The organism is Serratia sp. J2 (assembly GCF_046269175.1).
GTDB lineage: Bacteria > Pseudomonadota > Gammaproteobacteria > Enterobacterales > Enterobacteriaceae > Chania > Chania fonticola_C.
Genome location: NZ_JBKABN010000003.1, coordinates 1 through 115,343, shown reverse-complemented (window position 1 = coordinate 115,343; position 115,343 = coordinate 1). Strand labels below are relative to the sequence as shown.

At 51.4% G+C, this 115,343-nt stretch carries 105 protein-coding genes and 1 pseudogene (1 of these 106 running past the window's edge); 56 read left to right on the top strand and 50 right to left on the bottom strand.

The genetic code is table 11. The features are described 5' to 3' along the window. Together ACKWMY_RS04120 and ACKWMY_RS04115 are read right to left on the bottom strand one after the other, a co-directional pair. On the bottom strand, positions 1-1,044 hold the start of the coding sequence (locus tag ACKWMY_RS04120; protein WP_199063006.1) for an MdtB/MuxB family multidrug efflux RND transporter permease subunit. It extends 2,076 nt beyond the left edge of the window; only the first 1,044 of its 3,120 coding nucleotides appear in the window; it begins with the start codon at positions 1,042-1,044; the stop codon falls past the left edge of the window. After that, on the bottom strand, positions 1,044-2,306 hold the full coding sequence (locus tag ACKWMY_RS04115; RefSeq protein WP_409485937.1) for an MdtA/MuxA family multidrug efflux RND transporter periplasmic adaptor subunit: 1,263 nt from the start codon (positions 2,304-2,306) through the stop codon (positions 1,044-1,046). Before ACKWMY_RS04115 ends, ACKWMY_RS04120 begins: the two co-directional genes overlap by 1 nt. A gap of 272 nt (positions 2,307-2,578) precedes the next feature. Here ACKWMY_RS04115 and ACKWMY_RS04110 point away from each other — a divergent pair, with 272 nt between their 5' ends. Beyond that, positions 2,579-3,532: an aldo/keto reductase gene (locus ACKWMY_RS04110; protein WP_074029405.1), complete on the top strand. Its 954-nt coding sequence runs from the start codon at positions 2,579-2,581 to the stop codon at positions 3,530-3,532. A 42-nt stretch (positions 3,533-3,574) separates the two neighbouring features. Here the strand turns inward: ACKWMY_RS04110 and ACKWMY_RS04105 are convergent, their stop codons facing one another. Both ACKWMY_RS04105 and yegD read right to left on the bottom strand, forming a co-directional pair. Further along, entirely contained in the window at positions 3,575-4,120 is a 546-nt protein-coding gene (locus tag ACKWMY_RS04105; RefSeq protein WP_029710745.1) for a GNAT family N-acetyltransferase, read from the bottom strand. Between the two features lie 40 nt (positions 4,121-4,160). Next, positions 4,161-5,513 (bottom strand): molecular chaperone, encoded by a 1,353-nt coding sequence (gene yegD / locus ACKWMY_RS04100; protein WP_409485936.1) that lies wholly within the window; start codon positions 5,511-5,513, stop codon positions 4,161-4,163. Positions 5,514-5,698: 185 nt separating this feature from the next. Between yegD and alkA the strand changes: the two genes are divergently transcribed. Beyond that, positions 5,699-7,207, top strand: coding sequence for a DNA-3-methyladenine glycosylase 2 (gene alkA, locus ACKWMY_RS04095; RefSeq protein ID WP_211134940.1), 1,509 nt, complete (start codon positions 5,699-5,701; stop codon positions 7,205-7,207). Here the strand turns inward: alkA and ACKWMY_RS04090 are convergent. From ACKWMY_RS04090 to ACKWMY_RS04080, 3 genes are all read right to left on the bottom strand, one after another. Further along, positions 7,175-10,516, bottom strand: a complete 3,342-nt coding sequence (locus tag ACKWMY_RS04090) for a diguanylate cyclase (protein WP_409485935.1) — start codon at positions 10,514-10,516, stop codon at positions 7,175-7,177. The two genes, alkA and ACKWMY_RS04090, sit on opposite strands and share 33 nt — an antisense overlap. Positions 10,517-10,684: 168 nt before the next feature. Continuing rightward, the gene (gene mgtE, locus ACKWMY_RS04085; protein ID WP_024527046.1) at positions 10,685-12,118 is read right to left on the bottom strand and encodes a magnesium transporter; all 1,434 of its coding nucleotides are present in this window, start codon (positions 12,116-12,118) and stop codon (positions 10,685-10,687) included. 165 nt (positions 12,119-12,283) lie between these two features. After that, on the bottom strand, positions 12,284-12,451 hold the full coding sequence (locus ACKWMY_RS04080; protein WP_065686557.1) for a YfgG family protein: 168 nt from the start codon (positions 12,449-12,451) through the stop codon (positions 12,284-12,286). Positions 12,452-12,971: 520 nt separating this feature from the next. Here ACKWMY_RS04080 and ACKWMY_RS04075 point away from each other — a divergent pair. After that, a complete protein-coding gene (locus ACKWMY_RS04075) occupies positions 12,972-15,215 on the top strand; it encodes an EAL domain-containing protein (protein WP_024527047.1) in 2,244 nt (747 codons plus the stop codon). Between the two features lie 237 nt (positions 15,216-15,452). Here ACKWMY_RS04075 and ppx read toward each other — a convergent pair whose 3' ends face one another. Together ppx and ppk1 are read right to left on the bottom strand one after the other, a co-directional pair. Next, on the bottom strand, positions 15,453-17,012 hold the full coding sequence (gene ppx / locus ACKWMY_RS04070) for an exopolyphosphatase (RefSeq protein WP_024527048.1): 1,560 nt from the start codon (positions 17,010-17,012) through the stop codon (positions 15,453-15,455). Between the two features lie 10 nt (positions 17,013-17,022). Further along, positions 17,023-19,086, bottom strand: coding sequence for a polyphosphate kinase 1 (gene ppk1, locus ACKWMY_RS04065; RefSeq protein ID WP_024486375.1), 2,064 nt, complete (start codon positions 19,084-19,086; stop codon positions 17,023-17,025). 255 nt (positions 19,087-19,341) lie between these two features. Here ppk1 and ACKWMY_RS04060 point away from each other — a divergent pair, with 255 nt between their 5' ends. Genes ACKWMY_RS04060 through pstB form a run of 3 tightly spaced genes read left to right on the top strand, consistent with a single transcriptional unit; the run spans position 19,342 to position 23,991 of the window. Further along, entirely contained in the window at positions 19,342-21,501 is a 2,160-nt protein-coding gene (locus ACKWMY_RS04060) for an ABC transporter permease subunit (protein ID WP_409485934.1), read from the top strand. Further along, positions 21,498-23,150: a phosphate ABC transporter permease PstA gene (pstA, locus tag ACKWMY_RS04055; protein WP_409485933.1), complete on the top strand. Its 1,653-nt coding sequence runs from the start codon at positions 21,498-21,500 to the stop codon at positions 23,148-23,150. The genes ACKWMY_RS04060 and pstA overlap by 4 nt, the downstream gene beginning before the upstream one ends. Positions 23,151-23,178: 28 nt before the next feature. Continuing rightward, positions 23,179-23,991 carry a phosphate ABC transporter ATP-binding protein PstB gene (gene pstB / locus ACKWMY_RS04050; protein WP_074031434.1) on the top strand — a complete coding sequence of 271 codons (813 nt, stop codon included), beginning with the start codon at positions 23,179-23,181 and terminating at the stop codon, positions 23,989-23,991. 12 nt (positions 23,992-24,003) lie between these two features. Here pstB and ACKWMY_RS04045 read toward each other — a convergent pair whose 3' ends face one another. Beyond that, positions 24,004-24,744: a polymer-forming cytoskeletal protein gene (locus ACKWMY_RS04045; protein ID WP_235163238.1), complete on the bottom strand. Its 741-nt coding sequence runs from the start codon at positions 24,742-24,744 to the stop codon at positions 24,004-24,006. A gap of 309 nt (positions 24,745-25,053) precedes the next feature. On the opposite strand from ACKWMY_RS04045, the gene ACKWMY_RS04040 reads away from it, so the two are divergent. Continuing rightward, positions 25,054-25,560 (top strand): DUF1993 family protein, encoded by a 507-nt coding sequence (locus tag ACKWMY_RS04040; protein ID WP_024527053.1) that lies wholly within the window; start codon positions 25,054-25,056, stop codon positions 25,558-25,560. Positions 25,561-25,602: 42 nt separating this feature from the next. Here ACKWMY_RS04040 and speG read toward each other — a convergent pair whose 3' ends face one another. The 3 genes from speG to purM all read right to left on the bottom strand — a co-directional run bounded on the left by speG (position 25,603) and on the right by purM (position 27,948). Beyond that, entirely contained in the window at positions 25,603-26,160 is a 558-nt protein-coding gene (gene speG, locus ACKWMY_RS04035; protein WP_024527054.1) for a spermidine N1-acetyltransferase, read from the bottom strand. A 112-nt stretch (positions 26,161-26,272) separates the two neighbouring features. Beyond that, a complete protein-coding gene (gene purN / locus ACKWMY_RS04030) occupies positions 26,273-26,911 on the bottom strand; it encodes a phosphoribosylglycinamide formyltransferase (protein WP_261160575.1) in 639 nt (212 codons plus the stop codon). Continuing rightward, the gene (gene purM, locus ACKWMY_RS04025) at positions 26,911-27,948 is read right to left on the bottom strand and encodes a phosphoribosylformylglycinamidine cyclo-ligase (protein ID WP_199063012.1); all 1,038 of its coding nucleotides are present in this window, start codon (positions 27,946-27,948) and stop codon (positions 26,911-26,913) included. Before purM ends, purN begins: the two co-directional genes overlap by 1 nt. A gap of 255 nt (positions 27,949-28,203) precedes the next feature. Here purM and upp point away from each other — a divergent pair, with 255 nt between their 5' ends. Together upp and uraA are read left to right on the top strand one after the other, a co-directional pair. Further along, positions 28,204-28,830 carry a uracil phosphoribosyltransferase gene (gene upp, locus ACKWMY_RS04020; RefSeq protein WP_024484908.1) on the top strand — a complete coding sequence of 209 codons (627 nt, stop codon included), beginning with the start codon at positions 28,204-28,206 and terminating at the stop codon, positions 28,828-28,830. A 120-nt stretch (positions 28,831-28,950) separates the two neighbouring features. Next, entirely contained in the window at positions 28,951-30,240 is a 1,290-nt protein-coding gene (uraA, locus tag ACKWMY_RS04015) for a uracil permease (RefSeq protein ID WP_021178765.1), read from the top strand. A 200-nt stretch (positions 30,241-30,440) separates the two neighbouring features. Here the strand turns inward: uraA and ACKWMY_RS04010 are convergent, their stop codons facing one another. From ACKWMY_RS04010 to ACKWMY_RS03965, 10 genes are all read right to left on the bottom strand, one after another. Then, positions 30,441-30,941, bottom strand: a complete 501-nt coding sequence (locus tag ACKWMY_RS04010) for a hypothetical protein (protein WP_409485932.1) — start codon at positions 30,939-30,941, stop codon at positions 30,441-30,443. Further along, entirely contained in the window at positions 30,931-31,725 is a 795-nt protein-coding gene (locus tag ACKWMY_RS04005) for a transcriptional regulator (protein ID WP_409485931.1), read from the bottom strand. The genes ACKWMY_RS04010 and ACKWMY_RS04005 overlap by 11 nt, the downstream gene beginning before the upstream one ends. 204 nt (positions 31,726-31,929) lie before the next feature. After that, entirely contained in the window at positions 31,930-32,685 is a 756-nt protein-coding gene (locus tag ACKWMY_RS04000) for a transcriptional regulator (RefSeq protein WP_409485930.1), read from the bottom strand. Between the two features lie 222 nt (positions 32,686-32,907). After that, positions 32,908-34,059, bottom strand: a complete 1,152-nt coding sequence (locus tag ACKWMY_RS03995; protein ID WP_308872200.1) for a fimbrial protein — start codon at positions 34,057-34,059, stop codon at positions 32,908-32,910. A gap of 2 nt (positions 34,060-34,061) precedes the next feature. Further along, the gene (locus ACKWMY_RS03990) at positions 34,062-36,620 is read right to left on the bottom strand and encodes a fimbria/pilus outer membrane usher protein (RefSeq protein WP_409485929.1); all 2,559 of its coding nucleotides are present in this window, start codon (positions 36,618-36,620) and stop codon (positions 34,062-34,064) included. Between the two features lie 47 nt (positions 36,621-36,667). Beyond that, positions 36,668-37,396: a molecular chaperone gene (locus ACKWMY_RS03985; protein ID WP_308872204.1), complete on the bottom strand. Its 729-nt coding sequence runs from the start codon at positions 37,394-37,396 to the stop codon at positions 36,668-36,670. A 58-nt stretch (positions 37,397-37,454) separates the two neighbouring features. Beyond that, entirely contained in the window at positions 37,455-38,015 is a 561-nt protein-coding gene (locus ACKWMY_RS03980; RefSeq protein WP_308872206.1) for a fimbrial protein, read from the bottom strand. A gap of 212 nt (positions 38,016-38,227) precedes the next feature. Then, entirely contained in the window at positions 38,228-38,794 is a 567-nt protein-coding gene (locus ACKWMY_RS03975) for a helix-turn-helix transcriptional regulator (RefSeq protein ID WP_409485928.1), read from the bottom strand. Positions 38,795-38,924: 130 nt separating this feature from the next. Next, complete coding sequence (locus ACKWMY_RS03970; protein ID WP_211134967.1) at positions 38,925-39,305, bottom strand: winged helix-turn-helix domain-containing protein; 381 nt, start codon at positions 39,303-39,305, stop codon at positions 38,925-38,927. 822 nt (positions 39,306-40,127) lie between these two features. Further along, positions 40,128-40,625 carry an E3 ubiquitin--protein ligase gene (locus tag ACKWMY_RS03965; protein WP_409485927.1) on the bottom strand — a complete coding sequence of 166 codons (498 nt, stop codon included), beginning with the start codon at positions 40,623-40,625 and terminating at the stop codon, positions 40,128-40,130. 172 nt (positions 40,626-40,797) lie between these two features. On the opposite strand from ACKWMY_RS03965, the gene hda reads away from it, so the two are divergent. Continuing rightward, a complete protein-coding gene (gene hda, locus ACKWMY_RS03960) occupies positions 40,798-41,499 on the top strand; it encodes a DnaA inactivator Hda (protein ID WP_024484905.1) in 702 nt (233 codons plus the stop codon). A gap of 36 nt (positions 41,500-41,535) precedes the next feature. Here the strand turns inward: hda and ACKWMY_RS03955 are convergent, their stop codons facing one another. Further along, positions 41,536-42,216, bottom strand: a complete 681-nt coding sequence (locus ACKWMY_RS03955; RefSeq protein ID WP_024527060.1) for a GntR family transcriptional regulator — start codon at positions 42,214-42,216, stop codon at positions 41,536-41,538. A gap of 125 nt (positions 42,217-42,341) precedes the next feature. Here ACKWMY_RS03955 and ACKWMY_RS03950 point away from each other — a divergent pair, with 125 nt between their 5' ends. From ACKWMY_RS03950 to ACKWMY_RS03935, 4 genes are read left to right on the top strand one after another with little or no spacing between them, the layout of a single operon-like run. Beyond that, the gene (locus ACKWMY_RS03950) at positions 42,342-43,058 is read left to right on the top strand and encodes a DUF2848 domain-containing protein (protein WP_211134969.1); all 717 of its coding nucleotides are present in this window, start codon (positions 42,342-42,344) and stop codon (positions 43,056-43,058) included. Then, a complete protein-coding gene (locus ACKWMY_RS03945) occupies positions 43,058-44,407 on the top strand; it encodes an amidase (RefSeq protein WP_409485926.1) in 1,350 nt (449 codons plus the stop codon). The genes ACKWMY_RS03950 and ACKWMY_RS03945 overlap by 1 nt, the downstream gene beginning before the upstream one ends. A 51-nt stretch (positions 44,408-44,458) precedes the next feature. Continuing rightward, complete coding sequence (locus tag ACKWMY_RS03940) at positions 44,459-45,112, top strand: DUF4286 family protein (RefSeq protein WP_024527063.1); 654 nt, start codon at positions 44,459-44,461, stop codon at positions 45,110-45,112. Further along, on the top strand, positions 45,109-46,434 hold the full coding sequence (locus ACKWMY_RS03935; RefSeq protein ID WP_074031441.1) for an MFS transporter: 1,326 nt from the start codon (positions 45,109-45,111) through the stop codon (positions 46,432-46,434). Before ACKWMY_RS03940 ends, ACKWMY_RS03935 begins: the two co-directional genes overlap by 4 nt. A gap of 44 nt (positions 46,435-46,478) precedes the next feature. On the opposite strand, the gene arsC is transcribed toward ACKWMY_RS03935, so the two are convergent. Both arsC and ACKWMY_RS03925 read right to left on the bottom strand, forming a co-directional pair. Further along, positions 46,479-46,832: an arsenate reductase (glutaredoxin) gene (gene arsC / locus ACKWMY_RS03930; protein ID WP_199063356.1), complete on the bottom strand. Its 354-nt coding sequence runs from the start codon at positions 46,830-46,832 to the stop codon at positions 46,479-46,481. 21 nt (positions 46,833-46,853) lie between these two features. Further along, positions 46,854-48,323 carry a M48 family metallopeptidase gene (locus ACKWMY_RS03925; protein ID WP_261160573.1) on the bottom strand — a complete coding sequence of 490 codons (1,470 nt, stop codon included), beginning with the start codon at positions 48,321-48,323 and terminating at the stop codon, positions 46,854-46,856. 304 nt (positions 48,324-48,627) lie between these two features. Here ACKWMY_RS03925 and ACKWMY_RS03920 point away from each other — a divergent pair, with 304 nt between their 5' ends. After that, positions 48,628-49,704 (top strand): AI-2E family transporter, encoded by a 1,077-nt coding sequence (locus ACKWMY_RS03920; RefSeq protein ID WP_024527067.1) that lies wholly within the window; start codon positions 48,628-48,630, stop codon positions 49,702-49,704. A 42-nt stretch (positions 49,705-49,746) separates the two neighbouring features. Here the strand turns inward: ACKWMY_RS03920 and bcp are convergent, their stop codons facing one another. Continuing rightward, on the bottom strand, positions 49,747-50,211 hold the full coding sequence (gene bcp / locus ACKWMY_RS03915) for a thioredoxin-dependent thiol peroxidase (RefSeq protein WP_021178751.1): 465 nt from the start codon (positions 50,209-50,211) through the stop codon (positions 49,747-49,749). A 2-nt stretch (positions 50,212-50,213) separates the two neighbouring features. After that, positions 50,214-50,819, bottom strand: a complete 606-nt coding sequence (locus ACKWMY_RS03910) for a glycine cleavage system transcriptional repressor (protein WP_071784392.1) — start codon at positions 50,817-50,819, stop codon at positions 50,214-50,216. A 108-nt stretch (positions 50,820-50,927) separates the two neighbouring features. Between ACKWMY_RS03910 and dapA the strand changes: the two genes are divergently transcribed. The 6 genes and pseudogenes from dapA to ypfH all read left to right on the top strand — a co-directional run bounded on the left by dapA (position 50,928) and on the right by ypfH (position 57,687). Next, the gene (gene dapA, locus ACKWMY_RS03905) at positions 50,928-51,809 is read left to right on the top strand and encodes a 4-hydroxy-tetrahydrodipicolinate synthase (protein ID WP_021807111.1); all 882 of its coding nucleotides are present in this window, start codon (positions 50,928-50,930) and stop codon (positions 51,807-51,809) included. Positions 51,810-51,825: 16 nt separating this feature from the next. Beyond that, a complete protein-coding gene (bamC, locus tag ACKWMY_RS03900) occupies positions 51,826-52,878 on the top strand; it encodes an outer membrane protein assembly factor BamC (protein ID WP_074031444.1) in 1,053 nt (350 codons plus the stop codon). Between the two features lie 166 nt (positions 52,879-53,044). Continuing rightward, complete coding sequence (gene purC / locus ACKWMY_RS03895; RefSeq protein ID WP_021178747.1) at positions 53,045-53,758, top strand: phosphoribosylaminoimidazolesuccinocarboxamide synthase; 714 nt, start codon at positions 53,045-53,047, stop codon at positions 53,756-53,758. A 198-nt stretch (positions 53,759-53,956) separates the two neighbouring features. Continuing rightward, positions 53,957-54,823: pseudogene (locus tag ACKWMY_RS03890) on the top strand (neutral zinc metallopeptidase). Between the two features lie 56 nt (positions 54,824-54,879). Further along, a complete protein-coding gene (locus ACKWMY_RS03885; RefSeq protein WP_409485925.1) occupies positions 54,880-56,889 on the top strand; it encodes a tRNA(Met) cytidine acetyltransferase TmcA in 2,010 nt (669 codons plus the stop codon). Positions 56,890-56,997: 108 nt separating this feature from the next. Further along, positions 56,998-57,687: an esterase gene (gene ypfH / locus ACKWMY_RS03880; protein ID WP_409485924.1), complete on the top strand. Its 690-nt coding sequence runs from the start codon at positions 56,998-57,000 to the stop codon at positions 57,685-57,687. 28 nt (positions 57,688-57,715) lie between these two features. Here the strand turns inward: ypfH and ACKWMY_RS03875 are convergent, their stop codons facing one another. The 4 genes from ACKWMY_RS03875 to ACKWMY_RS03860 are packed head-to-tail and all read right to left on the bottom strand — an operon-like array spanning position 57,716 to position 60,085. Then, positions 57,716-57,901 (bottom strand): YpfN family protein, encoded by a 186-nt coding sequence (locus ACKWMY_RS03875; protein WP_021178743.1) that lies wholly within the window; start codon positions 57,899-57,901, stop codon positions 57,716-57,718. 2 nt (positions 57,902-57,903) lie between these two features. After that, the gene (locus ACKWMY_RS03870; protein WP_211134988.1) at positions 57,904-58,578 is read right to left on the bottom strand and encodes a M15 family metallopeptidase; all 675 of its coding nucleotides are present in this window, start codon (positions 58,576-58,578) and stop codon (positions 57,904-57,906) included. Next, positions 58,575-59,702, bottom strand: a complete 1,128-nt coding sequence (dapE, locus tag ACKWMY_RS03865; protein WP_409485923.1) for a succinyl-diaminopimelate desuccinylase — start codon at positions 59,700-59,702, stop codon at positions 58,575-58,577. The genes ACKWMY_RS03870 and dapE overlap by 4 nt, the downstream gene beginning before the upstream one ends. Then, positions 59,699-60,085 (bottom strand): ArsC family reductase, encoded by a 387-nt coding sequence (locus ACKWMY_RS03860; protein ID WP_409485922.1) that lies wholly within the window; start codon positions 60,083-60,085, stop codon positions 59,699-59,701. Before ACKWMY_RS03860 ends, dapE begins: the two co-directional genes overlap by 4 nt. On the opposite strand from ACKWMY_RS03860, the gene ACKWMY_RS03855 reads away from it, so the two are divergent. Both ACKWMY_RS03855 and ACKWMY_RS03850 read left to right on the top strand, forming a co-directional pair. Further along, positions 60,084-61,820 carry a recombinase family protein gene (locus ACKWMY_RS03855; protein WP_409485921.1) on the top strand — a complete coding sequence of 579 codons (1,737 nt, stop codon included), beginning with the start codon at positions 60,084-60,086 and terminating at the stop codon, positions 61,818-61,820. The genes ACKWMY_RS03860 and ACKWMY_RS03855 overlap by 2 nt on opposite strands. 122 nt (positions 61,821-61,942) lie before the next feature. Next, the gene (locus tag ACKWMY_RS03850; RefSeq protein WP_409485920.1) at positions 61,943-63,382 is read left to right on the top strand and encodes a type III restriction endonuclease subunit R; all 1,440 of its coding nucleotides are present in this window, start codon (positions 61,943-61,945) and stop codon (positions 63,380-63,382) included. A gap of 584 nt (positions 63,383-63,966) precedes the next feature. Here the strand turns inward: ACKWMY_RS03850 and ACKWMY_RS03845 are convergent. Then, on the bottom strand, positions 63,967-64,581 hold the full coding sequence (locus ACKWMY_RS03845; protein ID WP_409485919.1) for an XRE family transcriptional regulator: 615 nt from the start codon (positions 64,579-64,581) through the stop codon (positions 63,967-63,969). A 102-nt stretch (positions 64,582-64,683) separates the two neighbouring features. On the opposite strand from ACKWMY_RS03845, the gene ACKWMY_RS03840 reads away from it, so the two are divergent. The 3 genes from ACKWMY_RS03840 to ACKWMY_RS03830 all read left to right on the top strand — a co-directional run bounded on the left by ACKWMY_RS03840 (position 64,684) and on the right by ACKWMY_RS03830 (position 66,245). Next, on the top strand, positions 64,684-64,932 hold the full coding sequence (locus tag ACKWMY_RS03840) for a transcriptional regulator (RefSeq protein WP_074423403.1): 249 nt from the start codon (positions 64,684-64,686) through the stop codon (positions 64,930-64,932). Positions 64,933-65,174: 242 nt separating this feature from the next. After that, positions 65,175-65,870 carry a hypothetical protein gene (locus ACKWMY_RS03835; protein WP_409485918.1) on the top strand — a complete coding sequence of 232 codons (696 nt, stop codon included), beginning with the start codon at positions 65,175-65,177 and terminating at the stop codon, positions 65,868-65,870. A gap of 18 nt (positions 65,871-65,888) precedes the next feature. Continuing rightward, complete coding sequence (locus ACKWMY_RS03830) at positions 65,889-66,245, top strand: hypothetical protein (RefSeq protein ID WP_409485917.1); 357 nt, start codon at positions 65,889-65,891, stop codon at positions 66,243-66,245. Positions 66,246-66,286: 41 nt separating this feature from the next. On the opposite strand, the gene ACKWMY_RS03825 is transcribed toward ACKWMY_RS03830, so the two are convergent. From ACKWMY_RS03825 to ACKWMY_RS03815, 3 genes are all read right to left on the bottom strand, one after another. Further along, positions 66,287-67,093 (bottom strand): chaperonin, encoded by an 807-nt coding sequence (locus ACKWMY_RS03825; protein ID WP_409485916.1) that lies wholly within the window; start codon positions 67,091-67,093, stop codon positions 66,287-66,289. Positions 67,094-67,469: 376 nt separating this feature from the next. After that, complete coding sequence (locus tag ACKWMY_RS03820) at positions 67,470-68,366, bottom strand: hypothetical protein (RefSeq protein WP_409485915.1); 897 nt, start codon at positions 68,364-68,366, stop codon at positions 67,470-67,472. Then, entirely contained in the window at positions 68,363-69,661 is a 1,299-nt protein-coding gene (locus tag ACKWMY_RS03815) for an AAA family ATPase (protein WP_409485914.1), read from the bottom strand. The genes ACKWMY_RS03820 and ACKWMY_RS03815 overlap by 4 nt, the downstream gene beginning before the upstream one ends. 308 nt (positions 69,662-69,969) lie before the next feature. On the opposite strand from ACKWMY_RS03815, the gene ACKWMY_RS03810 reads away from it, so the two are divergent. From ACKWMY_RS03810 to ACKWMY_RS03800, 3 genes are all read left to right on the top strand, one after another. Further along, a complete protein-coding gene (locus ACKWMY_RS03810) occupies positions 69,970-70,536 on the top strand; it encodes a recombinase family protein (protein ID WP_409485999.1) in 567 nt (188 codons plus the stop codon). A gap of 711 nt (positions 70,537-71,247) precedes the next feature. Further along, positions 71,248-71,727 carry an Hcp family type VI secretion system effector gene (locus ACKWMY_RS03805; RefSeq protein ID WP_409485913.1) on the top strand — a complete coding sequence of 160 codons (480 nt, stop codon included), beginning with the start codon at positions 71,248-71,250 and terminating at the stop codon, positions 71,725-71,727. Then, positions 71,727-72,068, top strand: coding sequence for a hypothetical protein (locus tag ACKWMY_RS03800; protein WP_409485912.1), 342 nt, complete (start codon positions 71,727-71,729; stop codon positions 72,066-72,068). The genes ACKWMY_RS03805 and ACKWMY_RS03800 overlap by 1 nt, the downstream gene beginning before the upstream one ends. A 45-nt stretch (positions 72,069-72,113) precedes the next feature. Here ACKWMY_RS03800 and ACKWMY_RS03795 read toward each other — a convergent pair whose 3' ends face one another. Continuing rightward, positions 72,114-72,929 (bottom strand): DUF4225 domain-containing protein, encoded by an 816-nt coding sequence (locus tag ACKWMY_RS03795; RefSeq protein ID WP_260524056.1) that lies wholly within the window; start codon positions 72,927-72,929, stop codon positions 72,114-72,116. A gap of 707 nt (positions 72,930-73,636) precedes the next feature. On the opposite strand from ACKWMY_RS03795, the gene ACKWMY_RS03790 reads away from it, so the two are divergent. Together ACKWMY_RS03790 and ACKWMY_RS03785 are read left to right on the top strand one after the other, a co-directional pair. Continuing rightward, a complete protein-coding gene (locus tag ACKWMY_RS03790) occupies positions 73,637-74,116 on the top strand; it encodes an Hcp family type VI secretion system effector (protein WP_308872236.1) in 480 nt (159 codons plus the stop codon). Beyond that, positions 74,116-74,442, top strand: coding sequence for a hypothetical protein (locus ACKWMY_RS03785; RefSeq protein WP_409485911.1), 327 nt, complete (start codon positions 74,116-74,118; stop codon positions 74,440-74,442). Before ACKWMY_RS03790 ends, ACKWMY_RS03785 begins: the two co-directional genes overlap by 1 nt. Positions 74,443-74,446: 4 nt before the next feature. Here ACKWMY_RS03785 and ACKWMY_RS03780 read toward each other — a convergent pair whose 3' ends face one another. Both ACKWMY_RS03780 and ACKWMY_RS03775 read right to left on the bottom strand, forming a co-directional pair. After that, positions 74,447-75,139 (bottom strand): DUF4225 domain-containing protein, encoded by a 693-nt coding sequence (locus ACKWMY_RS03780; RefSeq protein ID WP_409485910.1) that lies wholly within the window; start codon positions 75,137-75,139, stop codon positions 74,447-74,449. Beyond that, a complete protein-coding gene (locus tag ACKWMY_RS03775; RefSeq protein WP_409485909.1) occupies positions 75,105-75,257 on the bottom strand; it encodes a hypothetical protein in 153 nt (50 codons plus the stop codon). Before ACKWMY_RS03775 ends, ACKWMY_RS03780 begins: the two co-directional genes overlap by 35 nt. A gap of 691 nt (positions 75,258-75,948) precedes the next feature. Here ACKWMY_RS03775 and ACKWMY_RS03770 point away from each other — a divergent pair. Next, complete coding sequence (locus tag ACKWMY_RS03770) at positions 75,949-76,362, top strand: hypothetical protein (protein ID WP_409485908.1); 414 nt, start codon at positions 75,949-75,951, stop codon at positions 76,360-76,362. Between the two features lie 108 nt (positions 76,363-76,470). On the opposite strand, the gene ACKWMY_RS03765 is transcribed toward ACKWMY_RS03770, so the two are convergent. The 3 genes from ACKWMY_RS03765 to ACKWMY_RS03755 all read right to left on the bottom strand — a co-directional run bounded on the left by ACKWMY_RS03765 (position 76,471) and on the right by ACKWMY_RS03755 (position 77,834). Then, on the bottom strand, positions 76,471-76,701 hold the full coding sequence (locus ACKWMY_RS03765) for a hypothetical protein (protein WP_409485907.1): 231 nt from the start codon (positions 76,699-76,701) through the stop codon (positions 76,471-76,473). A gap of 211 nt (positions 76,702-76,912) precedes the next feature. Next, entirely contained in the window at positions 76,913-77,344 is a 432-nt protein-coding gene (locus tag ACKWMY_RS03760; RefSeq protein ID WP_309047396.1) for a GNAT family N-acetyltransferase, read from the bottom strand. Positions 77,345-77,354: 10 nt separating this feature from the next. Beyond that, entirely contained in the window at positions 77,355-77,834 is a 480-nt protein-coding gene (locus ACKWMY_RS03755; protein ID WP_409485906.1) for a tetratricopeptide repeat protein, read from the bottom strand. Between the two features lie 221 nt (positions 77,835-78,055). On the opposite strand from ACKWMY_RS03755, the gene ACKWMY_RS03750 reads away from it, so the two are divergent. Both ACKWMY_RS03750 and ACKWMY_RS03745 read left to right on the top strand, forming a co-directional pair. Next, a complete protein-coding gene (locus tag ACKWMY_RS03750; protein ID WP_211135556.1) occupies positions 78,056-79,321 on the top strand; it encodes an MASE1 domain-containing protein in 1,266 nt (421 codons plus the stop codon). A gap of 38 nt (positions 79,322-79,359) precedes the next feature. After that, positions 79,360-80,679 (top strand): HdeD family acid-resistance protein, encoded by a 1,320-nt coding sequence (locus ACKWMY_RS03745; protein ID WP_074031452.1) that lies wholly within the window; start codon positions 79,360-79,362, stop codon positions 80,677-80,679. Between the two features lie 111 nt (positions 80,680-80,790). Here the strand turns inward: ACKWMY_RS03745 and ACKWMY_RS03740 are convergent, their stop codons facing one another. After that, entirely contained in the window at positions 80,791-81,003 is a 213-nt protein-coding gene (locus tag ACKWMY_RS03740) for a hypothetical protein (protein ID WP_409485905.1), read from the bottom strand. Positions 81,004-81,371: 368 nt separating this feature from the next. Between ACKWMY_RS03740 and ypfM the strand changes: the two genes are divergently transcribed. Further along, on the top strand, positions 81,372-81,431 hold the full coding sequence (gene ypfM / locus ACKWMY_RS03735) for a protein YpfM (protein ID WP_138106377.1): 60 nt from the start codon (positions 81,372-81,374) through the stop codon (positions 81,429-81,431). A 129-nt stretch (positions 81,432-81,560) separates the two neighbouring features. Here ypfM and acrD read toward each other — a convergent pair whose 3' ends face one another. After that, positions 81,561-84,686 carry a multidrug efflux RND transporter permease AcrD gene (acrD, locus tag ACKWMY_RS03730; RefSeq protein ID WP_024527081.1) on the bottom strand — a complete coding sequence of 1,042 codons (3,126 nt, stop codon included), beginning with the start codon at positions 84,684-84,686 and terminating at the stop codon, positions 81,561-81,563. Between the two features lie 286 nt (positions 84,687-84,972). Here acrD and ACKWMY_RS03725 point away from each other — a divergent pair, with 286 nt between their 5' ends. Next, the gene (locus ACKWMY_RS03725; protein ID WP_024484514.1) at positions 84,973-85,251 is read left to right on the top strand and encodes a helix-turn-helix domain-containing protein; all 279 of its coding nucleotides are present in this window, start codon (positions 84,973-84,975) and stop codon (positions 85,249-85,251) included. 26 nt (positions 85,252-85,277) lie between these two features. On the opposite strand, the gene narP is transcribed toward ACKWMY_RS03725, so the two are convergent. Both narP and narQ read right to left on the bottom strand, forming a co-directional pair. Beyond that, on the bottom strand, positions 85,278-85,910 hold the full coding sequence (gene narP, locus ACKWMY_RS03720) for a nitrate/nitrite response regulator protein NarP (RefSeq protein ID WP_024484513.1): 633 nt from the start codon (positions 85,908-85,910) through the stop codon (positions 85,278-85,280). Positions 85,911-86,035: 125 nt separating this feature from the next. Beyond that, on the bottom strand, positions 86,036-87,718 hold the full coding sequence (gene narQ / locus ACKWMY_RS03715) for a nitrate/nitrite two-component system sensor histidine kinase NarQ (protein ID WP_074031455.1): 1,683 nt from the start codon (positions 87,716-87,718) through the stop codon (positions 86,036-86,038). 362 nt (positions 87,719-88,080) lie between these two features. On the opposite strand from narQ, the gene napF reads away from it, so the two are divergent. The 9 genes from napF (at position 88,081) to nudK (ending at position 95,626) form a co-directional block, all read left to right on the top strand. Then, positions 88,081-88,578, top strand: a complete 498-nt coding sequence (gene napF / locus ACKWMY_RS03710) for a ferredoxin-type protein NapF (RefSeq protein WP_071784390.1) — start codon at positions 88,081-88,083, stop codon at positions 88,576-88,578. Then, on the top strand, positions 88,565-88,831 hold the full coding sequence (napD, locus tag ACKWMY_RS03705) for a chaperone NapD (protein WP_024527083.1): 267 nt from the start codon (positions 88,565-88,567) through the stop codon (positions 88,829-88,831). Before napF ends, napD begins: the two co-directional genes overlap by 14 nt. Continuing rightward, a complete protein-coding gene (napA, locus tag ACKWMY_RS03700) occupies positions 88,828-91,314 on the top strand; it encodes a nitrate reductase catalytic subunit NapA (RefSeq protein ID WP_024527084.1) in 2,487 nt (828 codons plus the stop codon). Before napD ends, napA begins: the two co-directional genes overlap by 4 nt. Positions 91,315-91,324: 10 nt before the next feature. After that, on the top strand, positions 91,325-92,077 hold the full coding sequence (gene napG / locus ACKWMY_RS03695) for a ferredoxin-type protein NapG (RefSeq protein ID WP_024527085.1): 753 nt from the start codon (positions 91,325-91,327) through the stop codon (positions 92,075-92,077). Continuing rightward, positions 92,077-92,985: a quinol dehydrogenase ferredoxin subunit NapH gene (gene napH / locus ACKWMY_RS03690; RefSeq protein WP_308872274.1), complete on the top strand. Its 909-nt coding sequence runs from the start codon at positions 92,077-92,079 to the stop codon at positions 92,983-92,985. Before napG ends, napH begins: the two co-directional genes overlap by 1 nt. Then, positions 92,982-93,431: a nitrate reductase cytochrome c-type subunit gene (gene napB, locus ACKWMY_RS03685; protein ID WP_024527087.1), complete on the top strand. Its 450-nt coding sequence runs from the start codon at positions 92,982-92,984 to the stop codon at positions 93,429-93,431. Before napH ends, napB begins: the two co-directional genes overlap by 4 nt. A gap of 11 nt (positions 93,432-93,442) precedes the next feature. Continuing rightward, the gene (gene napC, locus ACKWMY_RS03680; RefSeq protein WP_024527088.1) at positions 93,443-94,060 is read left to right on the top strand and encodes a cytochrome c-type protein NapC; all 618 of its coding nucleotides are present in this window, start codon (positions 93,443-93,445) and stop codon (positions 94,058-94,060) included. Positions 94,061-94,295: 235 nt separating this feature from the next. Continuing rightward, positions 94,296-94,793, top strand: a complete 498-nt coding sequence (locus ACKWMY_RS03675; protein WP_024527089.1) for a hypothetical protein — start codon at positions 94,296-94,298, stop codon at positions 94,791-94,793. 257 nt (positions 94,794-95,050) lie between these two features. After that, positions 95,051-95,626, top strand: a complete 576-nt coding sequence (nudK, locus tag ACKWMY_RS03670) for a GDP-mannose pyrophosphatase NudK (protein WP_024527090.1) — start codon at positions 95,051-95,053, stop codon at positions 95,624-95,626. Between the two features lie 210 nt (positions 95,627-95,836). Here nudK and tal read toward each other — a convergent pair whose 3' ends face one another. Both tal and rpiB read right to left on the bottom strand, forming a co-directional pair. Continuing rightward, complete coding sequence (tal, locus tag ACKWMY_RS03665) at positions 95,837-96,787, bottom strand: transaldolase (RefSeq protein WP_024484505.1); 951 nt, start codon at positions 96,785-96,787, stop codon at positions 95,837-95,839. Positions 96,788-96,975: 188 nt separating this feature from the next. Next, the gene (gene rpiB, locus ACKWMY_RS03660) at positions 96,976-97,434 is read right to left on the bottom strand and encodes a ribose 5-phosphate isomerase B (protein WP_024527091.1); all 459 of its coding nucleotides are present in this window, start codon (positions 97,432-97,434) and stop codon (positions 96,976-96,978) included. Positions 97,435-97,754: 320 nt separating this feature from the next. Here rpiB and ACKWMY_RS03655 point away from each other — a divergent pair, with 320 nt between their 5' ends. From ACKWMY_RS03655 to maeB, 7 genes are all read left to right on the top strand, one after another. Further along, positions 97,755-98,867, top strand: a complete 1,113-nt coding sequence (locus ACKWMY_RS03655; protein ID WP_065686511.1) for an MDR/zinc-dependent alcohol dehydrogenase-like family protein — start codon at positions 97,755-97,757, stop codon at positions 98,865-98,867. A gap of 66 nt (positions 98,868-98,933) precedes the next feature. After that, positions 98,934-100,193 carry an MFS transporter gene (locus ACKWMY_RS03650; protein ID WP_024527093.1) on the top strand — a complete coding sequence of 420 codons (1,260 nt, stop codon included), beginning with the start codon at positions 98,934-98,936 and terminating at the stop codon, positions 100,191-100,193. Positions 100,194-100,216: 23 nt separating this feature from the next. Then, entirely contained in the window at positions 100,217-100,975 is a 759-nt protein-coding gene (locus tag ACKWMY_RS03645) for an SDR family oxidoreductase (protein WP_029710753.1), read from the top strand. Positions 100,976-101,004: 29 nt separating this feature from the next. Further along, the gene (locus tag ACKWMY_RS03640) at positions 101,005-102,006 is read left to right on the top strand and encodes a dihydroxyacetone kinase subunit DhaK (protein WP_074031483.1); all 1,002 of its coding nucleotides are present in this window, start codon (positions 101,005-101,007) and stop codon (positions 102,004-102,006) included. 3 nt (positions 102,007-102,009) lie between these two features. Beyond that, a complete protein-coding gene (dhaL, locus tag ACKWMY_RS03635; RefSeq protein WP_074031461.1) occupies positions 102,010-102,666 on the top strand; it encodes a dihydroxyacetone kinase subunit DhaL in 657 nt (218 codons plus the stop codon). A 99-nt stretch (positions 102,667-102,765) separates the two neighbouring features. Continuing rightward, positions 102,766-103,728, top strand: a complete 963-nt coding sequence (locus ACKWMY_RS03630; protein WP_024527097.1) for a sugar-binding transcriptional regulator — start codon at positions 102,766-102,768, stop codon at positions 103,726-103,728. Between the two features lie 331 nt (positions 103,729-104,059). Beyond that, positions 104,060-106,339, top strand: a complete 2,280-nt coding sequence (gene maeB / locus ACKWMY_RS03625) for an NADP-dependent oxaloacetate-decarboxylating malate dehydrogenase (RefSeq protein ID WP_024527098.1) — start codon at positions 104,060-104,062, stop codon at positions 106,337-106,339. Between the two features lie 45 nt (positions 106,340-106,384). Here the strand turns inward: maeB and mmuM are convergent, their stop codons facing one another. Both mmuM and mmuP read right to left on the bottom strand, forming a co-directional pair. Next, positions 106,385-107,323 carry a homocysteine S-methyltransferase gene (mmuM, locus tag ACKWMY_RS03620; RefSeq protein ID WP_409485904.1) on the bottom strand — a complete coding sequence of 313 codons (939 nt, stop codon included), beginning with the start codon at positions 107,321-107,323 and terminating at the stop codon, positions 106,385-106,387. Continuing rightward, positions 107,313-108,722, bottom strand: coding sequence for an S-methylmethionine permease (mmuP, locus tag ACKWMY_RS03615; RefSeq protein ID WP_024527100.1), 1,410 nt, complete (start codon positions 108,720-108,722; stop codon positions 107,313-107,315). Before mmuP ends, mmuM begins: the two co-directional genes overlap by 11 nt. A 183-nt stretch (positions 108,723-108,905) precedes the next feature. On the opposite strand from mmuP, the gene ACKWMY_RS03610 reads away from it, so the two are divergent. The 4 genes from ACKWMY_RS03610 to ACKWMY_RS03595 all read left to right on the top strand — a co-directional run bounded on the left by ACKWMY_RS03610 (position 108,906) and on the right by ACKWMY_RS03595 (position 115,243). Then, positions 108,906-109,745, top strand: a complete 840-nt coding sequence (locus ACKWMY_RS03610; protein ID WP_024527101.1) for a ChaN family lipoprotein — start codon at positions 108,906-108,908, stop codon at positions 109,743-109,745. 102 nt (positions 109,746-109,847) lie between these two features. Next, positions 109,848-110,648 (top strand): TonB family protein, encoded by an 801-nt coding sequence (locus tag ACKWMY_RS03605; protein ID WP_024527102.1) that lies wholly within the window; start codon positions 109,848-109,850, stop codon positions 110,646-110,648. 152 nt (positions 110,649-110,800) lie between these two features. After that, the gene (locus tag ACKWMY_RS03600; RefSeq protein ID WP_409485903.1) at positions 110,801-112,873 is read left to right on the top strand and encodes a S9 family peptidase; all 2,073 of its coding nucleotides are present in this window, start codon (positions 110,801-110,803) and stop codon (positions 112,871-112,873) included. 129 nt (positions 112,874-113,002) lie between these two features. Then, the gene (locus tag ACKWMY_RS03595) at positions 113,003-115,243 is read left to right on the top strand and encodes a TonB-dependent receptor domain-containing protein (RefSeq protein ID WP_409485902.1); all 2,241 of its coding nucleotides are present in this window, start codon (positions 113,003-113,005) and stop codon (positions 115,241-115,243) included. The last annotated feature ends 100 nt before the right edge of the window (positions 115,244-115,343 follow it).

Below are 115,343 nucleotides of genomic sequence, written 5' to 3'. Positions count from 1 at the left end.
CAGCAGTTCAAACTGTACGTCGCTGACCGAGGCCCGGATGGTGGTGGTGCGGTCGGTCAGCACCTTCACATCTACCGACTTTGGCAGGCTCTTGATCAGCTCTGGCAGCATCTCGCGAATACTGTCGGCGGTGGTGATGACGTTGGCACCCGGCTGGCGCTGAATATTCAGCACGATGGCCTGCTCTTTATTGGCCCATGCCGCCAGGCGGTTGTTCTCCGCACCTTGCTCAATGGTGGCGATATCTTGCAGGCGGATGGCTGCGCCGTTCTGATAGGCGATAATCAGCTGACGGTAATCCTCAGCGGTTTTCATCTGATCGTTGGCAGAGAGCGTAACCGAACGCGTCGGGCCGTCCAGACTACCTTTGGCCGAATTGACGTTGGCGTTACTGATGGCGGTGCGAATGGTTTCGCTATCCAGCCCATAGGCGGCCACCGCCGTGGCATTGAGCTTCACCCGTACGGCCGGACGCTGGCCGCCGGAAATGGTGACCAGACCGACCCCGCTGACCTGCGAAATCTTTTGTGCCACCCGGGTTTCCACCATGTCTTCTACCTGGGTCATCGGCAGGGCGGTTGAGGTGACGGCCAGCGTCAGGATCGGTGGATCGGCCGGGTTAACCTTGCTGTAAATCGGCGGGTAGGGCAGATCGTTGGGCAGCAGGTTGGTGGCGGCATTGATAGCCGCCTGCACTTCCTGCTCGGCAACGTCCAGCGGCAGTTCAAGCTGGAATTGCAGCGTGATCACCGAGGCTCCACCGGAACTCTGCGAGGCCATCTGCTTAAGGCCGGACATCTGGCCGAACTGTCGCTCCAACGGCGCGGTGATTGCCGAAGTAACCACATCCGGGCTGGCGCCAGGGTAGAGCGTGACGATCTGGATGGTTGGATAATCCACTTCCGGCAGGGCAGAAACTGGCAGTGAACGATAGCCAATGATCCCGGCCAGCATGATAGCCAGCATAAACAGCGTGGTGGCTACCGGGCGAAGAATAAACAGGCGGGAAGGCCCACCGCCGCTATGGGGGGACATCGACTGCATCAGGAATTCCCCTGAGGTTTAGCGCGGCGTTTCGGTTGTTCCGCATTCGGGGTGGCCGCCGCTTTATGAGGTGCCACCACTTCAACCTGCATGCCTTCGGTCAGGCGGTCGATCCCGTCAGTGACGACGCGGTCGCCCGCATTGACACCGGCGCTAATCACTACCTGCTGGCTATCCTGAATACCGGCGGTAACCCGATGTTTGCTGACCTTGTTGTCTGCGCTCAGCAGCCAGACGAAGTTGCCTTCGTTGCCCATTTGCAGCGCGGCGGTAGGGATCACCACCGCATTTTGCAGGGTGGCAACCTTCAGCCGGGCGTTAACGAACTGATTCGGGAACAGCGCGTCGTCCTGATTGTCGAAGCGAGCCTTCAGTTTGATGGTGCCCGTCGCGGTATCGATCTGGTTATCCAGGCTCAATAACTCACCGGTGGTTAACAACTGCTGATTGGTACGATCCCAGGCTTGGACGCTTACCGGGCCAGCTTTCTGCGCTTTGACCAGATCGGCGATATTGCTCTCCGGCAGGGTGAAGACCACATCGATAGGGTGCGTTTGGGTGATCACCACGATGCCGGTGGTGCTGCCGCTGGCGATGTAGTTGCCTACATCAACCAATTTCAGACCCACGCGGCCATCAATCGGCGCGGTGATCTTACTGTAGGTTATTTGCAGTTTGGCACTGTCCACTGCCCCTTGATCGGCTTTGATGGCCCCTTCGGTCTGGCGAACCAACGACTCCTGGGTATCCAGCTCTTGGCGTGATACCAGGTTGGTTTTCGCCAACTGTTGGTAACGGGCGAGGTCACGTTTGGCATTGGCCAAGGTCGCCTGATCTTTGGCTAATTGCCCCAGAGCCTGAGTTAATTGCACTTCGTAAGGGCGCGGGTCGATCTCAACCAGCAGGTCTCCTGCCTTGACCTGTTGGCCTTCGGTAAAGTGGATTGCCATTAATTGACCATCGACGCGGCTGGTGACGGTCACGGTGTTGGCCGCGGTGGCGGTGCCTAATCCCGAGAGGAAACGCGGCACGCTCTGCACTGTGGCGGTGGCAGCCTGTACTGGAGACATCGGTGCTCCTCGTCTACCACCGGCTCTGCCTGCGGCTCCAGCTGGGCCTGCACCTGCCTGCTGCGCACCCGGCGCTGCATCGGTAGCCTGTGGCGCGCTAAAGTGACGCCAGATCAGAATGGCGGCAAGCACCACGATAACTATGGCTAGCAGGCGCAGGAGCAGTGAGCGGCGTTTGGGTTTTGTATTCATGGCGTTGGGCATTCTCTCCAGAGACAGTCATGCGGGCAATCAGTTGCCAAAAGTGATACTCCTTACAGGATACTAGTTTAGCGAGCCGTCACGGTGTAAAAATGAAGGAAATATGGAGGAAACGTCAGGTTTATCGGCGGAGAATGTATATTTAACCGAAACAACGCTTAGCTAGACATTTTCTGACATATAACCGATTCGTTTTAGCGTTCCAGCCGCTTTCGCGCTAATAATTGAGAGCGAATTTTTTCTTTTCCCTCAGGAGCGACATCATGAGCAAGCAACCGTTGGGCCGTTCAGGTATTCAGGTTCCGCAACTGACCTTTGGTGGCAACGTCTTTGGCTGGACGGTAGACGAGGCCACGTCTTTCAGTCTGCTGGATGCGCTGGTAGCCAATCAGCTGAATTTTATCGATACCGCCGACGTCTATTCGAGCTGGGCACCAGGCAATAAAGGCGGTGAATCGGAAACGGTGATCGGTAACTGGCTGAAGAAAAGCGGCAAGCGTGACCAGGTGATCATCGCTACCAAGGTGGGAAAACCGATGGGTGAGGGCAAACAAGGCTTGTCGCCACGCTATATTCGTCAGGCCGTAGAGGATTCATTGCGCCGCCTGCAAACCGATTATATCGATCTTTATCAGTCTCATGATGACGACCAGGACACTCCGCTGGCGGAAACCCTGGCGGCGTTCGATGAACTGATCAAGGCCGGGAAGGTGCGAGCCATTGGCGCTTCCAACTATCAGGCAGACCGGCTGGTGGAAGCGCTGAAAGTCAGCGAGCAAAACGGACTGGCGCGCTATGAAACCCTGCAACCGGAATACAATCTGTATGCCCGTGAAGGCTATGAGCAGGCGCTGGAAGCTGTGGCGCAGCAACAGGGGTTGGGGGTGATCAACTTCTTCTCACTGGCCAGTGGTTTCCTCACCGGCAAATATCGTAGCGCCCAGGATGTGGGTAAGAGCCAGCGTGGAGACACCATTGTGTCGCGTTATCTGAATCCGCGCGGTTTCCGCATTTTGGCGGCCCTCGATCTGCTGGCAGAGAAGCACCAGACCACGCCCGCACAGATCTCGTTGGCCTGGTTGATTGCTCGCCCAAGCATCACCGCGCCAATCGTTAGCGCCACCTCGTTAACCCAGTTGGATGAGTTGGTGAGTGCCACACAGTTGCAATTGGCTGCCGAGGATATCAAGGCGTTGGATGAGGCAAGTGCCTGGTAAGACACCTGACATCAAATATTATTCAATGAGTTATCATCACCATCACGTGTTTGGCGACAGCTTACGATACAACACATGCTGGCGTAACGGATGGCCCAGAGGTAAACGGGGATGCTCGAAGGTTTCACCGCTGAAGGTCATCCCGATGCGCTCCATCACTCGGCGGGAAGGGAGATTAATTACAGCGGTAAAGGACACGACTTCTGACAGCTGCAGCCTATTGAAAGCGATATCCAGCGCGCAATGAGCCGCTTCGCTGGCATAGCCTTGGCCCCAATGCTCCTTCGCCAACCGCCAGCCAATTTCCACGCAGGGCGAGCAGGGCAAATCGTCGCCAGGAATGGCTAGCCCCACAAAGCCGATAAAGGCGGCTTGATGCTTCACCTCGACGGCCCACAGCCCCCAGCCGTGCTGTTGTATAAATTGGCGGATGCGATTGGCCTGAGCGTCGCTTTCAGCGTGGCTTAGCGTTGCCGGGAAGTACTTCATCACCTCAGGGTCGCTATTGAGCGCGGCAAAGGCGGGCAGATCGCTATCTTGCCAACCGCGTAGCAGCAATCTGGGTGTTTCACCTGCGATGATAGCCATAATGCTCCATTGTCAGGGGCGTTAGCCGCCCCTACGTTAATCAACGAAACAGCGTCTGCGCCCAGCGTGCCAACCCGGCGGTGACCGAGCCAAAATCGTTGCCACCGACGATCGGGATCCCCGGCAACTGCTGTTGCAGAGCGGTTCGCAGCAGCGGTGAGCGTGCGCTACCACCGGTCAGGTAAATGACCTGCGGCTTGCTTTGGCTGGTGGCCAAGGCGGCGCTAACCTGTTCCTGGATACGCAGCAGAGGTTGGGCAATGGCATCGGCCAACTGCTCCTGGCTGATCATCTCTGCCAGCTCCGGCTGCACAAAATCCAGTTGGGCGCTGATGCTTGCCTGACCAGATAGCGCGATTTTACTCTCTTCCGCTGCACGTACCAGCCGATAGCTCAGGCGCTGCTGATGTACTTTCAACAGACGTTTCACCTTCTCGGGTTCGGCAGCTTCACGGATCAGATCGCGCAGCATACGGCCATTGGCCGTGCTGTAGAAATCGATTTGGGCCGGGACATCGTTGGTCGCTACCGCGTTCCAGTAAGGCAATGCAGGCATGGCGATGCCCTTCTCCGTTTCACCGCCCATACCAAACAGCGGCATCAACTGTTTGAACGCCAGCATGATATCCAGATCGTTACCGCCCACGCGGCAACCGCTGTGCCCCAACAGGCTCTGCTGGCGATCGGCACGATCGCGCCATTGTGGCCCCATCAGCAGCACCGAGCAGTCGGTGGTTCCGCCGCCGATATCGACCACCAGCACGGTTTTCTCTTCGCTTAGCGTCGCTTCAAAGTCTAGCCCGGCTGCAACCGGTTCGAACTGAAACTCGATCTCTTTGAAACCGGCCCGTTGTGCGGCGCGATGCAAAATCCCCTGCGCCTGCTGGTTAGCCTCTTCACCGCCGGTGCCCTGGAAGTTAATCGGGCGGCCAATGACGGCCTGATCGATGCCGGTTTGTAACACGTCTTCCGCCTGGCGCTTGATGTGGAACATCATGGCGCACACCAGATCTTCAAATAGCGCAATCTGCTGTGGCTTAAGGCCGTTAGCCCCGAGGAAGGATTTCGGTGAGCGGACAAAATACACTTCTTCCGGATCTTCGATGTAATGAGCCAGCGCCTGTAGGCCGAACAGCACGCTGTCGCCGTTGACCGGGATATCTTCCTCGCGGTTGAAGGTAATGGCGCGGCGCAGCAACTGCTGGTTTTCCTCACTGCCGGTTGGCACCTGCCAGTGGCGATGCAGGCACTCACTCACCGCCTCACGCGTCGGTGCGCACAGCATCGAAGGGAGATACGGTTCGTTGTTTTCCAACGTCAGTAGTTCAGGACCCTGGTCGCGCATAACGGCGACAGAACAGTTGGCAGTGCCATAATCGAAGCCAATAAACATTTTTCGTTCCCCATGCCGATGAAGGGGGGCGACTTTACCCGAGACTGGTCTGCCGAGCAACGAGTGGGCGGCTAACTGGCGAAAAATTTAGCGGCAATCGCGGCGGCATGGTTAACTTGATGGCAGCGATATCAAACAGGTTAATGTCCGATTCCCGCACGTCAGCCACAGGTCCGAACGCCATAATGAACAAAAAACTGACTCCGAGCGATGCCATGAAGAATCAACAACAGGCGCTGTATAGCGCGCTGAGTGCGCGTGACCGTAAGTTTGACGGACGATTTTTTGTCGGTGTCTCCTCCACCGGTATCTATTGCAGGCCGGTATGTAGCGCCCGCACGCCAAAAATCGAAAATTGTACGTTTTACCCTAGCGCTGCCGCCGCTGAACTGGCCGGTTTTCGCCCCTGCCTGAAATGCCGCCCTGAATTGGCTCCAGGGCTGGCGCTGATCGATCTGGGCAATCGCTATGCTCAGGTTGCGGTTCAACTGATCGAGCAGGGCTATCTTTCAGAGCACAGCTGTGAACAACTGGCTACCCGCCTGGGGATTTCCGATCGCCATCTGCGGCGCATTTTTGCCGAGCAGTTCGGCGCTTCCCCCATTGATTACGCCCAGTCGCACCGTCTGTTGCAGGCCAAACGGCTGCTGGCGGATACCGATTTGCCCCTGAGCGAGGTGGCGTTTGCCGCAGGGTTTGGCAGCCTGCGGCGTTTCAATGAGCTGTTTAAAGCCCGTTATCGCCTGATCCCTTCGGTATTGCGTAGCACTGCTGGCCGAAGTGAGCGTGCCGCCTCCAGCGGGCTGGTGTTTCATCTGGGGTATCGACCACCTTACGATTGGCCGCGTATGCTGGGGTTCTTACAGGCGCGTGCAGTAAGCGGCGTGGAAAGCGTTGTCGGGCAACAATACTGCCGTTCGATCGCGGTGGATCAGGGGGGCGTCGAATATTGCGGTTGGGTGAGCGTCCAGCCAGAAGAGGCGCGCAACCGGGTGCGGGTGGAAATTGCCCCATCGCTCAGCCGAGTGACGACCGAAGTCCTGCGGCGTATTCGCCAACTGTTCGATCTGGATGCCGCGCCGGACCGTATTTGCGAGGCGTTAGGCGCGTTAGCGGCGGATGCGCCCGGTTTACGTTTGCCAGGCTGCGTCAGCAGCTTTGAGCAGGCTACGCGTGCGGTGTTGGGGCAGTTGGTCAGCGTCAAGATGGCGGCTACCTTTGCCGGACGGATGGCCGAACGCTGGGGAACGGTGCTGGAGCAACCGTATGGCGATATCACTCATATTTTTCCGCAGGCGGCGCGGATTGCCCAGCTGCAACCGGAAGATCTGCGCCCATTGGGCGTACAACTGAAGCGTGCGGCGGCGCTGATTGAAATTGCGCGCAGGGTGACAGAAGGGCGTTTGCAACTGGATAACGTGCTGGATATCGACCAGGGTATCAAAGAGTTAACCGCACTGCCGGGGATAGGCAGTTGGACTGCCAGCTATATTGCTATGCGGGCCTGGTCATGGCCGGACGTTTTTCTGGCGGGAGACTATCTGATCAAACAGCGTTTCCCCGGCATGACGCCACGCCAGATTGAGCACTATGCTGAACGCTGGCGACCTTGGCGTTCTTACGCCACCTTGCATCTGTGGCATAACGATCGTTGGGCACCTTCAGTGAATACCGAAGTAGCCGCCGCTGAGTAAATCGCTCAGCGGTAGTTCCAGTGCAACGGTGTCACCGTCTACCAGATCGACCCCGATGGCAGTCAGCGCACTTAGCGTAACTTGCTGATGTGCGGGGCCGGCCAGAGTTTGGGTATTAATACGATGCGCGGCACCATGGATCATCGAAACCATCAGCTCATCCATTTGGTTGCAGTGGACGTCGGTGATAAAACGCTCGTCGATGCGGATGTAATCGATAGTCTGGCCGTTTAACTGATCGAAGGCGTTCAGGTTGCGGCCAAAACCATTGACGATCAGCTTGCAGCCCATCTGCTGCAAACGGCGGATAAAGGCACCGCCATCCTCTGGGTGATCGAGCACAATGGTCTCATCCACCATCAGATACAGTGCGCTGGCCGGCAGCACGGAAGCTGCCAGTAACTCCAGCAAATAATGTTGAAAATCAAGATCCAGCACGCTGTCTGTGGCCAATGGCAGCGCAATGGCCAGCCCCTTGCGGCGCAGAGCCTCGGCGTGTCTTTCCAGTACCTGGCTTACCATCCAGCGATCGACATCCGGCAGCATGCCGTAGAGCTGGGCGGCGGCAAGGAAGGACCCTGAGGCCAGCAGGCGATCGTCGGGTGGGTTAACGTGCAGCTTTAACTGATAGAAACAGACCGCCTGCGGCGTTTTAGGCGGTGAGGCAGCCCTGACGTGTAACAGCAATTGCTGATCATCGATAATATTCAGCACTTCCTGGCGCGTTAGCAGCTCATGCTGGCGCTCCATCTGTTGTTTTTGCCGGGCTTCATAAATATAAACCTGACCGCGGCCATGGTGCTTGGCGGTATAACAGGCGATATCGGCCTGTGCCAATAGCTCGCTGCTCTTGCCGCTGGTGGCCCCGATTTGGGTAATACCAGCGCTGGCGCCGACATGATAAACCTTGCCTGCCCAGCAGAATGAATGTTCGCCGACCTGCTCGATCATCTGCTGCATCAGCAGCTTGGCCTGCTCCAACGAACAGTCGAACAGGATCAGGCCAAATTCGTCGCCACCGAGCCGCGCCAGGCAGTCGCTGTTACGCAGTTGGCGTTGCATCAGTTGGCCAATCTCCCTGAGCAAGGCATCGCCTGCCGCGTGTCCGGCGCTATCGTTAACCGCCTTGAACCTGTCGAGATCGAGGAATACCAGCGAGTGCTGTTGCTGGTGTTCGGCCGCGCTGGCAATGGCACCCTTCAGCCTCTTTTCGAAGCTGGTGCGGTTTTTCAGGTTGGTCAGCGCATCGTGTGAGGCGTTATAGCTGAGCTTTTTCATCAGTTCCCGCGAGGCGCTGACGTCCTGCAACACCATCACTGCCCCCATCACCTCGCCCTCGATGGTTTTTAGCGGCGACACCGATTCCTGTACGTCGAAGCGGCGTCCGTCACGGCTATGCAGTACCAGAGCGTATTCTGCTGGCAGGGGGGGCCCCTCATGCAGACAGTTTTGCACCGGATTTTCTATCTCTGGGCCATCCTGGCCGTTGGTCATCCGCACTACGCCGTTGATCGGCATACCGAGCGCCATCTCCAGCGGCCATCCGCACATTTGTTCAGCTACCGGGTTCATAAAGGTGATACGCATGTCGCGGTCGGTGGAAATCACCCCTTCGCCAATGGCGTCGAGCGTAATGTGCAAACGTTCCTTCTCTTCGTGCAGCGCTTCGGTCAGCGATTTGATTTCCGTCATGTCGATATGGGTACCGATCATCCGCTTTGGCTCGCCGTGTTCATCGAAAATGGTATTACCCTGGGCGCGAATATGACGAATTCCCCCCAGGCGGGTCTTGATGCGGAACTCCATCACAAACGGCTGGTGGCGGTCTGTGAGTGTTGCCATTTGCCGCTCAATGCGTTCACGATCCTCCTCCAGCATCAAAGAACTCCACAGTGCCAAGGTGGGGTTTTGATCCGGCGTCAGTTCGTACAGCTCGAACATTCGTTTGTCCCAGGTGAGTTTATCTCCGGGCAACATCCATTCCCACACGCCGATCCCGCCGGCCTGATTGGCTAGCGTTATGCGTTCCATCAGGCTGCGGTTCTCCGCTTCGGTACGTTTTAGTTCGTTGATATCTTCTACTTGGGAAATAAAGTACAGCGGTTGGCCCTGCGGATCGCGCACCAAGGATACCGCCAGCAGTGTCCAGACGCTCTCTCCGTCGCTGCGGATATAGCGTTTTTCCATGGTGTAGCTGCTGATGTGGCCATCAAGCAGGTCTTGTAACTGTGTCAGATCGGCATTTAAATCATCGGGATGGGTAATTTCTTGAAACGTCAGGCGGCGCAGGGTTTCTGGGGGATAGCGCAGCAGTTTGCACAGCGCCTGATTGACCTGTAACCATTTCCCTTCAGGTGACACCAGCGCCATGCCGATAGCCGAATACTCCAACGCATTACGGAAACGCGCTTCGCTTTCCACGATATGCTCTTTTTCTACCCGGAAGGCATGCATCACCATCGCCATGGCATGGGCCGGGATCAGGATCAACATCAGCGGCAGGTAGATTGTCACATCGCTTAAAAACGCTCCCCTATCCTGATAATGCAACAGCCCTAGCGAGATCATCACCGTAATCATCAGGGTCGTGGTAAAACAGATGATAAAGGCTTCGAGCCGCGGTAGGCTGATCGCTGCCCACAGCAACGGCAGGATGATAAAGGTAAATGGGAAGGGGAGGTTGAGCAGCGCCAGATAGCTGAAGACCAGTGTCCCCAGCGATACCAGCAGCAGTTCAAACAGGTTTAGCGTTCTTAACATTGAGCGGCGATAAACCAGCCCGATCGGCGCCAGAGCCAGTACGCCAATCGCTTCGGAAATAAACCAGGTGCTGAAGGGCTGCCAAAAGGTTTCCCCCGGTTCTGGCGCTACTGTGGCCGCCAGTAGTGCGCTGAACATAGGCATGAAGATCACGGCGCAGAAAACAAATTTCAACCAGCTTGCCAAGTCGTTTAACGGATCGTTCGGCTGCAGTATTCGCCGTAATAGCAGGGTACAGACGGTGGCTTCCAGCAGGTTGATCAGTGTGAGCTTGACCGGGAACCAACTGAGGCCGAACAGCACGAAACTGGCAATACACATGCCGATCCCGCTGAAGATCAAGTGCAACGGCCAATTGCGTGGTGGTTGGTGGAACATCAGCATAATAACGGCGGCAGTCGGGAACCACAGCGGGGTAAAGTGGCTGGATTCTGCTGACAGCGTCAGGCACAGGTAGGCCAGCAGAAACACAATCAGTGCGCTCAGCAACGAGTGGGTGAACAAGGCACCTTTAGCCTTGAGTGGGTGCTGCGCTGCGCTGAGATCCATCGGTAACCTTCACTTGTGCAATCGACCAGGAAAACCTGCCGCCATTTTACTCACCAGAGGGGGGTCCGCGGGCGAGTAATACCTATCCAAGTATATACTTGTCTTGTTACAAGCCACAGTGTTACGCACAACTTGGCTCCGTTTCAGTCTGACCATCGGTGACACCGGCTAAAGCAGGAACACGGTCGCCAACCCCAGAAAGATAAAGAAGCCGCCGGTATCGGTCAGGGCGGTGATCAGTACGCTGGAGCCCACGGCAGGATCGCGGCCCAGTTTGAGCATGGTCATCGGTATGATCACCCCCATCAGCGCGGCGACCAGCAGGTTGAGCATCATGGCCAGCGTCATCACGCCTCCCATTGCCAAATCGCCATACAGCAGATAGGTGACCAGCCCCATGATGCCGCCCCAGACGATCCCGTTGATGATGGCTACGCCCAGTTCTCTGAACAACAGGCGCGAAATATTGCCCTCTTCGATCTGATGCAGCGCCAGCGCGCGCACGATCATGGTAATGGTCTGGTTGCCGGTATTACCGCCGATACCGGCGACGATGGGCATCAAGGCGGCCAGCGCTACCAATTGTGAAATGGTGTGTTCAAACAGGCCAATAACTCTGGAGGCGATAAAGGCGGTACAGAGGTTGATTGCCAGCCAGGCCCAACGGGTTTTCACCGCCTTGCTGACCGGGGCAAACACGTCTTCTTCCGGGCTTAACCCCCCCATACGACGCAGAGTGGTGTCGCTTTCTTCGTTAACCACGTCAACGATTTCTTCGATGGTTAACCGCCCCATCAGTTTGCCTTTGGCATCGATCACCGGGGCGCTGATCAGGTCATAACGTTCGAACGCGCTGGCCGCAGCTTCGGCTTTGTCTTCCGGCTGGAAGGTGGTGGGATCGCTGTCCATCACCTTAAACACCGGGGTTTGCGGATCGTTAAGCAGGATCGCGGTCAGCGGTAGTTCACCTAACAGGGTATTTTTGCGATCGGTGACGAACAGTTTATCGGTAGCGTCCGGAATGGTTTTGCGTTGACGCAGGAAGCGGTGTACGGCCCCCAAAGAGACATCAGGGCGTACCGAGACCAGCTCGAAATCCATCATCCAGCCGACGGTATCCTTGCCGTAATGCACCATCTCGCGCACCTGCTCACGCTGCTCTGGCTCCAGTGAGGTCAGCAGGCGGCCCATCAGGTTACGCGGCAGATATTGCGCCAGATAGGCCTGTTCATCGACATCCAGGGTTTTGATCGCCTTGAGCAGGTCTTTATCGCTCATCTCTTCGATCAGGCTATCCCAGACGGGTTCAGCAACTTCTACCAGGGTTTGGCCGCGCTTGGTGTTATCCACCAGCCGCCACAGCGCCAGGCGTTCATCTTGTGGCAACGCTTCTAGCAGGTCCGCAAGGTCAGCGGCGTGCATATCTTGCAGCAAGTGGGTGATTTCGGCGGTATGATTAAGCAGTTCGCCTTCGCTGAGTTGTTTTTCATCCCCTGAGCGACCAAGAATGCCGTCAATCAAAGGGGCATTATTTAACAGTAGGCTTAGAATGCGCTGACGATACTCAGCGACTTTTTTGACGTTATGTGTTGCGGCGGACATGGAATTCCTTAACGCTGACTTGGCACACCGGGTTCCTTTTAGACTATCTTTAAAAGATAGAGCATAGCGGCAGTTGGCGTGATTTTTATCAATCTGATGGCGCAGGGTCAGCAGCTTTAGCGTGCCAGTGACTCAGGGTGATGGTCGCTTGGTAGGGCAAGATAATCACCGATTATCCACGCGGGCTTCCTGGGTCTGCGGTTCAGGCAGCGATCTTTTTTCCTGATGATGGGGAATAGCGGCAATGGCGGCATACAGCAGGCGACCGACTAGAATGATGAAACTGATCAGCAGCACGACTTTGGTCATACGCCCGGTTGTGGTCTTTCTCATGGTTCATTGAGCCCGTCGGTTTTTCCCATTGGCATTGTTCAAGCACCGTTTGGGGCTGCCGCTGGTAAATGATGGTGGCGATTACTGTTTTTTGGCCTGCCATGGCTAACATTGATCTAAATTGTAAATGGAATTCTAGGCTCTGATGACAAAAGATGTCCATTTATTTCCGTGCGTTTGACTGAGCAATTTAGTTGTGGTTTATGTCCACCGCTTTTTAAGCGGTCACTCTAAATGCATAGGATATAGATTTTGTCTGATTTTTTGTTGTGTATTAATAGGTTATTATCAGCCTATGAAGTGGCGTATGGATTTTTCTTAGCCTTTTCTCTATTAATTGATCGTGGTCAAATCTTAAGCTATCGCAGAGAATAGAATTCACAGCCATTCTTGATGCTGGAAGTGCATGTCTCAGCTTGCTCCCCGAATGGTTCTGTGGTGGGATCGGATCCTGCCTTTTCTGCGATTTAAAACGCTTAAGCGACGAAGTGAATCACGCCTTAGCGGATACAGTGTCTTGATGGGTATTTTAAAGTTCTGGAATAATTTACGTGACCGTTGGTGGGGGCAGCCTATAGTGCTGAGCCTGCTGCTGGTGCCGCTTGCAGGCTGGCTATCGCCACGCCTGATGCTGCCTGATGGCAAAGTGTATCTGGTTTATCTACCGCTGGTGGTCTGCTTTTCTTTGCTGATGGTTTATGACTGGCGTGCCATGCCAGGCATCGCTTTGGCGATCCTCATCCGTTACTCCAACCGTTCCGGCAGCGAAGTCGACGTGATCATGACGTTGCTGTATGTGGGATGTCTGAGCATTTGCTGGTGGGGCTATCGCTGCCAGTCGCAGCGCCGCTGGTGTGTGGGGCTCACCGAGCTGAAGCTGGGTAAATACCGGCTGATCTGGCTGGTGCTGATGCCGCCAGTGCTGTTTATATTTGGTTTACAGCTGGTTATCGGCCTCGATTTTTTGCCGGACGAACTCGGCATGCTTTCCGGTAACGGTAATCATTTACACGCACTGATCAATTTTCAGGCGATCCTGATTGGCTGCCTGTCTTCCATGCAGTTGTTCTATTTCGCCTTACGGATCATTAAGAATCCCAAATTTGCCCGCGTACTGTTGGGAAGGATCCGCCGTGAGATGGCGCCGTCGGTCAAAAAGAGTGAGCTGCAACTGTGGTTGGTGGTGCTGATTGCCTTGGTGGTGGTACTTGCCTACCACACGGCAGATACCAACGCGATGCAGGTGCCCGACTACAGCCTGACGCTGTTATTGCCGGTGATGCTGTATAGCGCCATGCGCTTTGGTTATCTGTTCAACTGTATTATCTGGGCGGCGACTCTGCTGGTGCTGTTCTTTAACTATCCGGGCTATGTGCAGTGGGATAGCCTGCTGCATAACCTGACCATGATCTCGTCAATGATGCTGGCGTTCACCCTCAGTATTTTGCTGACTTCTGCGGTGCACACTCGCCAGCGAATGGATCATGCCAAGGCGCAAAACGCCTCTCTGAAAGATCCCGTTATCGGCCTGCCCAACCTGCGCGCATTGAAGCGCGATCTGGCCAAGGTGCCGCGCTCTACGCTGTGCTTCCTGCGGATTTCCGAGTTGGATTTGCTCAGCCGGAACTATGGTATGCAGTTGCGCATCCGCTTCAAACAGAAATTGGCGGGCAGCCTGCGCACGGTGCTCGAGGAAGGGGAAGACGTCTATCACCTGCCGGGGTACGATCTGGTGCTGCGGCTCAACGGTTCTGACGGTGAGGCACGGGTGGCCAAAATCCAGAGTACGCTGGAGAAGTTTCGTCTGGTGTGGAACGGTCTGCCAATCCATCCACCGCTGGGAATGAGCTACTGTGGAGTCTATTCGGAAGTGGAACATCTGCATCTGTTACTGGGGGAATTGAGCTCGTTGGCGGAAATGTCGCTGACCAGTGGTCGGCCTGAAAACGTGCAGAACGGTCATCATGTGGTGCAGGATGAAATCAAGCGCAAAGTCGCTTTGTTACACTGGGTGCAACGTTCGCTAGATAACGACGGTTTCATGCTGATGGCTCAACCGATTGTCGGGATTCGCGGCGATTCTTACCATGAGATCCTGCTGCGTATGCTGGATGATGAAGGTAACGTCATTCCTCCCAACGAATTTCTACCGGTGGTGCATGAATTTGGTTTGGCTTACCAGTTGGATATGTGGGTACTGCGCCAAACCCTGCAGTTTATGGCGCTCCATCGCGAAGGTATGCCTAGCGCGCGCTTTGCGGTGAATTTGTCACCGTCCTCGCTATGTCGCCCAAGCCTGTGCCAAGACGTGCGCGATGCCCTGCGGCAATACCAGATTGAGCCTTATCAACTGGTGCTGGAGGTGACAGAGTCTCATCTGGTGCAGGATGTGAAATATGCCAAGAACTCGCTGAAAGAGCTGCGTCAGTTAGGTTGCCGCATTGCCCTGGATGATTTTGGCACCGGCTATGCCACCTACGATCGACTGAAAGAGCTGCATGTCGATATCTTGAAGATCGATGGCAGTTTTGTGCAGGACATGCTGACCAGCAAGGTGGATTACCAGATCATTTCGTCAATCTGTAAAGTGGCGCTGATGAGAAGGTTGTCGATTGTGGCAGAATATGTCGAGTCGGCCGAGCAGCGCGATGCGCTTAAAAGCTTGGGTGTGGATTATATGCAGGGCTACTTTATCGGTAAACCTCAGTTGTTGGCGTCTCTAGTGCCGATGGAACCACAGTCGGAAGACGAAGAGTCTGACTGAGAGTATGCCCCTCACCCTAACCCTCTCCCACAGGGAGAGGGGACCGATCGAGTACGCTGATTTTTCTGCGCCATACTCCATCCGCGTTCTTCTTACTCCGCACATACCGGAGCAGCATAGGCTAACCAAGCACTCCGGTCAGCTCCCTCTCCCCGTGGGAGAGGGTTGGGGTGAGGGGCACAAACGGCTGGATATTCCATTAAGATCTCAATCAAAACGTACTGAATACGGTGTGGGTTACGCCGCAGGTTTTGCGTCTGCGTCCTGCTCGCCTTCTTCTTCTATCACCAGTTTCCAGCCAACCACGTCATTCCAGTATTCCTGCTCACGCTCGAAATCGAGCTGTACCAGGTTGTTCTGCGTCAGATAGCCCACTGGGAAGCGTAGCGTCCAGTGATTATCATCGGTTGTCAGGCGTAGAGTTTCCGGCGTGGTAGTGGCCTGACGCTGATTGTTAAGCAGGGTACTCAGGCGTAACAGCTGGATCAGCGGCAGATAATATTTCTTCTTGAACAGGTTCAAGCGGGGTAACTCTTCGAGCTTGATCGCTTTACGCTGGAAGCGCACCAGCGCCGACAGCAGCAACTGCTGTTCCTGGTTGAAGCCCGGCAGGTTGGTATTTTGCAGAATATAGGCGGAGTGGCGGTGCATACCGCTATGGTTGATGCTCAGCCCCACCTCATGCAGCATGGCGGCCCATTTCAACAGCGCCTCCAACTGTGGCTGCACCAGTTTGGTATTTTGCGCCATCCACTGAGCGTACAACAGCTCGGTGGTATCGAGCACGCGCTTGGCCTGCTCGCGGTCAATATTATAGTGATCGGCCAGGCTTTTGGCCGTGCGGCTGCGAATATCCTGGTGGCGGAAGCGGCCTTCCATTTCATACAGCACACCTTCGCGCAGGGCTCCGTCTGACAGGCGCAGATCGCGGATTGCCAGCGCATCAAACACCCCACACAGGATCGCCAGCCCCGGCACAAATACCGATTGACGATCTTCCGACAGGCCCGGCAGGCTCAGGGCGCTGAAGTTTTTAAACTGCAACACCTGCTCAACCAGCAACTCCAGCCGTTCAAGGGTAATCAAACCGTCTTTTTCACCCATGGCCACCAAAACTTCGTGAGCGGCCTTGATGGTGCCAGATGCCCCCAAGGCATATTGCCAACCCTGAATGCGGTATTGCCAGGCCAGGGTTTCCAATTTTTGTGCGGCGGCCAGGCGTGCCCGCTTAAAGTTGGTTTTGCTGATCTCCCCATCTGGGAAGAACAGGTGGGCAAAGCTCACGCAACCCATGCGACGGCTCTCTGCCAGCAGAGGCTCAAAATCCTCCCCGATCACCAGTTCGGTAGAACCACCACCGATGTCGATCACCAGCTTGCGGCCTTTTTCCGGCTGAGTATGTTCGACACCCATAAAAATCAGGCGGGCCTCTTCCTGCCCGGCGATGATTTCGATTGGATAAGGGATCACTTTTTCCGCCCGCTTGAGGAACACCTCGGCATTCACCGCCTGACGCAGGGTGTGTGTACCTACGATCGTGACGTTATCCGCCGGGAACCCCTGTAATCGCTCGGCAAACAGCGCCAGGCAGGCCAAGCCGCGCTCCATGGCTTCTTCACTGAGCACGTTTTCGCTGTCCAATCCATCGGCAAGGTGTACCCGCTGTTTTAAACGGCCTAACACCTGTAAGGCGCCGTTAACGACGCGGGCGATCACCATATGGAAACTGTTCGAGCCAAGATCGATGGCAGCGATTTCCTGTGGCTTATTATTGGTTGCAGTGCTTTTTAGCGGCATAGTTGCTGGCCTAGTTGTCCGGTTGTTCCAGAGCTTTTAAATACTCATAAATGGCCACCTGTGCACGGACCTTACGGCGATTGCCACGCGGTACATACTGGTTGCTCAGTTCTTTATCGATATAGCGTGCCTTGACCGTATCGCTGAACAGCAGCTCCAGAATGTCCAGAACGCGCTGCTTGAGCGCCGGATCCAGCAGCGATACTGCCACTTCGATACGGTAATCTATGTTACGGGTCATCCAGTCGGCGGAAGAGAGGTAAACCCGTTTGTCACCTTTGTTTTCGAAAACGTATACCCGATCGTGTTCCAGAAAACGGTCGACGATGCTGATAACCTGAATATTGTCACTAATGCCCGGCAGGTTGGGGATCAGCGAACACATGCCACGTACCAACAGACGGATTTTCACGCCGGCAGCGGCAGCGGTATATAACCGATCTACCAGCCCTTTATCCACCAGATTATTTATTTTCAACATAATAGCGGCGTTTTCACCGGCTAATGCGTTGGCAATTTCACGATCGATCAGATCGTACAGCATGCGGCGGGAGTTCTGCGGCGACACCATCAGGTTGTCGAAGGAGACCGGCCGGTACGGATTTTCAATAAAATTGAATACCCGGCGTACTTCGTTAGTGATGCGCGAATCGGCGGTCAGCAGCGAGTAGTCGGTGTAGATACGGGCGGTTTTTTCGTTAAAGTTGCCGGTACCAATATGAGCATAGCGCACAATATCGTCGCCTTCACGGCGCGAAATCAGGAATAGTTTGGCGTGAATTTTCAGCCCCGGTGCGGAGAAGATCACGTGCACCCCGGCCTCGGTCAAGCGTTTGGCCCAGTGGATGTTGGCCTCTTCGTCGAAGCGTGCCTGTAGCTCCACCACCACGGTCACTTTCTTGCCGTTATGCGCCGCATGGATCATCGATTCGATAATGCGCGAGTCTTTGGCTACCCGATAGATATTGATTTTTATCGCCAGCACGCTGGGATCGAACGACGCCTGACGCAACAGCTCCAGCACGTGTTCAAAGGTGTGGTACGGGTAATACAGCAGCACGTCTTTTTCGCGGATGGCATCGAAGCCGTTGCGGAATTTATCGAACCAGATATGCCGCAGGCGCGGTAACGGGCGATTGACCAGATTGGCCTTGCCGACGTTCGGGAAGCTGATGAAGTCTTTAAAATTGTGGTAACGGCCACCGGCAATCACCGAGTCGTAATTGGATATCCCCAGCTTGTTGCGTAGCAGCTCCACCATCTCGTTGGGCATATCGCGCTGATACACAAAGCGTACCGGCTCGGCGGTCAGGCGCTGTTTCAGGCTCGACGACATCAGTTCCAACAGGCTGGATTCCATTTCGGTCACCAGATCGTATTCTGCATCGCGCGTCATTTTCATCGAATAGGCGTTGAGCGCGTCATAGTCGAAGAAGCCCTTGAAGATGTCGTCCAGGCAATAGCGCAGGATGTTATCCAACAGGATCATTGGCTTGCGTCGGCGGGGGGCTTCCGGCGGCAGATTGACGAAACGGGGCACTTTATCGGAAGGAATTTCCAGTAACGCATAATCGATGCGCGTACCGCGAATGATCTCCACCGCCAGATAGGTGTAATCGTCCTTCAGGAACTGCACCAGATTGGTGTCGTGATTGATCAGGATCGGCGTGATGTGCTGGCGCAAATGATGCTTGAAGTATTGCCGCAGCCAGATTTGCTGGTTCTCCGACACCTGGCGCTCGTTGATCAGGAAGATCTGGTTGCGCGCCATCTCCAGCAGCAGATCGTTGTACAGGCCGTCGAACTCCTGATCGGTCTTCAGCACCTTGGCCTGAATTTTTTTCAGCAAATGACGTGAAGCGCCACCTGAACCCTGTTCTTCGCTAATCAAGATGCGCCGTTTCAGATCGGCAAAGCGGACTTTGTAGAATTCATCCAGGTTATTGGAGTAAATGCCCAGAAATCGCATGCGCTCAATCAAGGGATTGCTCTTATCTGCGGCTTCCTGCAACACGCGTTCATTAAAGGATAACCAGCTTAATTCTTTGTCGATGTAGAGCTTTTCCTGACCCATTGCTACTCCAGTTCAATTTTAGAAAAGGATCGGACTTATCGCCGAATACCGCTCTAGTGTCCTTCTTCATTATTGCGAGAGATTGACAACAATGTCCAACATATCTGCGGAGTTATCCCGCCGCATTGCCCGCCACAAATTGTTATTCCTCCATCGTGGTACCCGGCAACTTTGTCATGCAAACGTCACAAAACTGACATAAGATGCCCGGTTATCTTTGGGTGCAAGCCCGACAACGGAACCGACGACAGGCAAATGGCACAGACAACGCTTAACCAACATCCCCGGGATCGCCTGCGTGCGCACGTTGATCGTGGCGTACAAGGGGCCGTGACCGTCAGCGGGCTGCTGGTATTGATGACGCTGATGCTGATCTTTGTCTATCTCTTGCTTTCGGTTTTACCGCTGTTCAAACCGGCCTCGCTAGGCACTTCGCGCGTATTGCCAATGAGCTACAGCTCCCCGGCGCTGGCCATTGGGATGGACGTACAGCAGCGTATTGGTTATCGCATCGATCGCCAGGGGGAAGGGCATTTTTATCCGTTGCAGGCACCGAGCAATAACCCTGCACAGCAAACGCTATTGAGCCAGCCTACATTATTGGCTCAGGCGGTTGGAGAGCGTGACCTGTTTGCCCTGGCTCGCGGGGATGGCCGATTGGTGGTTGCCCAAGCAGATTTTGCACCGGCGGGCGGTGGTGAACCCCAGTGGCGTTTCCCGCTGGGGCAGGAGCCCTTGGCGTTTGATCCCCATGGGCATGCACTGACATTGCTAAGCCTGGCACAAGTCCGCCGGGGCAACTTCCTGCTGGCGGCGGTAACAGACGACAACCGGTTGCTGTTTGGGCGTTTCAGCCCGACGCTTCAGGGCCACCCCACGGAAATCCCTTTGGCCGCCGCACCACAACAACTGTTGCTAACGCCGGATGGCCGCCAGCTTTATCTGTTAACCGGTAACCAACTGGCCCGCTATCAGATTGAAGGGGCACAGCCGCAGCTGCGAGAGACGCGAACCTTGGGTGAACATCCTCCCTATCGCCTGACGGCGTTGCCAGGGGGGAGCGCATTATTGATCCAGGCTGGCGACGGTAGTCTGCGTGAATGGTTTGACGTGGAGAAAAACCAGCGCTACCAGTTAGCACCGATACAGCAATTTGCCCATCAGACTACCACGCAGGAGTTGTTGGTCGCCGAGCCGTATCGGCGGGTATTCGCCACCTTGCAGCCGCAGGGCGAGTTCGCCTTGTTTTCCAGTATCCAGTCCAAGCCGTTGCTCAAGGACAAGCTCCCCGCCAACGTACAACAGATGGCGTTTGCCCCGCGTGGCGACGGTCTATTGCTGGAAACGGCCCAGGGTTGGCAGCATTATGCCGTGGATAATCTCTATCCAGACGTCACCTGGCGTTCACTGTGGCAGCGGCTGTGGTATGAGAACTACCCAGAGCCGGCCTATGTATGGCAATCCACCTCGGGGGAAGATAGCTACCAGGCTAAATTCAGCCTGATGCCGGTGATCTTTGGCACCTTCAAGGCGGCGGCGTACTCCATGTTATTCGCCATCCCGCTGGCGTTGGCCGGGGCAATTTATACCGCCTGCTTTATGTCGGCAGGGTTAAGGCGGGTCGTCAAACCGGCGGTCGAGGTGATGGGCGCGTTGCCAACGGTGGTGATTGGGCTGGTGGCCGGTATCTGGCTGGCACCGATGATCGAGCGTTATCTGCTGGCCGTGTTGGCCTTGCCGTTCTTGTTGGCAGGGGTCGTGCTGTTATGCAGTTGGCTGGTTAACCGATTTACGACGCGGCCTTGGTCACCGGGTTGGGATTTACTGTTGCTGTTACCGGTGGTGGTGCTAACGGTTTGGCTGGCGCTTGCTGTAGGACCTTGGCTGGAGCTTAAGCTGTTTGGTGAACCGCTGCATTTCTGGTTGGGTGAGGACTTCGATCAGCGCAATACGTTGGTGGTGGGCGTGGCGATGGGCTTCGCACTGGTGCCGATTATCTTTTCGCTGGCAGAGGATGCGTTGTTCAGCGTGCCAGCCTCGCTTAGCCGGGGTTCATTGGCCCTGGGGGCTACCCAGTGGCAAACCGTATTGCGCGTGGTGTTGCCTTCCGCCAGCGCCGGTATTTTCTCTGCGCTAATGATCGGTTTTGGCCGCGCGGTGGGGGAAACCATGATCGTGCTGATGGCCACCGGCAACACGCCGCTGATCGACGGCAGCCTGTTCCAGGGCTTACGGGCGATGGCGGCCAATATCGCTATCGAAATGCCAGAGGCCGTCACGGGCAGCAGCCATTATCGGGTCCTGTTCCTGACCGCGCTGGTGCTGTTCATCTTTACCTTTGTGTTTAACACGCTGGCGGAGGCGGTACGTTTACGCTTGCGTAAGCGCTATACGCTGAACCAGGAGACACCATGAGAAGCTGGGTGAAAAGCGGCTCCCCGTGGATTTGGCTGACGGCGGCATCGGTGGCCATCAGCCTGCTGGCGCTGATCGGCATTTTACTGCTGCTGGCCGGGCAGGGGACGCGTTATTTCTGGCCCAGCCCAGTCTATCAGTTCGAGCTGAATCAGACGGCCGCAGGCCCGGTAACGGTCGTGGGTGAGCTGTATCAACGGCAGACAATCTCGCGCCAGCAATTGCAAGACGCCGGTGTTGCATTGCCACCAGGAGAAGCACAAAGCTTTATCCGTTACTTGATCAAAGTGGGGAACCGGGAAAACGAAGGGCAGGATTTTCGTACTTTGCTGGCCAGTGACGTCAGTAAAATGACCACCCCACGCGACTTATTGGTGTTGGAGCGCAACAGTCACGGCACCGCTTACGGCTACCTGGCCGGTTTACTGGAAGATGGCCAACCGTTAACCGGCAGCGATCTGAGCCAGGCGTTGCAACAGCGCTTGCCGCAGATTGCGGCGCTGACGCGACAGGCACATGATATTCAGTTTCGCGACATGGCACGGATTAACGAACAGTTTGAGCATTTACGCCTGCATGAAAAGAGCCTGCAGCGTGAGAATAAGCTGGATGCGCGCTGGCAAGCCTCTATCCGTGCCGAACGGCAGGAGTTGCAACGCCAATACCGTCAGCTTGCAGGCAAGCTGCAAGGATTGGAACGCGATCGCCAGCGTGATGCCTTACTGCTGCGCGACATGCACGGGCAGGTTCACACCATTGCCCTGAGCCAGGTGCGCGATGCCTGGTATCCGAACGACATGAGCAGCGGGCAGAAGCTGGCGCACTGGGCCAAGCAAATACAAAAATTTCTGACCGACAGCCCACGGGAAGCCAATACCGAAGGGGGCGTGTTCCCGGCGATCTTTGGTACCGTGTTGATGGTGATCCTGATGTCGATCGTGGTGATGCCGTTTGGCGTGATTGCCGCCGTCTATCTGCACGAGTATGCCGGTAATAATCTGTTGACGCGGCTGATCCGCATCTCCGTGGTGAATCTGGCAGGGGTGCCGTCGATCGTCTACGGGGTATTTGGTCTGGGATTCTTTGTCTATATGGTGGGAGGCTCGCTCGATCGGCTGTTTTACGCCGACTCCTTGCCGAACCCAACGTTCGGCACACCGGGCGTGCTGTGGGCCGCCTTGACCCTGGCCTTGCTGACCTTGCCGGTGGTGATTGTCGCTACTGAAGAAGGGTTGTCGCGCATTCCCGTTTCGTTGCGCCAAGGGTCATTAGCTCTGGGAGCCACCCGGGCGGAGACCCTCTGGCGGATCGTGCTGCCGATGGCGGCACCGGCGATGATGACCGGCCTGATCCTGGCCGTAGCACGAGCGGCTGGGGAAACAGCTCCGCTGATGCTGGTTGGCGTGGTGAAATCGGTACCGGTGCTGCCGGTGGACGATATTTTCCCCTATTTGCACCTGGAACGTAAATTCATGCACCTGAGCTTCCAGATCTACGATATGGCATTTCAGAGCCCCAGCGTAGAAGCAGCGCGGCCAATGGTGTTTGCCACGGCATTCCTGCTGGTGTTAATTGTTGTTGGGTTGAACCTGACGGCAATGGGTATCCGGCATTCGCTAAGGGAGCGGTATAAAGCATGGTCGCAGTAACAAGGTTAAATCTTTTGGGGAGTGCCAAATGAGTCTGATAACGCCGGGCAGCCTACCCCGGTTGGACGTCCAGCATCTTGCCGATGAGCATACCGCGCTGGCGGTCAACGGCCTGGATCTGTTTTATGGTGACAAGCAGGTGCTGCACAATATTTCCCTGCGCATTCCCAAACACCGGGTGACGGCGCTGATCGGTCCTTCTGGCTGCGGCAAGTCGACGCTGTTGCGCTGCTTTAACCGGATGAACGATCTGGTGGAGCGCTGCCGGATTGACGGCGAACTGCAGCTTAATGGCGAAACCATTTCCGGCCCGCAGATTGACGTTGCCGCTTTGCGGCGGCGCGTGGGCATGGTATTCCAGCGGCCAAACCCGTTCCCGAAATCGATCTACGAAAACGTGGTTTACGGCCTGCGCTTACAGGGCGTCCGTGACAGGCGCATTCTGGATGAAGCCGTGGAGCGATCCTTACGTGCCGCCGCGCTGTGGCATGAGGTGAAAGATCGGTTACGGGAAAATGCGTTCCGCCTATCCAGCGGCCAACAACAGCGGTTGGTGATTGCACGGGCGATCGCGGTTGAACCGGAAGTGTTGTTGCTCGATGAACCGACCTCTGCGCTGGATCCGATTTCCACCTTAACCATCGAGGAATTGATTTCGGTGCTGAAACAGCGCTACAGCGTGGTGCTGGTGACCCACAACATGCAGCAGGCTGCGCGGGTTTCCGACTATACGGCGTTTATCCACCAGGGGACGCTGGTGGAATATAACGATACCGACGCGATTTTCACTTCGCCACGCCAACGCCGTACAGAGGATTACATTACTGGCCGCTATGGTTGACGGGCGAGGAGCTTAATTGGCATGCTTGCTCGGCTGTGCGGTCGGTTGTTCCTGCTGTTCAGTTTCAACCTTTTTCAGTGCGGTCACTTTTGCCTGAGCGGGCTGGGCCTGTGGAGGCGTTTTTTGCATCAACTGCGACTGGCCAATAAACAGGCCGCCTTTCTCGATGGAGATTTCGTCGGCGAAAATATCACCGCGCATGCTGCCCTTCGGCTGGATTGACAGCGAGTCGGCGAAGCAACGGCCTTCAACGGGGCCATTGATCATGATTTGCTGGGCGCGGATCTCGCCTTTGACATGGCCGCTGGTTTCAATGCGCACCATGTGGCTGCAAATGATGTTTCCCTCAACTCGGCCTTCGACAATGATATTGCCATCGCCTTCGATCACACCGGTGAACAGCGCACCATTGGAGATAAAGGTGTCCTTCTTGGCACGGATTGGCTTGATGGCGTCGGCAACTTCAGGCAGGGCGTTTGGCTCAGAGTGAGCAGCCGGCTGAGGCACGGGCTGATCGATCAGCTCCTGCGCTTTTTCCTCATTAACGGCTTTATTTTTCTTATTGAATGACAGCATTTGATCCATCCTTGTTATTTTGTAGATAAACGCCAGCGTTGCCAACAGTGCCAGGACCAAGGCGGCCAGCAGCGCGCGTTTTAAGTAGATACCGGTGAAGCTGATCCCTGTCAGCCAGAGAACGATGGACAGTGCCCATAATCCCCACACACACCATAATAAGTTGTAATTACGCATGTTTTTCAGGCCGTTTGAAGTCCATTCGCCGCGAAAGTGCGGGATGCCAGGCGGCAGCCAGCGTGACGGTTCCTGTAGGGCTATCCGTAGTAGCGGGTGATGATACCTAATAATGCTAGCTAATTCACCACTCGCTTGACCAACCCAGGATATTCTGAAGTTGCCAAAAAATTGATTATTTGCATGATTTTAAAGGTTAAATTGATTTTTTGCATGAATATCGAGTGCGGACACACTCTGTCAAACAACTCAACGACATTACTCCGGCAACCGGCGTAAGATGGCTGGTCACTCACATCTGGAGGTTGTATGTCTTTATCGATTTATGCCCATTCCCCATTGCAGTTTGTCCGTGGTTTGCAGATCCTGTCGGCGTTACTGAAAAAAGGTGAGCAGTTCTTGCAGCAGAAGCAGCAGGCTGAAAGCGTGCTGTTAGAAGCTCGACTGGCGCCAGATATGTTTCCACTGCTGCGGCAAGTACAAATTGCCAGCGATGCTGCCAAAGGCGCAGTGGCCAGATTAGCCGGGCAGGAAGTACCGTCCATGCCGGATAACGAAGCCAGCTTTGCCGAGCTATACCAGCGTATCGAAAAAACCATCGCCTATGTGCAGGGCTTCCAGGCGGCCGATTTTGCCGAGGCCGATGACCGCAACATTGAGATTAAAAGCAAAACGCGTGATTTCCACTTCACCGCGCAAGATTTCCTGCTGACTTTCGCCATCCCCAACTTTTATTTCCACCTGACCACCGCCTATAACATCCTGCGTAATCAGGGTGTGGAAGTGGGGAAATGGGATTATCTGGGCGCGAAGTAATTCTGTATCTTTCGGGGAGAAGAATACCTCCCCGATTGGCTGTTATTTAACCAATGGTTTATCACCAGACTGGGCAGTCTTGAACTTCGCCAAATACTGCGGCTGGAAGATGCACATGCGCAGCACGGTGCGGTATGCGCCGCTAACGAAGAATTCGTCAATCAGTTCGCCTTCGACCTCAAACCCCAGCTTGCTGTAAATATGGATCGCCTTCGGGTTTTCTTTATCGACGATCAAATACAGCTTATACAGGTTAAGTACCGAGAAGCCGTAGTCCATCGCCAGTTTGGCGGCGGTGCTGGCGTAGCCTTTGCCCTGATGCGCCGGATCGATGATGATCTGGAATTCGGCGCGGCGGTGGATATGGTCGATCTCTACCAGTTCAACCAGCCCGACCTTGGCCCCTTCATGCTCGATGATAAAACGCCGTTCGCTCTGATCGTGAATGTGTTTATCGTACAGATCGGAAAGCTCGACAAAGGCTTCATAAGGTTCTTCGAACCAGTAGCGCATGACGCTGGCGTTGTTATCCATCTGGTGAACAAACGCCAGATCTTCCCGCTCCAGCGGGCGCAGCCTGACGTTGGTGGTGCTCGACATACAATCTCCTAGGTATCAGTAATCTGGCAAAAGTATAACCCCAGGAGCAGATTCAAGGCGAAAAAAAACGGTACCGTGAAAGGCACCGTTTAGATTGCGGTTAAATTGCGGATCAGTCGGCGGCATAACCTTGTGCTGACAGGCGTTCGCCGTCCAGCCAGGCGGCGTTATCGCGCATTGCCAGCCGCCCTTCGATAAACCAGCTCACCACCAGAGGATATATGGTGTGTTCCTGGGTCTGCACCCGCTCAATGATCTCATCTTCCTCGTCACCGGGGAAGATCGGTACCTTGGCTTGCAGGATCACCGGGCCACCGTCGAGCTGCTCCGTGACGAAATGCACCGAAGTGCCATGTTCGGCGTCGCCGTTGTCGATAGCCTGACGATGGGTATGCAACCCAGGGTATTTCGGCAGCAGGGAAGGGTGGATATTCAGCATGCGCCCGGCATAGTGCTGCACAAAGGCGTTGCTGAGAATGCGCATATAACCGGCCAGCACCACCAGATCGGGTTGGTATTGGTCGATAGCCTGCGCCAACGCGGCGTCAAAGGCTTCGCGATCGGCAAAGGCTTTGGCATCCAGCGCTTGAGCGGCAATGCCAGCCTCTTCGGCACGCTGCAGGCCATAAGCCTGCGCGTTATTGCTGAATACCGCCACGATAGTGGCGGCGATCCGGCCCTGTTGGCAGGCGTCGATCAGCGCCTGGAGATTACTCCCCTGGCCGGAGACCAACACCACAATCTTTTTCATCACTGGATGACCACTTGTTGTTCGTCAGAAGAAGCGGCCAGTTTACCAATCTGCCAGGCTTTTTCACCTGCGGCGGTCAATATTGCGATGGCTTTTTCTACCGACTCCTGTGGCAGCGCAATCACCATACCGACACCGCAGTTAAAGGTACGGTACATTTCATGACGGCTCACGTTGCCTGCCTGCTGCAACCAACTAAACACGGCAGGCCACTGCCAGCTCGATTCGTCGATCACCGCCTGCATCCCTTCTGGCAACACGCGTGGGATGTTTTCCCAGAAGCCGCCGCCGGTCAGGTGAGCAATCGCGTGCACTTCCACTTTCTCGATCAATTCCAGTACCGATTTGACGTAAATCCTGGTCGGCTCGAGCAGATGATCTGCCAGCGGTTTGCCTGCCAGGTCAGTGGTGGTGGGGTCGGTCTTGCTCACTTCGAGGATCTTGCGCACCAGCGAATAACCGTTGGAATGCGGGCCTGAAGCGCCCAGAGCGATCAGCGCATCGCCGGACTGTACTTTGCTGCCGTCGATGATCTCGGATTTCTCAACCACGCCCACGCAGAAACCAGCGACGTCATAGTCTTCACCGTGGTACATGCCGGGCATTTCGGCGGTCTCGCCACCCACTAACGCACAGCCGGACTGTTTACACCCTTCGGCAATCCCGGTGATCACGCTGGCGGCGGTATCCACATCCAGCTTGCCGGTAGCGAAGTAATCGAGGAAGAACAATGGCTCAGCGCCCTGAACCACCAGATCGTTAACACACATCGCCACCAGATCGATACCGATGGTGTCGTGGCGTTTTAAATCCATCGCCAGACGCAGCTTGGTGCCCACGCCGTCGGTGCCGGAAACCAGTATCGGCTCGCGGTATTTTTGCGGCAACGCGCACAGGGCGCCAAAACCGCCCAGTCCACCCATCACTTCCGGGCGGCGGGTCTGTTTCACTACACCTTTGATGCGGTCTACCAATGCGTTGCCAGCATCGATATCGACACCTGCGTCTTTATAGCTGAGAGAGGTTTTGTCGGTCACTGCGCGATCCCCACGACGGTTTGCGGTTTGAGAACGGTGCTTCCGGCGGTGGTGCCGGAACCAGGCGCGGCAATTCTAACAGCGCAAGCAAACGTTTGCGAGAACCATGTGAGCCCGCTCGAACTTTTCGTCTTCTATACTGTTGATCACGCTTTTGTTGATCTCGATCCGGCTATTGGTAGTGGCGTCGGAAGCAAAAGGCGGTATAATCCGGCGATTTTTTTGGCCGTCAACCACCTTAATAGGAGAAAAATGATGAAGATCGTTGAGGTGAAACACCCGCTGGTTAAGCACAAGCTTGGTCTGATGCGCGAACACGATATCAGCACCAAACGCTTTCGTGAGCTGGCTTCTGAAGTGGGTAGTTTGCTGACCTATGAAGCGACCGCCGATCTGGTGACAGAGAAAGTTACCATCGAAGGTTGGTGTGGGCCGGTTGAAGTTGAGCAGATTAAAGGGAAGAAGATTACCGTAGTGCCAATCCTGCGTGCCGGTCTGGGCATGATGGAAGGGGTGCTGGAGCACGTACCGAGCGCTCGTATCAGCGTGGTTGGGGTTTATCGTGATGAAGAAACCCTGGAGCCGGTCCCTTATTTCCAGAAACTGGTTTCCAACATTGATGAGCGCATGGCGCTGGTGGTTGACCCAATGCTGGCTACCGGTGGTTCGATGATCGCCACTATCGACCTCCTTAAGAAAGCCGGTTGCAGCAGCATTAAGGTGCTGGTGCTGGTCGCCGCTCCTGAAGGGATCGCCGCGCTGGAGAAAGCGCATCCAGATGTTGAGTTGTATACCGCTTCGATCGATCAATGTCTGAATGACAAAGGGTACATCGTGCCTGGCCTGGGTGATGCAGGCGATAAGATATTTGGTACCAAATAATAAATAAGCCGACCTGAGAGTCGGCTTTTTAATGCCCTTTGGATTGCCAACCCTGACAATCCATTGAGCATTGATCACCAAGCCAACACAACTGATACTAACTCAGAGGAAAAACACCCCATGACCCGTCGCGCCATCGGCGTTAGTGAACGCCCGCCGCTGTTCCAGACCATCCCACTCAGCTTCCAGCATCTGTTTGCCATGTTCGGGGCCACCGTGCTGGTGCCAATCCTGTTCAAGATCAACCCGGCGACGGTACTGCTGTTTAACGGCGTGGGGACATTGCTATATCTGTTTATCTGTAAGGGCAAGATACCGGCCTATCTGGGCTCCAGCTTTGCGTTTATTTCACCGGTGTTGCTGCTGTTGCCGCTGGGGTATGAGGTTGCACTGGGTGGCTTTATCATGTGCGGCGTGCTGTTCTGCCTGGTCGCGCTGATCGTCAAGAAAGCCGGAACCGGCTGGCTGGACGTGATGTTTCCGCCTGCGGCGATGGGCGCAATCGTTGCCGTCATCGGTTTGGAGCTGGCGGGCGTGGCGGCCAACATGGCCGGGCTGTTACCGGCGGAAGGCACCTCCGCAGACAGCACGACCATCACCATTTCACTGGTGACGCTGGGTGTTACCGTATTGGGCTCGGTGCTGTTCCGCGGTTTCCTGGCGATTATCCCGATCCTGATTGGTGTGTTGGTAGGCTATGCGCTGTCGTTCTTTATGGGCGTGGTGGATCTGACGCCAATCCGTGACGCACACTGGTTTGCCTTGCCGACCTTCTACACGCCACGCTTTGAGTGGTTTGCCATCTTCACCATTCTGCCTGCGGCATTGGTGGTAATTGCCGAGCACGTTGGTCACCTGGTAGTCACGGCAAACATCGTTAAAAAAGACCTGCTGCGCGATCCAGGCCTCCACCGCTCAATGTTTGCCAACGGGATTTCCACCGTGATCTCCGGCTTCTTCGGCTCTACACCGAACACCACCTATGGTGAGAACATCGGTGTCATGGCCATTACCAAGGTTTACAGCACCTGGGTGATCGGCGGAGCGGCAATTCTGGCCATTCTGCTTTCCTGCGTAGGCAAGCTGGCGGCGGCGATCCAGGTGGTGCCGGTGCCGGTGATGGGCGGCGTTTCCCTATTGCTGTATGGCGTGATTGGTGCTTCGGGTATCCGCGTATTGATCGAATCCAAGGTGGATTATAACAAGGCGCAGAACCTGATCCTGACCTCGGTGATCCTGATTATCGGCGTTAGCGGCGCGAAAGTGCATATCGGTGCAGCAGAGCTGAAAGGTATGGCATTGGCGACCATCGTCGGCGTCGGCCTGAGCCTGTTGTTCAAACTGATCAGCCTGTACCGCAAGGAAGAAGAAGTGATCGATGTGCCAGAAGAGCGACTGGACCAAAAATAATCGGCATGGGTCTATTAGCCTGCTGGTAGAGTGGGCCTGATGGTGATTGTGCCAATATTACTCACCTTAACGGTGGGAATATTGGCTTCATGGTCAGGCGATGTCTCTTGAGTGCTTCCAGGCCCACGATAGCCTGCTTGCTGCATCATGATAGCAGGCTATTGAGCAACAGGGGCGTGCATCTACCATAGGTTGCCCGGTTATAACCGATTACAGTAAAAGACCGGAATGTCGGTTTCATAGATAAAGTACCCTTGCTTACCTGCTGGGCGTATGGTGTAGCCTGACAAACTGTTTATTTTAGAAAAAACATCTGGCACAATGCGTTTTTCGATATTTTCAGGGATGGTATCTCGGGCATATTTATTGATATAGAGGGTTTTAAAAAAATACAAGCCATTATCGTCAACTTGGTAGCTGACGATGATATCACGTCTGATAAAGTAAGTGTTCTTTCCATCATTAAAGTTTGCAGTTATTGAGAATTTACCTCTTCCATCATCTTTATCGCTGTCGCCTTTTAAATTTATAATTATATTGTAGTTGGCGACTACTTCTGGGTTGGGTTTGTAAAATTTGTAATAAAGCCTGGTTTCGCAAGAGATAGTTTCTGTTTTATTTGTTAAATAAAATAAGTAATACGCAGCGGCCAAAATAGCACTGGTTAAAATTACTAATGGAATAATGAATTTAGTTTTCATAGCCAGTCCAATGATATGATTTACAATTACTCCTCGCATTACCATCAATGCGATTATCACATAAGAAAATTGATTCTCTTTTTATTTCGGTATTTACAAAGTAATATAAAGACTGGTTCTCTACGTTGTTGCACTTTATCTTGTGAGTGTCAATTCTTGATTTTATATATGAGAGGGTGAGTTTTACATCTTCTCCGTAAATATCACAGTTTTGATACTTTCCTATTAATGTGTAATCGGCTTCTAAAGGTTTTTTTTCGTTGTAAATATAAATCGATGAGCCAATGATGAGGATGAAAACCATCACCATATAATAGATACTGCGTTTTTTTAGAAAATCGGGTTTTTTCTTTGGTAACTCATTGATTATTAATGCTGGCTGTTCTTCCGCCTGTTGGTGTTGTTCTTGAAGAACTTCTTGTTTTACGTATTCAACCTCATCCTGAAATAGCTCAATAGTAAACTCTTGCGGAATATTAAACCCGGAGCGCGGAGTTGTTTTAATAATGTTTTTATCTAATCCCAGTGAGCAAAGGTGTTTCCTCAGGATATAGATATGCTGATATAGGGTATTAGTGCCCACAATGACGCCTTTCTGCCCCCAAATGTCGTCGATAAGCTCATCTGGAGAAACAATTTGATGATCGGCATCAATGAGTTTCTGTAAACATTTAGCCGCAGGGTTAGAAAGCTTTACTTTTACATCTGGCTTATTAAGGTTGAGAATTTCCCCGTGATCAATATTGTAAACTATCTTTTTATCTATCAAATAGTAACCAACCATCTCAATCCTCTGGGTAATGAATGCCACCCATAAGGATAGGATTATTCCCAGTGCATGTAAAGTCTTATCCCTATTTAATTTAACATCTATAAAGTGCCTAAGCGTTAACAGGCAATATGTGGGGGCCAGGTACAGATGCTTTGCTGCAGTAGCAAGGGCCGGAGCAGGTTTACCCTTACTCCGGCGCCACATATTGCCTGCGTATCAGATTCGGGTGCAGTACAATAGTGTGGTATCGGTCTGGCTTACCAGATAACCTTGTTTGCCAACAAGGCATATTGTGCCATCTGACAAGCTGTTCACTATATGTTTGCTTGGGTTTTGACATGCGACTTTTCTGCTGTGCGCTTTTGAATTGAAATAGGTCCAGGATACATTACCAGAGAGGCTACAGTTTCCATCTTGATACGAAATCGAGTCATTATTTAACGGTTGTCGAACACAATTAACCAACAAAATGATTAGACTAATAATAAACGGCAGGAAATAAAATAGTTTATGCCACCCGGATGAGTTCTCAATCTGGGTGGGGGTGTTTGCATTATCTGATAATCTCAGCAGATTATTATTTACTTGTTTATAAAATGATGAACGATTTTCTGTGCATTGAAATTCATCTGACATCTGCTCAATAGCAAAGTTTGTGGATATATTAAATCCGAGTTGTGGCGTGGTTTTAATAATCTCTCTATCTATGCCTAAAGCCCCGAAATTTTTTCTTAACATATAGATATGTTGGTAAAGCGTATTCGGGCCGACAACCATTCCTTTTTGCCCCCAAATGTCCTTAACAAGAGCATCTTGTGAGATGATCTGATGCTTGGCATCAATCAGGATCCGTAAGCACTCGGCGCCAGGTTTTGACAGCTTTATTTTTACATCTGGTTTATTCAGCTTAAAAATGACACCCTCTACGCTATTGTAAACTATAGTTTTGTTAATCAGGTAATCATTGGTCATTTCAAGCTCCTTCATAGTAATAATAATCTGAAGGCGGTGAGTCTAGCATATAAAACATACTAGCCCACAGAAAGGATTGCGGGGATATAAGTATCATGATTAAAGCGCAGGGGAGATAAGGTCTGATGGGGTGTTTATTAGTCTCGAAAAAATGCCACCATAACTGGCGGCATTAGAAGGTTATAATTATCACTATTATTTAGCAAGGCTTTGGATAGCTTGCTAATAATAATTTATGGTGAATACCACCTTGCTGTCTGCTTTGCCTGGTGTCACTTTGTTCTCTGTTTTGATATACCTGGCTACCAAAGGAATTGTCAGGCTGGTATTAGCACTATTGCTAACAGCTATCCGCTGCTCAGTACCGAGATTGAACAGGGTGTTGCTAGCTTTGTTACCCGAAGCAAGCTGGATACCAACGCCGTTGGCCGTGTTGTTTGAAGGTTCTAATTTGACGATACCGCTGGCAGCATTGATGTTGCCATATAATGCGGACAGCTTTAGCCCAATGGCATTACCGGTATATTTTAACCCAGAAATCGCGCCGGTTAAGTGTACCGTGTTAAAGGCATTATTGATATAACCGTAAAACCTTGGGCAGTTGGTCATTTTGATTGAGGCATCGCGCCATTCGCTGGAGCCTTTTGACATCATATCAAAGATATCCCAGGATCCAAGATCAACAGTATAATCCGGTACGCTGCAGGTTTGAGAGATGATCCTTAAACTGCCACTAAAGTTAACGGTATAGGGCTTCCATGAGTAAAGGACGGCGCTGCCGTTGGCAACGGTGTAATCGTTACGAATGACGGCGGTAGGTAAGGAGCTGCCGTTCAGCGTACCCGGTGTGATATTACCGGTTTTTATCAGTAACATCGTGATGGTGGTCCACACCTGTATATCACCAATGCTGGCTCGCGTTTCACTATACCATTGGAAGGGAGTGGCATTAAGACCCGTGTTGCCTCTGGCGATCACCACGCCAACGCCAGGGATATTGGTGTTGTAAATTTTTCCTGAATAAGTTCCCCCTTGCCAGCTGGAAAGCGACTGCGGCATTTTGGTGAGATAAATATATTGCCTGTCCGTATGCGGGCCGGTGCCATCACAAAGACCATGGGGCGCTTTGGCATAATCCTTGGTTGAGGTGATGTTTTGCCGATAAATGATGGACCCGAGGGGGAGTTCATTACCCACGGTGATATTCCCTCCCTGCAAGGGAAAGGCATCGGTTCTGACCGGCACATTTATCTTACAGGTTAGCGCTAAACCAGCTGAACTGTAGGCAACCAGAACGACCAATAAGGCGTGCAAGCTATAGTGAGTTAAGGTCGTTCGAATACTTTCAAGCCACCCGTTAGTAAACCTGTTCATTGTTAATCCTCCCGGCAGATTGAATCAAAGCGGATAATGTTTTTAATGGTCGAGCCTGGTTGTTTAGGCGGTAAAATATAATTCAGCTGACAGTATTGACCTGGTTGGCTACCCCACTTGACCGTAAGCTGGTCCCGTTGCTTTTCTACCCGCGCATAAATTTGTCCCATCTGGCCAACGCTGCCGATGTTGTTTTTCACACTGTCGAATACTTCAGCCCCAAATGGCACTGCTTCGCCATTAGTGCGTTGCGCCATGATCAACAGCGGTGTCCCTTGCTGTGTTTTAAACGTCACCTTGCTCACTGCACCTGCATGTGGGGCAACTTTGTCACTGGTATTTTCCAGCTCGACTTCGTACGGCATGCCTTTTGGGTCGATGGTGATTTCATTCATCTCATACGGGTTCAGATAAGGCACGGCGGCGTGTCCCCATGGATCGATGCGCACACCGGAATAGCCGCCCACCTTGGCGCCGGTCGCCCCTTTGGCTTCAACCACGGCGAAGGTATCACCGGTATAAGGTGTCATGACGATACCTTGCGGCCAGGCGATCATCGTGCCACTCAGCCCAGCCGACGCATTCTGGTAATGTCTTCCCGCGCCGTAAGTGGCGGTCATATGGGTGTAAGCTGAACGGTAACCGCCGTTGAGTGCCATGCTGCTGCCCCCGCCCTGGTTATAATGCATCGCGCTGGCGCCGTAGTTGTATTGATAGTCTTCCCCGGCACTGCCAGAAATACCAACTTGTTGGCCACTTTGCCCCGTGGTGCTGTGATTCAGGCTGGCGCTCAGCGAGGGTAGATTGGCATTTTCTTTACGCCCTAATGGCATGCTGAGGTTCAGCAGCCAGTTGGTTTCCATACCGCCCCGCATGCCGCGTACGCGCCCAGCGCTCAGGCTGTAGCTGATATCGCGATACTCGTTGCTGTAGCCCAGTTGATATTGAAGATCGGTATTGCCTTGATTCCAGTAATCCTGGGTATAACCGGTGACATACATTTGCCCCCAACCGGCTGGCAGCCCTTGATTCATGGTGATATTAAATCGGTTACGTGGCCGCCAGATATTGTCAGCCGACTGACCGCGCTGCTCGGCATCGATCGCCCGCATGGCGGTCATATAGTCGTAATAGCCGGAGGTTGAATAGCGATAGGCGGCGATGGTCAGGTTACTGTTGGTTGCCGGCAAGAACTTGCTGTAACTCAACTGGAAGCTCTGCCCGCTGTTCATCCGCTCTTTGGTGCTTTCCAGATGGACTCGAGCCTGGCTGACATCGGCGGAGAACGCGCCAATCGAGGTGCTCAATGCTGCCCCCAATTGCAGCGCATAATAATCATTACTTGCCTGCAGGCCGCCGTAACCGGTCAGGGTATTGGTCAGCCCGCGTTGATAAGTGGCCTGCACCAGAGTGGGGTTTGAGGACAGCGATATATCATTGAGTTTACCCGCTACCACGTCGTAGTGGTGGGTGCCTGGGCGTAGCAACTGGGCGACTGACGCATAAGGAACCTGAAAGTTCTGCACGCTGCCGTCTGCTTCCTTAACCGTCACGTCCAGATTGCCGCCAAAGCCGGTCGGGTACAGGTCGTCAATCACGAAGGCCCCCGGCGATACCGTGGTTTCATAAATAACCAGACTGTTCTGGCGCACGGTGACCCGCGCATTGGTTCGAGCGATCCCACGAATATTGGGTGCATACCCGCGCAGGGAAGGGGCCAGCATGCGGTCGTCGTTGACTAGTTCAATCCCTCGGAATGGCAGGGTATCAAACACCTGTCCTTTGGTGCTGGTTTCCCCCAGGCGCACACGGCCCAAGATCGCCGGAATATCGCGTTCGACATAGTTGTTGATCGACTGGTATTGCCCGCCGATCCTCTGCTGCCAGTTATAATTCCCGTCGTGTCGGAAATACCAGGCGCCGATATTGATGCCGGCATTTATCCCGGTGTAGACCGAGTTGCTGGTTTCTCCGCGAGAGTGCGTGGTATAGACGTTGGTGTTATACCCTAACAACAGTGCAGGGATGCCCTTATCCCACAGCTCCGGGCTGACATAGCCGCGCGCGATATTCTGCATCATTGCCTGAGGGATGCTGATATCCAGGCGCTGTAACCCTGAGTCGAATGCAACCTGAGCTTGTGGGATCAGTTGGGTGAGCGGATAGCAACTTTGTTCATTGCGAAGTGCCTCAGTAAAAGTGGCTGGCAGCTGGCTATAGTTAAAATTGATTTTTTTCAGGATGCCTGGTGACAGGCAAGGCAAGACTTGCTTATTCGCCTGCTCGACAAACAACACCTTTTCGTGCGTCGCCAATTCGCCGTTAACATAGATATCGGCTGGGTAGGTGCCCGGTGAAGCGGCTGCGCCGTGTTCAAAGCGGGATAAATCAACCGCGTCTGCCTCAGACGAGCTTAGAAATATCGGGTCGAAACGCACGCCAGTTCCCGTAGGAGCATCGTTGCGCAAAATCGCTGGCGTATCTTCTGTGGCCTGGGCCGCAGGCATGAAGGCCAACATTACCATGGTAGCCAATAGAGAATAATGGAATGGATGACGCATAGTAGATAAACAACCCTGTTTATATTTATCCCAAATACAACGACGGATTAAAGAACAGCCTTCACTGTTTTAACCGCCCCCCAGTCGTTAACGTATTCGTAGGAGATTGCAGCTCCCGCAAGTAAAGTGCGCGCGTCTTTCAGTGTGAATTGTTGAACGCCGCCGGGAGGCACCATCTCGCCTTCAGTAGAGAACGTATTTCCCCCTTGATGCACGACCACCGAGACTAATGAAACGTAATAGGGTGAGGAGTTGGTTGCCTGAAGCTTTCCGTTGCTAAAAGACCAAACCAACTTTTCGGCAGCGTCGGCTGCTTTGGTGTTATCGGCAATGGCAGCCGGACGATAGAAGATTTTTATCCGGGTACGGAAGGCGACCTGCAGGCGATTGGGCGCGATATTTTCCTTCACCGGTGGAATTTCTAATACGTTCAGCCAATACACGGATTCTTTATTTTCAGGCAGTGCAGGAGATGCGGTATAACTCAGGCGTAGCGTCTGGCTTTTATTGGGATCGATTCGGTTAATGGGTGGCGTCAGAATAAAGGGCACGCGAATTTTTTCCGGTTTGGCATCGGAGTCGCCGGTATCAATCCAGCTTTGTACCAACATGGGAGCCTGACCGACATTCGATAATTTAACGGTCACTTCCTTGTCATTCCCTGGATAAATCACGCGGGTCCCGTTGACCACAATACTGGCCGAGCCAGGCAGCGGGGAAATCAGTAGAAAGCATAGGGCGGCCCAGAGTGTTAACGGGAATGATTTGCTGAACATAAATACACTATCCTTGAACAATGAACAGGGAGGTTGCCCTCCCTGATAAATCAAAACATTATTTGTACTGCAGGTTATAAACTACGCTACTGGTCACTGTACCCGGCGTGGTTTGGCCATTGGCATAATATTCAACGGCGTACGGCAACAGCGCGGTACCATTGGCCTGATCGATATCGATATAAGTCATATCATTGACCTGGTTGGTGCTACCGATGTCGATGACTTTATAGTTGCCGGACACGTCCAGTAATTGCAGATCAACCTTGGTGGCGCTACCGCCAACGTTTTTCAGGCGCCCAGTGCCCAGGTCTACCGTATTGCCCGGTTGGAAGAACGCCGAAACCTTGGAATGGCCGCCCGTAGTACCGATCACACATTTGGAGATGTTCATCTTGAAAGAGGCACGGCCGGTGGTGTCACCCGCGCTAGTCAGTTCGGTTACGCTAACGGTGGGCAGAATGATGGTGGCATCAGCGCCCTGGCCTTCGATGTCCACGTCACAGGTGCTGTCAGTCAGCAGGCCATTAAACGTAATGGTACCGGTTGAAGCAGCCTGTGCTGAAGCGGCCAAACCCAGTGCAGCCAGCAGAGAAAGACTAACAATTGTTTTTTTCATCTTTAAAACGTCCTTTATAGATCGAGTATCGTTACCATCATGGTAATACTTGGTGTATAAGTAGGCTGTAGCGAACAATAAGTGGCTTATTTATTCGTCATGCCTGCTTTTTTAAACGTAAAGCTACGTTCAAACCTGTCGCCCATTAATATGGATACCTTTAACGAGCGATTAAATTATCTGACTTGGTTTAAATGACGGATTTACACGCTTCAGTGCAGTCCGAGGATTTTAACCTTCATCATCAATTCCTGATTGCTGAATACGCCCAGCCGTTTCATTGAATTACGCTTGTGGGTACTAATCGTTTTAACGCTTTTGTGGGTCAATTGCGCAACCCGGTGTGGGCTATGGCCCATCGATAAATGCCGTACCGTTTCCCTTTCCATCTCGGATAAGTTCAGCTTTGGGGGACTGTTTACATTAAACCGGCCCATTAAGAACAGCATCGATAATTTTTTTTGTAATTCCTGTTTGAGTCTGGTGATGGTTATATCCAAATCGAACAGGCAAACGCTCCAGTCGGTAGGGGTACCTTGTAACAAGCGCTGGCAGCGTTCAGAACAAAAAACGATGCTGGGTATCTTCGGTGCTGCTCGGTTAACAAAGGGCAGCACGTCGGTCAGGCATTTCTGGCTGATTACCCATATATCGATTTGAGGGATCGCCCGCCCTGGTTCCAAAGGCAGGTGTAGCGGAATATCGGCTAATACGCTCTCTACTCCATATTTAAAAAATGAGTCAACCCCATAAATATTGATTGCTGGCTTATACTTCATTTTTCCTCAAAGATACAGTTCTGGCAGTAGGCGCAATAGGGACCCTGATTGGCATAATCTGGTTTATTGTTATTTAACTGCAAGGTGATAATCGGACTCTTGGTTGAGTTTATTGCTTATTAGGCCATTTTTAATAGTAAAGCGTTTTTATATCGCCCCTTGAAATACTGATGCCTTTGCTTCTGGATGTAATGATAATCTCTTCTGAAATCCCCAATAACGCCAGTTTTAACTTGAGCTCTTTGAGTTCTTGCCACAGAAATTGGTTGGAAGATGAATAGTTCATCTTGCCAATGACCTCGATCAACAATTCCTGACGGCTGACATACTTGTCACCGGCATGCTTGAGTAAATAGGTGAGTATGGCCATCGTCACTTCTTTTAACGAGACGATCGCGCAGGAGAAGTTGGCGCTAGGTTTGTCCGTGCTGAGGCGAACTATCCTGTTATGCTTAACATCGATTTGCAGATCCGGCTCAACCCAGAAGCCAAATAGTTTTTTCCTATCCATTTCCTAAAACTCCTGTTATTAGGTAGAGAGCCTATCCGTTGGTAAGACAATTCTATGTTCTTACTCATATAAAACAATACGTTTAATATCCTGATCTTAGGGTTTCCATTTTGTAACGAAATGGAATTTTTGACTAAATCATTGCCATTTTTTAGATGTAAAAACTGCATTATCCAGGTGTGCTAAATTTTGCGCTACAGTTGATCAGGATTTTAAATTCAGCATAAAGTGTCAAAAATAAATATTTTTTGGAATAAAAATCAATATTTTTAATTAAATTTAATAAATTCATTTAGATACGCTCAAGACTGAAATTGAGTTAATTCCTATTTTCTGGCCACTGATTTTGACAAATTAATGCCCGCTTCAATTTCTGATTCGTCAGAGAACGCTGAGCTTGTTCAAACTGCGACTCCCGTTTGCCAGACTTATATTACGCAGTATCCAGCGGTATAAAACTCAAAGTTTATCATTCAATCTCAATGAGATGGCGTAACTATCCTGTAGGAACTTGGTGTAAATAAATTGCATTAATAATGTTGTATTTTTGGTTTTTAGGCTGTTTTTTATTGGGATATTTAGCTGCAATCGATAGTGCCTCATTGATCAGAAAAATCTTAATGAGGTGTTAATCTTCACATTAATGACAACTCTTGGGTCATTCGCCATAAGTGGGTTTGGCCAGGCCTATTTGATGGAGGGCATATCTGACACTTTATCAACGGGTTGGCTGAATCGAGGTGGTGGGAAAGCAGGAAAGAAATGAAGGGCGGGTAGCCAAGCGGGCGCAGTAAATGCTGCGCCCATACAGAGCAACTCTGTTTATTGATTGGCGGGCTGGGCCGGTTGTTCGGTTTTACCGTCGGCTTGTTGAGCCTTATTGTCCATGCTGTTCTTGAGCTGCTCGGTTTTTGCCTTGGCCTGTTGAGCCAGATCGTTCGCTCCGTTAATCGCATCGGCCTTGATGTTTTTGGCCTGATCGATCAACTGCTGGCTTTGTTTGTCTGCATCCTGTTTGATCGCTGCAGCCTTGGCTTTGGCATCATCAGTGAGGGCATCCGCCTGCTTGGCGGCGTCATCTTTAATGGCGGAAGCTTGGCCCTTCAACTGTTCCGTCTGGGCCGCCGCGGCCTGCTTGATCTCTTCCGCTTTAGCCTTGGCGTCGTCGGTCAGTTGATCGGCTTTCTTTTCCGCCGCATCTTTCATTTGTTCGGCACTGTCTTTGGCCTTATCCAGATGGGAATCGACCTTGGCATCATCGCAACCCACCAGCAGTAAACCTACCATTGAGGCCAATAGCACTTTATTCCACGCTTTCACGGTCTAGCTCCTTTCGGTCATCTTCAATTTGTGCGATTTATCTTAGAACAGCTTTGCCGTATAAGACAAATTTGGCAACTAAATTGCGTTGTTCTCATGGCGGGTTCAACAGCGGTTGCTTTCTGTGGTAGACTCTTCGCGTTTTCCTGCCAGTTTTGGTTGAGGTGCTTTTCTGAATACGCCGGCACAGCTGTCACTGCCACTTTATCTACCCGATGATGAAACTTTTGCCAGTTTTTATCCGGGTGAGAACCCATCCTTGTTAGCCGCGATCCAATCCGCAGTCCGTCAGGAGCATGGTAGCTACATCTATTTCTGGTCACGCGAAGGCGGGGGACGCAGCCATTTGTTGCATGCGGCCTGTGCCGAACTCTCGCAGCGTGGCGAAGCGGTAGGCTATGTGCCCCTGGATAAGCGCGCCTATTTTGTGCCCGAAGTGCTGGACGGCATGGAACAGCTGGCGCTGGTCTGCATCGATAACATCGAATGCATTGCCGGTGATGAGGAATGGGAAATGGCGATTTTCAATCTCTATAACCGCATTCTGGAAACTGGCCGCACCCGCCTGTTTATCACTGGCGATCGTCCGCCGCGCCAGCTAAATCTGCATTTGCCGGATCTGGCCTCGCGCCTGGATTGGGGGCAGATCTACAAGCTACAGCCGCTGTCGGACGAAGAGAAATTACAGGCGTTACAGTTGCGTGCCAAACTGCGTGGTTTTGAACTGCCGGAAGACGTGGGCCGTTTCCTGCTCAAGCGTCTGGATCGTGAAATGCGCACGCTGTTTATGACGCTCGATCAGTTGGATCGCGCGTCCATCACAGCACAACGCAAGTTGACCATTCCGTTTGTGAAGGAAATCCTGGGGTTGTAGCTAGCCACTCTTCCTCACTCCCACTCTTTAGACTATTCACCCTTCGTGCAATAACGCACTGCGGAATGACAGGATGTGCGCCTGCGCAGCGCTGGCGGCGGCGTCGCTGTCCTGTGCGGCCAACGCGCTGATAATCGCCCGGTGTTCATCGATAACTTCCTGCATATGCCCTTCTCGCGACAGCGTGCTGGCCCAGAAACGTTGGGCTCTGGCGTGCAGTACGCTCAGAATATCCGCCAGCATGTTATTTCCGGCAATCTGTGCCAGCTCCTGATGGAACTGATGATCCAGCGTCATCATCCGCACACGGTCACGATCCTGGCTGGCGGTTTCGATCTGCTGGTTCAGTGCGTTCAGCGCGGCAACCTGTGCCTGGGTGATCTTGGCACTGGCCAGGCGCATACACAGCATTTCATTGGCCAGCCTGACATCAATCAACTCTAACGCATCGTCTATCGATAGCGGCGCTACCATCACCCCTTTGCGCGGGATCACCTGCAGCAAGCCCTCATTCGCCAAACGGTGGATCGCCTGATTGATCGGTGTTCTGCCCATATCCAGCTCACCCATTACCTGCGCGGTATTGAGGTACTCACCTGGTTTGTAACTTAACGTCACCAATGCCTGCTTGAAGCGGCGGTAAGCCACTTCATTGAGCGACAAACCGGCTTCATCTGCTACCGGGAACCCTCGATCCTCTGCGTCAATGGTCTTCACATACTACTCCTGCAAGAAGAAATTTTTAGACATGGTACACAAAAACGTCACATGGCAGTCGCTTAGTTGTTAACTGAAGATATAGTGAAATTTCACACCATTTTAACCAAAGGGACACAATTGCCATGAGGCTGACCTTTACTTTACCAGAAACCTGTAGTGCCAAGACGCTGGATGCTGACATCGATCATCTGGTCATCGCTGGCTGGACCGGTCGCGATTATAAGGCAATTCAACATCATATCCAGGAACTGGCCGAGCTGGGTGTCCCTCAACCCAGCAGCGTCCCGCTGTTTTACCGTGTGGCGGTTAATCAACTTAGCCAAGGCGATTGCATCGAAGTGATCGGCGAGGCGACCTCCGGCGAAGCGGAACCGCTCATTTTCAGCCATGGCGGCGAGCTGTATGTCTCATTAGCGTCCGATCATACCGATCGTCAGTTGGAAGTACACAGCGTAGCACTGTCCAAGCAGATCTGCGTTAAACCGGTAGCTCGTGCTGCCTGGCCATTATGCGAAGTGAGCGATCACTGGGACTCATTGATCCTGCGTTCATGGGTTAAGGAAAATGGCGCGTTTCAGCTTTATCAGCAGGGGACTCTCGCCAGCCTGCGCACTCCCGGTGATTTGCTCGAACGCTATCTGAGTGGACAGCAACTGCCAGAAAGCGGCATGGCGCTTCCCCTGCTACCGAGTGATGGGCTGGCAATGACCTGTGGCACGGTCGCGGCGATTGGGGGGATCCGACCATCAGCCGAATTCCGTATGGAACTGGTGGATGAGGTGTTGGGGCGCACCATCGCCCATAGCTATCGCAGTATCGAACTGCCGGTGGTGGCGTGATGGCTAAGTTAACGCTTGTACAGGCCGCAGCCGGGTTGGCCAGTGGAGAGTTTACTTCCAGGCAGTTGATCGCCGGTGCCTTGGCGCAGATCGCCGATCCGCAAGGGGAAGGGGAGCGTACTTTTACTCAGGTGTATGCCGAATGGGCACAACAGCAGGCGCTGGCGGCTGACCAACGTCGTGCAGTAGGCAAACCGCTGTCCCCTTTGGATGGCGTGCCGGTTTCGATCAAAGACCTGTTTGACGTGAGCGGGCAGGTAACTACCGCTGGTTCTCAGGTGCTGGCCGGTGCTGCGGTGGCCAAGAAGCACGCTGCGATAGTAGAGCGTCTGTTGCAGGCGGGAGCGGTGGTGATCGGTAAAACCAACATGACCGAGTTCGCCTACTCCGGGCTGGGACTCAATCCGCATTTTGGTACCCCTGCAAATCCCTGGGATCGGGCCGCCCGCCGTATCCCCGGCGGATCGTCTTCCGGTGCGGCGGTCGCGGTAGCTGACGGTATGTGCTGCGGTGCTGTTGGCAGTGATACCGGGGGATCGGTACGTATTCCGGCCGCTTTCTGTGGCTTGACCGGCTATAAGCCTACCGCCCGTCGAATGGCCAGCGGTGGACTGCTGCCGTTGTCGCCTTCGCTGGACTCTATTGGGGTGATTGCTCATGACGTTGCCAGCTGTATCGCACTGGATGCGGCGATCGCCGAGCAAGCGCTACGGCCTGAGTCACAATCCTTGGAGAGTGCACGTTTTGCCGTCCCGCAAACGTTAGTGCTGGATAGCTTGGACGAAGAGGTTGCAGCGGCGTTTGAGCGCACCTTGAAACGTTTGGCCCAGGCCGGTGCGCAGATTGAAGCTATCCCTTGCAGCGAATTCGCCGAATTGGCGGAGATCAATGGTGCCGGTGGTTTTACGGCACTGGAGTCTTGGCATTGGCACCAGCCGTTGATTGCCGAATATGCCGAGGGTTATGACCCCCGGGTGCTGTCACGCATTCGCCGTGGCCAGCCGTTGGGCGAGAGCGATCTTCAGCAGCTACGGCAGCTGCGTGCCAGTTGGCAACAGCGGGTGACAGCCAAGGTGCAGGGTTTTGACGCCTTGTTGATGCCAACCGCGCCGTTGATAGCACCAACCATTGCCGAACTGGCAGAGGACGACGAAGCCTACTTCCGTGCCAACGGTGCCGCGCTGCGTAATCCTTCCGTCATCAACTTCCTCGACGGCTGTGCGTTATCACTACCCTGCCAGCGGCCAGGTGAGGCCCCCGTCGGCCTGATGGTGGCCGGGTTACCCATGCATGACCAGGCGCTGCTGGGTTGGGCGCTGGCAATCGAACGTTGCCTTGCCGGCGCGTGATTTTTCGGCAGGGTGCCACCTTGCCTTACTGACTCTACCAGGAGAATACCCATGATCGGTTCCCCGAACGGAATGCTGTTTGTTGCAACGGATGTCGCCGCGCAGGATGAGGCGGATTTCAATCAGTGGTACGACCGTGAACACGTGGAAGAGCGGGTGCGTGTTCCCGGTTTTCTATCCGGTACGCGCTATCAGGCGCTACAGGGGGGGCGCAAATACCTCGGGCTGTATAAAACCGCCTCTCTGGCCAGTTTTACCTCCCAGGCCTATCGCAACGCTTTTACCCAACAGACACCGTGGTCGGTTGCCTGCCTGGGCAAGATGCGCGATCCCCTGCGCCGGGTCTGCACGGTTGAAGCCGTCACCGGCCAGGGCAGTGGTAGCCATCTGAGCATCATCACGCTGGCAGTGAGTGAGCAGGATGTTCTGAAAAACGATGTTAAGCACCTGGGTTCCGTATTGGCTGAACAGCCGGGTTTTGTGCGCAGCAGCCTGCTGTTGCCAAACGCCGAGCTCAGTTCACCGCTTCCGCAAGAGTCGCGGGAAAATCGTCAGCTGTTACCGATGGTGTTGATCGAAAGCAGTAGCGCAGAGGCGGGGCAGCGGTTGAGTGAGCTGGCTTGCCACACGTTGAAAATCCCTGCTGGCGAGGAGGTGCATTACGCACTTGGCTGGCAACTGACCTCACAGGAGCTGGCATCATGAATACGTCCACCACTGAAACACCGATTGTGGACTTATCGGTGAAAGATCACGCCGTCGATCCTCCTAAAACCGGCAGGTTGGCGGCCGCCAGTTCGATAGGTACCGCGCTGGAATGGTATGACTTCACCGTTTACAACATCATGGCGGCGTTGATTTTCAACCATGTTTTCTTCCCGTCATTCGATCCGTTGGTCGGCACCATTCTGGCGTTTTCCACTTATGCGGTCGGCTATGTTTCACGGCCCATCGGCGGCATCGTCTTCGGGCATCTTGGCGACGTGTTGGGACGGCGTTTTGTGCTGGTTGCCACGCTGGTGATCATGGGCGTGACTACTACCCTGATGGGATTACTGCCCGGCTATGCAAGTTGGGGGATTTGGAGCCCGCTGTTGCTGGTGGCACTGCGCTTTATCCAGGGCATTGCGCTGGGTGGGGAATGGGCTGGAGCCGTGCTGCTTTCGATGGAACATGGTAAGCCACATCAGCGTGGGCGTAACGCCTCATTTGCGCAAGTCGGTCCTTCTTGCGGTTCGCTGATTGGCACCGGGCTGATCGCGTTGGTGACCATGGCGATGTCGGCAGACGATTTCCAACAGTGGGGATGGCGTATTCCGTTCCTGTTGAGCCTGGTGCTGGTGGTCTTTGGCCTGTGGTTGCGCCGTGGGGTCGGGGAAACACCGGCGTTCCTGAAATTGGAAGCGTCGAAGGATGTTACCCATTCGCCGATCCGCGAGGTTTTCACCCAACACCCACGCTCGCTGCTGATCGCCGGTGGTTCGCGCATTGGCTCCGACGTGTTGTACGCCTTGGTGGTGGTGTTTACCCTGACTTACGTGACCACGGTGCTGAACCTGCCACGGCCACTGGCGCTGACTGCCACCATGTTGGGGGCGATCGGCAACGCGATTACCGTACCGATGTTTGGCGCCTTATCCGATCGCTTAGGCCGCCGACCAGTGTATATCGGCGGGGCACTTGCGGGGATAGTCTGGGCTTTTGCCTTCTTTGTGTTGCTCGATAGCAGTCAACCGGTGTTGATTTGTACCGCAGTAGTGATTGGCTTGCTGATCCATGCGGCGATGTTCGGCCCGCAGGCGGCCTTCATCACCGAACAGTTCCCGACCAGGGTGCGCTATGCTGGTTCTTCGCTGGCTTATACTCTGGCGGGGATCGTGGGAGGTGGCTTTGCGCCGTTGATCATTGCTTCGTTATTCACTTCTTTTGACAGCACGCTGGCGATTTCGGCTTACGTTGTGCTGGCACTGCTAATTACCTTGTGGGCCTTGCTCGCCGCCCGGGAAACAGCGCATAAACCGTTGTAAATACAGCAGCCGGGCGGATTAACGCCCGGTTTGCCGTCACGGGATCACAAGATCTCCAGTACCTGCTCTGGTGGCCTGCCAATACGGGCTTTGCCTCCTTTCACCACGATTGGGCGTTCGATCAGTTTCGGATTGCTCACCATCGCTTGCAGCAGTTGTTCTTCACTCAGGGTTTCATCCGCCAGCCCCAGCTCCTTGTAGAGATCTTCTTTCTTACGCATCAGTTCACGTGCTGAAGCGAAACCGAGCTCTTGCAACAGCTTTTTCAGCTCGGCGACGGAAGGCGGCGTATCCAGATACAGCACCACCTGCGGTTCGACGCCATGCTGTTCCAGTAGTGCCAGCGTTTCCCGGCTTTTCGAGCAGCGTGGGTTGTGATAAATAGTGACGTTTTTCATCTTTCTCTTTCCTTGTTCAAATCAAGTGCGTTGGAACTTGCTGAAGGTTCTTTGCAACTGACGCAGTTGGTCAATCCGCGCATCATAGCGAGCCTGTTTCAGGCTGCCCAGCTTTTGCAATGAGCTGGCGTTACTGAGCAAACCTATTGCCTGATCCAGACGGCCTGCCAGTGCCAGGCTTTCAGCCCGGGCGGAGAGTTCTTCATCGCGTAACCCTTGAGCAGCACTGGCCTGAGCCAACAGATCCCAGCCGTTCGGATCGTCTGGATGGGCAAAGGTATAACGGTTGAGGATTTTTGACGCTTGAGCGGGTTGATTGCCCTCAACGTAGGCGTTCGCCAGGTTGAGCAGCAACACCGGGTTATTGCTTTGCGCCGCATTGACCGCCTCAAGGCGAGCAATAGCCTGAGCGGCTTTATTCTGACCCAGATCGATGTCGGTCAGCAGATCCAGCATCCAGACGTTTTTCGGATCTTTTGCCAACAGCGGCTGAATAAGATTGCGTGCTTCGTCGTATTTCTTGGCTTCATAGAACAGGATCGCCCGGCCATATTTGGCGGCTATTTGCTCGCGAATGTTGCCTTTGCTGTAAGTGTTCAACAGGTCTTCGCTCAGACCATAGCCTTCCGAGCTGTACATGCCCAGCGTACGTACCCGCGCTAGCAGATAGTCCTGGCTGGATTGCACCAGATGGCGCGGCATTTGGTTGGCGCGGTTGCGGGCATCCGAAAGCCGGCTGTCCGGCAACGGGTGCGTCAGCAGCATTTCCGGGGGTTTTGAGGCATAGCGGGACTGATCGGCCAGCCTTTGCAAGAAGTCTGGCATCGCTTCGGGATCGAACCCGGCGCGTTGCAATACCTGAATACCGATACGGTCGGCCTCTTGTTCATTTGCTTGGGTGAAGCTGATCATCCCCTGCTGCGTTCCCGCCAGCGTACCGCTCAGCGCCGCCATGCCCATGGTTGGGTTGGCCATTGCCAGCAGGATAGAACCTAGTGCGCCCACCCAGGTCAGTGGCGCGTTGCGTTGCTGGTCTTCCATTGCGCGGGCCAGGTGGCGCTGGGTCACGTGTGAGATTTCATGCGCCAGAACCGAGGCCAGTTGGCTCTCGTTGTCGGTTTCACGGAACAGGGCCGAGTGCAGCACCACGTTGCCGCCGAAGAAGGCAAAGGCGTTGATCTCGTCGTTACGGACTAGAAAGAAGTGGAACGGGGTGCGCACTGAATAGGCGCTGGCGACCAGCCGGTTACCCAACTGGTTGATATACTGGGTTAATAGTGGATCGTTGATCAACGGGGCGCTTGCGCGTAGCTGCCGCACGTAAAAATCGCCCATGGTCAGTTCCTGGCCGATGCTCAGCGTTCCCCCTGCGGAAGTCCCCATATCCGGCAGTTGGTCTTGCGTTTGGGCGTGAACCGGCGCCAACGCAGAGGTGCAAAGCGAGCCGAGCAGCAGGACTGTTAGCGCTGTTTTAGTCAACCGGATGGTCATAGTCAGGTCATTCCCTCAATAAAGTCATCAACTAAGACGCCAGCATCAGATAAGAGTTCTTCTTCCATGCCAGACTCTCCAGTACAATCATCGCGAAAGTGCGTTGGCTCACAAAAATGCATTTTCAGGGGTTGTGCGCCTAAGCGGCAAAAACGCTATCACATCATAGCCAGCCACAACCTACATTGAAACGTCTGCACGGTGATAACCGGGCTAAAATTATCTAAAAATCATGTCATACCAGCTCGGCCGCACAGGGATTGGCGAGCCTCACCCCCATTGATGGAATAAGGAGCAATCTCTGATGTTAGAGATGTTATTACAGTGGTACCGACGTCGTTTCACCGATCCGCAGGCTATTGCGCTGCTGGTGATCCTGGTAGCCGGGTTCTGCATCCTTTATTTTTTACACGGTATCTTGACCCCCTTGCTGGTAGCGCTGGTGCTTGCTTACCTGCTGGAGTGGCCTACCGCTCGCCTTCAGCGCCTGGGATGCTCGCGCACCTGGGCGGCAAGCATCATGCTGATTGTGTTTGGCGGTATTGCCATGCTGTTGGTCTTCGTGGTCGCGCCAACCGCCTGGCAGCAGGGCATCAACCTGATGACCGATTTACCAGGCATGCTCAATCAGTTCTACAACTATGCGGCGACCTTGCCGACACGCTACCCGGCGCTGGTGGATGCGGGCATCATTGATATGATGGCGCAGAACCTGCGTGAGCGCCTGTCGGGCATGGGAGAATCGGTGGTGAAATTCTCGCTGGCCTCACTGGTTGGGCTGCTGACTCTGGCCATCTATCTGATCCTGGTCCCTTTGATGGCGTTCTTCCTGCTGAAGGATAAAGAGCAGATGATCAACGCGGTACGCCGGGTGCTGCCGCGCAACCGTGGGTTGGCAGGGCAGGTATGGATCGAGATGAACCAGCAGATCACCAACTATATTCGCGGCAAGGTGTTGGAGATGGTGATCGTCGGGGTGGCGACCTATCTGGTGTTCTTTATCCTGGATATGCGTTATTCCCTGCTCTTGGCGGTGTTGGTCGGCCTCTCGGTGCTGATCCCATACATCGGCGCGGTGCTGGTGACGATCCCTGTGGTGGTAGTGGCCATGTTCCAGTGGGGCATTGGTGCCGACTTCTGGACGCTGATTATCGCTTATCTGGTGGTGCAAGGGTTGGATGGCAACCTGCTGGTGCCGATCCTGTTCTCCGAGGCGGTCAACCTGCATCCGCTGGTGATCATTCTCTCGGTGATTATCTTCGGCGGCCTGTGGGGGTTCTGGGGCGTATTCTTCGCCATCCCGTTGGCAACGTTGGTGAAAGCCGTGATCCACGCCTGGCCGGATGACATGCTGGTGGATGTGGGTGATGAGGTGAAGTGAGAAAAGTAAAGCGCAGCAACTGATGCTGCTGCGCTTTACCCTTTACTGCTGCAGGTAGTTCAGAACGATTTCGTGGTGATTGGTGGTCTTGAAATCATCGAACACTTTCTCAACCTTGCCGTCGGTGCCGATCAGGAAGCTGATACGGTGAATACCGTCATAGGTTTTGCCCATGAAGGTTTTCTCGCCCCAAACGCCAAACTGCTGAGCTACCTGATGATCTTCGTCGGATAGCAGCGTGAAATTGAGCAGTTCTTTCTCAACAAAACGCGAGAGCTTTTCGGGTTTATCGGTGCTGATGCCCAGCACTTCGACACCCGCCTTTTTCAATTCATCCATGTTATCCCGTAACCCGCAGGCTTGCACGGTGCAACCTGGCGTCATGGCTTTGGGATAAAAGTAAACCAGTACTCGTTGTCCCTGGAAGTCGGCCAAGTTAATTTCCTCGCCATCCTGGTCGAGTAAACTAAATTTCGGCGCTGTATCACCGGCTTTCAATGGGCTCATAACTACTCTCCATCTCTCTCATCATGCTGTGGATAGTTCACCACGCTAATACTGCCTTGCGCATTCAATTCTGTACATAGGCGATAAAAGGCTTGTTCAATATTTGTGGCATCCTGACCGCCGGAACTGTGAGCGGTGATCTGAATATAGAGCTGCGAGGGCTGCTCACCTTTTGCTGGCTGAGTCCGTGACACCAGCTCGGCAATGTTCATCTGGCTCGAATCAAACAGGCCGGTAAACCGCTCGATGATATGCGGGGAGTCTTTTACCTCAACCTGTACCCACACTGTAGCTGGCATTGGCGGTCTTTCTTGCGAGTTTGTGCGTTTCATCACGATCAGTAAATCCAGCTCGGCGCCTTTTTGCGGCAAAGTGGATTCGATCAGGGTAATCGCGTTCCAGCTACCTGAAAGCAGCATGATGAAGGTGAACTCTTCACCCAGCATGGCCAGACGGCTATCTTCGATATTGCACCCGCAGCTACTGACGTGGCGGGTGATGGCGTTGACGATACCGGGGCGATCGGCGCCCAGTGCGGTGATCACCAGATAGTGTTCATCAGGCTTAGGCAAAATGCAGCTTCCTGTCGTACTGAATGGGGTTACCATGGTAAACACAAAAAAAACCGCCTGCCAAGCGCTTAGACACGTTGTTTGCTTGCTTTTGGATAGGTGACAAAAGTACCATGGGTAACTTGTTTGTGAAGGGGACGGCCAATGTTTACGGGAAGTATTGTTGCACTGGTTACGCCGATGGACACCAAAGGTGCTGTCGATCGTGCGAGCCTAAAAAAACTGATTGATTATCATGTAGCCAGTGGGACTGCGGCGATCGTTTCCGTAGGAACTACCGGCGAGTCTGCCACGCTGCCCCATGACGAACATGTGGACGTGGTCTTGCAGACGCTGGAACTGGCCGCAGGCCGTATTCCAGTGATCGCCGGCACCGGTGCCAACGCCACCAGCGAGGCTATCTCACTGACGCAGCGTTTCAGCAATACCGGTGTCGTGGGCTGCCTGTCGGTCACGCCTTACTACAACAGACCGACCCAGGAAGGCCTGTACCAGCATTTCAAAGCCATTGCCGAAAGCACCGATCTGCCGCAGATCCTCTATAACGTGCCTTCACGCACCGGTTGTGACATGCTGCCGCCAACGATCGCTCGTTTGGCCAAAATTAAGAATATTGTTGCCGTTAAAGAGGCAACAGGGAACTTAAGTCGTGTTAGTCAGATCCAAGTGCTGGTTGATGATGAAGACTTCATTTTGCTGAGCGGCGACGACGCCAGCGGTCTGGACTTCATGCAACTGGGTGGCAAAGGGGTGATTTCCGTGACGGCCAACGTGGCAGCGCGTGAAATGGTTGAACTTTGCCGCCTGGCGGCGCAAGGCAATTTTGCCGAAGCACGCCGTTTGAATCAGCGCTTGATGCCTTTGCATCAGGATTTGTTCGTAGAAGCAAACCCAATTCCGGTGAAATGGGCCTGTAAGGCATTGGGATTGATGGCAACCGATACGATGCGTCTGCCTATGACGCCGTTGACCGACGCTGCCCGTCCTGTCGTGGAGCGTGCGTTGAAAAGCGCCGGTTTGCTGTAACTCTTAGGGAGATTTGATGGCTTATTCATTGCAAAAGTCGACGCTAGCAACGGTCGTGGGATTAGCGCTGGTGATGACGCTGGCGGCTTGTTCTACCGATCAGCGCTACAAACGCCAGGTTAGCGGCGATGAGGCCTATCTTGACGCCGCACCGCTCAAACCGTTGAGCGCGCCGTCCGGCCTGATCCTGCCGGTACAAACCGGTAATTATGAAGTGCCGGCAAGCGCGCAGAAAGGCGCTGTTGGCAAGCAACTGGATATCCGGCCACCGGTACAACCGCTGGCACTGTTGAGCGGTTCTCGTGGCCAATATGCGGGTGACAGCGGCACGCTGCTGCTGGAAAGCAGCCCGCAGAACGATAACCTGTGGTCGCGCGTAGCCAGCCTGTTGCAGAGCAAAAACATTCCGATCGCCTCACGTACGGATGCCAGCCAAACGCTGACCACCGACTGGGTGAAGTGGAACCGTCTGGATGAAGACAACCAGTACGAAGGCCGCTACCAGATCACGGTACAGAAACAGGGTTACCAGCAAGCGTTGGTGGTGAAAACCCTGGAACTGCGTCAGCAGGGGCAAACCGACAAGGTTACCGATCCTTCTGAAGTTCAGCGCTACAACGGTATGATGATGAACACCATCGTTGAAGGCCTGGACAAGCAGGACAACCTGTCGAGCAGCCAGTCCGCCAACCGTATTGGCGTATTGGACGTGCAGAGCGGCGCGGATGACACCGGCTTGCCGACGCTGATCGTGCGTGCGCCGTACACGGTAGTGTGGGATCGTTTGCCACCGGCACTGGAAAAACTGGGGATGAAAGTGGGTGACCGCAGCCGTCCGCAGGGTACCGTCGCCGTAACCTACAAATCCCTGAGCGGTAGTGATTGGGATGCGTTGGGCGCGAAAGATCCTGAACTGAAAGAGGGTGATTACAAACTGCAGGTTGGTGATTTGAATAACCGTACCAGTTTGCAATTTATCGATTCCAAAGGTAAGCCGTTGACCCAGTCGCAGAACGATGCGCTGGTCGCCGTGCTCCAGACGGCTTTCAGTAAAACCAGCGTTAAATAAATACATCTAGGGGCTACGGCCCCTTTTTGTTTTGCTGATACGGTATCGTTTGCGTCGCAGATTTGGCACAATAGTTATCAGCAAACCAAAGAACTTATCAGGTCAATTTTGTGCCCAGTAGGCTGTCTGGCAGCCGGAAGGTACCATCTCATTGGAGTAAGTTAAGATGCAAAAGCTAGCTGAACTGTATCGCGGCAAGGCAAAAACCGTCTACACCACCGAAAACCCGGATCTGCTGGTGTTGGAATTCCGTAACGATACGTCAGCACTGGATGGTCAGCGCATTGAGCAGTTCGATCGCAAAGGGATGGTGAACAACAAGTTCAACCATTTCATTATGAGCAAGCTGGAAGAGGCTGGTATCCCAACGCAAATGGAACGCCTGCTGTCAGATAACGAAGTGCTGGTGAAAAAGCTGGAGATGGTACCGGTTGAGTGTGTGATCCGTAACCGCGCTGCGGGCTCTTTGGTCAAGCGCTTGGGTATCGAAGAAGGCTTGCCGCTAAATCCTCCGCTGTTTGATCTGTTCCTGAAGAACGACGCGATGCACGACCCAATGGTGAACGAATCCTATTGCGAAACCTTCGGTTGGGTGAGCAAAGAGCATCTGGCGCGTATGCGCGAGCTTAGCTACATGGCTAACGACGTGCTGAGCAAGCTGTTTGACGATGCTGGCCTGATCCTGGTCGATTTCAAGCTGGAGTTCGGCCTGTTCAACGGCGAAGTGGTGCTGGGCGATGAATTCTCCCCGGACGGTAGCCGCCTGTGGGACAAGAATACCCTGGCCAAGATGGACAAGGACCGCTTCCGCCAGAGCCTGGGTGGCCTGATTGAAGCCTACGAAGAAGTCGCCCGCCGTATCGGCGTGAAGCTGGACTAATCGTTAAATAATGCCCCTCACTCTAGCCCTTTCCCGGTAGGAGAGTGCAGAGTAAGGGGCAAAGCATCGAACCGAGCCTCTCATCCCTCATTCACCACTTTCCAGAAAATTACTGCATTCCATCCGCCACGAACGCCTTATAATAGTAACCAGGGCAAGTTTCCTACGATTATTAAAAATCATCTCTGGAGTTTATTTATGCGTTGGCAAGGGCGTTGAGAAAGTGACAATGTCGAGGATCGCCGTGGGCAGTCTTCCGGTCTGGGCGGCGGTGGTGGTCCCCGGATACCTATCGGCGGCAAAGGTGGCCTGATCATTCTGGTAGTGGTGCTGGTTGCCGGTTACTACGGGGTAGACCTGACTCCGCTGCTGAATGGCGGAGATGTCTCCCCACAGTCTCAACAGCAAAGCGCCAGCATCAGTCCGCAAGACGATCAACTGGCCAAGTTTACCTCGGTGGTGCTGGCCTCTACCGAAGATAACTGGCAGGGGATCTTCAAGCAGATGGGGAAAAACTATCAGGATCCGAAATTGGTCATGTACCGGGGCGCGACGCGAACCGGCTGCGGCACCGGCCAATCGGTGATGGGGCCGTTCTATTGCCCGGCGGACGACACGGTCTATATTGATCTCTCTTTCTACCAGGATATGAAAACCAAGCTGGGTGCGGGCGGTGATTTTGCCCAGGCCTATGTGGTTGCTCATGAAGTGGGCCACCACGTGCAGAATCTATTGGGGATTGAGCGCAAGGTTCGCCAGATGCAGCAAGGGGCTAGCCAGGCAGAGGTTAACCGCCTGTCGGTGAAAATGGAGCTTCAGGCCGACTGCTTTGCCGGCGTTTGGGGGCACTACGCCGAGAAACAGCAGATGCTGGAAGCGGGCGATCTGCAAGCCGCGCTGAATGCCGCACAGGCGATTGGTGACGACCGTTTGCAGCAGCAAAGCCAGGGGCGAGTGGTGCCGGACAGCTTTACGCATGGCACCTCGCAGCAGCGTTATACCTGGTTCAAGCAAGGGTTCGATAGCGGCGACCCTAATACCTGCAACACCTTCGCCTCCCGTTGATATTACTCAGTGCCGGTGCCTAGGGCCCGGCACTCTGCTTTCAGGCCTCAATATTCATGTTACAAAAAATGCAACAACGCATGCAGCAGCAGGGTATTCGGCGGCTGTTGGTGATCAGCGGCGAATCGCAATGGTGCCGGGAGCAGGCGCAGCAACTGGCGGCACACCTGCCGGGTGACTGGCCTTGGGTCGGTAATGAGGCGCCCGCAGGAATCGATGCGTTGGGGAGTCACGCGGTCAGAACCTTGCTGGGGCAAGAGCGGTTGCATGCGGTGTTTGATGCGTTAGTAGGGCTGGACGTTGAAGCGCTGGCCCAGCTATGCGGGACATTACAAGCCGGTAGCTGGTTACTGTTGCTGGTGCCACCTTGGCAAAGCTGGCCGCAGCAGCCAGATAGTGACAGCCTGCGCTGGAGCGATTGCCCACAGCCGATCGCCACGCCCCATTTTATCCACCATCTGCAACAACAATTGCTGGCCGATAGCGAAGTGTCTATCTGGCGGCAAGGTGAACCCTTGTGCCTGGCTCCCTTACCATCACGGCCAGATTGGCAGGCTCCCCAGGGTGATCCGAGTGATGAGCAGCAGGCCATTTTGGCCCAGTTGTTGGCGGCCGAGTCTGGGATCTGGGTATTAACCGCTGCGCGTGGCCGAGGGAAATCGACGGTGGCGGGGATGTTAATGGCCAGCAGCCCGTTAGCCTGTTGGATCACCGGCCCGAGCCGCGCCGCTACCGACGTTGCCAGTGAGTGGGCCGCCGGACGGGCCCAGTTTTGGGCACCGGATGCTTTGCTACAGCATTGTGCTGAACATGGTGCAGAGGGTGTTGGCTGGCTGCTGGTGGATGAGGCCGCAGCGATCCCAGGACCTTTACTGCAACAGCTAATGGACTATTTTCCACGCGTATTACTGACAACAACGGTGCAGGGATACGAAGGAACGGGGCGCGGTTTTTTACTGAAGTTCTGCGCCACCTTGCCACAGTGGCAGCCGCTAAGCTTGCAGCAACCGATGCGTTGGGCAGCGGGCGATGCCCTGGAGCGGATTATCGATCATGCCTTGCTGTTCAACGAGGAACCGGTATGGGCAGTGGCCGGGCAGTCACCTACTATTGGTGCTATTGAGCAGGCAGAACTGTGTGCCGATCCTCAACGGTTACGACGTTTCTATGCGTTGCTCTGTAGCGCACACTATCGAACTTCTCCGCTGGATTTACGCCGCCTGATGGATGCGCCCGGGATGCACTTCAGTGCGGCATCGCTGGAGGATGAGGTGGTCGGGGCACTGTGGCTGGTGGATGAGGGTGGCTTATCGGTTGAACTGGCTCACGAGGTTTGGGCGGGGCGCAGAAGGCCACGTGGCAATCTGGTTGCTCAATCTTTGGCAGCACATAGCGGCCAATGGTGGGCACCCACTCTGCGTTCCCGCCGCATTACCCGTATCGCCGTGTTGCCGGAGTTACGCCAGCAAGGGATCGCCAGCCGGTTAGTGGAACAGCAAAAACGCGTCTCGCAGGGGGTGGATTTTCTTTCCGTCAGCTTCGGCTATACCGAGCCACTGTGGCGGTTCTGGCAATCTTGTGGTTTCACCCTGGTGAGGATTGGCAACAAACCGGACGCCAGCAGCGGCTGTTATAGCGCCATGGCATTGCTAGCTATTAGCGAGCAAGGGGAGGCGCTGTGCCATGCAGCGCATAAGCATCTGGCACGGGATTGGCGCTGGTTGCGGCAACGTAGCGACTTGTTGTTGGAATTCGACGATGATGCCGATCCACTATTAAATGAAGAAGATTGGCGCGAGCTGGCCGGTTTTGCCTTTGCCCATCGGCCCTTGGAGGCCAGCCTGGGGGCGCTACAACGTCTGTTGTTGACCAGCTCACTGCCCTGTGCGGTATTGCGCGCGCATTTGCAGCAACAACAAACCATGGCCCAGTGCGCTACCCAATATGGCCTGAGTGGCCAAAAAGCCTTGCTACGGCTTTGGCGACAAGAGGCTGGGCAGGCGTTGCAACAACTTAATGCGCAACATTGCCGTTACTGGCAGGAGTGGGCGCAGTCGTTGCAATAAATGGAAAGAGTTGTTCAATAAAACCCGATTTTCCTGATTTCTCCGCGGCGTATAGTAAGGGGTAGTTGCCGGGTCAGTCCCGGATGTATCTAACCTGAGGAGTCCACTATGAAACACTCGCATTTCGTTGTCCAAAGCCCCGCAACACCGGCAGAGCAACTGATACTGCTGTTTCATGGCGTGGGGGATAACCCGGTGGCGATGGGGGAGATTGGCAGTTACTTCGCCAAAGATTTCCCACAGGCCTTGGTGGTGAGCATTGGTGGCCCATTCGCTTTTGGTAACGGTGAGGGGCGCCAATGGTTCTCGGTTCAGGGGATCACTGAAGACAACCGCGCACAGCGTATTGCCGAAGTGATGCCAACCTTTGTTGAAACCGTGCGCTACTGGCAGCAACACAGCGGCGTGAGCTACGCGGGCACCGCACTGGTTGGTTTTTCGCAGGGTTCGATTATGGCTCTGGAAGGGGTGAAAGCCGAAGCCAAACTGGCAGGGCGGGTAGTGGCCTTCAGCGGCCGTTTTGCCCAGTTACCGCAAGCCGATTTTGGTGACAGCGTGGTACACCTGATCCATGGTGAGACGGACGGCGTTATTGCTGCGGAACATGCGCAAGCGGCTGAGGCTCAGTTACAGGCCGTTGGCGCAGACGTGACGTTGGATATTGAGCCAGGCGTCGGGCATGCAATCAGCTCGGGCATGATGAATGCTGCTCTGGAGCGTTTGCATTACTACGTGCCACAGCGCTATTGGGAAGAGGCGATGTTTGGTAAACGGGGCGATCTGATCGCCTTTAAATAAACAGCAGGGCGCTATGTGCGCCCTGAGGTTATGGCTTTTTCGGCCAGTCGTCTTCGTCGTCCCACTTGGCGTTGTTATCGCGGTGGGGCGGCAATTCAGGCTTGTTAGCCAGGAATTTTCGATGATCCAGGCGGCGTAATTCCTTGATCCCGCTAATGATAATGCCTGCCAATATCACCAGGATTATCCACCAGTAGTCAGCTAACCAATGCATGTTTACACCTTTCCTTCAGGGCGAACAAAACGCGAGAATATCGCGGGCAGATGGCTTGTGAGCCAAGATGCGCCAGCAACATCCTTATCTCGCCAGGCCGCCAGCAGCAGCTCGGGCGTCAGTAAATGCTCGGCCTCCTGCGCCAACGGGCGATAACTTAAATGCCAGGGTTCCATCGCCACTCCCCCCTGATCGGCGGTAAACGGGCGATAGAAACCAAACTCGGCCATATGTGCAGTCAACCAAAGATTGAGCGGATGGAAATAACCACCGGCTTCATATTCCCACGGCTCCAACTGTAACTTTTGCCCTTCTGGCAATAGCGACGGATCGTACACATCCAGATCGCTGCCCCAGTGATGACGGCTGGCACCCGGCAGGGCCGACCACCGCAAAATGGCTTCGCAACGCTCGGCGGCGGACAATGGCTGGATATCCATCGGCTGGCTATTATGATCTAATACTGGCCGCTCTCCGCAGAACTTGCCATTCCAGATCGCCAGTTGCCGGTCGAAATCGCGAAAGGTACTGGCCGGTTGCAGATCGAAGCCTGCCGCTTCAGCCGCCTGTTGCATGGCCTGAAAGGCCACCACCGCAGCGGGTTGCAGCCGGTGATTGCCGCTCAGTACGGTGAGATGCTCCGTCGAGCGTCCGGTGAGCATTTCTGCGCTGATCATGCGACCAGTTGCTCCATGATACGCTGATACATGCGGCTCAGTAACTGCAGATCGGCCGCATGTACGCATTCATTCACTTTATGGATGGTGGTGTTGACCGGCCCCAACTCAACCACCTGTGATCCCATCTGGGCGATAAAGCGGCCATCAGAGGTACCACCGGTAGTCAGCAATTGCGGAGTGAGCTCGGCATAGTGTTCCACCGCATTCACCACGGCATCGACCAAGGCACCGCGTGAAGTTAGGAAAGGTTGGCCAGACAGCCACCAATCAATGCTGTAATTCAGGTTATGGCGATCCAACAGTTCCTGCACCCGCTGCTTGATCAGGGTATCGGTCAGTTCGGTGCTGAAGCGGAAGTTGAACTGCACGAACATTTCACCGGGGATCACGTTGTTGCTGCCAGTGCCAGCCTGCACGTTGGCAATTTGCATGCTGGTTGGCGGGAAGAATTCATTACCCTGATCCCACTCAATGGTGACCAGTTCGTTTAACGCAGCCATAGCCCGGTGAACCGGGTTATCCGCCAGATGCGGATAGGCGACGTGCCCTTGAACGCCATGGATACGCAGATTGGCGGTGATCGAGCCACGGCGGCCATTTTTCACCACGTCTCCGACCCGCTCGGTGCTTGAAGGTTCGCCGACCAGGCAATAATCAAGGCGTTCGTTGCGAGCCATCAAGGCTTCGACCACCTTCACGGTGCCATGAGTGGCGCTGGCCTCTTCGTCTGAGGTGATTAGAAACGCCAGGCGGCCCTGATGGTTGGGGTTGGCGGCAACGAAGCGTTCTGCGGCCACCACCATGGCGGCCAGGGAACCTTTCATATCGGCGGCTCCGCGACCATAAAGCATGCCGTCGCGGATGACAGGCTCAAATGGCGGGTTATCCCAATTTTTCTCGTCGCCAGTTGGCACCACATCGGTGTGGCCAGCAAATGCCAGCGTGCTGCCCTGGCCGCGCCAGGCCCAAAAGTTTTGCGTATCGCCAAAGTTCATCGGTTCGACGGTAAAGCCAATCGCTTTCAGGCGGGCGATCATCAGCTCCTGACAGCCTTCGTCATGCGGACTGAGGGAAGGGCGCTTGATAAGCTGTTGCGCCAGTTCGATAACAGGGCAGATCATGAGTTAACCTCGGTAATAAATTGCTGATAGCTTTCGCTGCTGAAGCCTAGCAGGGCATGTCCTTTACCATCGTCCAGCAAGGGGCGTTTGATCATGGCCGGTTGCTCCAGCATCAGGGCGATGGCGGCATCGGCATTGTCGCAGGCATTGCGCTGGGCTTCATCCAGTTTACGCCAGGTGGTTCCACGGGTATTCAACAATGGTTCCCAGCCCAGGCGCGCGACAAAATCACGCAACAGCTGCTCATCCAGCCCGTCTGCGCGGTAGTCGTGGAATTGGTAAGCCACTCCTTGTTCTTCCAGCCAGCGGCGGGCTTTTTTGATGGTGTCACAATTTTTGATACCATAGAGCTTAAACAAACTTTTTTGAGCATCATCTTTCATGAAAAAATGTTACCTCTATATCAGGGTAAGTTCAGAGCAACAGATATCCGGCGATGGACTAAATCGTCAGGAATCGCTGCTCATCAAGTATTTTGAAGATAATGCCCCAGTGCAGGATTTCGATCCAGACTATGAGCTAATTATCGATGAAGGGCGTTCAGCATTCAAAGCTGAACATTTGCATGAAAGTGCAGGGCTAGGACGATTTTTCAAGCGTGTAAATGATGGTGACATAGCCAAAGGCTCGGTACTCATCGTTGAAAGCCTCGATCGGTTCTCTCGCGAAAACCCTTTCAAGTGTGTGGATTACATTTCTCAATTAGATCGTGCTCAAATCGAACTACATGATGTTGAGAAGCGGCTTATCATTAGTCGCAAGCACTCAAATAGCCTAACTTTTGCGACTATGATCGCTGAACGTTCTTACGAAGAGTCTTGTCTAAAATCTATTCGTATACGGAAAGGTTGGGACAAACGACGCAAAAAAGCGATAGAAGAAGGACAGTATATGATCAAAAACTGTCCAAAATGGATTGATGTGGTTGATGGAAGATATGTACTTAATGAAAATCATAGATTAGTACGTGAGGTTTTTGATTTATATCTTTCGGGAATACGTAGTTATACGATTGCACAACAATTGAATGCTGCTGGTAAGTTGATTGACCACAAAAAATGGGATAGTACTAAAATATGTCATTTGTTGAGGAATAAACGATGTAAAGGTGAGTATACATCTAATAGAACTGAGCGGAATTTTGACGATGATACAGTTGTTTTAACTACTGAAATATATAAAATATACCCAAAAATTGTCAGCGAGGAGGAGTTTGCGGAAGTTCAGAGACGATTAGCAAACCACAACTATATAGGCCGTGTGCGTAACGATTTGAAAAAAACAGTATTCAATAGTTTGTTAAAATGCTCTTTATGTGGTTCTGCATTAACAACTAGTAGTACTAATGGTTATACTTATATAAAATGTGATAACTCAAGAAATAAAAAAGGATGTGAGGCATTAATGATGCCATATATGCCTTTTGAAAAAGGTGTGCTAAAGTATGTTAAAGGCATTGATATTGAAAAAGTACTAAACAATCTAAGTGATTCAATTAGTGATATTGACATATTAAGGAGTGAAATTGTAGAGTTAGAGACTTACATCGAAACTTTCAGTCTAGGAATTGAAAAACTAAGACAACAAGGCCGAATGCCGAGTTTTGACATGTTGGATCAAAAATCTCAAGCAGAAGAAAAATTACAGAATACTAAAGAAAAACTTGCAGATAAGAAAGATACGGCAAATGTTACTAACATTGATTTTTCTGAAGATATACATGAAATTTCAAATATCATTGAGCGTTCAAAACTGGAGTTAGAACTACGAAAGGTCATAAAACGTATTGATGTATTACCGAATAAAAACTATGTCCTTGCTGATATTAATTATTATAATGATGAATGTATTAAACATGTTTTATTGATCAATAAGAAAAAATCCACAATAGAAGCTATTGGAGAAATTGAACAACAAGACGGATGGAGAACATATAGCTTCTCTGAAAATGAAAAACTAGTGTTTCAAGTGCAGTCTAAAGGTGATGTCTGGACGTTAAAAGCTAGTAAAGATAAAAATGTAGAAGAAATTCAAAAGTATATGATAATGATGGCTGGGCGAGAGCCTATTGATTTTGAGTATTATATCAATGAAGAATATATTGAATGGCTTGAATAAAGATATTGTCATTGAATGATGCTCCCGTAGGAATGCCTAAATATTAATAACAAAAAAGACAAAAGGCCGACTCACTGGAACGAATCGGCCTTTCTAAACTAATCAATATGGAGCGTGTGCAAATGAGTAACTCCACACCTATTTATAACAAGTTTAAGTACGTATCTGCTGAGTGTGGTTCAGGCAAAACCACAGCCATATGTAATATAATCAATAACAGCACTGAAAAATATATTGTAGTACAGAACACTCAAGAACTTATTAAGCAGACAGCAAAGCAACTTAATAACTGTGAGTATATTATTACGGATACAGTACCAAAAGATGAAAGTGTTATTAGTTCAGCTATTGAATTTCTCTCATCTGGAAGTAATAAAACATTAATCATAACAGATAAAACGTTTTTCAAAATCCCCTATGAATTGTTATCTAACTGGAATGTTTATATTGACGACGTGACTAATTTCCACTCTTTTCAGAACATAAATGAAGGTAGTGCTGAAATAAAAAACGTTATCCGTAATGATTTAATCCACAAAGTACAGTCATTAGATGAAAGAAACATGTATATTGCAGCTGAAAGAAATCCAAAAGTTGAGGGTGATGTAGTAAAGAACATTTTAAATCAACTTTCAGTATTGAATGATAATGATCTTTTTATAATGAATAATCAGTACTTTACCGATGAGGAAAAGGAACAACTTAATATTACCGCATGGAAAGATCTCAATAAGTACAAAAACGTATCAATTACTTTTCTTGGTGCTAATTTTGAAAAGTCATTGATCTATAAAGGCAATAAAGATCTCTTTGAAAGTACTGAACTTGAAGGATTACTGACACGAAAAACAGAACTCAAAGAGAGATTAAAAGTTTATTACTTCTCAAAAAATCATAAGCTATCAAAGACATGGAAAACTAACAACTCTGGCAAAGTACAAAAAATATACTCATTTATTGATGGAGAACTTGAGGGACAGGATTTCTACTGGACGAAGAATAAAAGCGATTCTCAGAGCCTCAAGAACGGCACAGAGATAAGCCCGGATGCCAGAGGATTCAACCAGTACCAGCACCTTATGACGTGCGTTTGGTTGGCTTGTATGCGTCCCTCTGAAACAGAAGCTAAACAGTGCGAATTGTTCTTTGAGATTGACGGCGAAGCAATACACGTTGCGAGGGAGTACGAAAGTTTACACCAGTTCGTACTACGAGGGATTTCGAGGAATTTCGACAGTACTGAAACGCAGACCGTTTATGTTTTTGATGAATGGCAGGCCAGATCACTTACGGATAACATTGAGTACATAGATCTCGGTATTGATGATGACGAACAAGGGCAGAGAGGCAGGCCGCAAGGCTCAATGAACAAGGAAAAGCGTTTCACTCTTGATGACACTAAAGCAACGCGTTTCAGACGCTGGGCTAAGGCACACACGGAGCTTGATTTTTATGCGTTCAGAGCGTTTCTTGCCAGTACTGCCAATGTAGATCTCAGTACTGAGGAAAGGGCAGCCATGTACGAGAAGTACGAAAAAGCTGTACAAAAGAAACAGAAATAGCCCCGCTTATTTGTCAGAAACACCATCATAAGATCAAATGTCGGAAAAATAACACCTTATAATGTATTTAGGTAATAAATTTCCGACATGACAAAGAGCGAAAGCGAGTTAACTGTCTGAAGTCAGGAGCGGCGAAGCAAGCGAACTGATTCGGGCAGTTAGTGAGAGTGCTCACGCAGTGAGTACTTGATAGCTATCCCATTGTTATAATTATATAAACGATTAAACAGTACCCGCAAGCGAGTACTGTTCGCTGGATTCGGTTCTACTGCTGCGTTCCCTTCGGTCACTGGCGGAGCGAACCAATCGCGTTTTTTGTTCTGTCAGTAAGTACATAACTGATTGTTATTTAATTACTTATTATACCAATAATGTCTTTGTATACTTAGCGGGGTATCTGCTGTTTCATTTACTGGAAAAGCACTATCAGTACTCTCCAGAGCGAACCCGATCCGATCAATTCCGCTCCATGATGGTGTTTCCGACAAGACGCACAGGAAGCCCCTCAAGGTGAAGTAGCTCAAAACAGCACTCAGGCATCGAACCAGTCAGAAAACGCCTCAGAAATGCACGAGAGCGTTAAATTACAGATGATTCAGTACTACCAGTACTTCCCCTAGGACGTCAAAGGAGGATAGTGAATCCTGATTGACGATCATCGCACTGTATTTGGTGTTATCGCTGCTCAAATTATATCCTTCAGGGATTACCTGAACTCGCTTGTACAGGTAGTTGCCTTCTTTGTGGAGTACTACCACTTTCCCGTCTTTTAGCTGTTTCTGCCTCTGGTTTAAAAGCAAGACGCTACCAACCATGAATGTTGGCTCCATTACGTCAGTCTTAACGCGAAGGGCTGAGAGGTTTGCCCTTTTATCCAACAAATCGGGGAAAGTACTTGAATCCAGTAAAAGGAAATTATCGCTATCAATAAAAGGTATTTTCAACAGTTTTTCGGTTTGGTCTGTACTTATTGCTTTTGTTAGTTCCTTGCCAGTAGCTAACCATTCAACTGAGACGTCACCAGCTTTAGCAAGAAGTACAAGATTCTCAAGCGTAGGGCTTGATACGGCTTGTAGATAGTTGTGGACAGTACTGTACCCAATGCCTGCTTTTTTGGCGAAATCTCGCCCTGAACCAGAAGGTACTATCGATTTTAGCCTTTCGCTGAACTGTTCAACGCTTTCTTTTTTGCCAGCCATGCACAACCCACCACATTAAAAGGAACTTTGTTCCTCATTTTTATTTGACGAATTCCTTTTAATGATCAATCATGTTCTTAATGTTAGTAACGAGTGGTCATTATGAGTATTCACAACGAGTTAGAATCTCAGATAAAGGAGCAAAATGCCAGTACTGAGAACTGGCATAGAGCGGATATCTTGGCAGCTATCAAGAAACGAGGGAGAACACTGGCACAACTTTCAAGGGATAGCGGGTTACACGAAAGAACATTGTACAACACATTGGATCGGCATTGGCCGAAAGGTGAAAAGATCATTTCTGATTTTATCGGTGTACCCGTGAGCACAATCTGGCCTGAACGTTATTAAATATTGACGATAAAAGAGGATATATAGTGGCGAACTATTTTACGATTACATGCCCACATTGCGGCAGTACTACAACCGTTCAGACAGGAGTATCTAAAAGTGGTACTGGAGTTGGTCAATGCCGGAATTGCTCGAAGAACATCAAAGTAACCGTGGATGGCAAAGGCAATGTGATAAAAGTTAGTTGATGTATATTCAATTAATCTTTTCATTCGGAAAAACATGGCTTAAAAGGGAACGACATGATTGGTTTGGTTGTTATTATTATCTGTATAATTATTTCAGCATTTGGCTATAAGAAGATCGCTAGTAGTTGCCGTAAAAAAGGGCGTGGTAGTGTTCGAACTTTTTTTACCGCATCGATATCGAGTGTCTTTCTATTCATTATCACAATGGGTATAGGTGTTGCTAATTTCTTCCCCAGAGATAAAAACTCGAATATTGTAGATGTACCTAAAGTACCAATGATTAAGTGGATAACTTCTCAAAACATGGAACAAGTACATACATTAATCGATAAAGATTTAAAAGAAAACCCTGAACTGACACGAAAAATACTCAAAGAGATATCCTTATATACGAAAGATTCTGTCGAAAGGACTGTCGCAGAACTCACTTATATCAAGTATGGAGTAGGAATGAATGAATACGAACCTATTTTAAAAACCACCTCTTGTTTTATGGATTTTAAAAATGGTATGCAGAGAGCCCACTCAGTTTATTCAAATGAAACAAGAAACTGGCAATCTTTAAATGACTTTAAAAGAGATATTGGTAACGGTTCCATACTACAAGCGGAAATTGACTATAGAGAGCGATTCAATAAAGAAAATATGGCTACCCAACGAGTACTGCAAGATAGGTTCGAAGTATGTGAATACAATACTGCACAATCTATGAAAAATCATTTAACAAGACAGCGACCCGTTAGTGACTAGTACAGAGAGTTTATCAAAATGAAAAAATACTTAGTTGCTTCACTAATCCCGCTATCATTCAGTACATTAGCGGCAACCGTGCCTGATGGCAAAGTTCAAAAGCCGTTCACTAATGATAATGAAGTTGTTTGCCTAAAAGAGATCCAACAGCGTATGACCTCCATCCTCAAGGTTTTTGAAGAGGAAAACGGCGTTCAGTACAAATACAATGTTAAATCTGGTTTATCGTATAGGGATACTGTAGGACTACGGTTACAGATCAATCGTGTGGATTCGGGATTGAATGTGCGTGTAGCCGATCTGGATTACTACTGGTTACAGGAACGAGGCAGTATGTGTGAGCCAGAGTACATGGTACTGGATCGCTCTCAATGAATACGGTGTTAAACAAGGCCGTGAAAGCGGCCTTTGGGGCTTTATTTCTGAGGATAACTTGCTGAAGTGAAACTGTCTGCCATCAGCATCATTTGATTTCCTCTTAATGGAACGAAGGGAAACGCAACATAGTCTAAATTACCTTGAGTCATATTAAAATATAATTTTTTGTCATCTAATTTTAATTTAGATGCATGTGCTGGATATGTACCTTCACCTTTAAATGTAACTAAAAAACCTATAGGGAAGAAATGCATGCAACTGCAATGACATAAATGACCATTATTGAAAATTGAAGTTACCTGAGCCGTTATCTGTGTCCTGTTAGGATAAAACCAATAATAGAAATCATGGGTATCATCTATATTATTATTATCGTCTAAAACAAATTTCCTTAATGGTGTGTAAAATTCACTATCAATGGGACCCTTTTTGCAAACTTCTATAGACGTTGCTGCAAGAAGGTGCCCCACCATTGCTCGTAAGAATGGTGTCGCATTGAAAGGTGTTGAAATAATATTTCCGTAAAAATGAACACCAGTTAAATATTGCTTAATTAAATTTAGATAGTTCTCGATGGGAGCCTTGATCTCATGATCCAGATTGCCGAGTATGTTGCCATTACAATTCTTGCATATGGTTTTGAATGTCGCTCCGGCGTGGGCATTTATAGGTTTTATTTCATTAGAGGAATAATGTTCAGATACAGTTTTTTGAAACATTGGTTGAATAGTTGTTGCACAACGAGGCGGCACATGATCCTTACTCAATTGACCATAAGAACCGCAAATGACGCAATGTCCCTCACTAATTCTTGCATGTCTCAAACGTTCGGAAATTTTACCCATAAGAAACCTCAGAATAATAATCTTGACTGATTATATCTCAAATGGATAACGTATGCATTTCATCCTTCATTTCCTTTACAGCTTCGCGTTTAAGAATGTGTCTATGGTACTCGCCTTTAGAGCACAAAATAATCGAAAGCCGGATCTCCTGATTTTTGACAAAAAAGTTAAAGGGATCGTTTACTCGGATAAAAGTACAGTCAGTATTTTTATGTACGACAAAAAATGTGATTGAGATTATTAGAGTAGTTTTTAAATTATCATTCATGCATAATTAAAAAAATAATTATTAATTTAATTAGTGTTTGTTTGTGTGGAGTAAGTAAGATCCGCCAACAAGTAATTACTTGCTGGCGGGTTTGTAATTTAAAATAATTCAATTAAGTATCTTTTTAAATTGAAGTTCATAATGATGCAAGGTGTCCGGTTTGAGATAATAATCAGGTTTTAGCTTGAACTTATTAAAAGCTATTGATTTTATCATACTAAAATCAGCCGTGTTATGGTCGATGCCGGAAGATATTTTATATGCGTGTGACAATATTTGAAGGGACATATATTCATAAAAATGACCTTGAATTAGGTTTATATAATTAATTTCCGTAGCCGCAATGAGTTTTTTTATATTATCATCACCCTTTACATCTTTTGGGAATTTTGCTAGTAGTCTTTTTATCTCGTGAAGCGATAATGGAAAGTTCGAATTCACTTCATATCTAAATCCTTTATCTCCTCCCTTTTTGCTTACAGGGAAAATGCCATTGCAAAAGTAATGTGATATTATATTTGCACGATTTATTATACAAAGTCTTTTAATTGATCGATTATATTTTTCACTTATTATTGTATGAGCGGTGTTAGAGTCAAGACTAATTGTTTCTATTGTTTCAGAACATAACTTCGGTGACCAAAAGTCATTTTTCCAACTATAACCATGCGTTACTATTAATTTATCTGCATTTACGCGAGAAAATAAAATCCCATCATAATCACGATCAATAATAGCATAAGAGTTACTTATATTTTCTCTCTGGATGTTGTCATGGTAGTCAAGAACATTTTCCTTACAACCAACTATTTTTATTTTTACCTTTTTGTATGGCGAAAGGATTTTGAAAAGAGAAGTGTAAAAAATCACATCAGGTATTTTTTGTTCATCGATATTTTCAGTACCGTCCTTACCAGAGAGTCTACCCTCAATATAAACGATAATCTCGGCATCATAAAAGTGTCGATAACTTTTTAATCCACTTGCTGTTCTTGTGAAGGTCATAGAATTATCTTCTCCATATCAATTATGGCATCTTGATTAATACCAACAATATCTGGAGAGTGCGTTGCGAAAATTATTTGAGCATTAGGATTTAATTTTGTTATGGCTCCTGTTAATTGTTCTTGCCAAATTACGTGCAGTGAGAGCTCAGGTTCATCGGCTATATATATGACTGATTTTGAGTGTTGTAATAGAGTTTCACCAAGAATAATTAGTAATTGCTTTTCTCCTGAGGATAACTCATCTAAACCTATTGGTCTCTTATCTTTCGTCATAACTATCAATTCATTTTTGTCAGAGACTGAAAAACTTTTTCTCCCTCCAAACATTGAGTTTAACAAATTGATGAAATTATCTCGTGGTCTAAATATTTTTGATTTTTTTGCCTGCAATAATTCATAGTCAGCAACAAGAGTATGTGCTCGCCAAGAGTTATAAATTACAGAGAAATCATCAACCGCAATACCTTTTAAATTATCTTTATTTCTTATTTTCTCTAATCGAGCGAAGTGATCATTTAATTTCTTTGCATATGATCTATTTTCAACGCCTAATACCTCGAATACTTCAATCAGTGTTTTTCTTTCATTTTCAATATCAATAGATGACGAGAATTGAAAAATTGCGTTTGCTCCCTCATTATTAATAAGGGCGAGAAAACTTTGTTTCTGAAATTCAATAGTATGATCAGAAAACTGTTGCGATAGAACAGAGAAATATCTTACGAGATCGTTGTTTAAATTGACAATCTTGTGATCTATTGTGGATGTGGCTCTTTTCTCTATATCTCTATCTCTATCTCTTATATATAAATTATCGGCCCTATTAACTGATAACCAAGAAACCTTTATTAAATCTTCTAATGTTGAGCTTATTTCATGTACGCTGGGTGAATCATATCCAGAAAGTTTTCTTTTATATGCTCGCATACCATCTTTTGATTCAAAGATAATACGATCAAATCTGGAGTCGAAACTTGATATGATAGGCGTCTCTTTTACAGCTTTTTTTATTTCATAAGTTAATGTGTCATCACTAAAGGCTGAGTTTTTTGATACGCGTATACTTGGTCGACGAGATCCTCCTACCTCTTTTAATTTTATTTCAATGCTACTGAATTCAATTCTTATTAACTTTTCAATATCAATAGTTAATGCTGCTGCAAGCAAATTTATAAGGGTTGTTTTACCTGTTCCGTTGACACCGATAATAAAATTATTTTTATCGTTAATCGCAATGCTTATATCTTGGTTTCCCCACAAACCTATTACATTAACATTCGTTATTATGTTCATATATACCTCAATTTCACATCCATTGTTTTTACATTTGTACCAGCTTAATATTAAACAATTCTAATCTTCTAGTAAACTTATCAGATTAGCTATTTTTGATTAAAAAAGCGACACAGGAAGCAGGACTACGTAATACTGGCGGCAAGCTAACTGCTAAACGTCTATCCTTTGCGGTCTCGTTTGGGTAGTCCCTTGTGATACTCAATTTTGTTGTCTCGTTTAGTATCATTTATACATTGATTGGATTTAAATGATACTGTATCATTCAGGTGATTCAAATGATACTGACTAAGAGTGAGGGCAAGGAAATGATTTTTGGTTATGCTCGTGTATCAACAAAGGATCAGAACCTTGAGCGTCAGTTGGCAGTACTGGAACCTGTTTGCGACAAAATTGTCACAGAGAAAGAATCAGGCAAGTCCACCAGCGAGCGACCTGAACTGTTGAACCTGCTTTCTCACCTTCGCGAAGGTGACTCCCTCATTACTCATTCTATCGACCGTCTAGCACGTAATACCCGCGATCTATTGGAAATGATTGATAACCTCGTAGCTCGCGGGATTACTGTGCAGTTCCTTGCGAATTCAATGAGCTTTGATAACTCCCCACAATCCCGTCTGATCCTAACCATGATGGGAGCCGTCGCAGAATTTGAGCGGGGCATGATTGCATCACGCCGCAACGAGGGGATTGCCCTTGCCAAAGAAGCCCGTAGGTATAAGGGCAAGCAAAAGAACAACGAACTACATAGAAAGATTATAGATATGTTACAAACCGGAAAGAACACACCAGACGAGATCGCAAAGTTGTGTGATTGCGGCAGGGCTACAGTGTTTCGCGTGAAGAAAGAAATGCTTGCAGTACTAACAGTGTAGAAAACTGATATAGCAGAAGGGGGTAAGGAAAGAAGCCATCCGCTTTAGTACTGTAAGAATCCTTTCGATATCCTAGGTGGTAAAAAAGAGGCCATAGAGCCTCTTTTGTATTTGTGCTGTTCTACATAACAGATTGTTTTTAATGGTTAAAATTATTTTCTTCTATAGTGAAAGAAAACTTTGTTTAATATTCAATGTATTTTGATGCCGAACATGGTCAGCGAGGTGTGCTGCGGTTTGTCTGTCATGGCGTAAAAGCTACCTTTTAATCGTCAAAATCTGTACTGAGTGGCACAAGAGTAGATCACTAACTTATACCGCACGGTGATAGCACAGATAATGCGGGAAAACGGGGTATAGATCCAGACGGGGAGGGGGTTATCATGCAGATGGAGAGTTTTGGTTTGTAAGGGCCATGAGTCTGTTTTGCCAATCCTTGGTATGGTTGCGGTTAAAACCGCCTCTGTAAAATAATAGGGTGAACCTACAGCTTTAATCAGCGTCAGTAACACTGGATGAATTACATTCATAATATATGGGTAAATGGTTTCTTTACATTGATTTTGGTGATGTGTTGGCGGTTTTTAATGATCGCATCATTCTCTTTACGCTTGATTGTTTATGGTAGAGGTGTTAAAAACCATTTGTTTTGTATATAATCTGAGTCTTATATGATGTTTGCGTAGTGACTTTATAAAAAAGGAGTTTGATATGGCTAATGACATTTTTCTAACTCTGAAAGGTGCAAAGCAAGGGTTAATTACTGCGGGATGCTCCACTAAAGATTCAATCGGGAACTTATACCAGTCTGGACATACAGATCAAAGTTATCTTTATCAACTAAGCCATTCAATCAGTAGAGAGCAGCACGTTAATCATCACCCATTCGTTATCGTTAAACCAATAGACAAGTCTTCGCCTTTGATTGGTATTGCAATATCTAACAATGAACGCTTGGATGCTCTTATCGAGATATATAGAACCAACCAGAATGGTGGGCGTGACTTATTTTACTCCATCAAACTGACTAACGTAACGATTATGGACGTCAACATTTTTTACCCTAATTCATCAACCCATAATGAATCACAACCACAAGAGAATATATCACTGAAGTACGAAAGCATTTCTTGGCAGCATCACATTGCTGGAACCAGTGGCTATAGTATTTGGGATGATAGAGTTTACTAATGAAAAGAGTAAAAAGTGTTGATAGACTCCTTTTGGAGTCTTATTTCACTAGGGGTGAAATAAAAAAAATAAAAAATAATGCTAATGTTTTTCAACTCGATATTCTATATTCAGTTAGAGATATAGGTAGAAGAACCTTCAGAGCAAGTATCATCTTGGGGGTAATACTAACTATTTTCACAATTGGAACAGTTTCCAAAGATGGTGTTTTTGGTTTTGGAATTATAGTTCTTATGTGCTTTATGGTTGTAATACCTTCTTATTTCCTAACACCAATGAGGCTTTACATTAAATCTTTGTATTTTTTCGTGAAAGATAGAAAAAATGGAAAGTGCAAATGAGGAATTAATTTGCATTTTTGTGTAGGTCACATATTTCCTAGTGAGCTATTTCATTACTCCCTTTATAGTAATAGCATCGCTCACTATCTCCAATGAGAGTGAGAACTTCCCCATGATTTTAAAGCCAGCAACCGAATCGTTATACATGGCATAATATAATCTTTCAGTGTCTGGTCCTCTGCCACTTATACCTAACCAGCTTCTACTATTTGGTACTACTACCTTGCCAAATAAAGCTTTTAATGAAAGGGACAGGTCTATGCCTGCATATAGAATATCGCCACCACGTTCACCATAACCTACGTTGGTAGATGCCCAGCGATATAGGTCTCTTAAGTAACCTGTATTTTCCTCACCCGTGAAGAAAAATTGTAAGTTTTCGTAGACGTTATTCGCTCCATGACAAATAAGTAAAACGCCCGTAACACCACTAACGAAAGTGACTTCTGATGCTAGCACCATAGCTAATCCAGAGGCCACTTGTGATAGTCCTGCTACAACGCCGATTGCTTTAACAACATATGTGTATACGCCGTTTTCTTTTTTTATTTCCAAATATACAGCTCTGGCCACCTTGTTAAGTTGTAACGACTCATACTGCATTCTTAAAGAATCATGCTCAGCTTTTAGACAGAAAAATGCATTGCGTTGCCCTTCTTGAGTCGTTGCTGTACGGCAAGTCGATATATGATGATTTATCAGATCATCAATTTCTTTTTGAAATGAAAATCTTGATTGTGCATTCTTTAGATAAAAAGCAGATGCTCTGTTAGCCAAACGACCTAACTCATGAGAGTTTGCGAGTGCCATCTCAAGGTAGTAATTTTTTGTTTGCTCACGAAAACCAAAATAATTATCCATATAAAACAAATCCCTTTGAAATAAAAAAGTGTGATCATTATATCGTGCTTACTTTAATTCGCTTGTTAATGATAGCAATCCCTACGAAAGTGATCAAATGTAGCTACTTTGCTTGAGTGATGGGGGGCGGAATGAGAATACCTCCGTAGCTATGATGGAAAGTTAGTGTAACGCACAGGGAATGTTGATGCCGAACATGGTCAGCGAGGTGTGCTGCGGTTTGTCTGTCATGGCGTAAAAGCTACCTTTTAATCGTCAAAATCTGTACAGAGTGGCACAAGAGTAGATCACTAACTTATACCGCACGGTGTTAGCACAGATAATGCGGGAAAACGGGGTATAGATCCAGACGGGGAGGGGGTTATCATGCAGATGGAGAGTTTTGGTTTGTAAGGGCCATGAGTCTGTTTTGCCAATCCTTCGGTATGGCTGCTGTCAAAATAGCCTTAATAAGCGTTTCTGTAAAATAATAGGGTTAACCTACAGCTTTAATCAGCGTCAGTAATACAGGAAAAATTACATTGATAAGGCATAGGGAAATGGCTTTTTATATTGATTTTGGTGATGTGTTGGCGGTTTTTAATGATGGCATTATTGTCTTTACGCTTGATTGTTTATGGTAGAGGTGTTAAAAATAATTTGTTTTGTATATAATCTTGAGTCTTATATGATGTTTGCGTAGTGACTTTGTAAAAAAGGAGTTTGATATGGCGAATGATATTTTTCTAACCTTGAAAGGTGCAAAGCAAGGGTTAATTACTGCGGGATGCTCCACTAAAGATTCAATCGGGAACTTATACCAGTCTGGGCATACAGATCAAAGTTATCTTTATCAACTAAGCCATTCAATCAGTAGAGAAAAGCACGTTAATCATCACCCATTCGTTATCGTTAAACCAATAGACAAGTCTTCGCCTTTGATTGGTATTGCAATATCAAACAATGAACGCTTGGATGCAATTATAGATATATATAGAACCAACCAGAATGGCGGGCGTGAGTTATTCTACTCCATTAAACTGACTAACGTTACGATTATGGATGTCAACATTTTTTACCCTAATTCATCAACCCATAATGAATCACAACCGCAAGAGAGTATATCATTGAAGTACGAAAGCATTTCTTGGCAGCATCACATTGCTGGAACCAGTGGCTATAGTATTTGGGACGATAGGGTTTACTAATGGAAAAAATAAAAAGTGTAACCAGACTCCTTTTGGAGTCCGGTTTTACAAGAAAAGAAATAAAAGAACTACAGGAAAAATCCAAATTTTTTGGAATAGACTTGGCATTTGGTGCTAAAGATGTTGGTAAGAGAATGCTAAAGGCTACTATAGTAATTTTTAGTTTATTTTTAGCATTCGCAGCTGTAATTTATATAAAGCAGACATTAAAAACTGTAATTGTATTCTCTGCATTCCTTGCTATGTTATTACTGTTATCCTGCTTTCTAACTAACATTCCTCGATATGCAAAGTCGATAATTTTTTATTTTAAAAGCGATAAATGACTCCCTATAAATTATCCCATATTCCACTGACGGTAACCATATCACCCGTGATTTCTAATCCTAATGAGAGTTTACCCATTGTTTTTATAGTCATTAATAGATCATCATCAATTACATCATAAAGTTTTAATGTGTCTGGGCCATTTTCATAATTCATTAGGCTCCTATAATCAGATACAACTTTTTTGGTAAAGAATAAGCCATGAACTGATAATGCCAAATCAACACCACCATAAACAATATCTGCTATCTTATTATCATATCCGGATTTCTTAGCAATAATTCTATATAGATCCCTTACAGGGCCAATGTCATCCTCCCCATTTATTATAAAATAACCATTCTCATATATATTGTTAAACCCATGGGACACTAATAAGAAACCAGCTATATTACTGCCCCTTGAGCTAAGAATAGATGCAGCGCCAGCCACTACTTGTGAAACGCCAGCAATAAGTCCAATCCCTTTTACTACATAGATCAATATGCCGTTATCATTGGTTATTTCGATGTAGATTGCTTTTTTTACACGGTTTAACTGTAATGATTCGTATTGTTGCTGTAACGAGTTTTTTTCGGCTCTTAAACATACATATGCGTTCCGTTGCCCTTCTTGAGTCGTTGCTGCATGGCAAGTTAAAATATAGCGATTTATCAGGTCATCAATTTTTTTGAAAAGAAAATCTTGATTGTGCATTTTTGACGTAGAAAGCAGATGCTCTGTTAGCCAAGCGACCTAACTCATAAGATTCAGCAAGAGCCATCTCAAGGTAGTAGTTTTTTACTTGTTCACGAAAACCAAAATAATTATCCATATAAAACAAATCCCTTTGAAATAAAAAGCGTGATCATTATATCGCGCTTACTTTAATTCGCTTATTCATGATAGCAATCTCTACGAAAGTGATCAAATGTAGCTACTTTGCTTGAGTGATGGGGGGCGGAATGAGGATATCTCCATAGCTATGATGGAAAGTTAGTGTAACGCACAGAGAACGTTGATGCCGAACATGGTCAGCGAGGTGTGCTGCGGTTTGTCTGTCATGGCGTAAAAGCTACCTTTTAATCGTCAAAATCGGTGCTGAGTGGCACAAGAGTAGATCACTAACTTATACCGTACGGAGATAACACAGATAATGCGGGAAAATGGAGTTTAAATACAGACAACGATGTGCTCATCATTGACAGAGAAAGGTTTGTATTTAAAGGCCAATAAATACAGAATACGCTGGTTTAGGCAAGTTTTTACTCGTTTGTTAGCGTGGAAGGTAAAACTCCACTCAGTACTTATTACTGAATTGTTCGACCTGTATCGCAGTTAGCGAAAGTTACAGTATGGTACAGGTTTTTATACTGATACTATGTGGTTATTGTACATAAATGACTATTATGATGAATGCTTATTTCTAAAAAAATATAATTGAAACTTTAGGTTTTGCTTGTTATATAGTAATCAATTAAGTTAGCATAATAGAATGCCAGTCACAATAAGATACCAATAATACTATGAAAATCAATGAATTAATTTTGAAGAATGGATTCACTTACCAAGAGCTACTAAAATTAAAAAATCAGTATAGGGATAAAAAGAATGAAACCTATGGGAAAGGAGTAAAAACAACTGATGATGAATCATTAAAAAACTACATTCTGCTAGTTTCTGAGCTATGCGGTGGAAATATGATATTTCTTTCCTCTGTTTTTTTTGTGATGATGTTTGGAGCTTACTTCTTTAGTGATGATATAAAGCAGGCTATCTTCTATTTAGTACTGTTCGTTATTTTTATTATGTTTTATATCTGGATTAATAGCAGAGGAATGAAGCTAAGTCTCTTGCTAACAGCAAAATTAGTTAGACTTCGATTTCGTATGTTCTTATATCGAGTGCTGCCGCCAAAAGTAGAATATGTTGATAAATGAATTTTGTTATTCATCATTCAGTTCGTATGTACCATCAAAAAATAAAATCTTTGCTTTAAAAACGGATGTACCTACTATGAGAATTCTCATTGGAGTACCTTTACCATCCTACTTAGGTCTATAATCAGGTTTGAGATTTCTGAACATCATGCTGGTGCCAGGCTTTTCAAACAATGCACTTGTTGCGAGTTTATCACCATGGTTCTTCAAAACTAAGCCGCGATATCCTGCATACGCAGTTATAGTAAAATCAACGGTACTATAAGCTAAATCACCATAACTTTTAAGTTTACTTGAATGAAGCCTACGACCAAGATTGGCCATCAATGCACCACCCACAGCTTGACCTGTACCGGTGGCGACTCCCCAACCTATTTTTGCATATTTTATAATTCCCTAGTATTCGTATATATCAGTAATAAGACACTTTTTATAATTACCTTGTCTTAAAATTTTATATTATCGACTATCTGAGGGCGGTGTTTAATATCGTTACTCATGCTATCCATACGCCAGGCTTATTAGGAGTCACTATTTAGCTGTTTGATGTTCAACGTACATACCCGCTATTTTGTAACCGCTCCAGCGCGCTTCCATCGGCATACACCATGCCGGTAGTCAGATCGTGGAAGCCATATCGCTTATAAAATGCCAATTTGTCCGGCACCGAATAAATAAACACTTTACCTAACGGGGCCAGATCTTGCATGACGCAATCCATCAACTGCTGACCATAACCTTGCCCTTGAAAGCGCGGATGGATGGCGACATCGGCCAGATAAGCTACCGAGGTCATGTCACTGATGGCGTGAGCGGTGGCCATCAGCTCTCCCTCAATAAAGCCCCAATAGCAGAATTGGCTATTTTGGTACACCTTCTGTAAGACCTGCGTATCACGCTCACCCAGCCCGGCAGCGGCCAGCAACTCGCCTAACTGTCGCCAGTCGATATTACATTTACGCGGATCGGTGATGATCTCCATAATTTTCCCCTCAGCCAATACGATCCAAATCCGCAGCATATTGCTGGATAGCACGCTGGTAGCTGCTGATTTCCGTATGCGCAGAGGTTTCAGCCAACAGGATCAGCAGATCCGCCACCGCCTGTTTGGTTTCCCCCAGATTGTAGAGCGTCATGGCGCGGAATAGCGTGATCTCTTTGGCCTGCGGGAACTCGTTTAGCCCGTCGTCGAAAGCGGCTAGCGATTTCTGATATTCCCCCAATGCGCGATAGGTGCTACCCAGACCCAACCAGGCTTCCTGGCGTAACTGTGCAGGTAGGCCGTGCTGCAAGGCGGCGAGATAGCAGGGGATCGCCTGCTGCTCAAAGCCTTGCACATCGTAAAGGCACGCCAGCTGGTAATGCAGCTTGCCATCCAACGGTGCCAGTTGCAGCATCTGTTGGGCCAGCTCGGTGGCTTCCGGGTAGCGGCCTTGCTGTTTCAACTGCTCGATGGTGATACTCGAAGACATGATTTTCCCTTTCAACGGTGTTTTGCTAAATCCTGCATCAACGTTACTCCTCTACTATTCATCCGCAAAGAAATAAAAATCTGGATAGATTTTCAATGAGTTTGAAATGGTGCATTCACTCATGCTGATGGATAATGCCCTATAGTTAATCAAGTTTTTCTTGATGGCAACACGTGATATTTTTCACAAAGAATGCCTGCGTGAATACCAGTGAGTAAAAAATGACAACCCACGTTCCATCGTATGTCCGACAACTTTTCACCCTGCTACTATGGGGGATAATCTATTACCTCGCCGGATTGATCTCATTAAAATTTGACGATCCCGCCTCGCCGATCGCAATCGTGTGGTTTCCCTCTGGTGTTGCGGTTGCCGCCTTTCTTTTGACCCGCTGGCGCAGTTATTTAACCCTGTTCGTCATTTTGACGTTGGCGAGCCTGTTGTTGAGGGACGGCTGGCAGCATAACCCACTGATATCACTGACCGATGCTGTGCTATCCATGCCAGCCAACGTAGCGATCGCCTGGGCAGTTCGCCGCTTTGCACGGCTTAATGACGATCTGCATACTATTTTAATCTGTATCACTGCAACCTTGGTCTTCAGCGGGTTGGATGCGCTAATTATTGGTGGGGGTTATGCCCTAATCCACCAGCAGCCTTTGTTTAGCTTGTTCTGGCAGAACTTTATCGCTGATGTTACCGGCATTATCTTTGCCACAACCGTGATTATGGGGTTTGTCAATCGGCGCTTGGAACCTGCCAGTTGCAACCTGCAAATGGGTCTTCTGGGAGCGGCACTTTGGCTGCTGCTGTGTGTTTCGATCTGGTTTATCTTTGGCTACCCCTTTCTCTGGCTGCAACACAACGCTGCGGCACTCTATTTTGCCTTGGCATGTCTCCCCATTATTCTGGCTATTATGCTTTCAGTTGTCTGGGGGAATCGAGGGGGATCTCTCGCGCTTCTCACTCTTGGGTTGGGAGTAATTTATTATACCAATCATCAGCACGGCCCCTTTTTTCTAAAGGGCTTACATCTCAATGAGTCTCTGTTATTAGCCTTGAGCTACCTTTCCGCGACGGCGTTGTTGATCGTGTTTATCAGGGTGCTGAAGCACTCGACCAACAGTTTTAACCCAGATACCGGCCGGATAACCGGCAAGGGGGTGATTTATAGCCTCAATCCGCGGACCGGGATTTTGCACTGGGAAGATGAGCCAGGCAGTTTGTTTGAGCAGAAGGTTCCCAGCAAGCTGGACACGATAGATGACGTGATGCAATGGATTCACCCGCATGATCAAGGCAAGCTGCGTGACCATTGGCTCCTCAATGATAGTCCTCAGCCCCGTCCCCCGTTGGTATTCCGTATCCAGATGCCACAGGGAGAGTGGCTGACGTTGGTGGATAACAGCTGTGCCCTGCTGAATGAGGAAGAACAGAGCATTATCGTCGGCAACTGGCAAGCAAGCCATTATCACCAGGACAGTTAAATGAACCTATTATTTACATATTGTGGAGAGTTGCAGCAGTGATCCAGATTGCCCTGTTATTATTCGGCGTTGATTTTGTGCGCTCCAAAGCCAAATTTTTGGGCGTAATCGGGATTATCTGGGGGCTTATGGGGATCGGTATCTTTATCGATGGCCTTGATGGCGTGCTCTATTTTCCCTTACAGGTTTTTGGTGCCCTGATGCTTCTGGAAAGCCTGGTCACGTTGAGTATTGCCTCCAGCGGGGTTGGGGCGCAGAAAGCGGTGCTTTATTTCAAGGGCGGGATCTTTTGCGTTGTCGCTCTGTTGATCCTGGCGAACAAACCCTACAGTAATTTGCTACTGGCAATCATATTCGGTTTCTCCTATTTCGTTATTGGCTTGTTTATGATCGCTTCTGCCTGGATCGTGCGGTTTCCGCGCTGGAAGAATGCGCTGGTCAGCGGCATTGCCCAGATACTGTTCGCCATGCTCATATTTAGCCCCTATCCGGTGCACTATAAGGCCACCATATCGTTTTTCCTGGGTACATTGATGGTTGTCAGTGGCATCAATATCTTGCAATTAGCCAGGCGGGCCAACCTTTTAAGGGACGGCACCTCGGTGTTTGAATTGTTGGTTCCTACCGAGATATTTTACGTCTTTGGAAAGAAATCGGCGGCTCGGCCACCCGAGGTGGTTGCCCCCACCATTGATTTCAAACAGCCTTTGACCGTCCATATCTGGACCCCGGAAGGAACGGCGAGTGCGGCCCCAATCCCCCGGCCAGTCATTAATCGCTATATCGCGGCGGTGGATGCTCAAGGGGTTATCTCTACCGGACATGCGGCATTAGAACTGGTACCGAGCGTCTATATCAGCCTGTATCCTGCGACAGATATTGATCGTTCCCCTTCAGAGTTTCTCAATGTGTTGAAGGCGACGCGAGAAAATGACGTGCCCGGCACCTTCCAGCCGGACTATCTTACCGAGGCGACCAACTGGTGCGATTCGAATCGGCAGATCCAGTTTCACCGTTATAACAGCTCGGCACTGTTACGTTTTTGGAGCGGTTATCAGTTGACTAAAATCTACAATCTGACGTCGCGTAACTGTTCCAGTAGCGTTGCCTATGCTTTGGAAGCCTCATTGGATGGTGTTCTTGCCAAACAGAGTAAAAGCTGGCTGGCTACATTACGCATTTTGACCATGCCGGAACTGTGGATTGCCGCGCAGGTACGCAGACGGGCACTCTCAATGGCCTGGACGCCTGGGCTGGTGATGGATTACGCCCGAGCGCTGCGACATATTGTTCACCCCGTGCCTCAGCCATGGTATCAGCGTATTCTCAAGCGCAGGCAACCGGAAAAAGAGGGATAGTGACACGTCATGATTTTTTAACTCGATAATCACTCACGCATTTTTGGGTAAGGCTGAACGTTGATCATCCGGTGTCTATAAAAAGACGCCGGATAAATTAACGGACGTTAATTATCGCCCACAGAATGAAGCGGCGACTCTGTTAAAGTGGATTTGCGGGTTACCGAATTTGTCATCACCAGGTATATAGCATTCATCCCTCTTCATGCAGACATAGTTGCCGCTGCCATCGTCATTTCTTATCCATAAGTAGCGTGTGTTACCACAAACCAAATGATTACCGCCAATAACATTGGCTGCCTTTTTATGAGTTATTTTTTTCATGGGATCCATCCTTATTTAATATTAATGAAAAGTTAGGATAGCTATCTAAGGTGCAATTTCAAGCCATACTAAAGGAATGTGCCAATAACAGGATGATATTGGTGATTATATTGGAATGATCTCGTTTGTAGCACATTAAAGTTGTCGTGTTGATTTTGTAGGATAAATTCAACTTAACGTAGGTATCCGCTACCTCGCAAACCTTCCAGAACGCTAAAGAAAAAGTAACATCAGGGTAGGCTTCTGATTAATCTGAAAATATGTTCCATCCTGGTTTTTCTTGGCTGGCATCGTTCCCAAAAGGCTTCACTTGGTCAAAAAACAGGCGTAGAATCTCTGCGTCCAATAACCGGAGGTAGTGAAGTATTATGGTTGATCGTGAGTTAACAAATTGGAAAGACTTTATTGATGAGATGTTAGGTAACTAACACCATGTAGGGTTTAAAGCTTGAATAAGGCTATTTGGTTTGTTTTTATTTAAAGCACCTAGGGTAACAATATTAAGTCTTTAGCAAAGCAGCCTCGGTTCCCCGAAGCTGCTTTTTTTACGTCTGCTATTAGCTATCGTGATGGTGAGGCTGCGCCTTACCAGGGAAGCGGCGGCGTACCAAAACGAAGAACAGCGGCACAAAGAAAATCGCCAGAACGGTGGCTGAAATCATGCCACCCATCACCCCGGTACCTACCGCATGCTGGCTGCCAGAACCTGCACCAGAACTGATGGCCATTGGCAGAACGCCGAAGATAAAGGCCAATGAGGTCATCAGGATAGGGCGCAAGCGCAAGCGTGAGGCTTCCAGCGTTGCGGCCATCAAATCCTTGCCCTTATGGTTCAGCTCGTTGGCAAACTCCACGATCAGGATGGCGTTCTTGGCCGACAGCCCGATAATCGTCAATAGCCCTACCTGGAAGTACACATCGTTTTCCAATCCGCGCAGCCAGGTGGCCGTAACGGCGCCGATCACCCCCAGCGGCACTACCAACATGACCGAGAACGGGATCGACCAGCTTTCATACAGGGCCGCCAGACACAGGAATACCACCAACAGTGAGATGGCATACAGTGCCGGTGCCTGGGAGCCGGAAAGGCGTTCCTGGTAAGACATAGCGGTCCATTCCAGGCCGAAGCCGGTCGGTAGCTGGCTGACGAGTTTTTCCATTTCATCCATCGCGGTACCGGTACTGACGCCCGAAGAGGCCTCACCCACGATTTCTACCGTGGAGTTACCGTTGTAGCGTTCCAGACGCGGTGAACCATATTCCCAATGGGAGGTAGCAAAGGCGGAGAAGGGTACCATCCCACCGCTGTTGTTACGCACGTACCACTTGTTGATGTCCTCTGGCAGCATGCGGAAGGGCGCTCCGGCCTGGACGTATACTTTCTTCACTCGCCCGCGGTCTAAAAAGTCGTTGACGTAGGTGGACCCCCAGGCGGTTGACAAGGTGCTGTTGATATCGTCGATCGACACGCCCAGCGCCTGTGCCTTGCGCTGGTCGATGTCGATTTGCAACTGCGGGCTGTCATCAAGGCCATTATGGCGCACGCGCGATAGCTGCGGGTTTTGCCCAGCCAACTGCAGCAATTGGTCACGAGCCTCCATCAGCTTGCTATGCCCCAGCCCGGCGTGGTCTTCCAACTGCATATCGAAGCCCGAAGAGTTCCCCAGCCCGGTGATCGCTGGTGGGCTGCTGGCGATTACGCGCGCTTCGTTGATGTTACTAAAGGCCTTGGTGGCACGATCGATGATATCGAACGAGCTATTGGCTCCCGAACTGCGCAGATCCCAGTCCTTCAGGCGCAAGAACAGGCGTGCGACGTTCTGGCCGTTGCCGCCTGGCCCGGCACCGATGGTGGAGAACACCGACAGCACGTCGGCTTTCTCTTCGGTCAGGAAGTAGTGCTCGACTTTTTCCACTACCTTGGTGGTTTGCTGCAGGGTGGAGCCTGCAGGCAACTGCACCTGCACGGTGAACACGCCACGGTCTTCCTGTGGCAGGAATGAGGTTGGCAGTTTGATAAACAGTACTGCCATACCGGCTAATAGCAACAGGTAGATCACCATGTAGCGGACACTGTGATGCAGCACGCGCGCTACCCCACGTTCATAGCGTTCGGTGTTGCGGTTGAACATGCGGTTAAACCAGCCGAAGAAACCGCGCTTGCCGTGATGATGGCCTTTGGCTATCGGTTTGAGAATAGTGGCACATAGGGCAGGGGTGAGGATCATCGCCACCAGCACCGAAAGCACCATTGCGGAAACGATGGTGATCGAGAACTGGCGATAAATGGCACCGGTTGTGCCGCCGAAGAAGGCCATGGGAATAAATACTGCCGAAAGCACCATGGCAATCCCCACCAGCGCACCCTGGATCTGCCCCATGGATTTACGGGTGGCGTCCCTGGGTGAGAGACCTTCCTCGCTCATCACGCGTTCCACGTTTTCCACCACCACGATGGCGTCGTCCACCAAAAGGCCGATCGCCAGCACCATGGCAAACATCGTCAGGGTGTTAATGCTGTAGCCGAAGGCTGAAAGGATGGCAAAGGTGCCCAGCAGCACTACCGGAACGGCGATAGTGGGGATTAATGTGGCGCGGAAGTTCTGCAAGAATAGGTACATGACTAAAAACACCAGCAAAATGGCTTCCAGCAGGGTTTTTACCACGTCATGGATCGAAGCCTGCACGAAAGGCGTCGTCTCATAGGCAATCTTGGCTTCCAGCCCGTGGGGGAAATATTGTGAAAGCTCGGCAATCTTGGCTTTCACCAACTGGTCGGTTTGCAATTCGTTGGCACCGGAGGCCAGCTTGATGTTCATCCCTGCGGCCTGTAGGCCGTTGTAACGGCTGAGGTAGTTATAGTTTTCCCCACCTAATTCCACCGTGGCAACGTCACCCAGAGTCACCAGCGAACCGTCGCGATTGACGCGCAGCGTGATCTGGCGGAACTGCTCTGGCGTTTGCAACTGGGATTGAGCGTTGATGGTGGCGTTTAGCGCCTGCTGATCGACAGAAGGGGAGCCGCCTAGCTGGCCCACCGCCACCTGGGCGTTCTGCGAACTGATGGCATTGACCACATCCTGGGTGGTGAGTTGATAGCTGGTGAGTTTGTTCGGATCTAACCAGATGCGCATGGCGTACTGTGAGCCGTAAACGTCCATGCTGCCCACGCCGTTGATACGGCTAAGGGGGTCTTGCAGGTTGGAAACGATATAGTCCGCGATGTCCTGCTTATCCATGCTGCCATCGGTGGAGACAAAGGCCACCATCATCAGCGTGGTGTCGCCCGATTTTGACACCGTCACGCCTTGCTGCTGTACCGCCTGTGGCAACCGCTTGATGGCAGCTTGCAGCTGGTTCTGGACTTGCTGCATTGCCTCGTTGGGATCGGTGCCGGCTTCAAAGGTTAGCGTAACCGAAGCCTGGCCGGTATTGGTGCTCTGTGACGACATGTACATCATGTTGTCGAGACCGGTCATGCTCTGTTCAATAATCTGGGTAACGGTATTTTCCAGCGTCTGTGCCGATGCCCCTGGATAGGTGGCACTAATACGCACGTTTGGCGGAGCGAGGTTCGGATATTGTTCGACAGGCAGAGAAAAAATCGCCAACGTCCCCGTCAGGCAAAGAATAATTGCCAGAACCCAGGCAAAAATCGGGCGATCAATAAAAAAGTTGGCCATGCGGCATGAACCTCGTTGTGACTTGTTCTATTTTTGACTGCATCAGTTATGCTTATGCTTGGCGCTGACTGGTGGCCAGGCTGTCGCAGGATTTGATTGTACCCAAAGGTGCTACTGCACTTTACTCGTCAAGCGTAGATAAAGCGTGGAGAAAAAAAGGAGATAATGTAAATAACAGTAGTAGAAATCTACAGTTACACATTGCACCACCACGAAATGCGTCATTATGGCGATTTTATTGCGTTACGGTGAAATAATCAGGACGTTTTCTCAGCAGGAGTTAAGCATGGAAATTAACCCGGTATTTGCTCGTCGTCTTTACCTGTGTTGGCTGATCAGCAGCAATGAACGCCCTAACGTTCCACGCCTGATGGAACTGACCGGTTGGCCGCGCCGTACGTTGCAGGATGTCCTAAAAGCACTACCAGGCCTGGGCCTGGAGTTGCAGTTTGTGCAGCAGGGGAAGCGTAATAATGATGGCTATTACCAGTTGGCAAACTGGGGCCCGCTAAGCCAAAGCTGGATTAATCAGCACCATGAGATGCTGCTGGCGGCCATTGGTTGAATGTTCCCCGGCGTGCCGGGGAAGCATTACTGGCTTTTCGCTTCCAGGTACATCACGGTTGCTGCCACGCGCGAACGCACGTTGAGCTTGCGCAGCATATTGCGGATGTGTACTTTCACCGTCTCTTCAGAAATATGCAACTGTGCCGCGACCTGCTTGTTTGACATGCCGCGCGCCACTTCCTGCAAGACATCCAGTTCACGCTCGGTCAGAGCGGCAAAGGGATCGTGTTGCTCGCTGCGTGACGAAAGATAGTCCGCTACCGCATCGCTAATCACGTTCTGGCCCTCGGCGGCCTGGCGAATATGTTCCAGCAGTTGTTCAGGCTCGCTGTCTTTCAGCAGGTAGCCATCGGCGCCAGCATCGATCAGCGCATAGACGTCGCTGCGGGAATCGGAAACGGTCAGCACGATGATGCGTGCATCCACCCCTTCATCGCGCAGTGCTTTCAGCGTATCCAGCCCGGAAAGCCCCTTCATGTTCAGATCGAGCAGGATCACGTCTGGGGTGAACTGCGCAGCCAGGGCGATCGCCTCAGCTCCGCCGCTGGCTTCTGCCACCACGGTGAAAGTAGGATCTAGCCCCAGCAACTGTTTGATGCCACGGCGCATCAACGGGTGATCGTCCACGATCATTACTCGGTAATTTTTCATCACAATAAAACGTGCTCCCTGTAGCGAGTAAAGCCACTGCGTACTGCCGGCAGTAAAGCTGACTCTTAAAATATAGTAGTAATTGGCATCGTCGCTCGGCTCGAATGGCCGCCGTGCAATGCTGTTAGCCCTTATGGCGGGAAGCTAAGACAGACCTCCGTGCCCCCGGCCTTGCCACGCCTGATATGTAACGTCCCGTTCAGGCGCGTTGCTCGTTCGCTCATAATGGTTAACCCATAATGGCCTTCCGGTTCATCCAGGCTGCCGATGCCGCAGCCGTCGTCACAAATGGTGATCTCGTTGTCGCCGCTGGGGGAGACTTCGCAATGGATCACAATTTCCTGTGCATCGGCGTGTTTGATGGCATTAAGCACGGCTTCACGCACGATCTGTAGCGCATGAACCTGTTGTTGGGCATTCAACGCCTGTGAGGCTAACCGACAGTGTAACTGAATCCGCGCGCTGGTCAGCAGTTTTAATGGTTCCAATACCTGCTGCAACGCGGCGTTCAGATCGGCATCCTGAATGCTCAACCTGAAGGTGGCCAGCAGTTCGCGCAATTGGCGATAGGCATCCGCCAGCGCCCGATCAAAATCATCAATGATCTCATCTGCCTGCGATGAGTGGCCTGCCAGGGTACGTTTGAGCAAGGTAAGCTGGATGCGCAGGAAAGTGAGAGCCTGGGCTAACGAATCGTGTAGTTCACGGGCAATGGTGGCGCGTTCCTCCATCAGCAGGAACTGCATATGCTGCTTTTGTGCTCGGTTAAAGTATACCCCGCGGCTGAGCATATTGGTCACGCTTTGCATCAGATGTGGGTGGGGCGGTTGCTGTTCATGTTGCCAGCTCAGGCTACCCAAGGGTTTGTTGTCTTGCATAATCACCTGCGAATGCCAGGCCAGTTCCGCCACCGGTTCACCACTGCTGACCTGCCATTGGCTGAGGCTGTCTTCCACATTGAGCCGAATACAATGTAATTGTTCGCTCAGCTTGATGATATGCAGGACCTTCTCAAACGCCCGCTGATCCAACTGCCCAACGCTCAGCGCTTGGGAGCAACTGTAGAGTACCTCCAGCGTGCGGTTGGCCTGTTGTAAACGCTCGGTTTTTTCCTGCACCTTGTGTTCCAGTGACTGGTAGAGCTTCGCCAATTCGCCAGACATGGTGGTGAAGGTTTGCGACAGTACACCCAGTTCGTTTGGCAATGAAACGTCGAGCGGCGGATGATTGAAATCACGTTGTTGCATACGCAGGCTGGCATCCACCAGGCGTTTGAGCGGGGTGACCACTTGGCGGCGCATAAAGCGGATGCAGAACAGCACCAGGGCAATGATGGCGATGTAGCCCATCACGCTGATCGTCGCTACGATGGTCAGCTTTTGTTCGGAGTAGCGCTGCAAAGCCAGGACAAAATGGTCGATCTGATTCACATAGCTGGCCACGTTGGCCTGATAGTTTTCCGGGTTCCCAGCCAGGATCTGTTTTTCCAGTACCAGCCAGGCTTGGCGCAGCGTCAGGTATTTTTGCCGCACATCGTCAGGCACATAAAATCGATCGAGTTTAAGCAGGGCCGGAGCCATCAGCGACTGCTGATACTGTACCAGGTGCTGCTGCACTTCAGCGGAACCGTTAGTGAGCTCATACGCCAACCGGTAGCTCTGCATGCGCAACGATCCCGCGATATTGATCGCTTCGGCATCCTGCAGGCTGCCGGCCACGGTAGTCAGTGCCAGTCCGGTGGACAGCACGGAAAGGATCACGATAGCTATCAGCGCCTTCGCCAGGCTGCCTGTCACTGAGCGTTTTACGAGCAATTAAGCGTCCTTCTGGTTATTGGCCGGAGTGTTATGCGCCGTCAAATTATAACTTTTGCTGGCAAAAAGCATGGCGATTTTGAGCAAACGGCCGATTTACCGCCAAAACCAATCTTCGCTATATAATCAAGTAAATAGCGATTGGGCGGCCTACCGTTGGCAAAATGCCCTATATCGGCTATCAGTGATTGATCTGGCGCAAGTAATACCTACTTTTACCTATTTAGGGTGATTATCTACCCCCTCCGATAAGCCTATTTTATCCTTGCCTCTTACCCGAGGTGCGAGACAAACAATAATAAAGTCACACTATAATAATTTTTTACACGCGCGCGTGTTGCCAACTTTGAAGGATAACCCGAATGGCCGAATTGTCGCGACGCAGATTGCTCAGCGGACAATGGCGTCATCAATCTGATGCGATCCGTCCCCCGTGGTCGCGTGAAGCCCCTCTCTTCCTTGCGGGTTGTACCCGGTGTCAGGCCTGCGTTAACGCTTGCGAAACCGGTGTATTGATCAGCGGCAGTGGCGGTTATCCCGAAATCGATTTTCAACGCGCGGAATGTACCTTTTGCCGACAATGCGCAGATGCCTGCGAAGCCCCAGTGTTTTACCCACCTCAGCACCAACCCTGGCAACAAGTGGCGTCGTTTTCGGCCGTTTGCCTGGCGATGCAGGGGGTTGAATGTCGCAGCTGTCAGGACAGTTGTGAAACGCAGGCAATCCGTTTTCGGCCACGGTTAGGCGGCATAGCCCAACCGGCGCTCGAGGCGGCGGCGTGCAATGGTTGTGGTGCCTGCGTTGCCGGTTGCCCGACCTCGGCGATTGCAATAACCCGGAGTGAAAATAATGAGCAGTGAATGGCACGTAAGCGGGTTGATGGTGCAGGCCCGGCCTGACAAATTCCCGGCCCTGATCTCGGCGCTGCTGGCAATCCCTGATACGGAAATTCCAGCACAGGATCAACAGCAGGGCAAGCTGGTCGTCGTTATGCAAGCAGCACGCTCCCAGGCGTTGCTGGAAAAAATTGAGTCGGCACGCAATCTGGAAGGCGTGTTGGCAGTGTCGCTGGTTTATCACCAGCAGGATGAGCAAGGTGAGGTAATACCATGAAACTCAGTCGTCGAGACTTCATGAAAGCGAACGCTGCCGCGGCGGCTGCCGCAGCTGCCGGGCTGACGATCCCAACGGTCGCCCAAGCCGTGGTCGGCAGCGGTGACGAAATCAAATGGGACAAAGCACCTTGCCGTTTCTGCGGCACCGGGTGTGGCGTTCTGGTCGGTACCCAAAATGGCCGCATCGTGGCTTCGCAGGGCGATCCGGATGCCCCGGTTAACCGGGGTTTAAACTGTATTAAAGGCTACTTCCTGCCCAAGATCATGTATGGCAAGGATCGTCTGACGCAGCCAATGCTGCGTATGAAGAACGGGCAATATGACAAAGAAGGTGAGTTTACTCCCATCACTTGGGAAAAAGCCTTCGATGTTATGGAAGAAAAATTCAAAGGGGCACTGAAAGAGAAAGGGCCGGAAGCAGTCGGCATGTTCGGCTCCGGCCAGTGGACGGTATGGGAAGGCTACGCAGCCTCCAAACTGTTCAAGGCGGGCCTGCGCTCCAACAACCTCGATCCGAACGCGCGCCACTGCATGGCCTCTGCGGTAGTCGGCTTTATGCGTACCTTTGGCATGGACGAGCCGATGGGCTGCTACGATGATATCGAGCAGGCCGACGCCTTTGTGCTGTGGGGCTCCAACATGGCGGAAATGCACCCGATCCTGTGGTCGCGCATTACCAACCGCCGCCTGGGCAACGACAAGGTCAACGTCTCGGTCCTTTCCACCTTTGAACACCGCAGCTTTGAGCTGGCGGATAACGGCATGGTGTTCACCCCGCAGACCGATCTGGCGATCATGAACTATATCGCCAACTACATTATTCAGAACAATGCGGTTGACCAGGACTTCCTCAAGCAGCACGTCAACATCCGCAAAGGGGCGACCGATATCGGTTACGGCCTGCGTCCAACCCACCCGTTGGAGAAAGCGGCCAAGAACCCAGGCAGCGATGCTTCGGAGCCGATGAGCTTCGAAGATTACAAAGCCTTTGTGGCGGAGTACACGCTGGATAAGACCGCTGAATTGAGCGGCGTGCCGAAAGACCAACTGGAAGCGCTGGCCAAGCTGTATGCCGACCCGAATGTGAAAGTCGTCTCTTACTGGACGATGGGCTTCAACCAGCATACCCGCGGCGTCTGGGCCAATAACCTGTGCTACAACCTGCACCTGCTGACCGGCAAGATCTCCAAGCCGGGCTGTGGGCCGTTCTCACTGACTGGCCAGCCTTCTGCCTGTGGTACCGCGCGCGAAGTGGGGACGTTCTCCCACCGTCTGCCAGCGGACATGGTCGTGACCAACGAGAAGCACCGCCAGATTGCCGAACAGAAATGGCAACTGCCAGCCGGCACCATCCCGGAAAAAGTCGGGCTGCATGCGGTTGCGCAGGACCGTGCGTTGAAAGACGGCAAGCTGAACGCCTACTGGGTAATGTGTAACAACAACATGCAGGCTGGGCCAAACATTAACGAAGATCGTATGCCGGGCTGGCGCGATCCGCGCAACTTTATCGTGGTCTCCGATCCGTATCCAACGGTGAGCGCGTTGGCTGCCGACCTGATCCTGCCTACTGCGATGTGGGTAGAGAAAGAAGGGGCTTACGGTAACGCCGAGCGTCGTACTCAGTTCTGGCATCAGCAGGTGAAAGCGCCGGGCGAGGCGAAGTCTGACCTGTGGCAGTTGGTGGAGTTTGCCAAACGCTTCAAGGTGGAAGAAGTCTGGCCTGCGGAACTGATCAATCAGAAGCCGGAATACCGGGGTAAAACCTTGTATGACGTCCTGTTCGTCAACGGTGAAGTGAACAAGTACAAGCTGGAAGAGATCCCGGCCGACCAGTTGAACGACGAGTCGCGCGACTTCGGTTTCTACATCCAGAAAGGACTGTTTGAAGAGTATGCCGGGTTTGGCCGTGGCCATGGTCACGATCTGGCGGCCTTTGATATGTACCATAAGGCGCGCGGTTTACGCTGGCCGGTGGTGGATGGCAAGGAAACCCTGTGGCGTTACCGTGAAGGAACCGATCCTTACGTGAAGGCCGGTGAAAGCGTGCGCTTCTATGGCAAGCCTGACGGCAAAGCCGTGATCTTCGCGCTGCCGTTCGAGCCTGCGGCAGAAAGCCCGGATCAGGAGTTCGATCTGTGGTTGTCTACTGGCCGCGTGCTGGAACATTGGCACACCGGTTCGATGACGCGCCGGGTGCCAGAATTGCACAGAGCCTTCCCTGAGGCGGTATTGTTTATCCATCCGCTGGACGCCAAGAGCCGTAATCTGCGCCGTGGCGACAAGGTGAAGGTAGTGTCACGCCGTGGCGAAGTGGTGAGCATCGTCGAAACCCGTGGCCGTAACCGTGTGCCGAAAGGCCTGGTATATATGCCGTTCTTCGATGCCGCGCAACTGGTCAATAACCTGACGCTGGACGCTACCGATCCACTGTCGAAAGAGACTGACTTCAAGAAGTGTGCGGTGAAACTGGAGAAGGTATAAGGCCAACGGAATGAGCCAGCAACGAGATAAAACACCGGCCCGGCGGCGCTTCCTGCGGGATGCTGCGCGCAGCGTGGCCGGGTTGGCAGGGATAGGCATACTGCTGGGGTTGCAACAAAAGCAGTCTCAGGCACGTGATGGCCTGGCCCTGCGGCCGCCGGGAGCACTTGCCGAAGGGGCGTTTGATAGCGCCTGCATTCGCTGTGGCCAGTGTGTGCAAGCCTGCCCGTACCAGACGCTGAAACTGGCGACGCTGTTGTCGCCGAGAGCGGCGGGAACGCCGTACTTTGTGGCGCGGGATATCCCTTGCGAGATGTGTGAAGACATCCCGTGTGTGGTGGCCTGCCCGAGCGGCGCGCTGGATCCGAACCTGACGGATATCGATCAGGCACGGATGGGGCTGGCGGTGTTGCTGGATCATGAAAACTGTCTGAACTGGCAGGGGCTGCGTTGCGATGTGTGTTACCGCGTTTGCCCGCAGATCGACAAGGCCATCACCTTGGAACTGCAACACAACGAGCGTACCGGCAAACACGCCATGTTTCTACCGACGGTTCACAGCCAGGATTGTACCGGTTGTGGCAAGTGTGAGCAGGCTTGTGTGCTTGAGCAGGCGGCGATCAAGGTGTTACCGATGGAACTGGCACGTGGCCAATTGGGTGAACACTATCGCTGGGGCTGGCAGGAAAAGCAGCGTGCAGGGCATTCACTGGTGCCGGAAGGCCTCACATTGCCGGCACGCGGCGTAAAGGGAGGTGAATGATGGCTAATTCAGTCGCTGAAGCCGGGCGTGATGCCCGTCTGCGCCATGGCTGGTTGCGCAGCAACCGCTTCCTGATCCTGCGCCGTTGCAGCCAACTGTTGATCTTGTTGATGTTTCTCTCGGGGCCGCTGTGGGGCATCTGGATCCTGCGGGGCAACTACAGCGCCAGCCTATTGGCGGATACGGTACCGTTAACGGATCCGTTGATGATGCTGGAAAGCCTGTTGGCTGGGCATTGGCCAGCCTGGTTGGTGTGGGTAGGCGCGGTAGTCGTGCTGATCTACGGCCTGATCGGTAATCGGGTGTTTTGCGGCTGGGTTTGTCCGGTCAACCCGGTGACCGATCTGGCGGCCTGGCTACGGCGCAAGTTAGGTTTGCGTCAATCGGCCAGCCTGCCTCGTTCCCTGCGCTACGGCATCTTGCTTGTCGTACTGGTTGGCAGTGCAGTGAGTGGCACGCTGCTCTGGGAATGGATTAATCCGGTTGCCCTGATGGGGCGCGGGCTGATCCACGGTAGTGGGGAGGGCGTGTTAGCTTGGCTGAAAGGGTTGGGTGCCGCATTTGGTGCCGGTATCTGGCTGATTGTGGCGCTGTTCCTGTTCGATCTGCTGGTGGTCGAACACGGCTGGTGTGGCCATCTTTGCCCAATGGGAGCGCTGTATGGCGTCATTGGTAGCCAGGGTGTGGTGCAGATCAGCGCGGAGCAGCGTGACAACTGTACTCGCTGCATGGATTGTTTTCATGTTTGCCCAGAACCGCAGATCCTGCGTGAGCCGTTATTAGTAAAAAAAGGTACACCACGGGTTGCCAGTGATGCCTGTATTGCCTGCGGACGTTGTATCGACGTTTGTGCAGAAAACGTATTCGAAATTAAGAGCAAATTTCATTATTCGGGAGCCAAAAAATGACCAGCAATGTCCTGAAAAAGCAGCTTTCCCTGTGGGGCGCGCTGTTAACACTGGTAGTTGCCAGTGCCGCGTTTGCCGCCAGTGATGTCGATCTCAAGCAATCGCCAGAGGTTTCCGGCACGGCTGAAGGGCAGATCAAAATGCCCAAGCAGCAGGAAAAGATGGCGCTAAACTATGTCAACCAGCCGCCGATGATCCCGCACAGCATCGACGGCTACCAGATTAGCAAAAACACTAACCGCTGCTTGCAGTGCCACGGCGTGGAGCACTATCGCACCACCGGCGCACCGCGTATCAGCCCGACACACTTTATGGACAGCGATGGCAAGGTGCTGGGGGAAGTCGCTCCACGCCGTTATTTCTGTCTGCAATGCCACGTACCACAAACCGATGCGGCACCAATCATCGGTAATGATTTCAAGCCTATGCAGGGCTTTGGGCACTAAGCGGGGGAGCTATGGCCGAACGTAATACCACAACATCCGAGAAAAAGGCCGGGCCGATCCGCCGTTTATGGCGCTGGTGGCGCAGGCCGAGCAGGCTGGCACTGGGGACTTTGCTGCTGTTGGGCTTTGTTGCCGGGATCGTTTTCTGGGGCGGTTTCAACACCGGTATGGAAGCGGCCAACACCGAAAAATTCTGTATCAGCTGCCACGAGATGCGTGAAAACGTCTACGAAGAGTATATGGAGACGGTGCATTACAACAACCGCAGTGGCGTACGTGCCACCTGCCCGGATTGCCACGTTCCGCATGAGTGGGCACCAAAGATGCTGCGTAAGCTGAAGGCCAGTAAAGAGCTGTACGCCAAGGCGTTTGGCCTGATCGACACGCCGCAGAAGTTCGAAGAGCATCGTCTGACCATGGCCAGCAACGAATGGGCGCGTATGAAGGCCAATAACTCGCAGGAGTGCCGTAACTGTCACAACTTCGAGTATATGGATTTCACCGCGCAGAAAACCGTGGCGGCCAAGATGCATGACAAAGCGATAACCGAAGGCAAAACCTGTATCGATTGCCATAAAGGGATCGCACATAAACTGCCGGACATGCACGGAGTCCCTACCGGATTCTAACTCTGGTGGATATCAACCCCGCAGCGCTGAAAGGCCTGCGGGTTTTTTTCAAAATGGCCATGTGTCGATTACTCGCTACCCCGTCCTACCGTGACAAAATGATGAGTGTTTGTTTCAGAGCCAGCACAACGGGACTGGATATCATCATTTATCCTAATTGCATATATTATTTTTATCCAAGTAGGCGCTTGGGTTGGAAAACCAAACGACAAACTGACTGAAGAGGATTGATAATATGGACGCTCATGAGTTTATTACTGATGCACGCATGCATGGTTGGGATAAAGAGGATAAAAGTAGCATTTATTCGATGCTGAGTTTTGAAGTTAATCCCAATGTCACAGAGGCCGATAAAAAAATCAAAGTTGGCATTTATTTGTTTAATGCCAGCTTTGATTCTGTAGCCGTCAGGGAGGCCATAGGCAATGAGAATTTTTCGGGATTTGCTAGCGGATTTTATAACTGCTTTAATCAAGCGGCCTTAAAGAGTGTAAATACTGGGTATGCTCAAGTCGGTGGTGATACCGTCGGAGACGTATTGGCACGGCAGCAGGAAATTATCGTTTCATATCAGGATATGATCGATAAAGGGATCTTGACACCCAATTCAATGATGTTACCAGCAAATGGAGGGCCATTTACCAGTGCCTGGCTCGGTGTCGATTTCTACGATGAAGAGGGTAACGTGACCAGTGGTACAAGTTTCCAGCTGGATGCTATTCCTAAAGCGTAAATAAGTCGGGTTATTATCCAGTTCCACAGCTGTCTTATTTATAAAAACCTTTTGTTGTGAAATAAGAGGTTTTTATCTCATTGAGCTATTTCAGCTGTGTGGCATTGGCTCGCCACTGTAATATCATCTCGCTGAAATTTTAGTCGCCCCAACTCCCCATTTCTGTTTAGCATGCGGTTTTTTGTTGCAAATCTGCTGTAGCTGCGCTTTGCTAGTGGCCAAAGGTTGCAGTGCGTTGGCTAACGGAAGAAGGGAAGATGTCGTCAAAAATTGAAAATATCAGAAAGCAGCTGTTATCGGACAACTGGTACGTTTTGAATAAATACACCTTTGAGTTAAAACGTAAAAATGGCGGAACCATCGAACAGGTGCGTGAGGTCTATGACCGGGGCAACGGGGCGACCATTTTGCTGTATAACCGCGCCAAGGGCACCGTGGTACTGACCAACCAGTTCCGCATGCCGACCTATGTCAACGGCAATGCCACGGGCATGTTGTTGGAAGCCTGCGCCGGGCTGCTGGATGACGATCAGCCTGAACAGTGCGCCCGCCGTGAAGCGGTAGAAGAAACCGGTTTTCAGGTTTCGAAGGTGCAAAAGATCTTTGAGGCCTACATGTCGCCGGGTGGCGTGACGGAAATACTCCACTTCTTTATTGCCGAGTACCAGGATGATGAACGGCAAACCAGCGGTGGTGGCATCGAGGATGAAGATATTGAAGTGGTGGAACTGCCTTTTGGTGAGGCAATCGCGATGATCGCCGACGGCCGCCTCAAAGATGGTAAAACCATCATGCTGTTACAGTATTTGCAGATCCACCGGGTGATGGAGTAGTTTCCCTCACCCCAACCCTCTCCCACAGGGAGAGGGAGCTGTTAGCCACTACTCGTTTGAAAATAAAAAAGTCATTTTAGCTAGCTTGATCGTCCTTAGCCAAAGTGAGTCACTACCTTTAAAACACACTCGATCGGATCCCCTCTCCCTGTGGGAGAGGGTTAGGGTGAGGGGCAACTGCTTTGCCGATCTCACTTTTCTATCATCGTCTTACAGCTGTGCGATCAGCATATCTTCCAGCTTCTGCTGGTCGACGGCGAACAGGCGAATGCCTTCGGCCAGCTTCTCAACCGCCATGGCATCCTGGTTGTGCAACCAGCGGAACTCGGCCTCGGCCAGTGGCGCAGGCTGATAAAATCCTTCGGTAGACGGCGTCAGTTTACGTTCGATAGGCTGATTGCTTTGTTTCAACTCTTCCAGCAGGTTTGGCGCAATGGTCAAACGGTCACACCCCGCCAACGCCAGGATCTGCTCAACTTTACGGAAGCTGGCACCCATGATCACGGTCTGATAGCGGTGCTGTTTGTAGTATTCATAGATAGTACGAACGGATTTCACGCCCGGATCCTGCTCGGCATCGTAATCGGTCATCGGCTGTCTGGCCTGATACCAATCGTAGATACGGCCAACGAACGGCGAAATCAGGTAGACACCGGCTTCGGCGCAGGCACGGGCCTGAGCAAAGGAGAACAGCAGCGTCAGGTTGGTGTTGATGCCTTCTTTTTCCAGCTCTTCGGCCGCCTTGATCCCTTCCCAGGTGGCCGCCAGCTTGATCAGAATGCGGGATTTATCGATCCCCTGGTTTTGATACATGCCGATCAGCTTGCGTGCTTTGGCCACGCACATACCGCGATCGAAGGATAGGCGGGCATCCACCTCGGTGGAGATACGGCCCGGCACGCTTTTTAGAATTTCTACCCCGATATTCACCGCCAGTCTGTCACTGGCGTTAATCAGCTGGGTTTCTTTGCTGCCGCCTTGCTGGCGGGCGTACTCCAGCGCTTCGGTGATCAGCGATTTATACTGCGGTAGCGCCGCGGCCTTGAGGATTAACGAAGGGTTGGTGGTGGCATCCTGCGGTTCGAACTGGCGGATGGATTCGATATCACCGCTGTCGGCAACGACTACGGTCAACTGTTTGAGTGCGTCTAATTGATTCATTTATAAGCTCCTTGCCCAAAGTCATAACAGTAAATGAGAACGTATTTCATTATGGTTAACACCATGCATCATATGGCTGATGAATGAAATACGCTTTTTCTGATTGTTGCAATGGATAGAAACAATGGGGGGCACAAATGCAGCCTGGCTGCGGGCCCCCACGCATTGACGCTTTATCGGCATTGGGTTCAGCGTTGGCCAACGACCTGTTCGTAATAGCCTATTCTTGCCACCTTGGGCGCCGATCCCCCTCCTTCAAATTCAGAGCTCAGCCAGGCTTCGACGATCGATTTCGCCAATTCCGGGCCAATGACGCGTGCGCCAAGCGTGATGATTTGTGCATCGTTGCTTTTACGTGCGCGCTGTGCCGAATAAGTATCATGGCACTGTGCCGCGCGGATCCCCGGGACCTTGTTGGCCACAATGCTCATGCCAATACCGGTGCCACACAGCAAAATGCCACGGTGGTGTTTCCCATCCTTAATGCCCTGTGCCACCTGAAAGGCGATATCGGGATAACCGACGGGGGCCGTATCGCTTCCCGGTGAGTAGTCGGTGACCGGAATATCGCGTTGTTGCAGAAAAGCAACGATCACATTCTTCAGTTCAATGGCGGCATCATCGGCGCCAATCGCAATAGGCTGCATAACACATCTCCTGCTGGTCAAGGGTAAGGCTGACGATCCCCGGTGGCGCGTCATGGCTATTACCATAACCATCATTTATCAAATGTTCAATTGATGTTCATTTGTTTTTGTTTTTATTAGGCGGTAATGACTACTAAAGGTGATTGATGTCACGAATAAATCGGCTTTAAGGCCATTTTCATGACTTTATGGGGGCTTGTTGAGCAGGATCACAATTTCAAAGGTTGGTTGTGGGCAAACATGTTGAGAGTATGTAGTGTTTATTTGTTCTTTGTGTGTACTTATGATCATAAAAATAAACCCTACCCGAGGATAGAACTATGTGTCAGAACTGCGTAACAGCGGCAAACATGGCCGAAGGCATTCCTGAAACCATGAAAGCGGTGGTGGCCTATGCCCCGAAGGACTATCGCCTAGAGATTGTGGCGGTACCGAAAATTGGCCCGAAAGAGATCCTGGTGAAAGTTGAAGCCTGCGGCATCTGCGCCGGTGACGTTAAAGCGTTTGAAGGAGCCGCCAGCTTTTGGGGGGATGAAAAACAACCGGCTTACATCAAAGCGCCGATGATCCCTGGCCACGAATTTATCGGCCACGTGGTGGGATATGGTGAAGGCGTTGAGGGATTTAAGCTGGGCGATCGGGTGATCTCTGAACAGATAGTCCCCTGCTGGCAATGCCGTTTCTGCAACCGTGGCCAGTATTGGATGTGTGAGAAACACGACCTGTACGGCTTCCAGAAGAACGTTAATGGCGGTATGGCGGAATACATGAAGTTCACCAAAGAGGCCATCAACTACCACGTTCCTGCGGATATGCCGATCGAGGACGCCATTCTGATCGAACCCTATGCCTGTTCTTTCCATGCGGTACAGCGCGCCAATATCAAACTGGGTGACGTTGTGGTGCTGGCTGGGGCCGGAACGCTGGGGTTAGGGATGATCGGGGCGATTAAAAAATCTGGCCCATCGAAGCTGGTGGTGCTCGATCTGTCTGACGAGCGTCTGGCGTTAGCGAAAGAATTTGGTGCTGACATCGTGCTGAACCCACTGCGCGATGATGTGATGGCGATCGTTAAGGACATGACCGAAGGCTACGGCTGCGATATTTACATTGAAGCCACCGGCGCGCAGCAATCTGTCGAACAGGGGCTGATGCTGATCCGCAAATTGGGCACCTTTGTCGAGTTCTCGGTGTTTAAAGATCCGGTGACCGTCGATTGGAGCATTATCAGCGATCGTAAGGAGCTGGACGTGCTGGGGTCGCACCTGGGCCCTTATTGTTATCCGTTGGTGATTGAAGGGATACGCAATGGCGATCTGCCCACCAAAGGCGTCGTCACTCAAACGTTGCCACTCGAGCAGTTTGCTGAAGGCTTCGCCATGATGAAACGGGGCATCGGCTCAATCAAAGTGGTGCTCAACCCAAACCTGTAATGCCTGCATCATTCTTCGGGTGCGGGCTAGCCTGCACCTCCACAATTCAATGTGCTGGGGTGTTTTATGCTGAATGGACTGATTCATCGCATTGGTCTGTCACCAAAATTAATGCTCGGTTATGCCGGTGTGTTGGTCTTTATGATGGGGGAGGGGCTGGAACAAGGCTGGCTTTCACCCTATTTGATCGGCAAAGGCTTAACCATTCAGGAATCTGCGCTGCTGTTTAGCGTTTACGGTTTTGCTGCGGCAATCTCCGCCTGGTTTTCCGGCGTTTTGGCGGAAATCTTTACCGCTCGCCGCGTCATGCTAGCTGGATTGTTGCTGTTCTTGCTGGGCTCGGTGTGTTTTCTGGTGTGGGGATTACCCAGTAATAACCTGTCGGTGATGATACCGACCTATGCGTTGCGCGGGCTGGGCTATCCCCTGTTTGCCTATGGTTTTCTGGTATGGGTCGCCTATGAGGCTCCGCCGGAGAGGCTGGGTTCCGCCGTGGGGATTTTCTGGTTTGTCTACAGCGGTGGGTTGAGCGTACTGGGCGTGCTCTACTCCAGCATCATGCTGCCGTTCCTGGGGGAAATTCACACCTTATGGAGCGCATTAATCTTTGTGGTGCTCGGGGCGATGATCGCACTGATGCTTAACCGCACCCCTGGCCATAGCGACGTGGGGGACAAGCAAAAAGCCTCCCTCAGCTATGTGCTCAAGGGGATCACCATTGCGTTTGAGAACCCGAAAATCGGCCTGGGTGGCATTGTCCGCACCATCAATACCTCTGCGGCGTACGGCTTTGTGGTGTTTATGCCGATGTACATGATGGATATCGGGTTTAGCCGCACAGACTGGCTACAGATGTATGCGGCACTGTGGACGGTGAACATTATCTTCAACCTGATCTTTGGGGTGATCAGCGACGGCCTGGGCTGGCGTAACGTCGTCATGTGGTTCGGTTGCGTCGGCTGCGCTATCACCACGCTGATGTTCTATTACGTGCCTTATTTCCTTGGCCCCAATTTTCTGCTGACCGTCGTGGCCGCCGGGCTATTCGGTGCTTGCCTGGCTGCCTTCGTACCTCTTTCGGCCATTATGCCAACGTTGGCCCCGGAGAATAAAGGTGCCGCCATGTCGATCCTGAATCTCGGCGCGGGGTTGAGCACCTTCGTTGGCCCGGCAGTGGTAGGGTTGTTTATCGGCAGCTTGGGGAGCAGCGGGGTGATTTGGATTTTCACCGGCCTGTATTTGTTCAGCGGCGTATTGATGAAATATGTCACCTTGCCTAAAGCCGTGCCTGCCACCGTGGAAGAAAATCATCACAGCTTGGCGTAACTAACCGTTTGAGGGAGTTTTCTATGATTACTGGTCAAAGCAAGGGAGCCTTGCAAGGGAAAGTGGCGTTGATAACCGGCGGCGCGGCGGGAATAGGTCTGGCTATTGCCAAATGCTATCTGCAAAACGGCGCGCAGGTTGTGCTGTTGGATCGCGCTGCACAGGTGGTGCAGATTGCCCAACAGCTGGATCAGCAGCAGGCATTGGGCATCGTGATGGATGTCACCGACAAAGCCTCGGTAGAACAGGCTGTTGCGCAGGCTAATGCCCATTTCGGGCGGCTGGATGTGCTGGTCAATAGCGCCGGGATCGTCGCGCTGTATCCGGCGGAAGAACTGCCAGAAGATGCTTGGGATAACACCATGGCGGTGAACCTGAAAGGGGTGTTCCTTACCAGTCAGGCCGTGGGCCACTATTTGATTCGTCAGGGCAGTGGCAGCATTATCAACCTGGCCTCGCAGGCCGGTGTAGTCGCCTTGCCCAATCATCTGGCTTACTGCGCCAGCAAGGCCGGTGTGATTGGTTTGACCCAGGTTCTGGCACTGGAATGGGGGCCGCACAACGTGCGGGTAAACGCCATTTCACCCACGGTGGTGCTGACCGAGTTGGGGCGCAAAGCATGGTCAGGCGAGGTTGCGGAACAAATGAAGCAGAAGATTCCCCTAAGGCGCTTTGCCGAACCCGAGGATATTGCCGCCAGTGCGCTGTTTTTGGCGAGCGATGCGGCCAGCATGATCACCGGCAGCAATCTGGTGGTTGACGGCGGTTACACCATTCAATAACTCGATACTCAGGCGAAAGAGAGGCCATGATGAACAGAATCATTAACGATCCCGATCACGTCGTGGAAGATGCCATTCAGGGCTACCTGAAGGCTCATCCGGAATATTTTACCGCGACCGATAATGCACGAGTGCTCAAATACCCTGCTGCACCGATCAAAGGCAAAGTGGGCATTGTTACCGGTGGGGGCTCGGGGCATGAGCCAGCGTTTCTGGGTTATGTTGGCAAGAACATGCTCGATGCTGTTGCCATCGGTGAGATTTTCTCTTCGCCAACGGCGGGAGCATTTCTGGATGCGTTCAAGGCTGCGGACAGCGGGGCGGGGGTTGCCTGCCTGTATGGCAACTATGCTGGCGATAATATGAACGTCAAAATGGCGATGAAGAAGGCCAGCGCCGCCGGTATCGCGGTAAAAACCGTGGTGGCAAATGATGATGTTGCCTCTGCGCCCGCCAGTGAAATTGAAAAGCGCCGTGGCGTCGCCGGTGAAATTCTAATGTGGAAAATCGGGGCCGCTGCCGCAGCACTGGGTTACGATCTCGACGGAGTGATTGATGCTGCGCAAAAAGCCATTGGCAATTGCCGCTCGATCGGGGTCGGGCTCAGCTCTTGCACCATCCCGGCGGTAGGTAAGCCCAACTTCCATATTGCCGATGGCCAAATGGAGATCGGGATTGGTCATCACGGCGAGCCTGGGATTGAGGTATCACCGATCCAGTCGGCGTCTGCGATGGCTGGCACCATGCTCGACTTTGTGCTCAATGATATGCCGTTGAACAAGGGGCAGGAAGTCGCCTTGCTGATTTCTGGCCTGGGGGCCACGCCGGTGATGGAGCTCTACATCTATTATGCCGAGGTTGAAAAGCGGCTGACGGAGCGTGGCATCAAGGTTCACCGTCGCTATGTGGGGAACTATTTTACCTCTCTGGAAATGATGGGGGTGACGCTAACCGTGATGAAACTCGACGACCAATTGAAAACGTTGCTCGATATGCCCGCTCATTCATTGGGCCTAACCCAGGTGGAGTGAATCATGACCACACAAATTTCGACGCAGTATGGCAATGAGATCGTCACGGCGCTGATTGGCGTGATTGTCAGCAATCGTGAGTATCTCAGTGAGATAGATGGTGCGATTGGCGACGGCGATCACGGCATTAATATGTCAAAAGGCTTCACCTTATGTGGTGAGTCCATCAAGGGCCAAAATCTGTCGTTGGCACAGGCTTTCGACGCGGTAGCGGACGCGCTGATGGAAGGGATTGGTGGCTCGATGGGGCCGCTGTATGGCAGTCTGTTCATGGGCATGGCCGACGGCGTGCGCGATAAAACGGCGCTGGATAAACAGGTTTTTCTGGCCATGCTGCGCAATGGGCTCACTGAACTGCAAGACATCAGCAGCGCTGGCGTAGGCGACAAATGCCTGATGGATACGCTGATCCCTGCGATCGAAGGGTTTGAGCAGGCGGTTCGGCGCGGTAATAGCTTCAGTGAATCGCTGGAACAGCTGAAACAGGCTGCCGTTGCCGGACGTGATTCAACCCGCGATCTGGTTGCCAAGATTGGCCGCGCGAGCCGGTTGGGGGAACGTTCGCGCGGTGCGCTGGATGCCGGTGCGGTATCCTGCTGTCTACTTTTATGCCAACTGGCTGATGCGGTAGAACAACGCTTGAATACCGTTGCCGCTTGAACAGGTTATACTAGCGAGCAATGCGATAAGATGGGTTCGGCATGCTGAACCCATCTTCTATTGAAAAAGACTAATCTGCCGTGGGGAAACGTGTAACGGATGGAAAAAAAAACAGGATCCCAGGATAACGAACTGCTGACTGAAATTGCCGTGGCTTATTATCAGGACGAAATCACTCAGGAGGAGATTGCAAAAAAGTTCGGTATTTCACGGATTAAGGTCGGGCGTTTACTCAAACGGGCTAAAGAAGAAGGCATTGTTGAGATCACCGTCCGCTATCATCCGGTATTCAGTACCCGGCTGGAGCAGCAAATGCTGGAGCGCTTTTCCCTCAGCCGTGCATTAATCGCGCTGGATCATCAGGATGAGGAAGAACAGCGGCGTCAGGTAGCAGCATTGGTTTCCGGCTATCTGGCTATGTCATTGAAAGATAATATGGTGCTGGCGGTTGGCCAAGGGCGTAACGTGGCCGCGATCGCCGACCATGTGGGCAGCGTGGCACCAAAAAGCTGTAAATTTATCTGTGGCATTGGGGGGACGCATCGCCCTGGTGACGCTATAAATGCTGACCACATCAGCCGCCGTTTGGCGAAGAAGTTTGGTGGTAGCAGCGAGACGCTGTATGCCCCGGCGTATGTTGAAAACCGGGCGCTGAAAGAGGCGTTTATGCAAAACGGCACCATCAAGGAAACCCTGGATCGGGCGCGCAAGGCCGATGTGGCTCTGGTGGGCATTGGTGATATGAATGAAAACAGCTACATGGTAAAACTTGGCTGGTTTACTCCCCACGAGATCATTGATGCCAGTCTGAATCAGGGAGTGATCGGTGATATCGCCGGTTATGACTTTTTCAATGCGCAGGGGATGCATGTGGATACGGTGATGAACGATCGCGTCATTGGCCTGAGCATTGATGAACTGCGGAAAATCCCTTGTGTGATCGCCATTGCCTCTGAGAATACCAAAGCGTTGGCTATTCTGGGCGCGCTGCGCACCGGGGCGATCGATATTATCGCGACCAGTGCCCTCAACATCCGCACCATTCTTAATATGTCACAGTAATCGCTACGGTAAAAAGGGGTTTAACTGCGTCAGGTTGAACCCTTTGCACTTCTCCCCCTCCAGGCCACATTCTACCTGCGAACCTTGCCCGCCTGGCACTTGAGCAATGCAACGGAAGCGACAGTGAGATTTGCTGCGTGAGTGGTAAACGACTGACGCAGGCATAACCAAAATTGCTGCTTTTCTGTTCGCTTAACTTCCTTTTAACTTTTATTTACAAGTTTCGCCCAAGGTTATGGCACGCTTCAAAGTTTGTGACGATTCTCTCACTATACTAGTTCAGCGATAAAGCCTTACCTCAACATAAAAGAAGAAAGCAAAGGAACCCATAATGGACGAACAGCTCAAACAGAGTGCCCTTGATTTCCATCAGTTTCCGGTCCCAGGGAAGATCCAGGTATCGCCGACTAAACCGCTAGCTACACAGCGCGATCTGGCCTTGGCCTATTCGCCGGGCGTGGCTGCTCCCTGCCTGGAAATTGCCGCCGATCCGCTGGCCGCTTATAAATATACCGCCAAGGGTAACCTGGTGGCGGTGATCTCCAACGGCACCGCGGTGCTGGGGTTGGGGAATATCGGGGCGCTGGCCGGTAAGCCGGTCATGGAAGGTAAAGGGGTTCTGTTTAAGAAATTTTCCGGTATTGACGTGTTCGATATCGAAGTCGATGAACTCGATCCTGACAAGCTGATTGACGTGATCGCCGCGCTGGAACCGACCTTCGGCGGCATTAACCTGGAGGATATCAAAGCGCCCGAGTGCTTCTATATTGAGAAGAAGCTGCGTGAGCGTATGAAGATCCCGGTGTTCCATGACGATCAGCATGGCACGGCGATTATTACCACCGCTGCGGTGCTCAACGGCTTGCGGGTGGTGAAGAAAAACATCTCCGACGTACGCCTGGTGGTATCGGGAGCCGGTGCGGCCTCGATTGCCTGTTTGAACCTGCTGGTCGCGTTGGGGCTGAGCAAGCAGAACATCACCGTTTGCGACTCCAAAGGCGTGATCTATCAGGGCCGCGACGCCAAGATGGAAGAAACCAAGGCGGCGTATGCCATTGCGGATAACGGCCAGCGTACGCTGGGGGATGCCATTCCCAATGCCGATATTTTCCTGGGTTGCTCCGGCCCTGGCGTGTTGACGCAGGATATGGTGAAAACCATGGCCAGAGATCCGCTGATCATGGCGCTGGCTAACCCGGAACCGGAAATTCTGCCGCCGTTGGCGAAAGCGGTGCGCCCAGATGCGATCATCTGTACTGGCCGTTCTGATTATCCCAACCAGGTGAACAACGTGCTGTGCTTCCCGTTCATCTTCCGTGGCGCGCTGGATGTGGGGGCCACGACCATCAACGAAGAGATGAAGCTGGCCTGCGTGCACGCTATTGCCGATCTGGCGCTGGCAGAGCAGAGCGACGTGGTGGCTTCGGCGTATGGCGATCAGGACCTCTCCTTTGGCCCGGAATACATCATTCCCAAACCGTTCGATCCGCGCCTGATTGTCAAAATCGCCCCGGCGGTAGCCAAGGCAGCCATGGATTCCGGCGTGGCGATGCGCCCGATCGAAGACTTTGATGCTTACGTGGAGAAACTGACCGAGTTCGTCTACAAAACCAACCTGTTTATGAAGCCGATCTTCTCCCAGGCGAAGAAAGAAGTGAAACGCGTGGTAATGGCCGAAGGTGAAGAAGAGCGCGTGCTGCATGCCACTCAAGAGCTGGTATCGCAGGGGCTGGCTTATCCGATCCTGGTGGGCCGCCCAAGCGTAATTGAAATGCGCCTGAAGAAACTCGGCCTGCAGCTGACGGCGGGCAAAGACTTTGAAGTGGTGAATAACGAGTCCGATCCACGTTTTAATGAATACTGGGGTGAGTATTACCAGATCATGAAGCGCCGTGGTGTTTCCCAGGAGCAGGCTCGCCGTGCGGTGATCGGTAACCCAACGCTGATTGCTGCCATCATGCTGCACCGTGGTGAGGCTGACGCGATGATTTGTGGCACCATCGGCAGCTACCACGAGCATTATGACGTGGTGGAAAAGGTGTTCGGGTTCCGTGAAGGGGTGCATGTGGCAGGGGCGATGAACGCCTTACTGCTGCCGAGTGGCAACACCTTTATCGCCGATACCTACGTCAACGATGACCCAACGCCGGAACAGCTGGCAGAAATCACCCTGATGGCGGCAGACACGGTACGGCGCTTCGGGATTGAACCGAAGGTGGCGCTGTTGTCCCACTCCAGCTTTGGTTCTTCCAATTGCCCGTCGGCGAGCAAAATGCGTAAAACGCTGGAACTGGTCAATCAGATGGCGCCAGGATTGGAGATCGACGGTGAGATGCACGGTGACGCCGCGCTGGTGGAAAGTATCCGCCACGATTTGATGCCGGACAGCCCGCTGAAAGGCGCGGCCAACATCCTGATCATGCCAAGTATGGAAGCGGCACGGATCAGCTACAACCTGCTGCGTGTCTCGTCTTCCGAGGGGGTAACGGTAGGGCCGGTATTGATGGGCGTATCGAAACCGGTACATATCCTGACGCCGATCGCCTCAGTGCGCCGTATCGTCAACATGGTGGCATTGGCCGTAGTGGAAGCACAAACCCAACCGCTGTGATAGCGTAAAAGAGACCCCCTGCGGCTTCGGCCACAGGGGGTTTTTTTATGCGTGGCAGCGTTCGGCAATCGCCTGAATGTCGGCAGGCGTGGTTCGGCAACAGCCGCCAATCAAGCGGGCCCCGGCATGCTGCCAATCGGCCAACTGATTAATCAGATGATGCTGGTGGTTACCGCAGCTGTGCCAGGTTTTGCTCACCGCGTCGTAGTGTTCGCCGGAGTTAGGGTAAACCAGTAACGGTTTATTGCTCAGCACGGCAAGCTGCTGCAACGCCGGCGTGACGTTTTCCAACGCGATACAATTGACGCCTACTGCCAGTACCTGAGGGTTATTGTTAAGCTCAGCCATGACGACGGCCAGTGGTGTACCATCGCTTAGATGCTGGCTATCGCGCAGAGTGAAAGAGAACCACCCACCCAGCGCTGGGAATTCCTCCAGCAGCGCCAGCAGGGCCTGTAATTCGGCGAACGAAGGCAGCGTTTCACATGCCAGGAGATCCACTCCAGCATTGGCCAGAGCAGTGATACGCGGACGATGGAACGCGATCATCTCTGCTTGCGGCAGATGGTAGTCGCCACGGTATTCGGATCCATCCGCCAGATAGGCACCATAAGGGCCGACCGAACCGGCAACCAGTAAAGGCAATCGCTGCGGGCGCTGGGCCAGATAATCGGCGCGCGCCTGCTGTGCCAGATGGACGCTTTGGGCGATCAGTGCCAACGATTGCGACTCATCCAGGCCTCGGCGTAAAAAACCTTGGGGCGTGGCCTGATAGCTGGCGGTAATGGCGCACTGTGCTCCTGCATTGAAGTAATCCAGATGCACCTGATAAATCAGCTCCGGGTTTTCAATCAGCACTTTTGCCGACCACAACGGATCGGTGAGATCGCAACCTCGGGCCTCCAGTTCGGTGGCCATTGCCCCGTCCAAAATCAACGTGCGGTTATCGGCCAGCAAGGCGGCCAGAGGGTTGTTAACCGACATGTTCTTCTCCGGTGTTCAGTAGGTTTTTCTGCCCGGAACGCCGGGTCAGGTAATAGGCCAGATAACAGATCGCCACAAACGGCAGGCCGCAATACAGCGCCACGCGTTGCTCTGGGTCGAATGCCAGACCGATACAGGCCAATAAACACAGCGCAAAGCCGACAATAGGCGTCAGCGGATAGCCTGGTGCACGGTATTTCAGCCCTTCAATTGGCTGACCGCTGCGCAGATAGCGGCGGCGAAAAACGTAGTGGGCGGCACAGATGCTCAGCCAGACGGCAACGACCGCAAAGCCGGAGATGGCAGACAGTGCCACAAACACCGTATCGGGAGCGATCACGCTGGTCAACAGGGCCAGCACGCCGCCGAGCATGCTGAACGTCAATGCATTCATCGGGATCCCGCGCGCATTCACCCGTGAAAAATAGGCAGGCATGGTGCGCTGATTGGCCAGCGACCACAGCATGCGCCCCGAAGCATACAGCCCGGAGTTGGCGGCCGAGAGAATGGCTGTCAGGATCACGAAGTTAAAAATATCGGCGGCATAAGGCACACCAATGCGCTCAAAGACCAGAACAAACGGACTTTTCACGATCCCGGCCTGCTCCATAGGGATCAGCGCTGCCAGGATAAATACCGTACCGATAAAGAACACCATCAGGCGGACCACCGTAGTGCGGATGGCCCAGGGCACCACTTTTTCCGGATTTTCGGTTTCGCCCGCTGCAATGCCGATTAGCTCAGTACCGGAGAAGGCGAAATTGACCGCTACCATGGTCATGAGGATCGGTAACGTTCCATTGGGCAGCCAACCCGATGAGGTCAGGTTACTCAGGAAGGGCGCTGGTGTGCCGTCTTTCATCGGGATCAGGCCAAACATGGCTGCACCACCTAGCACGATAAACGCCAGAATGGTGATCACCTTGATCAGCGAGAACCAGAATTCACTTTCGGCGAAGAAGCGGGTGGTAATGACGTTGAGCAGAAAAATGGCCAGACAGAAAATCAGGCACCACAACCAGACCGGTGATTGTGGAAACCAGTATTGCATACAGAAACCGGCGGCAGTCAGGCTGGAGCCCAACGCGACGGTCCAGGTCAGCCAGTACAGCCAGGCAACGGTATAGCCGGTTGCCGGGCCAAGATAGCGTGCCGCATAGACGTGAAATGCGCCGGTTTCCGGCATGGCGACGGCAAGTTCCCCCAGACACAGCATGACCAGATAGACCACGACAGCGCCAATCAAATAGGCCAGCAGGGTGCCTAGTGCACCGGTAGTGGAGATGATATAGCCAGTGTTGAAAAACAGACCGGTACCGATCACGCCGCCCAGCGACAGCATCACCAAATGCCGGGCTTTCATGGTGCGTTTGAATTGCCCTTCAGCGGCAGGTTGCATAACACCCTATCCGTATAGACGTCTAAATGGCTATCAGTTATACCCGTTCCATTACGCGAAATCAACGTAACTCAAAACACGGTAACGAAAAAACAGGTGTCGGCCACCAGGTGCTGCCAATTTCTATATGCAAATGATAATTATTATCTATAATGTCGCCACTTTTGTGTAAGGAAAGACAACATGAAGTTTCTGATATTGTTTGCAACGTTGGTGCTTACGGCCTGTAGCCAGGGGCCGACCTCTCCCCCGAAAAGCGACATTACCACGCTAGGCAAGATTGTTGATTTACGCAGTGGCGAGATATTGACGCCGCAGCAGTTACTGACGCGCCTGGCAGATCAGCCACGGGTGATCGTGGGTGAAAAGCACGACAATCCTTATCACCACCAGATCGAACTGTGGCTGGTAGAGCAATTACCTAAGCTAAGACCGCAGGGCAGCGTGCTGATGGAGATGATCACGCCCAGCCAGCAAGGCAAAGTGGATGAAGTAAAGCAGTGGCTGCAAACCGAACCGACGGTACGTGATAGCCGCGTAGCTGAACTGACAGCTTGGCAAACCAGTTGGAAGTGGTCACTGTATGGTGACGTGGTAATGGCGGCGATGCGTGCACCTTATCCTCTGTTATCCGCCAACCTCGATCGCAGCGAAATCATGGCGTTTTATCAGCGGCCCGAATTCCCCAAAGGCCAGCTTTCCGTGCGCCCAGAAGTTCAGCAGGCGCTTGCTGTCACCATCCGTGATTCCCATGACGGCAAAATTGATGAGGTGCAGCTGCATGCCATGCTCGCCATTCAGCAGCAGCGCGATCGCCGTATGGCCGAAAGTTTACTGGCTGCACCCACCCCTGCACTGCTGATGGCGGGCGGATATCATGCCTCCAGAACGGTAGGTGTGCCGCTGCATATCCAGGATCTGCAGCCCGGTGCCAAATTTACGGTGTTGATGCTGGCAGAGCAGGGCATGGCCATCGATCGGTCCATGGCGGATTACCTGTGGGTCACGCCAACCGCAAAATGATTACGTCAGGATAGCGAAAAGATCTGTCATTAATATTTACAAATGATTATCATTAGCAAATGTGATCTGCAATCATTCGCAATTAGGTAATCTACTATCCCTATGTTTAGTCAGCCTTATAGCACTCAGGCGGCTGCTCTGCCGCAGCCGCGCTGGGGGCGTGGTTTACTGTATGCGCTAGGCGTTCATCTGGCGCTGGTATGGCTGTTTTACTGGCCGCAAACTTCGTTGCCGCCGGTGCTGATGCCGCCACCGGCGATCATGCTCAGTTGGGCGGCGCAGATCGAAGCGCCAAGCCAGCCTAAACCGTTGCCGCTGGGGGTGCAGCAACAAGCGGACAGTTCTGCAGCACAGCCTGCGCAACAGCAGCGGGAGCCGGAGATGCCCGAACTGGCACGTGCCGAGGCGGCAAAAATTGTGGTGGCCGAGCGCAGTAAAAATGCGCATAAGCAGCAGCGTAAAGCGCCGCCAAAGCCGCCAACTCCGATGGAGAAAGAGCAAGACGTCACGCATTCCGCAGCAGCCAGCACGGCGGCACCCAAGGCGCAAAACCTGGCACAGCGCGTGGCGGCTCCGTTAAACAGCGATTCTAGCGCGCAGGCACAGGCCAAGCTTTCCTGGGAGAGCCAGGTCAAAGGGATGCTCAACCGAGTGAAGCGCTATCCGGCAGACGCCAAACGGCGTCAGCGTTCGGGGGCACCGGTGGTGAGTTTTGTGGTGGATGCTCAGGGGCGAGTGGCCGATGTCGTACTGAAAACGCCCTCCGCTACCGCGTCGTTAGATCGTGAAGCGCTGGCGGTGATATTGCGTGCGCAGCCGTTACCTTCGCCACCAGCGGAGATGCTGCGCCAAGGCAAAATTGCCGTGACCATGGCAGTGGATTTTAACCTGGCGTTGTTGTAAGCCAGCCAAAAAGTATTTACCCATCAGGCGTTATCTCTTGTTGCACGCAATAGGAGGGGGTTACTACGCTCAAATTATTGTGAGGGGTTATGACATTACCTGTTCAATCGGCTCGCTGCCGCAGGCCTTTGGTAACTTATCTACTGATTTCTATGGGGTTATTAAACTTTGCCACCAAGGTGGCCGCGCAGCCGCCCCAGGCTGAAATTATTCCGCATAAATTAACCGCCCAGGGCGAAACACGAATCGATAATTATTATTGGCTGCGTGATGATGGCCGCCAGAATAAACAGGTGTTGGCTTATCTGACGGCGGAAAACCGTTATACCGAACAGGTGATGCAGCCGTATCAGACGCTGCGCGATCGGTTGTATCACGAAATGCTGGGCCGCATGAGCACGGAAGATCGCTCGGTTCCCTACCAGCTCAATGGCTACCGCTATCAGGAACGCATTGATGCGGGTAAGGAGTTTGCCGTCTACCAGCGGCAGGCCGTTGCGGATGGCTCCGCCTGGCAGACGTTACTGGATGCCAATCAGCGCGCCCAGGGCCAAGATTATTACCGCGTGGGGGGAATGGCGGTCAGTGAAGATAACCGCCGCCTGGCCGTGGCGGAGGATACTCAAGGGCGCAGGCAGTACCGCATTTCCCTGCGCGATCTGGCTAGCGGCGCTTGGGCCAAAGAGGTGATTGAAAACACCTCGGGCAATATGGTGTGGGCCAACGACGGCAACAGCTTGTTCTATGTGCGCAATCATCCCCAAACGCTGTCACCCTATCAGGTCTACCGCCATCAATTTGGTACGCCGGTTGCGGCCGATAAGCTGGTGTATCAGGAAAACGATGGGGCATTTTACCTGAGCTTGGGTCTCTCCTCTTCGCGGGATTACGTGATTGTCACCATCAGCGGGAATACCACTTCCGAAGTGCGTCTGCTCGACGCCAACCGGCCGCAAACTCCGGTACAACTTTTTGCCCCGCGTCAGGCCGGGCGCGAATATTACCTCGACCATTATCGCGGTGAGTTTTATCTGCGTTCCAATCATCAAAGCCCGCACTTTGGTTTGTACCAGACTGCGTCCGCGAGCCAGCCATGGCAGCCGCTGATCGCTCCACAGGAAAACGGTGAGCTGGAAAGCTTTGCCCTGTTTCGTGACTGGTTGGTGGTGAAAGAGCGCAGTGAGGGCCTGGTGCATTTACGGCAGATTGCCTGGCAAGGGGGCGAGCAACGTAGCATTGCGTTTGATGATGCCAGCTATATGGCCTGGCTGGGCTACAACCCGGACCCGGAAAGTGACCGCCTGCGCTATGGCTATTCGGCCATGACCACGCCAACCAGCACCTATGAATGGGATCTCAACAGCGGTAAACGCGAGTTGCTGAAACGACAGGAAGTGAAGGGCGTAGAACCAGGCCTGTATCACAGTGAGCGCTTGTGGATCACCGCCCGCGACGGAGTAAAGGTGCCGGTCTCGCTGGTATACAACAGCGCCAAATTCAAACCTGGCAAAAGTCCGCTGGTGGTGTATGGCTACGGTGCCTATGGCATGAGTATGGACCCGGCGTTCAGCGCCAACCGCATTAGCCTGTTGGATCGCGGTTTCGTCTATGCGCTGATCCACGTCCGCGGCGGCGGTGAGCTTGGGCAAGACTGGTATCAGCAGGGCAAACTGACGAACAAACCAAACACCTTCAATGACTTTATCGATGCCACTCAGGCGCTGATCGATAAGGGATTCGGGCAGCCGGGGCGCGTTTACGCGATGGGAGGCAGTGCCGGAGGCTTGCTGGTGGGGGCGGTGATCAATCAGGCTCCCCAACTGTATAACGCGGTGGTGGCTCAGGTGCCTTTTGTGGATGTGCTGACGACGATGCTGGATGACAGCATTCCGTTGACCGTCGGTGAATACGAGGAGTGGGGCAACCCCAATCAGCCGCAGCCCTATGCGCTGATCAAGTCCTACAGTCCGTACGATAATGTGCGCGCGCAGCGCTACCCGAATCTGTTAGTCACCAGTGGACTTTATGATTCACAGGTGCAGTATTGGGAACCCGCCAAATGGGTGGCGAAGCTGCGCCAATTCCAGCAGGGGGATGCGGTGTTATTGCTGTCCACGGATATGTCGGCGGGCCACGGGGGGAAATCGGGCCGCTTGAGTCGATTGGAAAATAGCGCGCTGGAATACAGCTTTATTTTAGCAATGGACGAAAAAGCGCAAAAATAAGGCTCTTGGCCGCGCAGCTTAATGGCTGCGCGGCAGATAATAACCATAATTAATTTCCGCCTACCTGGCGGTATTTTCTGCTGAGCATTGATCACTCACTGATTTTGATAGCAATACTTTAGGGGATATATGAAATTTAAACTGCTTATTGGTGCGGTTGGCACCGGTATGGTTTTGTCTGGCCCGCTGTTGGCTGCAGAAAATAAAGGCCAAGCGCTATTCAGCCCGCTGAACGTTTCGGCGGCGACTAATAACAGCGAACAGGAGGCATTGGAAAAGCCTGGGGCATTCAGCTCGCGCGACGAAAATAAAAATCTACAGTCGATAGATAATATCCTGCGCAGCATGCCCGGCACCTTTACTCAAATCGATCCCAGCCAAGGGGCGGTCAGCGTCAATATTCGTGGGATGAGTGGTTTTGGCCGGGTAAATACCATGGTTGATGGCATTACCCAGAGCTATTTTGGCACCTCGACCTCTGGCGTGATGTCCCATGGTTCTACCAACAATCAATCCGGTGTGCTGATCGATCCGAATTTTATTGTTGGGGTCGACGTGGCGCGTGGCGAGAACAGCGGTGCATCTGGGGTGAACGCATTGGCTGGCAGCGCCAACTTCCGCACTATCGGCGTGGATGATGTGGTGTTTGCCGATAATCCGTTTGGCGTGCGCACCAAGTTCTCCGTGGGCAGTAACGGTATTGGCCGCAGCGGTATGATCGCCGTTGGGGCCAAAGGGGCTGCGTTCACCGATACCGGCAGCTTGGGCGTGATGGCTGCCATTAGCGGCAGCTCCATCTATTCCAACTTCAACAACGGCGACGGCGTGAGCAGTGAAGATTTTGGTTACGACGAGTTTATGAAGCAAAACCCCAAATCGCACCTGTTCAAGGTGGATATCAAGCCCAACGAATATCACAGCATTGAATTATCCGCCCGAACTTACCAGAATAAATTCTCGCGCCGCGATATCGACAGCAACGATTTTTATCTCAAATATCACTACGCGCCATTTTCTGAGTGGGTGGATCTGAATATGACCGCCAGCCACAGCAAGGGTAATCAGAAGTATGACAGTGATTCACTGTTCACTTTCTTTAATACCAATGCGGAAAACCGCTCCGACGCGCTGGATATCAATAATACCAGCCGCTTTAGCCTGTGGCAGACCGACGTAGCGTTCACCTACGGCGGTAAACTGATGCGCAACCAGTACGACAAGCACGTCGAATCGCAGATTGAGGATCCGCAGACGGCACATGAGGCGATCGAGAACAACACCTTTGCCCCGTCGGGCGACCAGCGTATCGCCAGCCTGTACACTGGCTTGCAACTCAACCGTGATATCTACCAGCTCGATCTCAATCTCAATTATGCCAACAACAAGCTCACTGGCTTTAAACCGGCCTGTGATTTGCGGGTGGAGTGTTTTCCGCAGGGGAGTGCCAACATCGACCTGAAGGAGCACGGATTTAACCCTTCGGTGATGCTGTCTGCGCAGGTCACGCCTTGGCTGCAACCTTTTGCCAGCTACAGCAAATCGATGCGTGCCCCCAACATCCAGGAAGTGTTCTTCTCTAACTCCGGAGGCGCTTCGATGAACCCGTTCCTGAAAGGCGAACGTGCAGAAACCTGGCAGGCCGGCTTTAACCTCAGCGGCAACGATCTGTTGTTCAAGCAGGATACCCTGCGCTTTAAGGCGGTGGTTTACACCAGTAAAATCAAAAACTATATCTTTAGCGAGTCTTACATGGTGTGCCGAAATGGCCGCAAGTGTAGTTTGGGTGAGAACTTGCAGAATGACTGGAGCGATGCCAGCGAAGAGTTCTCGGATAACATGTATATCTACGTCAACTCCCTGACGCCGGTGCGTACCCACGGGGTGGAGCTGGAAGCCAACTATGATGCTGGCCGCGGCTTTGCCCGTGCCTCATTTAGCAAACAGCACACCGACCAGCCTACCTCTATCGCCAGTAGCTACTTTGGTGCGGGAGATATCAACGAACTGCCGGACATGTATTTTACTCTGGATAGCGGGTTACGTTTCTTTGACGAAGCGCTGACCGTGGGCAGCATCATCAAATATACCGGCAAGGCTCGCCGTCTTTCTCCTGATTTTGAAATGAGTGAGCAAACCGGGAAGTTGATGAAACAGGAGATGCCAAATATTCCTACCGTTATCGATCTGTACAGCACCTATCAGATAAACCGTAACCTATTGCTGAAATTCAGCGTGCAAAACGTGATGGATAAAAGCTATTCCGATGCGCTTAACAAACTGAATATGCTGCCGATCCAAGGGGATGAGGCTACTGCGGCCAACACCGCCCGCGGTCGAACTTATCTGTTTGGTGGCGAGGTGCGCTTCTAAGCTGATTTGAGGCGTTTGCGGCCCCTCACCCCAACCCTTATGTCTTGATCTTCTCCGCCTTAGCGGAGAAGATCCCCGACAGATCATCGGGAGATAGCCA

Bases quoted from the DNA above. Each gene is read 5' to 3' on its own strand.
- ppk1 (WP_024486375.1), bottom strand. From the start codon at position 19,086: ATGGGTCAGGAAAAGCTCTACATCGACAAAGAATTAAGCTGGTTATCC.
- ACKWMY_RS03780 (WP_409485910.1), bottom strand. From the start codon at position 75,139: ATGCACAATCAAGATTTTCTTTTCAAAAAAATTGATGACCTGATAAAT.
- ACKWMY_RS03655 (WP_065686511.1), top strand. From the start codon at position 97,755: ATGTGTCAGAACTGCGTAACAGCGGCAAACATGGCCGAAGGCATTCCT.
- ACKWMY_RS03885 (WP_409485925.1), top strand. From the start codon at position 54,880: ATGTTACAAAAAATGCAACAACGCATGCAGCAGCAGGGTATTCGGCGG.
- ACKWMY_RS03940 (WP_024527063.1), top strand. From the start codon at position 44,459: ATGATCGGTTCCCCGAACGGAATGCTGTTTGTTGCAACGGATGTCGCC.
- dhaL (WP_074031461.1), top strand. From the start codon at position 102,010: ATGACCACACAAATTTCGACGCAGTATGGCAATGAGATCGTCACGGCG.
- ACKWMY_RS04005 (WP_409485931.1), bottom strand. From the start codon at position 31,725: ATGGTTGGTTACTATTTGATAGATAAAAAGATAGTTTACAATATTGAT.
- purC (WP_021178747.1), top strand. From the start codon at position 53,045: ATGCAAAAGCTAGCTGAACTGTATCGCGGCAAGGCAAAAACCGTCTAC.
- ACKWMY_RS03970 (WP_211134967.1), bottom strand. From the start codon at position 39,305: ATGGATAGGAAAAAACTATTTGGCTTCTGGGTTGAGCCGGATCTGCAA.
- rpiB (WP_024527091.1), bottom strand. From the start codon at position 97,434: ATGCAGCCTATTGCGATTGGCGCCGATGATGCCGCCATTGAACTGAAG.
- ACKWMY_RS03820 (WP_409485915.1), bottom strand. From the start codon at position 68,366: ATGACCTTCACAAGAACAGCAAGTGGATTAAAAAGTTATCGACACTTT.
- napF (WP_071784390.1), top strand. From the start codon at position 88,081: ATGGCCGAATTGTCGCGACGCAGATTGCTCAGCGGACAATGGCGTCAT.
- mmuM (WP_409485904.1), bottom strand. From the start codon at position 107,323: ATGTCGGTTAACAACCCTCTGGCCGCCTTGCTGGCCGATAACCGCACG.
- ACKWMY_RS03595 (WP_409485902.1), top strand. From the start codon at position 113,003: ATGAAATTTAAACTGCTTATTGGTGCGGTTGGCACCGGTATGGTTTTG.
- ACKWMY_RS03770 (WP_409485908.1), top strand. From the start codon at position 75,949: ATGAAAATCAATGAATTAATTTTGAAGAATGGATTCACTTACCAAGAG.
- ACKWMY_RS03675 (WP_024527089.1), top strand. From the start codon at position 94,296: ATGGACGCTCATGAGTTTATTACTGATGCACGCATGCATGGTTGGGAT.
- ACKWMY_RS04115 (WP_409485937.1), bottom strand. From the start codon at position 2,306: ATGAATACAAAACCCAAACGCCGCTCACTGCTCCTGCGCCTGCTAGCC.
- tal (WP_024484505.1), bottom strand. From the start codon at position 96,787: ATGAATCAATTAGACGCACTCAAACAGTTGACCGTAGTCGTTGCCGAC.
- ACKWMY_RS03810 (WP_409485999.1), top strand. From the start codon at position 69,970: ATGATTTTTGGTTATGCTCGTGTATCAACAAAGGATCAGAACCTTGAG.
- ACKWMY_RS03800 (WP_409485912.1), top strand. From the start codon at position 71,727: ATGAAAAGAGTAAAAAGTGTTGATAGACTCCTTTTGGAGTCTTATTTC.
- ACKWMY_RS03935 (WP_074031441.1), top strand. From the start codon at position 45,109: ATGAATACGTCCACCACTGAAACACCGATTGTGGACTTATCGGTGAAA.
- ACKWMY_RS03990 (WP_409485929.1), bottom strand. From the start codon at position 36,620: ATGCGTCATCCATTCCATTATTCTCTATTGGCTACCATGGTAATGTTG.
- ACKWMY_RS03785 (WP_409485911.1), top strand. From the start codon at position 74,116: ATGGAAAAAATAAAAAGTGTAACCAGACTCCTTTTGGAGTCCGGTTTT.
- ACKWMY_RS03815 (WP_409485914.1), bottom strand. From the start codon at position 69,661: ATGAACATAATAACGAATGTTAATGTAATAGGTTTGTGGGGAAACCAA.
- ppx (WP_024527048.1), bottom strand. From the start codon at position 17,012: ATGCCGCTAAAAAGCACTGCAACCAATAATAAGCCACAGGAAATCGCT.
- napH (WP_308872274.1), top strand. From the start codon at position 92,077: ATGGCTAATTCAGTCGCTGAAGCCGGGCGTGATGCCCGTCTGCGCCAT.
- bamC (WP_074031444.1), top strand. From the start codon at position 51,826: ATGGCTTATTCATTGCAAAAGTCGACGCTAGCAACGGTCGTGGGATTA.
- ACKWMY_RS03835 (WP_409485918.1), top strand. From the start codon at position 65,175: ATGATTGGTTTGGTTGTTATTATTATCTGTATAATTATTTCAGCATTT.
- napB (WP_024527087.1), top strand. From the start codon at position 92,982: ATGACCAGCAATGTCCTGAAAAAGCAGCTTTCCCTGTGGGGCGCGCTG.
- ACKWMY_RS03775 (WP_409485909.1), bottom strand. From the start codon at position 75,257: ATGGATAATTATTTTGGTTTTCGTGAACAAGTAAAAAACTACTACCTT.
- ACKWMY_RS04080 (WP_065686557.1), bottom strand. From the start codon at position 12,451: ATGAGAAAGACCACAACCGGGCGTATGACCAAAGTCGTGCTGCTGATC.
- ACKWMY_RS03855 (WP_409485921.1), top strand. From the start codon at position 60,084: ATGAAAAAATGTTACCTCTATATCAGGGTAAGTTCAGAGCAACAGATA.
- yegD (WP_409485936.1), bottom strand. From the start codon at position 5,513: ATGTTTATTGGCTTCGATTATGGCACTGCCAACTGTTCTGTCGCCGTT.
- ACKWMY_RS04090 (WP_409485935.1), bottom strand. From the start codon at position 10,516: ATGGATCTCAGCGCAGCGCAGCACCCACTCAAGGCTAAAGGTGCCTTG.
- pstB (WP_074031434.1), top strand. From the start codon at position 23,179: ATGAGTCTGATAACGCCGGGCAGCCTACCCCGGTTGGACGTCCAGCAT.
- ACKWMY_RS03610 (WP_024527101.1), top strand. From the start codon at position 108,906: ATGAAGTTTCTGATATTGTTTGCAACGTTGGTGCTTACGGCCTGTAGC.
- ACKWMY_RS04060 (WP_409485934.1), top strand. From the start codon at position 19,342: ATGGCACAGACAACGCTTAACCAACATCCCCGGGATCGCCTGCGTGCG.
- ACKWMY_RS03995 (WP_308872200.1), bottom strand. From the start codon at position 34,059: ATGAACAGGTTTACTAACGGGTGGCTTGAAAGTATTCGAACGACCTTA.
- ACKWMY_RS04110 (WP_074029405.1), top strand. From the start codon at position 2,579: ATGAGCAAGCAACCGTTGGGCCGTTCAGGTATTCAGGTTCCGCAACTG.
- alkA (WP_211134940.1), top strand. From the start codon at position 5,699: ATGAACAAAAAACTGACTCCGAGCGATGCCATGAAGAATCAACAACAG.
- ACKWMY_RS03980 (WP_308872206.1), bottom strand. From the start codon at position 38,015: ATGAAAAAAACAATTGTTAGTCTTTCTCTGCTGGCTGCACTGGGTTTG.
- ACKWMY_RS03850 (WP_409485920.1), top strand. From the start codon at position 61,943: ATGAGTAACTCCACACCTATTTATAACAAGTTTAAGTACGTATCTGCT.
- ACKWMY_RS03860 (WP_409485922.1), bottom strand. From the start codon at position 60,085: ATGAAAGATGATGCTCAAAAAAGTTTGTTTAAGCTCTATGGTATCAAA.
- purN (WP_261160575.1), bottom strand. From the start codon at position 26,911: ATGAAAAAGATTGTGGTGTTGGTCTCCGGCCAGGGGAGTAATCTCCAG.
- ACKWMY_RS04045 (WP_235163238.1), bottom strand. From the start codon at position 24,744: ATGCGTAATTACAACTTATTATGGTGTGTGTGGGGATTATGGGCACTG.
- ACKWMY_RS03755 (WP_409485906.1), bottom strand. From the start codon at position 77,834: ATGTCTTCGAGTATCACCATCGAGCAGTTGAAACAGCAAGGCCGCTAC.
- arsC (WP_199063356.1), bottom strand. From the start codon at position 46,832: ATGAAAAACGTCACTATTTATCACAACCCACGCTGCTCGAAAAGCCGG.
- napC (WP_024527088.1), top strand. From the start codon at position 93,443: ATGGCCGAACGTAATACCACAACATCCGAGAAAAAGGCCGGGCCGATC.
- ACKWMY_RS03910 (WP_071784392.1), bottom strand. From the start codon at position 50,819: ATGGTAACCCCATTCAGTACGACAGGAAGCTGCATTTTGCCTAAGCCT.
- dapE (WP_409485923.1), bottom strand. From the start codon at position 59,702: ATGATCTGCCCTGTTATCGAACTGGCGCAACAGCTTATCAAGCGCCCT.
- ACKWMY_RS03645 (WP_029710753.1), top strand. From the start codon at position 100,217: ATGATTACTGGTCAAAGCAAGGGAGCCTTGCAAGGGAAAGTGGCGTTG.
- ACKWMY_RS03750 (WP_211135556.1), top strand. From the start codon at position 78,056: ATGACAACCCACGTTCCATCGTATGTCCGACAACTTTTCACCCTGCTA.
- ACKWMY_RS03840 (WP_074423403.1), top strand. From the start codon at position 64,684: ATGAGTATTCACAACGAGTTAGAATCTCAGATAAAGGAGCAAAATGCC.
- upp (WP_024484908.1), top strand. From the start codon at position 28,204: ATGAAGATCGTTGAGGTGAAACACCCGCTGGTTAAGCACAAGCTTGGT.
- speG (WP_024527054.1), bottom strand. From the start codon at position 26,160: ATGTCGAGCACCACCAACGTCAGGCTGCGCCCGCTGGAGCGGGAAGAT.
- dapA (WP_021807111.1), top strand. From the start codon at position 50,928: ATGTTTACGGGAAGTATTGTTGCACTGGTTACGCCGATGGACACCAAA.
- maeB (WP_024527098.1), top strand. From the start codon at position 104,060: ATGGACGAACAGCTCAAACAGAGTGCCCTTGATTTCCATCAGTTTCCG.
- ACKWMY_RS03950 (WP_211134969.1), top strand. From the start codon at position 42,342: ATGAGGCTGACCTTTACTTTACCAGAAACCTGTAGTGCCAAGACGCTG.
- ACKWMY_RS03650 (WP_024527093.1), top strand. From the start codon at position 98,934: ATGCTGAATGGACTGATTCATCGCATTGGTCTGTCACCAAAATTAATG.
- ACKWMY_RS03845 (WP_409485919.1), bottom strand. From the start codon at position 64,581: ATGGCTGGCAAAAAAGAAAGCGTTGAACAGTTCAGCGAAAGGCTAAAA.
- uraA (WP_021178765.1), top strand. From the start codon at position 28,951: ATGACCCGTCGCGCCATCGGCGTTAGTGAACGCCCGCCGCTGTTCCAG.
- acrD (WP_024527081.1), bottom strand. From the start codon at position 84,686: ATGGCCAACTTTTTTATTGATCGCCCGATTTTTGCCTGGGTTCTGGCA.
- ACKWMY_RS03925 (WP_261160573.1), bottom strand. From the start codon at position 48,323: ATGACCATCCGGTTGACTAAAACAGCGCTAACAGTCCTGCTGCTCGGC.
- mgtE (WP_024527046.1), bottom strand. From the start codon at position 12,118: ATGTCCGCCGCAACACATAACGTCAAAAAAGTCGCTGAGTATCGTCAG.
- ACKWMY_RS03825 (WP_409485916.1), bottom strand. From the start codon at position 67,093: ATGGGTAAAATTTCCGAACGTTTGAGACATGCAAGAATTAGTGAGGGA.
- nudK (WP_024527090.1), top strand. From the start codon at position 95,051: ATGTCGTCAAAAATTGAAAATATCAGAAAGCAGCTGTTATCGGACAAC.
- ACKWMY_RS03975 (WP_409485928.1), bottom strand. From the start codon at position 38,794: ATGAAGTATAAGCCAGCAATCAATATTTATGGGGTTGACTCATTTTTT.
- napA (WP_024527084.1), top strand. From the start codon at position 88,828: ATGAAACTCAGTCGTCGAGACTTCATGAAAGCGAACGCTGCCGCGGCG.
- ACKWMY_RS03920 (WP_024527067.1), top strand. From the start codon at position 48,628: ATGTTAGAGATGTTATTACAGTGGTACCGACGTCGTTTCACCGATCCG.
- ACKWMY_RS03605 (WP_024527102.1), top strand. From the start codon at position 109,848: ATGTTTAGTCAGCCTTATAGCACTCAGGCGGCTGCTCTGCCGCAGCCG.
- pstA (WP_409485933.1), top strand. From the start codon at position 21,498: ATGAGAAGCTGGGTGAAAAGCGGCTCCCCGTGGATTTGGCTGACGGCG.
- ypfH (WP_409485924.1), top strand. From the start codon at position 56,998: ATGAAACACTCGCATTTCGTTGTCCAAAGCCCCGCAACACCGGCAGAG.
- ACKWMY_RS03725 (WP_024484514.1), top strand. From the start codon at position 84,973: ATGGAAATTAACCCGGTATTTGCTCGTCGTCTTTACCTGTGTTGGCTG.
- mmuP (WP_024527100.1), bottom strand. From the start codon at position 108,722: ATGCAACCTGCCGCTGAAGGGCAATTCAAACGCACCATGAAAGCCCGG.
- ACKWMY_RS03870 (WP_211134988.1), bottom strand. From the start codon at position 58,578: ATGATCAGCGCAGAAATGCTCACCGGACGCTCGACGGAGCATCTCACC.
- ACKWMY_RS03600 (WP_409485903.1), top strand. From the start codon at position 110,801: ATGGGGTTATTAAACTTTGCCACCAAGGTGGCCGCGCAGCCGCCCCAG.
- bcp (WP_021178751.1), bottom strand. From the start codon at position 50,211: ATGAGCCCATTGAAAGCCGGTGATACAGCGCCGAAATTTAGTTTACTC.
- ACKWMY_RS03985 (WP_308872204.1), bottom strand. From the start codon at position 37,396: ATGTTCAGCAAATCATTCCCGTTAACACTCTGGGCCGCCCTATGCTTT.
- ACKWMY_RS03760 (WP_309047396.1), bottom strand. From the start codon at position 77,344: ATGGAGATCATCACCGATCCGCGTAAATGTAATATCGACTGGCGACAG.
- ACKWMY_RS03805 (WP_409485913.1), top strand. From the start codon at position 71,248: ATGGCTAATGACATTTTTCTAACTCTGAAAGGTGCAAAGCAAGGGTTA.
- ACKWMY_RS03830 (WP_409485917.1), top strand. From the start codon at position 65,889: ATGAAAAAATACTTAGTTGCTTCACTAATCCCGCTATCATTCAGTACA.
- ACKWMY_RS04000 (WP_409485930.1), bottom strand. From the start codon at position 32,685: ATGACCAATGATTACCTGATTAACAAAACTATAGTTTACAATAGCGTA.
- ACKWMY_RS03790 (WP_308872236.1), top strand. From the start codon at position 73,637: ATGGCGAATGATATTTTTCTAACCTTGAAAGGTGCAAAGCAAGGGTTA.
- ACKWMY_RS04075 (WP_024527047.1), top strand. From the start codon at position 12,972: ATGGGTATTTTAAAGTTCTGGAATAATTTACGTGACCGTTGGTGGGGG.
- ACKWMY_RS03640 (WP_074031483.1), top strand. From the start codon at position 101,005: ATGAACAGAATCATTAACGATCCCGATCACGTCGTGGAAGATGCCATT.
- ACKWMY_RS03795 (WP_260524056.1), bottom strand. From the start codon at position 72,929: ATGGATAATTATTTTGGTTTTCGTGAGCAAACAAAAAATTACTACCTT.
- ACKWMY_RS03630 (WP_024527097.1), top strand. From the start codon at position 102,766: ATGGAAAAAAAAACAGGATCCCAGGATAACGAACTGCTGACTGAAATT.
- ACKWMY_RS04040 (WP_024527053.1), top strand. From the start codon at position 25,054: ATGTCTTTATCGATTTATGCCCATTCCCCATTGCAGTTTGTCCGTGGT.
- ACKWMY_RS03945 (WP_409485926.1), top strand. From the start codon at position 43,058: ATGGCTAAGTTAACGCTTGTACAGGCCGCAGCCGGGTTGGCCAGTGGA.
- ACKWMY_RS03740 (WP_409485905.1), bottom strand. From the start codon at position 81,003: ATGAAAAAAATAACTCATAAAAAGGCAGCCAATGTTATTGGCGGTAAT.
- napG (WP_024527085.1), top strand. From the start codon at position 91,325: ATGAGCCAGCAACGAGATAAAACACCGGCCCGGCGGCGCTTCCTGCGG.
- ACKWMY_RS04010 (WP_409485932.1), bottom strand. From the start codon at position 30,941: ATGAAAACTAAATTCATTATTCCATTAGTAATTTTAACCAGTGCTATT.
- ACKWMY_RS04105 (WP_029710745.1), bottom strand. From the start codon at position 4,120: ATGGCTATCATCGCAGGTGAAACACCCAGATTGCTGCTACGCGGTTGG.
- ACKWMY_RS03875 (WP_021178743.1), bottom strand. From the start codon at position 57,901: ATGCATTGGTTAGCTGACTACTGGTGGATAATCCTGGTGATATTGGCA.